Origin of the sequence: Pseudomonas marvdashtae (assembly GCF_014268655.2) — a bacterium.
Lineage (GTDB): Bacteria > Pseudomonadota > Gammaproteobacteria > Pseudomonadales > Pseudomonadaceae > Aquipseudomonas > Aquipseudomonas marvdashtae.
This window is the reverse complement of record NZ_JABWQX020000002.1, coordinates 445,830-560,905: the sequence shown is the minus strand read 5'-3', so window position 1 is coordinate 560,905 and position 115,076 is coordinate 445,830. Positions and strand designations below refer to the sequence as shown.

General features: G+C 61.2%; 105 protein-coding genes and 1 tRNA gene (2 of these 106 cut by a window edge). 27 read left to right on the top strand and 79 right to left on the bottom strand.

Features of this window, described 5'->3' with window-relative positions; all coding sequences use genetic code 11:
• A protein-coding gene (gene lptF / locus HU742_RS22350; RefSeq protein WP_186644152.1) for a lipotoxin F family OmpA-related lipoprotein LptF crosses the window boundary here: on the top strand, positions 1-113 show its 3' end. It extends 679 nt beyond the left edge of the window; 113 of the gene's 792 nt are visible here — the last part of the coding sequence; the start codon falls outside the window, past its left edge; its stop codon occupies positions 111-113.
• Between the two features lie 78 nt (positions 114-191).
• Here lptF and HU742_RS22345 read toward each other — a convergent pair whose 3' ends face one another.
• The 15 genes from HU742_RS22345 to HU742_RS22275 form a co-directional block, all read right to left on the bottom strand.
• A complete protein-coding gene (locus HU742_RS22345) occupies positions 192-521 on the bottom strand; it encodes a PA3694 family proteiin (protein WP_186611159.1) in 330 nt (109 codons plus the stop codon).
• Positions 518-1,423: an alpha/beta hydrolase gene (locus HU742_RS22340; RefSeq protein ID WP_186644150.1), complete on the bottom strand. Its 906-nt coding sequence runs from the start codon at positions 1,421-1,423 to the stop codon at positions 518-520. Before HU742_RS22340 ends, HU742_RS22345 begins: the two co-directional genes overlap by 4 nt.
• 62 nt (positions 1,424-1,485) lie before the next feature.
• Positions 1,486-2,763, bottom strand: a complete 1,278-nt coding sequence (locus tag HU742_RS22335; RefSeq protein WP_186634909.1) for a flavohemoglobin expression-modulating QEGLA motif protein — start codon at positions 2,761-2,763, stop codon at positions 1,486-1,488.
• 36 nt (positions 2,764-2,799) lie between these two features.
• A complete protein-coding gene (locus HU742_RS22330) occupies positions 2,800-3,354 on the bottom strand; it encodes a hypothetical protein (RefSeq protein WP_186634906.1) in 555 nt (184 codons plus the stop codon).
• A gap of 55 nt (positions 3,355-3,409) precedes the next feature.
• Positions 3,410-4,126, bottom strand: a complete 717-nt coding sequence (locus HU742_RS22325; RefSeq protein ID WP_186634903.1) for a TetR family transcriptional regulator — start codon at positions 4,124-4,126, stop codon at positions 3,410-3,412.
• Positions 4,127-4,226: 100 nt separating this feature from the next.
• Positions 4,227-5,729 (bottom strand): lysine--tRNA ligase, encoded by a 1,503-nt coding sequence (gene lysS, locus HU742_RS22320; RefSeq protein WP_186644148.1) that lies wholly within the window; start codon positions 5,727-5,729, stop codon positions 4,227-4,229.
• A 108-nt stretch (positions 5,730-5,837) separates the two neighbouring features.
• Positions 5,838-6,933 (bottom strand): peptide chain release factor 2 gene (gene prfB, locus HU742_RS22315; protein ID WP_186611153.1). Its coding sequence is split into 2 segments (ribosomal slippage): positions 5,838-6,860 and positions 6,862-6,933, totalling 1,095 coding nucleotides; the frame shifts between segments, so codons are not numbered across the junction.
• 164 nt (positions 6,934-7,097) lie between these two features.
• Positions 7,098-8,099, bottom strand: a complete 1,002-nt coding sequence (locus tag HU742_RS22310) for a diguanylate cyclase domain-containing protein (RefSeq protein ID WP_186634900.1) — start codon at positions 8,097-8,099, stop codon at positions 7,098-7,100.
• Positions 8,100-8,137: 38 nt separating this feature from the next.
• Complete coding sequence (locus HU742_RS22305) at positions 8,138-9,148, bottom strand: chemotaxis response regulator protein-glutamate methylesterase (RefSeq protein ID WP_186634897.1); 1,011 nt, start codon at positions 9,146-9,148, stop codon at positions 8,138-8,140.
• A complete protein-coding gene (locus HU742_RS22300; protein WP_186634894.1) occupies positions 9,145-11,409 on the bottom strand; it encodes a hybrid sensor histidine kinase/response regulator in 2,265 nt (754 codons plus the stop codon). Before HU742_RS22300 ends, HU742_RS22305 begins: the two co-directional genes overlap by 4 nt.
• Entirely contained in the window at positions 11,406-12,077 is a 672-nt protein-coding gene (locus HU742_RS22295; protein ID WP_186634892.1) for a chemotaxis protein CheW, read from the bottom strand. Before HU742_RS22295 ends, HU742_RS22300 begins: the two co-directional genes overlap by 4 nt.
• Positions 12,077-13,339 (bottom strand): CheR family methyltransferase, encoded by a 1,263-nt coding sequence (locus tag HU742_RS22290; protein WP_186634890.1) that lies wholly within the window; start codon positions 13,337-13,339, stop codon positions 12,077-12,079. Before HU742_RS22290 ends, HU742_RS22295 begins: the two co-directional genes overlap by 1 nt.
• Positions 13,336-13,872 (bottom strand): chemotaxis protein CheW, encoded by a 537-nt coding sequence (locus HU742_RS22285; RefSeq protein WP_186634888.1) that lies wholly within the window; start codon positions 13,870-13,872, stop codon positions 13,336-13,338. The genes HU742_RS22290 and HU742_RS22285 overlap by 4 nt, the downstream gene beginning before the upstream one ends.
• Positions 13,872-15,494, bottom strand: coding sequence for a methyl-accepting chemotaxis protein (locus tag HU742_RS22280; protein ID WP_186634885.1), 1,623 nt, complete (start codon positions 15,492-15,494; stop codon positions 13,872-13,874). Before HU742_RS22280 ends, HU742_RS22285 begins: the two co-directional genes overlap by 1 nt.
• A gap of 238 nt (positions 15,495-15,732) precedes the next feature.
• Positions 15,733-16,443 (bottom strand): tellurite resistance TerB family protein, encoded by a 711-nt coding sequence (locus tag HU742_RS22275; RefSeq protein ID WP_186634882.1) that lies wholly within the window; start codon positions 16,441-16,443, stop codon positions 15,733-15,735.
• 184 nt (positions 16,444-16,627) lie between these two features.
• On the opposite strand from HU742_RS22275, the gene HU742_RS22270 reads away from it, so the two are divergent.
• The 7 genes from HU742_RS22270 (at position 16,628) to HU742_RS22240 (ending at position 24,843) form a co-directional block, all read left to right on the top strand.
• Positions 16,628-17,542 carry a LysR family transcriptional regulator gene (locus HU742_RS22270; RefSeq protein ID WP_186611144.1) on the top strand — a complete coding sequence of 305 codons (915 nt, stop codon included), beginning with the start codon at positions 16,628-16,630 and terminating at the stop codon, positions 17,540-17,542.
• Between the two features lie 97 nt (positions 17,543-17,639).
• Positions 17,640-19,097, top strand: a complete 1,458-nt coding sequence (locus tag HU742_RS22265; protein WP_186634879.1) for a gamma-aminobutyraldehyde dehydrogenase — start codon at positions 17,640-17,642, stop codon at positions 19,095-19,097.
• Between the two features lie 90 nt (positions 19,098-19,187).
• A complete protein-coding gene (ydcS, locus tag HU742_RS22260; protein ID WP_186634876.1) occupies positions 19,188-20,339 on the top strand; it encodes a putative ABC transporter substrate-binding protein YdcS in 1,152 nt (383 codons plus the stop codon).
• Between the two features lie 232 nt (positions 20,340-20,571).
• On the top strand, positions 20,572-21,609 hold the full coding sequence (locus tag HU742_RS22255; RefSeq protein WP_186634873.1) for an ABC transporter ATP-binding protein: 1,038 nt from the start codon (positions 20,572-20,574) through the stop codon (positions 21,607-21,609).
• Between the two features lies 1 nt (position 21,610).
• Positions 21,611-22,558, top strand: coding sequence for an ABC transporter permease (locus tag HU742_RS22250; protein ID WP_186634870.1), 948 nt, complete (start codon positions 21,611-21,613; stop codon positions 22,556-22,558).
• Positions 22,548-23,360 carry an ABC transporter permease gene (locus HU742_RS22245; RefSeq protein WP_186644146.1) on the top strand — a complete coding sequence of 271 codons (813 nt, stop codon included), beginning with the start codon at positions 22,548-22,550 and terminating at the stop codon, positions 23,358-23,360. The genes HU742_RS22250 and HU742_RS22245 overlap by 11 nt, the downstream gene beginning before the upstream one ends.
• Before the next feature lie 58 nt (positions 23,361-23,418).
• Positions 23,419-24,843, top strand: coding sequence for a gamma-aminobutyraldehyde dehydrogenase (locus tag HU742_RS22240; RefSeq protein ID WP_186634864.1), 1,425 nt, complete (start codon positions 23,419-23,421; stop codon positions 24,841-24,843).
• Positions 24,844-24,915: 72 nt separating this feature from the next.
• On the opposite strand, the gene HU742_RS22235 is transcribed toward HU742_RS22240, so the two are convergent.
• Entirely contained in the window at positions 24,916-25,101 is a 186-nt protein-coding gene (locus tag HU742_RS22235; RefSeq protein ID WP_186634861.1) for a hypothetical protein, read from the bottom strand.
• Positions 25,102-25,466: 365 nt separating this feature from the next.
• On the opposite strand from HU742_RS22235, the gene HU742_RS22230 reads away from it, so the two are divergent.
• Positions 25,467-27,092 carry a glucan biosynthesis protein D gene (locus HU742_RS22230; RefSeq protein WP_186644144.1) on the top strand — a complete coding sequence of 542 codons (1,626 nt, stop codon included), beginning with the start codon at positions 25,467-25,469 and terminating at the stop codon, positions 27,090-27,092.
• A gap of 73 nt (positions 27,093-27,165) precedes the next feature.
• Here the strand turns inward: HU742_RS22230 and HU742_RS22225 are convergent, their stop codons facing one another.
• From HU742_RS22225 to HU742_RS22215, 3 genes are all read right to left on the bottom strand, one after another.
• Positions 27,166-28,272 (bottom strand): NADH:flavin oxidoreductase/NADH oxidase, encoded by a 1,107-nt coding sequence (locus HU742_RS22225; protein ID WP_186634855.1) that lies wholly within the window; start codon positions 28,270-28,272, stop codon positions 27,166-27,168.
• A gap of 208 nt (positions 28,273-28,480) precedes the next feature.
• Positions 28,481-30,190 (bottom strand): single-stranded-DNA-specific exonuclease RecJ, encoded by a 1,710-nt coding sequence (gene recJ / locus HU742_RS22220; RefSeq protein WP_186644142.1) that lies wholly within the window; start codon positions 30,188-30,190, stop codon positions 28,481-28,483.
• A 100-nt stretch (positions 30,191-30,290) separates the two neighbouring features.
• Entirely contained in the window at positions 30,291-30,833 is a 543-nt protein-coding gene (locus HU742_RS22215; RefSeq protein WP_186644140.1) for a YaeQ family protein, read from the bottom strand.
• 147 nt (positions 30,834-30,980) lie between these two features.
• On the opposite strand from HU742_RS22215, the gene HU742_RS22210 reads away from it, so the two are divergent.
• Entirely contained in the window at positions 30,981-32,180 is a 1,200-nt protein-coding gene (locus HU742_RS22210) for a CaiB/BaiF CoA transferase family protein (protein ID WP_186611131.1), read from the top strand.
• Between the two features lie 188 nt (positions 32,181-32,368).
• On the opposite strand, the gene HU742_RS22205 is transcribed toward HU742_RS22210, so the two are convergent.
• The 11 genes from HU742_RS22205 to ffh form a co-directional block, all read right to left on the bottom strand.
• Complete coding sequence (locus HU742_RS22205; RefSeq protein WP_186611130.1) at positions 32,369-32,653, bottom strand: DUF3509 domain-containing protein; 285 nt, start codon at positions 32,651-32,653, stop codon at positions 32,369-32,371.
• Between the two features lie 163 nt (positions 32,654-32,816).
• Positions 32,817-34,184, bottom strand: a complete 1,368-nt coding sequence (locus HU742_RS22200; protein WP_186644139.1) for a transporter substrate-binding domain-containing protein — start codon at positions 34,182-34,184, stop codon at positions 32,817-32,819.
• 119 nt (positions 34,185-34,303) lie between these two features.
• Positions 34,304-35,713 carry a threonine synthase gene (thrC, locus tag HU742_RS22195; RefSeq protein WP_186644138.1) on the bottom strand — a complete coding sequence of 470 codons (1,410 nt, stop codon included), beginning with the start codon at positions 35,711-35,713 and terminating at the stop codon, positions 34,304-34,306.
• 146 nt (positions 35,714-35,859) lie between these two features.
• On the bottom strand, positions 35,860-37,164 hold the full coding sequence (locus HU742_RS22190) for a homoserine dehydrogenase (protein ID WP_030139555.1): 1,305 nt from the start codon (positions 37,162-37,164) through the stop codon (positions 35,860-35,862).
• A gap of 132 nt (positions 37,165-37,296) precedes the next feature.
• Positions 37,297-38,028, bottom strand: a complete 732-nt coding sequence (gene dsbC / locus HU742_RS22185; RefSeq protein ID WP_186611127.1) for a bifunctional protein-disulfide isomerase/oxidoreductase DsbC — start codon at positions 38,026-38,028, stop codon at positions 37,297-37,299.
• Positions 38,029-38,208: 180 nt separating this feature from the next.
• Positions 38,209-39,105 (bottom strand): site-specific tyrosine recombinase XerD, encoded by an 897-nt coding sequence (gene xerD / locus HU742_RS22180; RefSeq protein WP_186634840.1) that lies wholly within the window; start codon positions 39,103-39,105, stop codon positions 38,209-38,211.
• Positions 39,106-39,238: 133 nt separating this feature from the next.
• The gene (rplS, locus tag HU742_RS22175) at positions 39,239-39,589 is read right to left on the bottom strand and encodes a 50S ribosomal protein L19 (protein WP_003175895.1); all 351 of its coding nucleotides are present in this window, start codon (positions 39,587-39,589) and stop codon (positions 39,239-39,241) included.
• 45 nt (positions 39,590-39,634) lie between these two features.
• The gene (gene trmD / locus HU742_RS22170; protein ID WP_186611125.1) at positions 39,635-40,408 is read right to left on the bottom strand and encodes a tRNA (guanosine(37)-N1)-methyltransferase TrmD; all 774 of its coding nucleotides are present in this window, start codon (positions 40,406-40,408) and stop codon (positions 39,635-39,637) included.
• A complete protein-coding gene (rimM, locus tag HU742_RS22165) occupies positions 40,390-40,926 on the bottom strand; it encodes a ribosome maturation factor RimM (protein ID WP_025212043.1) in 537 nt (178 codons plus the stop codon). Before rimM ends, trmD begins: the two co-directional genes overlap by 19 nt.
• A 5-nt stretch (positions 40,927-40,931) precedes the next feature.
• Positions 40,932-41,183 (bottom strand): 30S ribosomal protein S16, encoded by a 252-nt coding sequence (gene rpsP, locus HU742_RS22160; protein ID WP_025212042.1) that lies wholly within the window; start codon positions 41,181-41,183, stop codon positions 40,932-40,934.
• Positions 41,184-41,433: 250 nt separating this feature from the next.
• A complete protein-coding gene (gene ffh, locus HU742_RS22155) occupies positions 41,434-42,810 on the bottom strand; it encodes a signal recognition particle protein (protein ID WP_186644137.1) in 1,377 nt (458 codons plus the stop codon).
• Between the two features lie 205 nt (positions 42,811-43,015).
• Between ffh and HU742_RS22150 the strand changes: the two genes are divergently transcribed.
• The 7 genes from HU742_RS22150 to cmoB all read left to right on the top strand — a co-directional run bounded on the left by HU742_RS22150 (position 43,016) and on the right by cmoB (position 51,572).
• The gene (locus HU742_RS22150; RefSeq protein WP_186611122.1) at positions 43,016-43,828 is read left to right on the top strand and encodes a cytochrome C assembly family protein; all 813 of its coding nucleotides are present in this window, start codon (positions 43,016-43,018) and stop codon (positions 43,826-43,828) included.
• Positions 43,829-43,840: 12 nt separating this feature from the next.
• Positions 43,841-45,082, top strand: a complete 1,242-nt coding sequence (locus HU742_RS22145) for a CNNM domain-containing protein (RefSeq protein WP_186644136.1) — start codon at positions 43,841-43,843, stop codon at positions 45,080-45,082.
• 305 nt (positions 45,083-45,387) lie between these two features.
• The gene (locus tag HU742_RS22140; RefSeq protein ID WP_186634816.1) at positions 45,388-46,701 is read left to right on the top strand and encodes an MFS transporter; all 1,314 of its coding nucleotides are present in this window, start codon (positions 45,388-45,390) and stop codon (positions 46,699-46,701) included.
• A gap of 151 nt (positions 46,702-46,852) precedes the next feature.
• Positions 46,853-49,267: an endopeptidase La gene (lon, locus tag HU742_RS22135; protein ID WP_225923641.1), complete on the top strand. Its 2,415-nt coding sequence runs from the start codon at positions 46,853-46,855 to the stop codon at positions 49,265-49,267.
• A gap of 135 nt (positions 49,268-49,402) precedes the next feature.
• Positions 49,403-49,795 (top strand): protease inhibitor I42 family protein, encoded by a 393-nt coding sequence (locus HU742_RS22130; RefSeq protein WP_186644132.1) that lies wholly within the window; start codon positions 49,403-49,405, stop codon positions 49,793-49,795.
• A 44-nt stretch (positions 49,796-49,839) separates the two neighbouring features.
• Positions 49,840-50,619, top strand: a complete 780-nt coding sequence (gene cmoA / locus HU742_RS22125) for a carboxy-S-adenosyl-L-methionine synthase CmoA (RefSeq protein WP_186635480.1) — start codon at positions 49,840-49,842, stop codon at positions 50,617-50,619.
• The gene (cmoB, locus tag HU742_RS22120; protein WP_186634810.1) at positions 50,616-51,572 is read left to right on the top strand and encodes a tRNA 5-methoxyuridine(34)/uridine 5-oxyacetic acid(34) synthase CmoB; all 957 of its coding nucleotides are present in this window, start codon (positions 50,616-50,618) and stop codon (positions 51,570-51,572) included. Before cmoA ends, cmoB begins: the two co-directional genes overlap by 4 nt.
• A 53-nt stretch (positions 51,573-51,625) precedes the next feature.
• On the opposite strand, the gene tadA is transcribed toward cmoB, so the two are convergent.
• The 3 genes from tadA to HU742_RS22105 all read right to left on the bottom strand — a co-directional run bounded on the left by tadA (position 51,626) and on the right by HU742_RS22105 (position 54,149).
• Entirely contained in the window at positions 51,626-52,123 is a 498-nt protein-coding gene (gene tadA / locus HU742_RS22115; protein WP_186634807.1) for a tRNA adenosine(34) deaminase TadA, read from the bottom strand.
• A complete protein-coding gene (locus HU742_RS22110; RefSeq protein ID WP_186644131.1) occupies positions 52,123-53,499 on the bottom strand; it encodes a multicopper oxidase family protein in 1,377 nt (458 codons plus the stop codon). The genes tadA and HU742_RS22110 overlap by 1 nt, the downstream gene beginning before the upstream one ends.
• Positions 53,500-53,624: 125 nt before the next feature.
• Positions 53,625-54,149, bottom strand: a complete 525-nt coding sequence (locus HU742_RS22105; protein ID WP_186644130.1) for a helix-turn-helix transcriptional regulator — start codon at positions 54,147-54,149, stop codon at positions 53,625-53,627.
• Positions 54,150-54,628: 479 nt separating this feature from the next.
• Here HU742_RS22105 and HU742_RS22100 point away from each other — a divergent pair, with 479 nt between their 5' ends.
• Positions 54,629-56,701, top strand: coding sequence for a TerD family protein (locus tag HU742_RS22100; RefSeq protein WP_186644128.1), 2,073 nt, complete (start codon positions 54,629-54,631; stop codon positions 56,699-56,701).
• A gap of 98 nt (positions 56,702-56,799) precedes the next feature.
• On the opposite strand, the gene HU742_RS22095 is transcribed toward HU742_RS22100, so the two are convergent.
• From HU742_RS22095 to HU742_RS22065, 7 genes are all read right to left on the bottom strand, one after another.
• The gene (locus HU742_RS22095; protein WP_186644126.1) at positions 56,800-57,072 is read right to left on the bottom strand and encodes an SIR2 family protein; all 273 of its coding nucleotides are present in this window, start codon (positions 57,070-57,072) and stop codon (positions 56,800-56,802) included.
• A gap of 77 nt (positions 57,073-57,149) precedes the next feature.
• Positions 57,150-57,734, bottom strand: a complete 585-nt coding sequence (locus tag HU742_RS22090) for a plasmid pRiA4b ORF-3 family protein (RefSeq protein WP_186644124.1) — start codon at positions 57,732-57,734, stop codon at positions 57,150-57,152.
• 147 nt (positions 57,735-57,881) lie between these two features.
• The gene (locus tag HU742_RS22085; RefSeq protein WP_186644122.1) at positions 57,882-59,495 is read right to left on the bottom strand and encodes a Fic family protein; all 1,614 of its coding nucleotides are present in this window, start codon (positions 59,493-59,495) and stop codon (positions 57,882-57,884) included.
• A 250-nt stretch (positions 59,496-59,745) separates the two neighbouring features.
• Positions 59,746-61,323 carry a glutamine-hydrolyzing GMP synthase gene (guaA, locus tag HU742_RS22080; RefSeq protein ID WP_186644120.1) on the bottom strand — a complete coding sequence of 526 codons (1,578 nt, stop codon included), beginning with the start codon at positions 61,321-61,323 and terminating at the stop codon, positions 59,746-59,748.
• Positions 61,324-61,403: 80 nt separating this feature from the next.
• Positions 61,404-62,873 carry an IMP dehydrogenase gene (guaB, locus tag HU742_RS22075; protein ID WP_186634792.1) on the bottom strand — a complete coding sequence of 490 codons (1,470 nt, stop codon included), beginning with the start codon at positions 62,871-62,873 and terminating at the stop codon, positions 61,404-61,406.
• Between the two features lie 183 nt (positions 62,874-63,056).
• Complete coding sequence (locus HU742_RS22070) at positions 63,057-63,605, bottom strand: sugar ABC transporter ATPase (protein ID WP_186634789.1); 549 nt, start codon at positions 63,603-63,605, stop codon at positions 63,057-63,059.
• Positions 63,606-63,674: 69 nt separating this feature from the next.
• On the bottom strand, positions 63,675-64,442 hold the full coding sequence (locus HU742_RS22065; RefSeq protein ID WP_186644118.1) for a sulfite exporter TauE/SafE family protein: 768 nt from the start codon (positions 64,440-64,442) through the stop codon (positions 63,675-63,677).
• Between the two features lie 156 nt (positions 64,443-64,598).
• On the opposite strand from HU742_RS22065, the gene xseA reads away from it, so the two are divergent.
• From xseA to leuA, 3 genes are all read left to right on the top strand, one after another.
• The gene (gene xseA / locus HU742_RS22060) at positions 64,599-65,978 is read left to right on the top strand and encodes an exodeoxyribonuclease VII large subunit (protein WP_186635477.1); all 1,380 of its coding nucleotides are present in this window, start codon (positions 64,599-64,601) and stop codon (positions 65,976-65,978) included.
• Between the two features lie 3 nt (positions 65,979-65,981).
• The gene (locus tag HU742_RS22055; RefSeq protein WP_186644116.1) at positions 65,982-66,803 is read left to right on the top strand and encodes a M23 family metallopeptidase; all 822 of its coding nucleotides are present in this window, start codon (positions 65,982-65,984) and stop codon (positions 66,801-66,803) included.
• Positions 66,804-67,136: 333 nt separating this feature from the next.
• Positions 67,137-68,816: a 2-isopropylmalate synthase gene (gene leuA, locus HU742_RS22050; protein WP_186644114.1), complete on the top strand. Its 1,680-nt coding sequence runs from the start codon at positions 67,137-67,139 to the stop codon at positions 68,814-68,816.
• A 91-nt stretch (positions 68,817-68,907) separates the two neighbouring features.
• Here the strand turns inward: leuA and HU742_RS22045 are convergent, their stop codons facing one another.
• From HU742_RS22045 to trmJ, 22 genes are all read right to left on the bottom strand, one after another.
• On the bottom strand, positions 68,908-69,324 hold the full coding sequence (locus tag HU742_RS22045; RefSeq protein WP_186634778.1) for a hypothetical protein: 417 nt from the start codon (positions 69,322-69,324) through the stop codon (positions 68,908-68,910).
• Positions 69,325-69,388: 64 nt separating this feature from the next.
• On the bottom strand, positions 69,389-70,183 hold the full coding sequence (locus HU742_RS22040) for an amidohydrolase (protein WP_186644113.1): 795 nt from the start codon (positions 70,181-70,183) through the stop codon (positions 69,389-69,391).
• Positions 70,171-71,319, bottom strand: coding sequence for a pyridoxal phosphate-dependent aminotransferase (locus HU742_RS22035; RefSeq protein WP_186644111.1), 1,149 nt, complete (start codon positions 71,317-71,319; stop codon positions 70,171-70,173). The genes HU742_RS22040 and HU742_RS22035 overlap by 13 nt, the downstream gene beginning before the upstream one ends.
• Before the next feature lie 176 nt (positions 71,320-71,495).
• Positions 71,496-72,968, bottom strand: coding sequence for a ribosome biogenesis GTPase Der (gene der, locus HU742_RS22030; RefSeq protein WP_186611099.1), 1,473 nt, complete (start codon positions 72,966-72,968; stop codon positions 71,496-71,498).
• A 133-nt stretch (positions 72,969-73,101) separates the two neighbouring features.
• Complete coding sequence (gene bamB / locus HU742_RS22025; RefSeq protein WP_186634769.1) at positions 73,102-74,253, bottom strand: outer membrane protein assembly factor BamB; 1,152 nt, start codon at positions 74,251-74,253, stop codon at positions 73,102-73,104.
• Positions 74,246-74,887 carry a tetratricopeptide repeat protein gene (locus HU742_RS22020; protein ID WP_186634766.1) on the bottom strand — a complete coding sequence of 214 codons (642 nt, stop codon included), beginning with the start codon at positions 74,885-74,887 and terminating at the stop codon, positions 74,246-74,248. The genes bamB and HU742_RS22020 overlap by 8 nt, the downstream gene beginning before the upstream one ends.
• Positions 74,888-74,927: 40 nt before the next feature.
• Complete coding sequence (gene hisS, locus HU742_RS22015) at positions 74,928-76,217, bottom strand: histidine--tRNA ligase (protein WP_186644109.1); 1,290 nt, start codon at positions 76,215-76,217, stop codon at positions 74,928-74,930.
• 22 nt (positions 76,218-76,239) lie between these two features.
• Complete coding sequence (gene ispG / locus HU742_RS22010) at positions 76,240-77,349, bottom strand: flavodoxin-dependent (E)-4-hydroxy-3-methylbut-2-enyl-diphosphate synthase (RefSeq protein ID WP_003185136.1); 1,110 nt, start codon at positions 77,347-77,349, stop codon at positions 76,240-76,242.
• A 3-nt stretch (positions 77,350-77,352) separates the two neighbouring features.
• Positions 77,353-78,363, bottom strand: coding sequence for a RodZ domain-containing protein (locus HU742_RS22005; RefSeq protein WP_186644107.1), 1,011 nt, complete (start codon positions 78,361-78,363; stop codon positions 77,353-77,355).
• On the bottom strand, positions 78,363-79,121 hold the full coding sequence (gene pilW, locus HU742_RS22000) for a type IV pilus biogenesis/stability protein PilW (RefSeq protein WP_186611093.1): 759 nt from the start codon (positions 79,119-79,121) through the stop codon (positions 78,363-78,365). Before pilW ends, HU742_RS22005 begins: the two co-directional genes overlap by 1 nt.
• A gap of 12 nt (positions 79,122-79,133) precedes the next feature.
• Complete coding sequence (rlmN, locus tag HU742_RS21995; RefSeq protein WP_186634754.1) at positions 79,134-80,282, bottom strand: dual-specificity RNA methyltransferase RlmN; 1,149 nt, start codon at positions 80,280-80,282, stop codon at positions 79,134-79,136.
• 28 nt (positions 80,283-80,310) lie between these two features.
• Positions 80,311-80,736, bottom strand: a complete 426-nt coding sequence (gene ndk / locus HU742_RS21990) for a nucleoside-diphosphate kinase (RefSeq protein ID WP_042727994.1) — start codon at positions 80,734-80,736, stop codon at positions 80,311-80,313.
• 87 nt (positions 80,737-80,823) lie between these two features.
• On the bottom strand, positions 80,824-81,024 hold the full coding sequence (gene iscX / locus HU742_RS21985) for a Fe-S cluster assembly protein IscX (protein WP_016773328.1): 201 nt from the start codon (positions 81,022-81,024) through the stop codon (positions 80,824-80,826).
• A 13-nt stretch (positions 81,025-81,037) separates the two neighbouring features.
• Positions 81,038-81,379, bottom strand: coding sequence for an ISC system 2Fe-2S type ferredoxin (gene fdx, locus HU742_RS21980; protein ID WP_042727996.1), 342 nt, complete (start codon positions 81,377-81,379; stop codon positions 81,038-81,040).
• Positions 81,380-81,382: 3 nt separating this feature from the next.
• Complete coding sequence (hscA, locus tag HU742_RS21975) at positions 81,383-83,245, bottom strand: Fe-S protein assembly chaperone HscA (RefSeq protein WP_186634751.1); 1,863 nt, start codon at positions 83,243-83,245, stop codon at positions 81,383-81,385.
• A gap of 50 nt (positions 83,246-83,295) precedes the next feature.
• Positions 83,296-83,817, bottom strand: a complete 522-nt coding sequence (gene hscB / locus HU742_RS21970; RefSeq protein WP_186634748.1) for a co-chaperone HscB — start codon at positions 83,815-83,817, stop codon at positions 83,296-83,298.
• 8 nt (positions 83,818-83,825) lie between these two features.
• Complete coding sequence (gene iscA / locus HU742_RS21965) at positions 83,826-84,149, bottom strand: iron-sulfur cluster assembly protein IscA (RefSeq protein WP_003185155.1); 324 nt, start codon at positions 84,147-84,149, stop codon at positions 83,826-83,828.
• Between the two features lie 25 nt (positions 84,150-84,174).
• Positions 84,175-84,561, bottom strand: a complete 387-nt coding sequence (gene iscU, locus HU742_RS21960) for a Fe-S cluster assembly scaffold IscU (RefSeq protein WP_186644105.1) — start codon at positions 84,559-84,561, stop codon at positions 84,175-84,177.
• Between the two features lie 43 nt (positions 84,562-84,604).
• Positions 84,605-85,819 carry an IscS subfamily cysteine desulfurase gene (locus tag HU742_RS21955; RefSeq protein WP_186634745.1) on the bottom strand — a complete coding sequence of 405 codons (1,215 nt, stop codon included), beginning with the start codon at positions 85,817-85,819 and terminating at the stop codon, positions 84,605-84,607.
• Positions 85,820-85,869: 50 nt separating this feature from the next.
• Entirely contained in the window at positions 85,870-86,361 is a 492-nt protein-coding gene (gene iscR / locus HU742_RS21950) for a Fe-S cluster assembly transcriptional regulator IscR (protein WP_039592124.1), read from the bottom strand.
• A 157-nt stretch (positions 86,362-86,518) separates the two neighbouring features.
• Complete coding sequence (cysE, locus tag HU742_RS21945; RefSeq protein ID WP_186634742.1) at positions 86,519-87,295, bottom strand: serine O-acetyltransferase; 777 nt, start codon at positions 87,293-87,295, stop codon at positions 86,519-86,521.
• Between the two features lies 1 nt (position 87,296).
• Positions 87,297-88,067 carry a tRNA (cytosine(32)/uridine(32)-2'-O)-methyltransferase TrmJ gene (gene trmJ, locus HU742_RS21940; protein WP_186611087.1) on the bottom strand — a complete coding sequence of 257 codons (771 nt, stop codon included), beginning with the start codon at positions 88,065-88,067 and terminating at the stop codon, positions 87,297-87,299.
• 144 nt (positions 88,068-88,211) lie between these two features.
• On the opposite strand from trmJ, the gene suhB reads away from it, so the two are divergent.
• Complete coding sequence (suhB, locus tag HU742_RS21935; RefSeq protein WP_003185165.1) at positions 88,212-89,030, top strand: type III secretion system regulator SuhB; 819 nt, start codon at positions 88,212-88,214, stop codon at positions 89,028-89,030.
• Between the two features lie 215 nt (positions 89,031-89,245).
• On the opposite strand, the gene HU742_RS21930 is transcribed toward suhB, so the two are convergent.
• From HU742_RS21930 to queA, 6 genes are all read right to left on the bottom strand, one after another.
• On the bottom strand, positions 89,246-89,794 hold the full coding sequence (locus HU742_RS21930) for a glycine zipper 2TM domain-containing protein (RefSeq protein WP_018607449.1): 549 nt from the start codon (positions 89,792-89,794) through the stop codon (positions 89,246-89,248).
• A 118-nt stretch (positions 89,795-89,912) separates the two neighbouring features.
• Positions 89,913-90,827: a protein translocase subunit SecF gene (gene secF / locus HU742_RS21925; RefSeq protein WP_186634739.1), complete on the bottom strand. Its 915-nt coding sequence runs from the start codon at positions 90,825-90,827 to the stop codon at positions 89,913-89,915.
• Positions 90,828-90,836: 9 nt separating this feature from the next.
• The gene (secD, locus tag HU742_RS21920; RefSeq protein WP_186644103.1) at positions 90,837-92,705 is read right to left on the bottom strand and encodes a protein translocase subunit SecD; all 1,869 of its coding nucleotides are present in this window, start codon (positions 92,703-92,705) and stop codon (positions 90,837-90,839) included.
• Positions 92,706-92,768: 63 nt separating this feature from the next.
• A complete protein-coding gene (yajC, locus tag HU742_RS21915; RefSeq protein ID WP_003185175.1) occupies positions 92,769-93,107 on the bottom strand; it encodes a preprotein translocase subunit YajC in 339 nt (112 codons plus the stop codon).
• 43 nt (positions 93,108-93,150) lie between these two features.
• Entirely contained in the window at positions 93,151-94,266 is a 1,116-nt protein-coding gene (gene tgt, locus HU742_RS21910) for a tRNA guanosine(34) transglycosylase Tgt (RefSeq protein ID WP_186644238.1), read from the bottom strand.
• A 14-nt stretch (positions 94,267-94,280) separates the two neighbouring features.
• Positions 94,281-95,330 (bottom strand): tRNA preQ1(34) S-adenosylmethionine ribosyltransferase-isomerase QueA, encoded by a 1,050-nt coding sequence (gene queA / locus HU742_RS21905; protein WP_135843821.1) that lies wholly within the window; start codon positions 95,328-95,330, stop codon positions 94,281-94,283.
• A 108-nt stretch (positions 95,331-95,438) separates the two neighbouring features.
• On the opposite strand from queA, the gene HU742_RS21900 reads away from it, so the two are divergent.
• The 3 genes from HU742_RS21900 (at position 95,439) to HU742_RS21890 (ending at position 96,552) form a co-directional block, all read left to right on the top strand.
• Positions 95,439-95,523 (top strand) — tRNA-Leu (locus tag HU742_RS21900).
• 196 nt (positions 95,524-95,719) lie between these two features.
• The gene (locus HU742_RS21895) at positions 95,720-96,049 is read left to right on the top strand and encodes a hypothetical protein (RefSeq protein WP_186644101.1); all 330 of its coding nucleotides are present in this window, start codon (positions 95,720-95,722) and stop codon (positions 96,047-96,049) included.
• Positions 96,050-96,147: 98 nt separating this feature from the next.
• Positions 96,148-96,552, top strand: a complete 405-nt coding sequence (locus HU742_RS21890) for a hypothetical protein (RefSeq protein ID WP_186644099.1) — start codon at positions 96,148-96,150, stop codon at positions 96,550-96,552.
• 101 nt (positions 96,553-96,653) lie between these two features.
• On the opposite strand, the gene HU742_RS21885 is transcribed toward HU742_RS21890, so the two are convergent.
• The 3 genes from HU742_RS21885 to HU742_RS21875 form a co-directional block, all read right to left on the bottom strand.
• Positions 96,654-97,013, bottom strand: coding sequence for a DUF6124 family protein (locus HU742_RS21885; RefSeq protein WP_186644097.1), 360 nt, complete (start codon positions 97,011-97,013; stop codon positions 96,654-96,656).
• Positions 97,014-97,393: 380 nt separating this feature from the next.
• Positions 97,394-98,002 (bottom strand): hypothetical protein, encoded by a 609-nt coding sequence (locus HU742_RS21880; protein WP_186644095.1) that lies wholly within the window; start codon positions 98,000-98,002, stop codon positions 97,394-97,396.
• A gap of 180 nt (positions 98,003-98,182) precedes the next feature.
• Positions 98,183-98,542, bottom strand: coding sequence for a DUF6124 family protein (locus HU742_RS21875; protein WP_186644093.1), 360 nt, complete (start codon positions 98,540-98,542; stop codon positions 98,183-98,185).
• A gap of 899 nt (positions 98,543-99,441) precedes the next feature.
• Between HU742_RS21875 and HU742_RS21870 the strand changes: the two genes are divergently transcribed.
• Complete coding sequence (locus HU742_RS21870; RefSeq protein ID WP_186644091.1) at positions 99,442-99,939, top strand: hypothetical protein; 498 nt, start codon at positions 99,442-99,444, stop codon at positions 99,937-99,939.
• A 35-nt stretch (positions 99,940-99,974) separates the two neighbouring features.
• On the opposite strand, the gene HU742_RS21865 is transcribed toward HU742_RS21870, so the two are convergent.
• The 3 genes from HU742_RS21865 to HU742_RS21855 form a co-directional block, all read right to left on the bottom strand.
• Entirely contained in the window at positions 99,975-100,205 is a 231-nt protein-coding gene (locus HU742_RS21865; protein ID WP_186644089.1) for a DUF6429 family protein, read from the bottom strand.
• A gap of 130 nt (positions 100,206-100,335) precedes the next feature.
• Positions 100,336-100,821 (bottom strand): DUF2442 domain-containing protein, encoded by a 486-nt coding sequence (locus HU742_RS21860; RefSeq protein ID WP_186644087.1) that lies wholly within the window; start codon positions 100,819-100,821, stop codon positions 100,336-100,338.
• Positions 100,822-100,824: 3 nt separating this feature from the next.
• Positions 100,825-101,058, bottom strand: a complete 234-nt coding sequence (locus HU742_RS21855; RefSeq protein WP_186644085.1) for a DUF4160 domain-containing protein — start codon at positions 101,056-101,058, stop codon at positions 100,825-100,827.
• Positions 101,059-101,268: 210 nt separating this feature from the next.
• Between HU742_RS21855 and HU742_RS21850 the strand changes: the two genes are divergently transcribed.
• A complete protein-coding gene (locus tag HU742_RS21850; RefSeq protein WP_186644083.1) occupies positions 101,269-102,354 on the top strand; it encodes a sensor domain-containing diguanylate cyclase in 1,086 nt (361 codons plus the stop codon).
• On the opposite strand, the gene HU742_RS21845 is transcribed toward HU742_RS21850, so the two are convergent.
• The 5 genes from HU742_RS21845 to HU742_RS21825 form a co-directional block, all read right to left on the bottom strand.
• On the bottom strand, positions 102,338-104,686 hold the full coding sequence (locus HU742_RS21845; RefSeq protein ID WP_186644081.1) for a TonB-dependent receptor: 2,349 nt from the start codon (positions 104,684-104,686) through the stop codon (positions 102,338-102,340). The two genes, HU742_RS21850 and HU742_RS21845, sit on opposite strands and share 17 nt — an antisense overlap.
• Before the next feature lies 1 nt (position 104,687).
• A complete protein-coding gene (locus HU742_RS21840) occupies positions 104,688-107,075 on the bottom strand; it encodes a hybrid sensor histidine kinase/response regulator (protein WP_186644079.1) in 2,388 nt (795 codons plus the stop codon).
• The gene (locus tag HU742_RS21835) at positions 107,075-107,911 is read right to left on the bottom strand and encodes a response regulator transcription factor (RefSeq protein ID WP_186644077.1); all 837 of its coding nucleotides are present in this window, start codon (positions 107,909-107,911) and stop codon (positions 107,075-107,077) included. The genes HU742_RS21840 and HU742_RS21835 overlap by 1 nt, the downstream gene beginning before the upstream one ends.
• 432 nt (positions 107,912-108,343) lie before the next feature.
• Positions 108,344-110,008, bottom strand: a complete 1,665-nt coding sequence (locus HU742_RS21830) for a ShlB/FhaC/HecB family hemolysin secretion/activation protein (RefSeq protein WP_202884264.1) — start codon at positions 110,006-110,008, stop codon at positions 108,344-108,346.
• Between the two features lie 89 nt (positions 110,009-110,097).
• Positions 110,098-115,076: the 3' portion of a two-partner secretion domain-containing protein gene (locus HU742_RS21825; protein ID WP_186644075.1), read on the bottom strand. Its footprint extends 520 nt past the window's final position; only the last 4,979 of its 5,499 coding nucleotides appear in the window; its start codon lies off the right edge, out of view; the stop codon is at positions 110,098-110,100.

Sequence of the window (115,076 nt, the reverse complement as noted above, 5' to 3'; positions counted from 1 at the left end):
CGGTGGCCGACAACACCAGCGTCTCGGGCCGTGCCATGAACCGTCGTGTGGAAGTGACCATCTCCAACGACAACCAGCCAGTCGCCCCACGTTCATCCATGAGCGCACAATGATCGGCTGACCGCATGACAAAAAGCCCCGCCTGGGTTCGCTCAGGCGGGGCTTTTTATTGGCTCACACAATTGAATCGCTCAAGGCTGCAGTTTTTGCGGCGTTTCCTGGCCCATGCAGCGCACGGCACGCTTCTTCTGGTTGATCAGCACGCCAGTCAGGCCTTTCTGCTCGGTGTCGAACAACACCAGCACGCCATCGATACATTGGGCGACCTGTGGCGCAGGCTCCAGGGCGACTTTGTAATCTTCACCCGGGACGGTCTTGAGCATGGTGAACTGGTCGAGCAGCAACGCATCCTCGGGCTTGGCGAAATGCAGGTAGCCGTAGTACCAGAGCACCGCGACGGTGCCGAGGATGCTGCAGATGCCGGTGATGATCAGGGGGATGGCGTTACGTTCTTCGCTCATTGCGGATTCTCAGGTGATTCAACGGATGATTTCGGGTAATTCGCAACCTCGCCCAGGCGGCGCAGGCCGTCGAAATGCTGGGGATCGTCGAGGTAGCGCAGCATCACGGTTCGCCAGGTCGGGTCGGCGAAGGTTTGTACATGCCCGCCCCGCGTCAATTGCAGGACTCGAGGCGGCGGCGCAGCTTGGTACAAGCGGAGGCCATTGGAAAGGGGCACGATGGGATCGTCAAGGCTGTGGTAGATCAGTTTCGGCACGCCGGTCAGTTGCGCCATCGAGCCGATGGCGCTGTCACCGTCCGGCACCAGCCATGACAGCGGCATTTGCAACGCCCAGGTCAGCCATGACGTGCCCAAGGCAAAACGGCCGACGTCGCGATAACTGGCGGGCACGCCGTCGAGCACCAGCGCCTTGAGCTGCCGCTGGCGCTGGGGATGTTCGACAAGGTAATGCACCGCCAGCGCGCCGCCCAGGCTCTGGCCGAGCAACACCAGCGGCTTGCCCTGGACGTCGGGCGACTGGTCGAGCCATTGGAACGCCGCGTCAATGTCCTGATAGATCGCCGGCAGGCTCGGCTCACCTTCGGACACGCCATAGCCACGATAATCGACCATCAAGACTTGATAACCCTGCTCGGGCAACCACCAGCTCCCGCCCAGGTGCCAGGCCAGGTTGCCGCCATTGCCGTGCAGATGCAGCACCGTGCCCTTGACCTCGACGCCCGGCTTGGCCGGCAGCCACCAGCCGCGCAGCTTCAGGCCGTCAGCGGTGGTCAGGGTGACATCGCGGTATTGGAGCTTGGCCCGCTCCGGCGTGAAAGGCAGGCCGCGCTCCGGGTAGAACAGCAGTGAGCTGCAACCGCTCAGGGCCAACAACAGGCAAATGATGCCGAGGGTTCGCATCCGGTGCAGCCTCGCAAGTCAGAAGTTGAACGCAGTCCCCCTGTGGTTGGACTTCGTGATGCTCAAAGGATGTTGGAATAATCCGCTTCGATCCGGTCCAGGCTCAGATGGTTCAAGAAGTTGGAGAAGCACATCCAGGCCGACAGCGCGTTCATGTCGCGAAATTGTTCGGGCAGATACTTGGGCGGGACGACCAGGCCTTCGTCCACCAGTTGCCGCAACGTGCGCATGTCCTCCAGGGTGGTCTTGCCGCAGAACAGCAGCGGCACTTGCTCCAGCTTGCCTTTGCGCACGGCCAGCTGAATATAGTTGTAAACCATGATGAAGCCCTTGAGGTAGGACAAGTCCTTGGTGAATGGCAGACCGGTCGGCACCGAGCCACGGAAAACCCGACTGGCGTTGCCATAGCTTTCGGCCATTTCAAAACCTTGCTCGCGGAAGAACTCGAACACCTGCAGGAAATCGGCCCCCTCCTCCACCATGTGGATGGCGCGGGTGCGGTTGGTGAGCTTGCGCAGGCGACTCGGGTAAGAGGCGAACGTGATGATTTCCATGAGGATCGCCAGGCCTTCCTGGGTCACCGTCGACGAGGGCGGCCCCTTGGACAGGAAGGTGCAGATCGGCTGGTTCAAACCGTTCAGGGTGGTGCCGACGTGCACCAATCCCTCATGGACTTCCAGGGCCCGCACGTCTCGCTCATTGAACATCGCATCGGTGCGAATCTTGATGTAGTCGGCGCCCGCCGCCGCGTCGGCCACGATGCCGTCGGACTCGAACACACGGATGGTTTCCTCGGCTTCGCCAAACACCCGGTTGAGGCGGTGTTGCAACAGGCTGACGGCTTCCTTGGCACTGAGCTCCTTGGGTTCGTCCTTGAGGTCGCCACGGCCGTCGATGTTATTCAGGTAATCAGAGAGCATCAGGCCCAGGTCGGCCAGGGTCGGGTCACCGGCATGGAAGGCGTCGGAGGCGGCGCCGTACAGCTCCTGGGAAATCAGCCCGAAATCCTCGGTGCCGCGCGCTTCGAGCATGCGCACCACCATGCGGTACTCCTTGCACATGCGCCGCATGATCTGGCCAACCGGGTTGAACTGCCCGAGTTGGCGGGTGATGTCGCGCTCGATGTTCTGGAATTCCAGCTTCACCTTGCTCGAATCGAACGCCAGCGGTCGGTTGAGGTAATAGTCGCGGTCCACGGCAGGCATTTCCTTGCCCTTGGCCTTGAGAAAGCCCTTGCGGATGTTCTCGTCCCACTTCACCGCGTCGAGAATGCGAATCGGCGTTTGCGCCAGCACAATGCGATCGGACAAGTTGCGTATCGTCTGCTGGTAATCGTCCACCCGGAACTCCTGTGAAAAAACGTCCGCTTGTTGCAGTTATTGGGGTTGGGTCAGTCGTTGGTAGCGCACGGCTTCCGAGAACACATCGGAGTTGGCCGGGTTGTCGAGGTAGCTGAAAACCTTGTCCATGTCACTGTCCACCAACACGCCGTCGCCTTCCCCGCTCTGGTTTGGCTGACCACTGAGAATCTTCTGTCCGATCGCCTGGTTGATCTGCTCCAGGTCCAGGTTGTAGACCACCAGCTCGTGTTTGTCGGTCAGTTCGAAGCCGGCGATCAGGAAATGCCCACCATAGCGCGCCGGCACTTTGGCCGACAGGTACCAGCGGCTGCCGTGACGGGAGACGGTCAGGGGAATGGCTTCGCGCTCCTGGGGCTTGGCCCTGAAGTAGCTGATCGCCTGGTAGCGGTGCTTGCCGACTTCCGTCAGCTCCAGGTTCAACGGTTCACCCCAGGCGTTGGTGCTGGTCCACTGGCCGAGCAGGCCCTTGGGTGCGGCTTCGCTGTCGGGCAGCGGCGCCTTGAACGACACCAGGCAACCACTTAGCAACAACAACGACACGGCCAGTACAACGGCACGCCAGGCTTTCATTTGAACTCCCTATGGCACAGGTCGCTTTTATCCCCTGTGGTGGACCCAAAAGGGGTCACACCGACGCCAGTACCAGGTGCATGTAACGGGTCAGGATGCCGAGCATGTCTTCATCGGCTACCGGCTCGGCGCCATTGAGCAAGCCCTGATATTCCATCCGTCCGATAATCGCCGTCAACACTTTGGCATCCTGTTGCGGCTCGCGCGAGCCCAGAACCTGGAAAAACTGACACGTGCCGTGCAGCAAAATCTGCTGGTGGGAACGCACCAACTCCGCCAGGCGTGGGTTGAGCAGCGCTTCCTGGCGGAACGCCTGCTCGGCCATCAGGTAATCGCGACGACTCTGCAATTGATGCTGCACGTACTCCGCCGTCATCCGCGCGATGTCGTCCGCCAGTTGCGAGCGTGCTGCCGCGCTGCCGTCGCCATAGGCGACCATTTCGCGCAACAGGCCTTCATTGTTGGTCCACAGCTTGGCCATGAATGCCGCGCTGCGCTCCACATACTGGGCGAAGGTATCGGTGAGCAGGTCGTCGATGTCCTTGAAATAGTAAGTGGTGGCCGACAGCGGCACGCCCGCTTCAGCAGCCACCGCGCGGTGTCGCACTGCCCGCACGCCATCGCGCACCACGATGCGCATGGCCGCGTCGAGAATCTCCTGGCGGCGCTGTTCACTGCCCTGTCGGCTGGCCTTGCGGCCCTGGTACTGAACACTTTCAGCGACAGCAGTGGCGACGCCCGCTGCACCTTCTGGAGCCATTGCACGATTCACGACAGGTCTTTCCTCGCTAGTCAGAAGTAACCATTTGATACGTTTGTACCAGACAGGCAATAAAAAGCCGCCCATCGAGGCGGCTTTTTAATTGAAACACTTACGCTTGGGGCCGCATGTGCGGGAAGAGGATGACATCGCGGATCGACGGTGAGTTGGTCAACAACATCACCAGGCGATCGATCCCGATGCCTTCGCCAGCCGTCGGCGGCATGCCGTACTCCAGGGCACGGACGAAATCGGCGTCGTAGTGCATGGCTTCGTCGTCGCCCGCGTCCTTGTCGGCCACCTGGGCCATGAAGCGCTCGGCCTGGTCTTCCGCGTCGTTGAGCTCGGAGTAGGCGTTGGCGATTTCACGGCCACCGATAAACAGCTCGAAACGATCAGTCACGCTTGGGTTCTCGTCATTGCGACGGGCCAGCGGCGACACTTCGAACGGGTACTGGGTGATGAAGTGCGGCTGCTCCAGCTTGTGCTCGACCAGCTCTTCGAAAATCATCACCTGCAACTTGCCCAGGCCTTCGAAGCCAAGGACCTTGGCGCCGGCCTTCTTGGCGATGGCGCGAGCCTTGTCGATGTCCTGCAAGTCGACCGCGGTGATATCCGAGTTGTACTTGAGGATCGAGTCGAACACCGACAGGCGCACGAACGGTTCGCCGAAATGGAACACCTTGTCGCCGTAAGGCACGTCGGTGGTGCCCAATACCAACTGCGCCAGCTCGCGGAACAGCTCTTCGGTCAGGTCCATGTTGTCTTCGTAGTCGGCGTAGGCCTGGTAGAACTCGAGCATGGTGAACTCGGGGTTGTGCCGGGTCGAGACGCCTTCATTCCGGAAGTTGCGGTTGATCTCGAATACCTTTTCAAATCCACCGACAACAAGCCGCTTGAGGTACAGCTCCGGCGCAATGCGCAAGAACATTTCCATGTCCAGGGCGTTGTGGTGGGTTTCGAACGGCTTGGCCGCCGCGCCGCCAGGAATGGTCTGCAACATCGGCGTCTCGACTTCGAGGAAGTCGCGCTTCATCAGGAAGCTGCGGATGTGGGCGATGACTTGCGAGCGGACACGGAACGTGTGGCGCACGTCTTCGTTGACGATCAGGTCGACGTAGCGCTGGCGATAGCGCTGCTCGGTGTCGGTCAGGCCGTGGTGCTTGTCCGGCAGCGGGCGCAAGGACTTGGTCAGCAGGCGCACGCTGGTCATTTCGACATACAGGTCGCCCTTGCCGGAACGGGCCAGGGTGCCTTCGGCGGCAATGATGTCGCCCAGGTCCCAGGTCTTGACGGCGGCCAGGGTTTCTTCCGGCAGGGTCTTGCGGTTGACGTAGACCTGGATGCGACCGGTCATGTCCTGGATCACCAGGAACGAACCACGGTCGAGCATGATGCGACCGGCAACCTTGACCGGAATCGCAGCCTCGGCCAGCTCTTCCTTGGTCTTGTCCGCATACTTCTTCTGCAGGGCGTCGCAGTACGAATCGCGGCGGAAGTCGTTAGGGAAGGCCTGGCCCTTGGCGCGCTCGGCAGCAAGCTTTTCCTTGCGCAGGGCGATCAGGGAGTTTTCTTCCTGTTGCAGGGCTTGCGGGTCGAGTTCTAGGTCGCTCATGTCTTTAAGGTTTCCATCACAGGTTCGTTGCCCCCGGCCCCGGGGCCGGAGTTTGTGGGCAAGCCGCGCTCCCGAAAAAGCGTGCCTGCCCACCGCGTGGGTGTCGCGTTACAGCCCTTGCTTGAGGCTGGCGATCAGGTATTCGTCGATGTCGCCGTCGAGCACTTTGTCACAGTCGCTGCGTTCGATGCTGGTGCGCAGGTCCTTGATCCGCGAGGCGTCGAGCACGTACGAACGGATCTGGTGACCCCAGCCGATGTCCGACTTGGTGTCTTCCAGCGCCTGGGACGCGGCATTGCGCTTCTGCACTTCCTGCTCGTACAAACGGGCCCGCAGCATTTTCATCGCGGTGTCTTTGTTCGCATGCTGGGAACGTTCGTTCTGGCAACTGACCACGGTGTTGGTCGGTACGTGGGTAATCCGTACGGCCGAGTCGGTGGTGTTGACGTGCTGGCCACCGGCACCGGAGGAGCGGTAGGTGTCGATGCGCAGGTCGGCAGGGTTGATCTCGATTTCGATGTTGTCATCGATTTCCGGCGAGACGAATACCGCCGAGAACGAGGTGTGCCGACGGTTGCCGGAGTCGAACGGGCTCTTGCGCACCAGGCGGTGCACGCCGATCTCTGTACGCAGCCAGCCAAAGGCGTATTCGCCCTTGATGTGCACGGTGGCGCCCTTGATCCCGGCGACTTCACCAGCGGACAGTTCCATGATGGTGGCGTCGAAACCGCGTTTGTCAGCCCAGCGCAGGTACATGCGCAGCAGGATGTTGGCCCAGTCCTGGGCTTCGGTGCCGCCGGAACCGGCCTGGATGTCCAGGTAGGCGTTGTTCATGTCCATTTCGCCGCTGAACATGCGACGGAATTCCAGCTTGGCCAGGGCCTCTTCGAGACGTGTCAGTTCGGCGACGACATCGCCGACCGCACCTTCGTCATTCTCTTCGACGGCCATGTCCAGCAGGTCGCGGCAATCGGCCAGGCCACTGGACATTTCGTCCAGGGTCTCGACGATCTGCGCCAGCGCAGAGCGCTCGCGGCCCAGCTCCTGGGCGTAGGAAGGGTTGTTCCAGACATTCGGATCTTCAAGCTCGCGATTGACTTCGGTCAGGCGCTCATGCTTTTGATCGTAGTCAAAGATACCCCCGAATAGTTTCGGAGCGCTCGGACAGGTCCTTGATGGTGTTCAGGATCGGGTTGATTTCCATGGCGGGCAGCACTCGTTGGCGAACTTTTGAAAGCCGGCGAGTATAACGTAATCAAGCGCCAGCGGCAGCCCGCCTGGCGGCTTTAGGAACACCAATTCCTGATACGCCACAGGTTCTGTGGCGAGGGAGCTGCTCCCTCGCCACGAAAGCCATCCCGCAGAGGCTTATTCGACTCCAACCCGATTACGCCCATTGTGCTTGGCCAGGTACAGCCCCTTGTCCGCCGCCGAAATCAGTTGCCGGCAATCGCCGCCCTGCTGTGGGATGAAGGTCGAGACGCCAATGCTGATGGTCAGGTTCTCGCCACCGTCAGGCGTGGCATGAGGGATTTTCAGGGCGACCACGCTCTGGCGCAGTTTCTCGGCCATCAACCGGGCGCCGCCAGGCGCGGTGCCCGGCAAAACCAGGGCGAATTCCTCGCCGCCGTAACGGGCCGGCAGGTCCGAAGGGCGGCTACAGGCATCGCGGATCGCCGTGGCGACCTTGCGCAGGGCTTCATCGCCCTCCAGGTGGCCGAAGTTGTCGTTGTAGGGCTTGAAGTAGTCCACGTCGATCATCAACAGCGACAGCTGGGTCTGGTCCCGTAGCGCCCTCCTCCACTCAAGCTCCAGGTATTCATCGAAGTGCCGACGGTTGGACAGCCCAGTGAGGCCATCGGAATTCATCAGCCGTTGCAACACCAGGTTGGTGTCGAGCAACTGCTGCTGGCTGACCCGCAAGGCGCGATAAGCTGCGTCGCGCTGCAGCAGCATCATGTAGGACCGCGAGTGATAACGGATGCGCGCCACCAGCTCGATGTTATCCGGCAATTTGACCAGGTAATCATTGGCCCCGGCGGCAAACGCCGCGCTCTTGACCAGCGGATCCTCCTTGGTGGAAAGGACAATGATCGGGATGTCACGGGTAGCCGGGTGGTTGCGGTATTCACGCACCAGGCTCAAGCCGTCGAGGCCTGGCATAACCAAGTCCTGGAGAATCACCGTCGGCTTGATACGAACGGCATGGGCGATGGCTTGGTGAGGGTCGGAGCAGAAGTGGAAATCGATGTTCTGTTCATTCGACAACCCGCGCCGCACCGCCTCGCCGATCATCGCCTGGTCGTCGACGAGCAAGACCATCGCGGCGTTCTCGTCGCGCTTGAAATCGTCGAGCTGTAAATCATTCATGGAGGCTCACCTGAAACTGCCTGGGGCGCGAGGGTTGATCATGGGGTGAAAATTTCCGCCAAGCGTGGCGCTATTTTATCCAGCGCGAGAATTTGTGCCGCCGCGTCGATGGCCGCCGCCGCCCTCGGCATGCCATACACCGCGCTGCTCTGCTGGTCCTGGGCGATGGTCACGCAGCCCTGCTGGCGCATGAGTTTAAGCCCCTGCGCTCCGTCGCGGCCCATACCAGTGAGCAATACCCCCACCGCATCGCCGTTCCAGTAATGGGCGACACTTTCGAAAAACACATCAATGGAGGGCCGATAGATCTCATTGACCGGCTCGGCGGTGTAGGCAAGCGTACCGTTTTTCAACAGGCGCAGATGGTGGTTGGTCCCTGCCAGCAACACGGTGCCGCCTTGCGGCGTCTCGCCATGCCGGGCCAACCGGACATCCAGGCCCGACACGCCGCTGAGCCATTCGGCCATGCCGGCGGCAAACACTTCGTCCACGTGCTGAACCAGCACAATGGCCGGGGCGAAGTCACGCGGCAGCCCCTTGAGCAGCACTTCCAACGCAGCCGGGCCGCCCGCCGACGAGCCGATCGCCACCAGGCTGTTGCGTGACAACGGCGCGCGCGGTGCGGTCGGGGTGGCGCGCTCAGCGTTCCCGCGCTCGCCGATCAGCCAGCCGATGTTGGCGATCTTGCGCAACAGCGGTGCCGCGGCGTCCTCCGGCCTGCCGACGCCCAGGGCCGGCGTATCGACCACGTCGAGGGCGCCATGGCCCATGGCCTCGAATACCCGATGGACGTTCTGCTGGCTGTCACCGGTCACGATCACGATGGCGCACGGGGTGTCGGCCATGATCCGCCGCGTCGCCTCCACCCCATCCATGATCGGCATGAACAGGTCCATCAGGATCAGGTCCGGGGTGTATTCGGCGCACCGCTGCACAGCGTCAGCGCCATTGACGGCCACCCAGACCAGCTGATGCACAGGCTCCAACGCCAGCGCGCGGCGCAGGGCCTCGACCGCCAGGGGCATGTCATTGACAATGGCGATCTTCAAACCCGTACTCCTCCGATCAATTCGACCACGGCATCAAGCAAGGCGTCGTCGTGAAAACTCGCCTTGGCTAGATAATAGTCGGCCCCGGCGTCCAGGCCACGGCGACGATCTTCTTCGCGATCCTTGTAGGAAACCACCATCACCGGCAGCGATTGCAAGCGGCTGTCGCGCCGCAGCAACGATACCAACTCGATACCGTCCATGCGGGGCATGTCGATGTCAGTGATGAGCAGGTCGAAATTTTCCGCGCGCAACGCATTCCAACCGTCCATGCCGTCGACGGCCACGGCCACGTCGTAGCCGCGATTGAGCAACAGCTTGCGTTCCAGCTCACGCACGGTCAGCGAGTCATCAACGACCAGGATCCGCTTGCGCGGCGACTGGGCCTCGTTCCGCCGGGCAATGCGCTCCAGTCGGCCGGCATCGAGCAGTTTCTCCACCGAGCGCAAGAGGTCTTCGACATCGACAATCAACACCACCGAGCCGTCGTCCAGCAAGGCGCCGGCGGAAATGTCCTGGACCTTGCCCAGGCGCTCGTCCAGGGGCAGGACCACCAGGGTCCGCTCACCAATGAACCGTTCCACCGCCACGCCATAAATCACCTCCCGCTCACGGATCACCACGACCTTGAGGGTCTGGTCGCTGTTCGGCGTCGCCGGGCGATTGAGCAGTTGAGTGGCGGCAACCAAGCCAACATGGCGACCTTCGTGCCAGAAGTGCTGGCGACCTTCGACCTGGACGATGTCCTCGGGCGCCAGGTCGCACATGCGTTCGATATGGGCCAAGGGAAACGCGTAGGCTTCGCCGCCGACTTCCACCACCAGGCTGCGCACCACCGATAGCGTCAGCGGTACTTCGAGGTGGAAACGACTGCCCTGCCCGGCCGTCTGCTCCAGCACCACCGCGCCGCGCAACTGCCGGACCATATGCTGGACCGCATCCAGGCCGACACCGCGCCCGGACACTTCGGTCACTTTGTCCCGCAGGCTGAAGCCGGGCAGGAACAGAAACGCCAGCAGCTCTTCCTCACTCAGGCTGGCGGCGGTGTGCTCGGGGGACAGGCCGCGCGCCACGACACTGCGGCGTACCCGCTCCAGGTCCACGCCCGCACCGTCGTCCGCCAGTTCCAACACCAGCAGGCCGGCCTGGTGCGAGGCACGCAGGCGGATCAGGCCTTCGGCGGGTTTGCCGGCCAACACCCGTTGTTCCGGCGTCTCGATGCCATGGTCCACGGCGTTGCGCAGCAAGTGAGTCAGCGGCGCTTCAAGTTTTTCCAGTACGTCGCGATCGACCTGGGTTTTCTCCCCTTCGATTTCCAGGCGCACCTGTTTTCCGAGGCTGCGGCCCAAGTCGCGAACCATGCGCGCCTGCCCCGAAAGCACATCGGCAAACGGGCGCATGCGACAGGCCAGCGCCGTGTCGTACAGCACTTGCGCCCGCTGGCTGGCCTGCCAGGCGAACTCGTCCAGTTCAGCGATTTCCTGCGCCAGCAATTGCTGGGTTTCGGCCAGCAGGCGCCGGGCATCGCCGAGGGCTTCCTGGGCCTGCAAACTCAGGACGTGGTCCTTGAGGTGCACATTCAAGTCTTCGAGGGCGCGCAGACCATTGCCTTGCTGGCGCTTGAGCCGCAGCATGGTCGCCAGCCAAGGCTTGAGACGCTGGGTTTCAACAAGGGACTTGCTCGACAAGTCCAATAAGCTGTTCAGGCGCCCGGCGGTGACTCGCAAGACCCGCTCGCCCTCTTCGGTGACGCGCTTTTTCTTGGTGGGCGGCCCCGCGGGCTCCGTGGACGCGGGCTCGGCCATTTCGAGAGCAATGGGCTCGGCGGATAGGTCGTCCTTCGGCGACACAACCGTCGGCGCCGGCGTCGCGGCAGGGTCAAGCAAACGGCCCAACAGTGCGACATAGGCCTCGACGTCTTCGGCGCCGACACTGTTGCCGGGCGTCGCAATGCGGGTCAACAGATCAGTGCCTTGCAGCAAGGCATCGATGTGTTCGGCGCGCAACACCAGGCGCCGTTCCTGGGCGCTGACCAGGCAATCTTCCATCACATGAGCCACGCTGACCCCGGCATCGACCCCGACGATCCGCGCGGCACCCTTGAGGGAATGAGCCGCGCGCATACACGATTCCAGATGGTCGGCCTGGGTCGGATCACGTTCCAGCGCCAGCAGGCCGGCGCTCAGCACTTGGGTCTGGGCTTCGGCTTCCAGGCTGAACAGCTCCAGCAGCGAGGCGTCGCGCATCTGGTCGGGGGTCATGACAAGCTCCGGGACACGGCGGACAGCAGCTGCTCTTCATCCAGCCAACGCAGGTTGCGGCCTTTGTACTGCAGGACACCCCGGGTGTATTTGCCGGTCGATTGCGAAGCGTTCGCCAGAATACGTTCATCAATGGCATGGATCCCGTCCACCTCATCGACCGGCATCATCACCGGCCCGCCTTGTGCGCCGACGATCAGCATGCGCGGCATGACCCGACCACCGGAGGGCGCCGCCGAGCCGGGCTCCAGCCCGAGCAAGTCAACCAGCGACAGGCAAGCCACCAAGGCCCCGCGCACATTGGCAACCCCGAGCAAGGCCCGGGAGCGCTGGTGAGGTAATGAATGGATCGGCTGCAACGGCGCCACTTCCACCAGGCTGCGGGTGGTCAGGCCCAGCCACTCTTCGCCCAGGCGGAACATCAGCAGCGAGCGCGTGACGATATCGGCGTCCACCGGGGCATAAGCCAAGTCGCGGTCGTCCTGGCGCAGGGCGTAACGGTCGAGCAAACGGGTGGCGGCGGCCGAATACACTGAGCAATTGCGACAGTGAATATGCTCAGCCAGCAGCGGGCAAGACTTGTCGCCATGAACGCCGATGCGATTCCAACAGTCATCGATGGCCTGGGTATCGTCATGGGTCACGTTATAGAAAGCCGAACCGCTCATCATCTACGCTCACTGTCAGCCGCGCGCCCACTGCGTGCCGCGCGCTCCTGCAATCGACGGGCACCGGCCGCGTCTCCCTGGGAAGCCAGCAGCGCCGCCAAGTGCACCAACGCCTCGGCGTGTTGCGGCTCAAGATACAGCGCCTTGCGATAAAAACCCTGGGCCTCGAGTGCACTGCCGGCCATGTCGCTGAGCAGTCCCAACCAATAGAAGACCTGGGCGTTTGGCGCATGGCTGCGCACGTACTGTTCGCAAGCGGCGCGGGCCTCGGCGCTTCTGCCGCCGTTGGCAAGGGCGGCAATATTGGCTAGCAAGGTGGCGGCGTCGCTGCTTTTCGGTGCGGCAATCGGGGTGACGCCGCCAGCAAACGGCCGGGGCCGAATCACCGGCGCAGCGACTCGCGGTGGCGGCTGGCGAATCGGCAGCGGCGTCGGCATCAGGGCCGGCAGCGGTTGCGGCTCCGGCGCGCCCTGGCGGCTGAAGGCGAACGACTGGGCGATACCGATCGAGCGCATGCCAAGGCGCCCCAACAGACTGCCCTCGGCGGGCCCGATGAACAGCACGCCGCCCTCATGGGTCAGGCGCTTGAGAACCGCGAACACTTGCTGCTGGGTAGGCTGGTCAAAATAGATCAGCAGGTTGCGGCAGAAGACAAAATCGTAGGGGGCCTCGTTTACCAGCAGGGCCGGGTCCAACAAGTTGCCCACTTGCAGGCGCACCTGCTCGCGTACGCGCCCATCGAGACGATAGCCGTCATCCTCGGCGTTGAAATATCGTTCGCGAAAACCCAGGTCCGCACCCCGAAAAGAGTTTCTGCCGTAACGCGCTTGCCTGGCCTTTTCCACCGACAGCGGGCTGACGTCCATCCCATCGACCTTGAACTGATGCGGCCCAAGGCCTGCGTCGAACAAGGCCATGGCGATCGAGTAGGGTTCTTCGCCGGTGGAGCACGGCAGGCTGAGAATGCGCAGCGCCCGCAGGTGCTTGATCTCGGCGAGACGCAGGGTTGCCAGCCGGGCCAGCGTGGCGAAGGATTCCGGGTAACGGAAGAACCAGGTCTCCGGGACGATTACCGCTTCGATCAGCGCCTGCTGCTCCTGGGTAGAGTGTTGCAGCGATTGCCAGTACTCGTCAGTGGATCGGCCAGGGACGGCGAGGACACGCTGGCAGACCGCTCGCTCGATAATGGCAGTGCCGACGGACGTGACGTCCAAGCCGATACGCTCCTTGAGGAAGTCGAAAAAACGCTGGTCGCTGTTCATCGCTCTCCCTCGTTGTCATTGAGGTCCAGCGGTGGCGTGGGAAACAGCACCGCGCGAACGGACTCGTCGAGCAAATCGTTAACCCGGACCCATTGCAGCATGCCCTGGGCATCTTCACGCACCGGGCCGAGGTAAGGTGCTTGGCGATTGTCCAGGCCATAAGGCTTGAAATCGGCCGGATCACAACGCAACGTGTCGGTGGCCTGTTCCAGAATCAAACCCAGCACCTGCGCGGCTTGCTGCGCCTGCGGCCGATAGTGCACAAGTACCAGCCGGGTGCTGGTGCGCGCCTGGGCATCCTGGCCGAAGGTCAGGGCACAAAGGTCGATCACCGGCACGACAACCCCGCGCCAGGCAAACACCCCCGCCACCCAGGACGGCGCCCGGGCGATCGGCTTGAGTGACAAGCGCGGCAATACTTCCACCACGTCGGTGGCCTGCAAGGCGTAGCGCTCGTTTCCGATGCAGAACACCAGGAACAGCGTTTGCCGGGCCGCCGGAGCGACGCCATATCGGGCTTCGAACTCGCCCATCAGACTTTGAAGCGCGAGACGCCGCTGCGCAGCCCCGCGGCCACCTGGCTGAGTTCATCGATGGCGGAACTGGCCTGGCGTAGGGAGTCCACGGTCTGGCTGCTGGCATCGCCCAGTTGCACCAGGGCGTGATTGATCTGCTCAGCGCCGGTGGCCTGGGCCTGCATCCCCTCATTGACCATCAACACCCGCGGCGCCAACGCCTGGACCTGATGAATGATCTGCGAGAGTTGCTCGCCGATCTGCTGTACCTCGGCCATCCCGCGGCGCACTTCTTCGGAGAACTTGTCCATGCCCATCACTCCCGCCGAAACGGCCGACTGGATCTCGCGAACCATTTGCTCGATGTCGTAGGTGGCAACCGCGGTCTGGTCGGCCAGGCGGCGGACTTCGGTGGCGACCACGGCGAAACCGCGTCCGTACTCACCGGCCTTCTCGGCCTCGATGGCGGCGTTGAGCGACAGCAAGTTGGTCTGGTCGGCGACCTTGACGATGGTGACCACCACCTGATTGATGTTGCCGGCCTTCTCGTTGAGGATCGCCAGCTTGGCGTTTACAAGATCGGCGGCGCCCATCACCGAGTGCATGGTCTCTTCCATGCGCGCCAGGCCCTGCTGGCCTGAACCGGCAGCGACCGAGGCCTGGTCGGCGGCGGTGGAGACTTCGGTCATGGTGCGCACCAGGTCGCGGGACGTGGCGGCGATTTCCCGGGAGGTTGCGCCGATCTCAGTGGTGGTCGCGGCGGTTTCGGTGGCCGTGGCCTGCTGCTGTCGGGAAGTGGCGGCGATCTCGGTCACCGAAGTGGTGACCTGCACCGAGGAACGCTGGGCTTGGGACACCAGCGACGTCAGCTCGGCCATCATGTCGTTGAAGCCAGTCTCCACGGCGCCGAATTCGTCCTTGCGCGCCAGGTTCAGGCGCCCGCTCAGGTCGCCGCTGCGCATGACATCGAGAATCTCCACGATGCGAGTCATGGGCGCCATGATCGCGCGCATCAGCAACAGGCCGCAAAGCACAGCCACGAGCACCGCGACGACAAATGACAGACCCATCGCAATCTCGGCGGCCGTTACCGCATGGCCAATTGTCTGAGCGGCTCGCTCCGCCAGCTCGCGATTGCGCTCGATGATCTGGTTCAAGTGCCCACGGCCGTCGAGCCATGCCGGCGTCAGCTCTTTTTCCAATGCCAACCGTGCGCCTTCGTAGTCCTTGCGCTGGTACAGATCCAGCACCTTTGCCAAGGCCTTGTTGAAGTCCTGGTGATTGACCTCGAATTCGTCGAACGAAGCCTGGTCGGCCGGGTCCTGGATCAACTTCTGATAGTTCTGGATTTCTTCGCGAAGATGCTGCTCGTAACCCTGGTAGAGCGCCTTGTCCTCAGCGGTGATTTCGCGCTGGCCGGAAAGGCCGACGATCTGCTGGGTCTTGACGTAACTGTCGACCCAGCCGCCTCGGATCATGGAACTGAAATAAACCCCTGGGACGGCGTCGGTACGCACTTTCTGTTCACTGGCCTCGATCTTCAACAACCGCGAATACGTGACCACTACCATCAGCAACATGATGGCGATGATCACCGCAAAACTCGCCAGGATGCGTTGGCGCAACGTCCAGTTCTTCACAGTAAAACCTCGGGGCACTTTGAATTGCCGGGAGTATAGCCGAGGGCAATGGTGCGTCTGCATGACGGCTGGGGGGGATTTTCGGCCGCCGTTGTCTTGATCGGTGGCGCACCTGTGGCGAGGGAGCTGCTCCCGTCGTCCGTCAGCCGAGAGATCTATCGGCAGTTTTTTTTGGGAGCGGCTTCGCCGCTCAGCGGGAGCAAGCTCCCTCGCCACAGGGATTGAGGTTGGGATTGATCTATATAGTCGCCTGCCGCACCTGCTTTTCCAGTTCCGCTTTCAGCCCTGGCTCCAACTTCAACTGCCGCGCCAGTTCGTCGAGGTAGGATTTCTCCATGAAGTTTTCTTCGTCCACCAGCATCACGCTGGCGATGTACATTTCGGCGGCGATTTCCGGTGTGCTTGCCGCACGGGCGACGTCGCTGGGATCCAGGGGTTTGTTGAGTTCGGCGTGCAGCCAGTGCTGCAATTCCTGGTCGTTGTCGAGCTTGGTGAATTCGCCCTCGATCAACTGCCGTTCACGCTCGTCTACATGGCCGTCGGCCTTGGCCGCCGCGACCAGAGCCTTGAGGATCGCCTGGCTGTGCTGCTCGACCTGCGCCGGCGGGACGCGGTCCAGGGTCTGCGGCTCGGTTTTCGGTGCAGTGCCCTGTTGGGCCTGCCAGTTGCCATAAGCCTTGTACGCAATGACGCCCAACGCAGCCAGGCCGCCATAGGTCAGTGCCTTGCCGCCGAAGTTGCGGGCTTTCTTGTTGCCCAGCAGCAAGCCCATGGCACCGGCTGCCAACGCCCCGCCACCCGCGCCGGAGAGCATTCCGCCCAGGTTGCCGGAACCACCGAGCAATCCGCCCAACCCGCCGGACGACTTGCCCTGGGAGCCGCCAGCCTTGTTCTGCAGCATTTCCTGGCCGGACTTGAGTAACTGATCGAGCAATCCACGGGTGTTCATTTGTTGCCTCCACGCATTCGGGTTAACCGGATCATAAGGCCCCCAGCCTAGATCGAAAGTGCCCGGCATCCTCGGCGAGATTGCTTCGAGATGTTGCCTGACAGGATTCAGTCGACCTGCAGCCATTCGATAAAAACGATATACACTCCAAGACATCGATAAATTCGCTCGGCGGTGCTCAACCATGATGACCCTGCGCCAGATCCGTCACTTCATCGCCGTGGCCGAGACCGGGTCGATTTCCGCTGCGGCGCAAACGGCGTTCATTTCCCAGTCGACGCTGACCCTGGCCATCCAGCAGTTGGAGGAAGACATCGGCGTCAGCCTGTTCAGCCGCCACGCCAAGGGCATGACCCTGACCCACCAGGGGCATCAATTCCTGCGCCAGGCCCACCTGATCCTTGCCACCGTCGACAACGCCAAGCGCAGCCTGCAACAGAGCACCGACCAGGTCGCCGGCCAAGTCACCATCGGCGTGACCAGCCTCGTTGCCGGGTATTACCTGGCGGACCTGCTGACCCGTTTCCAGCGCGCCTATCCCAACGTGGCGATTCGCGTGATGGAAGACGAGCGGCCGTATATCGAGCATTTGCTGGTCAGCGGCGAAATCGACGTCGGCGTGCTGATCCTGTCCAACCTGGAAGATCGCCACGCGCTGCAGACTGAGGTGCTGACCCACTCGCCCCACCGCTTGTGGCTGCCGGCCCAGCATCCGTTGCTGGAGCACGACAGCATCCACCTGTCGGACGTGGCCCGCGAGCCGCTGATCCAATTGAATGTCGACGAAATGGATCGCAACGCGCAACGCCTGTGGCGTGGCGCCGGCCTGCAACCGAACATCACGCTGCGCACTGCCTCGACCGAAGCGGTGCGCAGCCTGGTGGCGGCCGGGCTGGGCGTGTCGATCCAACCGGACATGACCTACCGCCCCTGGTCACTGGAAGGCGACATCATCGAGGCCCGGCCAATTGCCGACCTCAACCAGACCCTTGATGTTGGCCTGGCCTGGCGCCGAGGCACCGCGCGGCCGGCGTCGGTCGACCCGTTCCTGGCGGTCGCGAGGGAACAGCGTCACGGCGGGCGCAAGCCATCTATTTAATCGAATGCAGCCTTGAGTATTTAGAATTTGTTGTCCGCCGGACTGCGCACTAGTCTTGCTGCATCCTTTGGGCCACTGACAAAAAGAGAAACCGACAATGGCTGGCACGCAGACCCCGTTGTGTACCGCGTTGCTGATTGATGGCGAAAGCGTGCCCGGCGACGGTTTTGTCGAGCCAATCCTCAACCCCGCCACCGGTGAAACGCTGGCGCACATTGCCGAGGCCAGCACCGAACAGGTCGAAGCCGCAATCCATGCTGCCCATCGCGCCTTCGATGGCTGGTCGCGCACCACCCCACAGCTGCGCTCAAACCTGCTGCTGGACATTGCCAGCGCGATCGAGAAGAACGCCGATTACCTGGCCCGCCTCGAATCCTTGAACTGCGGCAAGCCGCTGCACTTGGCACGCCAGGATGACCTGAGCGCCACGGTGGATGTGTTCCGCTTCTTTGCCGGCGCGGTACGCTGCCAGACCGGCCAGCTCAGCGGCGAATACCTGCCCGGCTATACCAGCATGGTGCGCCGCGATCCGATTGGCGTGGTCGCGTCCATTGCGCCGTGGAATTACCCGATCATGATGGCGGCCTGGAAAATCGCTCCCGCCCTGGCCGCCGGCAACACCTTGGTCTTCAAGCCCTCGGAGCATACGCCGCTATCGATCCTGGCCCTGGCGCCATTATTGGCGCAGATCCTGCCGCGCGGCGTCATCAACATTGTCTGCGGCGGCGGTGAAGGTGTCGGCAGCCATCTGGTCAGTCATCCCAAGGTCCGCATGGTTTCGTTGACGGGCGATATCGTCACCGGGCAGAAAATCCTCCAGGCCGCCGCCAAAACCCTCAAGCGCACGCACCTGGAATTGGGCGGCAAGGCTCCGGTGATCGTCTGTGACGATGCGGACTTGCAAGCGGTGGTCGAAGGCGTGCGCACCTACGGTTACTACAACGCCGGGCAGGATTGCACCGCGGCATGCCGGATCTACGCCCAGGCGGGGATCCACGACCGTCTGGTGGCCGAGCTCGGCGCGGCGGTCGGCAGCCTGCGTTTTGCCGGCAAGCGCGATGCCGACAATGAGATCGGCCCGCTGATCAGCATCCGCCAGCGCGACCGCGTCGCCAGTTTTGTCGAGCGCGCCCTCGGCCAGCCGCACATCGAACGCATCACGGGTGCGGCGGTGCATTCCGGCGCCGGCTTCTTTTACCAGCCGACGCTGTTGGCCGGTTGCAAGCAAAACGATGAAATCGTCCAGCGCGAGGTGTTCGGCCCGGTGGTCACGGTGACTCGCTTCGATGAGCTCAGCCAGGCGGTGGACTGGGCCAACGACTCGGAATACGGCCTGGCCTCCTCCGTCTGGACCCATAACCTTGACAAGGCGATGCAGGTGGCCGCGCGGCTGCAATACGGCTGCACCTGGATCAACAGCCATTTCATGCTGGTCAGCGAAATGCCCCATGGCGGCCTGAAACGCTCGGGCTATGGGAAAGACCTGTCGAGCGATTCGCTCCAGGACTACAGCGTGGTGCGCCATATCATGGCCCGCCACGGCCAGCATCTGTAGATAACAGCACTACTCTAATAACAGGCCAGCCCTGGCGCTTCACCCCGTTGCGAAACTGCCCCGACCATAATTAAAGCAAGAGGGATTTCCATGTACGCGCACAAGACCGCATTGCTCAGTGCAATCACCACGGCGCTTCTGACCAGCGTCAGCCTCCAGGCCGCCGAACCGCTCAAGGCGGTTGGCGCTGGCGAAGGCCAACTGGATATCGTCGCCTGGCCGGGCTACATCGAGCGTGGTGAAAGCGACAAGGCCTACGATTGGGTGACCGGCTTCGAGAAGGAAACGGGTTGCAAGGTCAACGTGAAGACTGCCGCGACGTCCGATGAAATGGTCAGCCTGATGAGCAAGGGCGGCTATGACCTGGTCACTGCCTCCGGCGACGCCTCCTTGCGGCTGATTGCCGGCAAACGCGTGCAGCCGATCAACACCGCGCTGATCGCCAATTGGAAAAACCTCGACCCGCGTCTCAAGGATGCGCCGTGGTACGTGGTCAATCAGCAGACCTACGGCACCCCGTACCAATGGGGCCCGAACGTGCTGATGTACAACACCGAGGTGTTCAAGCAGGCACCGACCAGCTGGAGTGTGCTGTTCGAGGCGCAGAACCTGCCTGACGGCAAGCCGAACAAGGGACGCGTGCAAGCCTACGATGGCCCGATCTACATCGCCGATGCGGCGCTCTACCTCAAGACCGCCAAGCCCGAATTGGGCATCAAGGACCCGTACCAGCTCGACGAAGCCCAGTACAAGGCTGTGCTGGAATTGCTGCGGGCCCAGCAACCGTTGATCCACCGTTACTGGCATGACACCACTGTGCAGATGAGCGACTTCAAGAACGAAGGCGTGGTGGCATCCGGCGCCTGGCCGTACCAGGTCAATGGCCTGACCAACGAGAAACAGCCGATCGCCTCGACCATTCCCAAGGAAGGCGCCACCGGCTGGGCCGATACCACGATGCTGCACGCCGAGGCCAAGCACCCCAACTGCGCGTACAAATGGATGGACTGGTCGCTTCAACCCAAGGTCCAGGGCGACGTAGCCGCCTGGTTCGGCTCCTTGCCGGCCGTGCCGGCGGCGTGCAAAGGCAGCGAACTGCTAGGCGCCGAAGGCTGCAAGACCAACGGCTTCGACCAGTTCGACAAGATCGCCTTCTGGAAAACCCCACAGGCCGAGGGCGGCAAGTTCGTGCCGTACAGTCGCTGGACCCAGGATTACATTGCGATCATGGGTGGGCGCTAAGTCGCAGTCACCTGTTTGGACCGGGGGGACATGGTTAACCCTGTGGCGAGGGAGCTTGCTCCCGCTGGCGCGCGCAGCACGCCCAAAACCGACCGACGCGGTATGACCTGCCCACCGCATCGGCTGGTTTTGGGGTGGCTGCGCCACCCAGCGGGAGCAAGCTCCCTCGCCACGGGACCGCGTTCCAACCGTTGCGATTTCATACCCGCCCCGCTTTCTGGAGCCCCGCACCATGACGCTTGCAGTCCAGTTCACTCACGTTTCCCGTCAGTTCGGCGATGTGAAGGCCGTTGACCGGGTCTCCATCGACATTCAGGACGGCGAGTTCTTTTCCATGCTGGGACCGTCCGGTTCCGGCAAGACCACCTGCCTGCGGCTGATCGCCGGGTTCGAGCAGCCCAGCGCCGGTTCGATCCGCATCCACGGCGAGGAAGCCGTGGGGCTCGCGCCCTATCAGCGGGACGTCAACACGGTTTTCCAGGACTATGCCCTGTTCCCCCACATGAACGTGCGCGACAACGTCGCCTATGGCCTGAAGGTCAAAGGCATCGCCAAGGCCGAACGCATCAAGCGCGCCGACGAAGCACTGGAGATGGTTGCCCTGGACGGCTACGGCCAGCGCAAGCCGGTGCAACTCTCCGGCGGCCAACGTCAACGCGTCGCCCTGGCCCGCGCGCTGGTCAACCGCCCGCGCGTCCTGCTGCTGGATGAGCCCCTGGGCGCCCTCGACCTGAAGCTGCGTGAACAAATGCAGAGCGAATTGAAGAAACTCCAACGGCAGCTGGGCATCACCTTCATTTTTGTCACCCATGACCAGACCGAAGCGTTGTCGATGTCCGATCGCGTCGCGGTGTTCAACAAGGGCCGCATCGAACAGGTCGATACGCCGCGCAACCTGTACATGCGGCCGGCCACCACCTTCGTCGCCGAATTCGTCGGCACCTCCAACGTGATTCGTGGCGAACTGGCCCGGCAATTGAGCGGGCACCCACAGCCGTTCTCGATCCGCCCGGAACATGTGCGCTTTGCCGAAGGCCCGCTGGCTGGGCATGAAATCGAAGTCAGCGGCCTGCTCCATGACATCCAATACCAAGGCAGTGCGACGCGCTACGAGCTGACGCTGGAGACCGGCCAGACGCTCAGCCTCAGCCAGGCCAACACCCAATGGAACGACAACAGCGCCCAGCACCAGACCGGCCAACCGATCACGGTACGCTGGGCGCGTGAGGCGATGGTCGCCCTGCACGACACCGTTGGCGGCGAGGCCTGAAATGAACACCGTGGCCATCACTCAAACGCCCGCGCACGGCTCGCCGTTACGCCGTTTTTCCAACCTGCTGTACCGACGGCCCAACCTCTACCTGTCGATGTTGCTGGTGCCACCGCTGATCTGGTTCGGCGCGATCTACCTGGGTTCGCTGCTGACTTTGCTTTGGCAGGGTTTCTACACCTTCGACGACTTCACCATGGCGGTCACGCCCGACCTGACCCTGGCGAACTTTTCGGCGCTGTTCCAGCCGTCGAATTTCGACATCATTGCGCGCACCTTGGCCATGGCAATCGCCGTGTCCATTGCCAGCGCCATCGTCGCCTTCCCGATCGCCTATTACATGGCGCGCTACACCAGCGGCAAGACCAAGGCATTTTTCTACATTGCGGTGATGCTGCCGATGTGGGCCAGCTACATCGTCAAGGCCTATGCCTGGACGTTGCTGCTGGCCAAGGGTGGCGTGGCGCAGTGGTTCGTCCAGCACCTGGGCCTGGGGCCGGTGTTGCAGTTCGTGCTGGGAATCCCGGGCGTGGGCGGCAGCACCTTGTCCACCTCGCACCTAGGGCGTTTCCTGGTGTTCGTCTACATCTGGCTGCCGTTCATGATCCTGCCGATCCAAGCGTCGCTGGAGCGTTTGCCACCGTCGCTGCTGCAAGCCTCGGCGGACCTGGGCGCCAGGCCACGCCAGACGTTCACGCAGGTGATCCTGCCGCTGTCGATCCCAGGCATTGCCGCTGGCTCGATCTTCACGTTTTCGCTGACCTTGGGGGATTTCATCGTGCCCCAACTGGTGGGCCCGCCGGGCTACTTCGTCGGCAGCATGGTCTACGCCCAGCAAGGGGCCATCGGCAACATGCCCATGGCGGCGGCGTTCACGCTGGTGCCTATCGTGCTGATCGCCATCTACTTATCCATCGTCAAGCGACTGGGGGCTTTCGATGCACTCTGACTCTCGGGCCTCGTGGGGCTTGCGGACCGCGGCATGGGGCGGGCTGGTGTTCCTGCACTTTCCGATCCTGATCATCTTTCTCTACGCCTTCAATACCGAAGACGCGGCGTTCAGCTTCCCGCCCAAGGGCTTGACCCTGAAGTGGTTCAGCATCGCCTTCTCGCGACCGGACGTGCTGGAGGCGATCAAATTGTCCTTGCAGGTCGCGGCCGTCGCCACGCTGATTGCCATGGTCCTCGGCACGCTCGCCTCGGCGGCGCTGTATCGCCGTGATTTCTTCGGCAAGCAGGGCATTTCGCTGATGCTGATCCTGCCGATTGCCTTGCCGGGGATCATCACCGGCATCGCCCTGCTGGCAACGTTCAAGACCTTGGGCATCGAACCCGGCATGTTCACCATCATCGTCGGCCATGCGACCTTCTGCGTGGTGATCGTCTACAACAACGTCATCGCCCGACTGCGCCGCACGTCCCACAGCCTGATCGAAGCCTCGATGGACCTGGGCGCCGACGGCTGGCAGACCTTTCGCTACATCATCTTGCCTAACCTGGGGTCAGCGTTGCTGGCCGGCGGAATGCTGGCGTTTGCCTTATCGTTCGATGAAATCATCGTCACCACCTTCACCGCAGGCCATGAGCGCACGCTGCCGCTCTGGTTGCTCAACCAGCTCAGCCGCCCCCGCGACGTGCCGGTGACCAACGTGGTGGCCATGCTAGTGATGCTGGTCACGATGCTGCCGATACTCGGCGCCTATTACCTGACCCGTGGGGGCGAGAGCGTGGCGGGGAGCGGCGGTAAATGAATGTCACTGTGAAACCGGCCCCCACGGGGTTACAAACCAGATTCAAGAGGACATGCACATGCAAACCAAACTGCTGATCAACGGCCACCTGGTCAACGGCGAAGGCCCCGGCCAGGCGGTATTCAACCCGGCGCTGGGCCGGGTGCTGGTGGAAATCAATGAAGCCAGCGAAGCCCAGGTCGACGCCGCCGTGCGCGCCGCCGACAGCGCCTTCGAATCCTGGTCGCAGGTGGCGCCCAAGGACCGCTCCCTGCTACTGCTCAAATTGGCCGATGCCATCGAAGCCAACGGCGAAGAACTGGCGAAGCTGGAGTCGGATAACTGCGGCAAGCCTTTGGGCGCCGCGCTGAATGACGAGATTCCAGCGATTGCCGACGTGTTCCGTTTTTTCGCTGGGGCCAGCCGCTGCATGAACGGTTCGGCGGGCGGCGAATACCTGCCGGGGCACACCTCGATGATCCGTCGAGACCCGGTGGGCGTGATTGCCTCCATCGCACCGTGGAACTATCCGCTGATGATGGTCGCCTGGAAGATCGCCCCCGCCTTGGCCGCCGGTAATACCGTGGTGCTCAAACCGTCGGAACAGACACCATTGACCGCCCTGCGCCTGGCGGAGCTGGCGTCGGAAATTTTCCCCGCAGGCGTACTCAACGTAGTCTTTGGGCGCGGGCAAACGGTTGGCCAGCCCTTGGTTACCCATCCCAAAGTGCGCATGGTTTCCCTGACGGGCTCGATCGCCACCGGCTCGAATATCATTTCCAGCACTGCCGACACCGTCAAGCGCACGCACATGGAGCTGGGCGGCAAGGCCCCGGTGATCATTTTCGACGACGCCGACATTGATGCGGCCGTGGAAGGCATCCGCACCTTCGGCTTCTACAACGCCGGCCAGGACTGCACCGCCGCCTGCCGCATCTATGCCCAGCAAGGCATCTATGACCAGTTCGTCGAAAAGCTCGGCGCCGCGGTCGGCAGTATCAAATATGGCCTGCAGAACGAGCCCGGCACCGAGATGGGTCCACTGATCACGGCCCAGCATCGCGACCGCGTGGCCGGTTTCGTCGAACGGGCCATTGCCCAACCGCACATTCGCCTGATCACTGGAGGCAAGGCCGTCGACGGCAACGGCTTCTTCTTCGAACCAACCGTGCTGGCCGACGCCCAGCAGGACGATGAAATCGTCCGTCGGGAGGTTTTCGGCCCGGTGGTGTCCGTCACGTCATTCGTCGACGAAGCACAGGTCCTGGCTTGGGCGAACGATTCGGACTACGGCCTGGCCTCATCGGTGTGGACCGCTGACATCGGTCGCGCCCATCGCCTGTCGGCACGTTTGCAGTACGGCTGCACTTGGGTGAACACCCATTTCATGCTGGTCAGCGAAATGCCCCATGGCGGTCAGAAACGTTCCGGTTATGGCAAGGACATGTCCATGTATGGGCTGGAGGATTACACGGTGGTGCGGCATGTGATGTTCAAGCATTGAGTCGACGCCAATTGAAGGTACACCACGACCAACGGGTCGTACTGGTCGTGGTGAAGCGTATCTAGTCACCGTTCAAAACCGCGAAACACTGCGCATCGCATCCACCAGGTAACGCATGGCGATCCGGTCGTTTTCCGACAGCTCCCGATAACGTTCGACCAGCCTCAGTTCTTCCAGGCTGAGTCGTCGTGTCCTGCGCCCATTGGTCAGGCCTGGAAAGATCCCCAGCATTTGGGTAATGCCCTGTATTTTCGTCATGAACGTTGTCCTTCTGTACGTCGATTTGGCCTGATAGCGCCCCGTGATTCGGGGGTTGAAGCGTCTGTCCACGCTAAGAATAGGGAGGATTCGAAGCGTGAGAAGAGAGTTTTAGAGTAATTAGTCAAAAAAATCAGAAATCCTCCGAAAAAAAGAAATATCTGTAAGAAAGTTTGACCAAACCACGCTTTTCCTTTCTCTCCCGCCCAGCAATTCCCCTATGATTTTGCGCCTCGGTGAACCGATCCAGCTCCCAGGCATCTGTTCTTACGTTCGTCGCGTTTGGCCAAAGGCATGTCCGAACTCCCTTATCAATTGCCGCGGCCAGGATCGGCTCGGGATTGTTTCGAGAAAAGGTTGTATTTATGCACCGCAGGAATCTGCTAAAGGCCTCTATGGCCTTCGCCGCCTACACCGGGCTTTCAGCCTCTGGACTCATGGCTGCACGAGCCTGGGCGGCCGATCAGGCGGCCGACGGCGAAGCCCGGCCCTTCGATTTCAACGGGCTGAAAGACCAGGCCCGGAAATTGGCCGCTAGCCGCTACGTCGACACCAAGCAAGTCTTGCCGCCGACCTTGGCCCAGATGTCGCCCCTGCAATTCAATGCCATCCGGTACGACGCCAACCATTCGTTGTGGAATGCGCTGGACGGTCAACTGGACGTGCAGTTCTTCCATGTCGGCATGGGCTTCAAGCAACCGGTGCGCATGTACAGCGTCGATCCGAAGACCCGCATGGCCCGCGAGGTGCATTTCCGCCCGGAGCTGTTCAATTACGAAAAGACCACGGTCAACACCTCGCAACTGACCGGTGACCTGGGCTTCGCCGGGTTCCGGGCATTCAAGGCTCCAGAGCTGGATCGGCACGATATCGTTTCATTCCTGGGCGCCAGCTATTTCCGCGCCGTGGATGAGAGCGGACAGTACGGGTTGTCAGCCCGCGGCCTGGCCATCGACACCTACGCAAAGAAACGCGAGGAATTCCCGGACTTCACCAAATTCTGGTTCGAAACCCCGGACAAGAACAGCACGCGTTTTGTGGTCTACGCCCTGCTCGACTCGCCCAGCGCCACGGGTGCCTATCGGTTTGATATCGATTGCCAGCCGACCCGGGTCGTCATGGAAATCGACGCCCATGTCAACGCCCGCACCGCCATCGAGCAACTGGGCATCGCGCCGATGACCAGCATGTTCAGCTGCGGCACGGTCGAGCGACGCATGTGCGACACCATCCACCCGCAGATCCACGATTCCGACCGGTTGGCCATGTGGCGCGGCAACGGCGAATGGGTCTGCCGTCCGCTGAACAACCCCGCCACCCTGCAATTCAACGCCTTCGCCGACAATAACCCGAAAGGCTTTGGCCTGGTGCAGACCGATCATGACTTCGACAGCTACCAGGACACCGTGGACTGGTACAGCAAACGCCCAAGCCTGTGGGTCGAGCCCACCACGGCCTGGGGTGAAGGTTCTATCGATCTGCTGGAAATTCCCACCACCGGCGAAACCCTCGACAACATCGTTGCCTTCTGGACGCCGAAGAAACCAGTCGCTGCCGGCGATTCGCTGAACTATGGCTACAAGCTCTATTGGAGCGCGCTGCCACCGGTGAGCACTGAGCTGGCGCGTGTGGACGCTACACGTTCTGGCATGGGCGGCTTCATCGAAGGTTGGGCGCCCGGCGAGCATTATCCAACCGTCTGGGCACGACGTTTCGCCGTGGACTTCACCGGCGGCGGCATCGATCAATTGCCTCCGGGCACTGGCATCGAACCGGTGGTGACCTGCTCCCATGGCGAAGTGAAGGACTTCAACGTGTTGGTGCTGGATGCGATCAAGGGCTACCGCATCACCTTCGACTGGTACCCGACCGACGACCGCGTGGATCCTGTAGAAATGCGCCTGTTTATCCGCACCAAAGACCGGACCCTGAGCGAAACCTGGTTGTACCAGTATTTCCCGCCAGCCCCGGATAAACGTAAATACCCTTAAGCACGCAAGCACTGCACCTCAGATAAACAAAAGCCCCGGCCAGACCAACCGGGGCTTTTGTCTTATCGAGCACTCAGTCGCGCAAATCCGACTCGTGGATCGGCTGGTCCCGATGCGTCGCTCGCTGGTACTGCGCCGGCCAGGTGGCTTTGCGTCCACCCAGGTCATCATCGGCATGCAGCGCCCAATAGGGATCGCGCAACAATTCGCGGGCCAGGAAGATGATATCGGCCTGGCAAGTGCGCAGGATGTGTTCGGCCTGGGCCGGTTCGGTAATCATGCCCACGGTACCGGTAGCGATTTCCGACTCCTTGCGCACCCGCTCGGCGAAGCGCGTCTGGTAGCCAGGGCCGGTGGGAATTTCCGCGTTCGCCGCGGTACCGCCCGACGACACGTCGATCAGGTCCACCCCCAATATTCTGAAGCGCCGCGCCAGTTCGACGGTTTCATCCGGGTTCCAACCGTCTTCCACCCAATCGGTGGCGGAGACGCGGACGAACACCGGAAGTTCTTCAGGCCATACGGCCCGGACCGCTTCGGTGACTTGCAGCACCAGCCGGATGCGATTCTCGAAAGATCCGCCATATTGATCTCGGCGCTGGTTGCTCAAGGGCGACAGGAACTGATGCAGCAAATAACCATGGGCAGCGTGGACCTCGACGACCTTGAAACCAGCCGTCAGGGCGCGTTTGGCCGCGTCCACGAACGCCTGGATGACATCGGCGATTTGCCCTTCATCCAGCTGGGTCGGTGGGGTGTGCTGCGGATCGAAGGCAATAGGCGATGGGCCAACCGGAACCCAGCCACCCTCCTCGGGCTTGACGCTGCCATGCTTGCCCAACCAGGGTCGCCAGGTACTGGCCTTGCGGCCAGCGTGGGCCAGTTGGATGCCCGGCACCGCACCTTGGGCGGTGATGAAACGAGTGATGCGTTGCAAGGGTTCGATCTGTTCGTCGTTCCACAACCCCAAGTCCTGGGCGGTGATACGGCCGTCGGCGGTGACGGCGGTAGCTTCGGTGAACACCAGGCCGGCGCCGCCCACGGCGCGGCTGCCGAGGTGCACCAGATGCCAGTCATTGGCCAAGCCATCGGCGCTCGAATACTGGCACATCGGCGATACCGCGATGCGATTGGGCAGGGTCAATTGGCGAAGGGTATAGGGTTCCAGCAGCAGACTCATGGGGCACCTCTCGAATCAGTGGGCAGGCTCCAGGGTTCTGTTTGAAAAGTCGACGAGTGACAAAGGATGCAACACCCGCCCCCGCGGGCAAAAAATTCGACAAGACGTCACAAGGGCTATCAAGCAGTGCTTAGAGACTAGTCGACAACCGGGGGTGAGGGAGGGTTCCGGGGTAAAAACAAGAGAACCACGCGTCAGCCAGTGTTGCCTACCGCGGCTCGATATGGGCAATCATCAGTTGCACCGTTTCCTGGCCGCGGAATTCGTTGAGGTCGAGCTTGTAGGCCAGCTCCACCCAGCGCACGGTAGGGTTGGGCCAGATCTCGCGGTCGATACCGAAGGCAATGCCATCGAGCTTCACCGAACCGCACTCAGTCTTGAGCACGACCTTCAGGTGCCGTTCGCCCACCACGCGCTGCTCGACCAACTGGAACACGCCATGAAACATCGGCTCCGGGAAATGCTGGCCCCAGGGACCGGCATGGCGCAGTGCCCGGGCCAGTTCCAGGTGGAACTCTTCCACCGCGAGGGTGCCGTCCGACAGGAGCCTTCCGGTCAAGTCTTCTTCGCGCAGTTGCCTACGTACTTCAGCGTCAAAAGCCTCGGCGAACAAGGGAAAGTTCGCCTCGGGCAGCGTCAGTCCCGCCGCCATGGCATGACCGCCGTACTTGCTGATCAGCGTCGGATGCTGCGCCGCGACGACGCTCAGCGCATCGCGAATGTGAAAGCCCGGCACCGAGCGACCCGAGCCCTTGAGCAGGCCATCCCCGGCATCGGCGAAGGCAATGGTCGGACGGAAATAACGCTCTTTCATGCGCGACGCGAGGATACCGATGACGCCTTGGTGCCATTGGGGGTCGAACAGGCACAAGCCGAACGGCATCGATTCCACCGGCAGGTCCTTGAGCTGGGCCAACGCTTCGCGCTGCATGCCCTGTTCGATGGACTTGCGGTCCTGGTTCATGCCATCCAGTTGCGCCGCCATGTCCCGCGCCAGCGCCGGGTCGTCGGTGAGCAGGCATTCGATACCCAGGCTCATGTCATCGAGTCGCCCCGCCGCGTTCAACCGCGGGCCGAGAATGAAACCCAGGTCCGTGGAAGTAATTCGCGAAGAGTCGCGCTTAGCCACTTCCAGGATGGCCTTGATCCCTGGGCGGGCGCGCCCGGCGCGAATACGTTCGAGGCCCTGATGCACCAGGATCCGGTTGTTGGCGTCCAGGGGCACCACGTCGGCGACGCTCCCCAACGCCACCAGATCCAACAGCTCGCCAATGTTCGGCTGAGGTGTGCTGGCGTACCAGCCCAGGCTGCGCAGGCGAGCCCGCAGAGCCATCAATACATAAAAAATCACCCCGACGCCTGCCAATGCCTTGCTCGGGAATTGGCAACCGGGTTGGTTCGGGTTGACGATGGCATCGGCCGCTGGCAATTCGAGACCCGGCAAGTGGTGGTCGGTCACCAGCACCTTGAGGCCCGCCGCTTTAGCCGCCGCCACGCCTTCCACGCTGGAGATGCCGTTGTCCACGGTGATCAACAACTGCGGCTCGCGTGTCAGGGCGACTTCGACGATTTCCGGCGTCAATCCATAGCCATACTCAAAGCGATTGGGCACGAGATAATCGACATGGGCCGCACCGAGCAGGCGCAGCCCGAGCATGCCCACCGTGCTGGCCGTCGCGCCATCGGCGTCGAAGTCCCCGACAATCAGGATGCGCTGGCGTTGCTCGAGCGCTACCACCAGCAGATCCACCGCGGCATCGATCCCCTTGAGCTGCTGATAAGGAATCAGGCGCGCCAGGCTCTTGTCCAGCTCAGCCTCGGACTGCACGCCACGGGCGGCGTACAGACGGGTCAACAAGGGCGGCAGGTCGCCAAGAAATGGCAGGGTGTCGGGCAGTTGGCGGGGTTCTATGCGCATGGGGTGACGGACATTTCTCTATTTTTTCGGGATCTTGGATTGTGGCGAGGGGGCAAGCCCCCTCGCCACAATGAAATTCACTCACTACCGCATCAATGGCTCAACCGCGCTCGCCCGACAGCCACTGCAGCTGGACTTCATGCTGGCCACGGTCGTCGGTCACGAAAATCGTCCCTTCGCTGATCATCACGTCCCACTTGATGACGCGGGGCATGTCCTTGGCCAGGGTTTCAAGAACCTCCTGGGGGACGGCGGCGATGTTCACGTTCTTCAGGTTTTTCACCGCGGGGATCACCTTGCCTTCCCAGACCCGCAGGCTGCCGTAGGCCAGCAGGCTGGTACGCTCGGTACGACGCGAACACCAGGTCAGGCGATCGGCATCCGGCTGGCCGACTTCGATCCAATGCAAGACACGGTCATCCAGACTTTTTTCCCACAGCGCAGGTTCATCGACGTCCGACAGACCACGCCCAAACGCCAGCAGCTCGTTGTACCAGAACGCATAGGCCAACAGGCGCACGGTCATACGCTCTTCGGTTTCCGAAGGGTGGCGGGCGATGGTCTGCTTCACACTTTCGTACACACTGCGGTCGAGGTCGGTGAGGTTCAGTTCAAACTTATAGGTCGTGGACGGCTGGGCCATGAACGGGCTTCTTGATACGAGGAAAGGCGGCAAGTCTAACCGATGAGACGGGCAATCCACGAATTGCCGACCATCAACCTGCGGCGACTGGCCTTGGCCTATGATAAAACCCTCTATTCGTTCTGCCTTTGTCCTACAGGATTCGTCATGTCGCTTACTGCCAAACCTCTTGCCGGCGTCAAGGTCATCGAACTCGGCACCTTGATCGCCGGCCCCTTTGCCTCGCGAATCTGCGGTGAATTCGGTGCCGAGGTGATCAAGGTCGAATCGCCCGATGGCGGCGATCCGCTGCGCAAGTGGCGCAAATTGTATGAAGGCACGTCCCTTTGGTGGTTCGTCCAGGCCCGCAACAAAAAGTCGCTGACCCTGAACCTCAAGCACCCGGAGGGTTTGGCTGTCCTGAAAAAACTGATCGGCGAAGCGGACATACTGATCGAGAATTTCCGTCCCGGGGTGCTGGAAAAGCTAGGCCTGGGCTGGGATGTACTGCATGCGCTGAACCCGAAACTGGTCATGGTACGGCTCTCAGGCTTCGGCCAGACCGGCCCGATGAAGGACCAACCCGGCTTTGGCGCCGTCGGCGAGTCGATGGGTGGCCTGCGCTACATCACCGGTTTCGAGGACCGCCCGCCAGTGCGCACCGGGATTTCCATCGGCGACTCGATTGCCGCGCTGTGGGGAGTGATTGGCGCGCTGATGGCCTTGCGGCATCGGGAGGTCAATGGCGGAACCGGACAAGTGGTGGATGTGGCGTTATACGAAGCGATATTCGCCATGATGGAAAGCATGGTGCCGGAGTTCGATGTGTTCGGGTTCATCCGCGAACGCACCGGCAATATCATGCCCGGCATCACACCTTCATCCATCCACACCAGCGCCGACGGCAAGCATGTGCAAATCGGCGCAAACGGTGACGCGATCTTCAAGCGCTTCATGCAAATCATTGGACGCGACGACCTCGCCAACGACCCGCAGCTGGCCAGCAACGACGGACGTGACAGTCGCCGGGACGAGCTCTATGGGGTCATTGATCGCTGGGTCAACTCGTTGCCACTGGATGCCGTCATCGAGCAACTGAACCAGGCGGGCGTACCGGCCAGCCGGATTTTCAGCGCCGAGGACATGTTCAGCGACCCGCAATTCCTCGCCCGTGAAATGTTCTTGCAGGCCAAGCTGCCCGACGGCAAGGCATTCAAGATGCCTGGCATCGTACCGAAACTTTCCGACACACCAGGCACATCCGAGTGGGTCGGGCCGGCGCTCGGGGAACATACCGCAGAGGTGCTCGACGAGCTTGGCTACGATGCACAACACATCGCCCGATTGCGTACCGAGGGAGCCATCTGAGCTTGCGCGTGCATGAGCTCCGCCCATAAACACCGGGCAAAAAGAAACCCCGAGAAGTGGGGAGACAACTCGGGGTTAAACGTGACCCTTCAAGGTCCGTGCAACAAGCGACAAGCACCGGAGCACAATGCTTGCTCTTGTTGGTAAAAGGTCTGACTCACGGGGACGTAGGAAGGTTCCCTCAGACATCAATTCGCAACAGCCATGACCTTGTCCTGGGCCACATTACGCAACGCCGCAATCACACAAGGCTCCAGGCGCCCCTCGGCAATCAGCACATCGCGATGCAGGCCGTCGACCACGTCGGTCAATTGGCGCTTGTCGGCCAGCTGGGCCTGATTGAACGCGTGCTCGACCATGATAGCGCCCGCCGGGTTTCTCAACGTCACCAGGCATTCACGAGGGCCGGAGGGAGTGAGCGTGACCTGATACGGACTCAAGGCTTCATTCAGCAAGAGGCTGATACTTTCCATTCGATCACCCTTCAATAATCCGAAAAAAACAACTGCACAGTAAGTGACCGTGGGCTGCGGCAGAAAGTTCGCCTGCGCAACGAACCGACACGCCTGCGCCCTGTTCAACCGAGGATGCGCGTCCAATGTGACAGACAAACAACAACCATGGCTATTCGGTTAATCAAGCCAGGAACCGGTTGGAACGGCTTCTTCGAGGCCGGACATCAACCCACCCTCCCAGCAGACCGCGTAATTGGCCATCACTGCCATAAAACGGCACCGACCAGTGGTAGATATCCCTCAGTCCATTGCTGAACATCAGCTGACGATCTACGAATCTCGGCTGACGGGTCAGCAGTTGTTCCATCAATTCCCCATGCAACAGTTCGGCAGTCGCCAGTGGAAACGCCGCGGAGTCCGTCAGGCGTGTGCCGCGCAATGTTTCGAAGCGAGTCGCGAGCTGGTCTTCATAACTTTTATTGCACATGATCAGGCGGCCCTCAAGATCACGGATGAAGATCGGATCGGGAATGGCGTTCATCAACGTTCGCTGGAACGCCAACTGGTCTTTGAGGACAGCCTCGGCCTTCAGGCGCTGGTCGATCTGGGCTTGCAAGCGGCGGTTCCATAGCAACGAGAACAGGCCGAACACCCCGACCACGGCCACGCACCAATAGTCCCACTGGGCGATGCGCAGCGAGGATGAAGGCGCTTGCGGGGAAACCGAGCCCGCCAGCCACTTGGAGCGCAGCGCGCGCATGTCTTCTGCCGGAAAAGCTTCCAGGGCCTTGTTCAGAATACCCAGCAACGGCCGCAGTTCCTGACGAACAGCCAGATAATCCGGCTCCCACCGGTTTTCCAGATTGCCGCCTACTTGCAAGTGCCCTGCGGGATAAAAGTGCGCACCGGTTTCATTTTCGATGGTGGCATAGGCTTCCCGGCTTTCGACCAAGGCTCGTGCCTCGCCATAGGTCTTGACTGTACGCAACTCGATAGCCGGATAATCGCGCCTGATTTCCGTTTCTAATGCATGCCGTGCCGGCAATACCAGAATCCTGCCGTTGAGCTGGCTCAGCGAATGGAGTAACGGTTCCCCAAAACGACTGACAAATACCCAACCGGACCCTCCAAATGCATGACTGAAACTCAGAAACTCCCTGCGCTCGTCGTTCATCACCAGGGTCGTCGTCAAGTCCGCTTCGCCATTTTGCAACATCGTCATCAATTGATCGGGGGAGAACGATTCCCGATGGACGAACTCCAGCCCGGTCATGTCCTGGATGCGCCGGAGAATGTCGTCGGTGAGTCCATTCCACCGTCCATGCTCATCCTTGAACAGATACAGCGGGAACTGCATCGAGGCAACAACGACACGTGGATTATCCCTGATCCATTTCAGTTCATCGGCGTCGAGCGCCAGCCGCCCTCCTGACTCGAACGGTGATTGCCCGGAAGCCGCCAGTTGGGCGCTTGCACACTGCGCCCAATAGGCCAGCGTGAAAACCATCATCCAGCTCAGTGCTGGTTTGCATCGGATAAAGAACAACATCTGCATTTCCTTCGAGATGACTCGCCCCTCCCTCCAAGGCGAAAACCCGGCCAGTTTGGCATGCAGAAACAAGAAAGCCCGTCAGGAGACGGGCTTCAAAATGTGACAGCTTGCGGACGTCAGAGAGGCTTGCCGCGGTTACCATGCTGACTGACAAAGGCCTGCACGGCTTTCAAGTCATTGGGCAATACGGTGCACCGCTCTTTTCGCTCAAACAAATCAGAAAGATGTGCAGGCAGTTCAAGCGCTTTTCCTACGCCAGCTTTCTCCACAGCTTCGGGAAACTTGACCGGGTGAGCGGTGCCAAGGATAACCATGGGGATGTCCAGGCTACGACGGCATTCACGGGCGGCCCTTACGCCAATCGCCGTGTGCGGATCGAGCAATTCGCCGCTCTGTTCGAACACTTCGGCGATGGTTTCGCAGGTCTGCGCATCGTCCACCGCCAGGGAGTCGAACAACTTGCGGGCTTCGGTCCAGCGTTCGGCCTCGACGCTGAAACCACCGCCCTGGCGGAAGCTGTCCATCAAGCCGGCAATCGCCGCGCCATTGCGACCGTGCAGGTCGAACAGCAAGCGCTCGAAGTTCGACGACACCATGATGTCCATCGAAGGCGACAACGTGGCGTGCAGGGTTTCCTTGACGTACTGGTTGCCGCTCATGAAGCGGTGCAGGATGTCGTTGCGGTTGGTGGCGACGATCAACTGGTTGATCGGCAGGCCCATGTTGCGCGCCAGATACCCGGCGAAGATGTCGCCGAAGTTGCCGGTGGGCACCGAGAACGACACCGAACGGGCCGGGCCGCCCAGCTGCAGGGCCGCGTGGAAGTAATAGACGATCTGGGCCATGATCCGCGCCCAGTTGATCGAGTTCACCGCCACCAGCCGGGTGCCCTTGAGGAAGCCCTGGTCGGCGAAGCTGGCCTTGACCATTTCCTGGCAGTCATCGAAGTTGCCTTCGATAGCGATATTGTGGATGTTCTCGCCAAAGATCGTCGTCATCTGCCGACGCTGCACTTCCGAGACGCGGTTGTGCGGGTGCAGGATGAAGATATCGACGTTCTCGCAATGCTTGCAGCCTTCGATGGCGGCCGAACCGGTATCACCGGAGGTCGCACCGACAATGACCACGCGCTCGCCACGCTTTTGCAGCACGTAATCGAGCAAGCGACCGAGCAATTGCAGGGCAAAATCCTTGAAGGCCAGGGTCGGGCCGTGGAACAGCTCCATCACCCATTCGTTACCGTTGAGCTGGCGAAGCGGGGCGATAGCGTTGTGGGAAAAAACCCCGTAGGTCTCTTCGAGGATCTTCTTGAAATCGGCGTCTGGGATGCTGCCAGTGACGAAGGGGCGCATCACGCGGAAGGCCAGTTCGTGGTACGGCAGGCCGGCCCAGGAGGCGATTTCTTCCTGAGTGAAACGCGGTAGGTTTTCCGGCACGTAGAGGCCGCCGTCCGTGGCCAGGCCGGCCAGCAGGACATCTTCAAAATTCAGGGCCGGTGCCTGGCCGCGGGTGCTGATATAGCGCATAGGGGCAAACCTTCGGTTTGAGCTTCGAGCTTCAAGCTTCAAGCTACAAGTTAAAAGCAGCCGGGCTTTTACTTGTAGCTTGCAGCTCATGGCTTGGAGCTGTATTGATTTAACTTGCAGCTTTTAGCTCGGAGCTTGCAGCTGCTTCAATTCAAATGCTCGACGCGGATACGGACCACCGGGCCAACCACGCCCTGCAAGGCTTCCAATGCGGCAATCGCATCGTTGATGCGCTGCTCGACCACGCGGTGGGTCAGCAAGATCATTGGCACCAGGCCGTCGTGTTCTTCGACCTCCTTTTGCATGATCGACTCGATGTTGATGCCACGCTCCGAGAGAATGCTCGCCACCTGGGCCAATACGCCCGGATGGTCCTTGGCCTGGATGCGCAAGTAGTAGGCACTTTCGCAAGCGTCGATCGGAAGAATCGGATGTGCCGACAGCGAGTCCGGCTGGAAGGCCAGGTGTGGCACGCGGTTTTCCGGATCAGAGGTCATGGCGCGAACCACGTCCACCAGGTCGGCGATCACTGAAGACGCGGTCGGCTCCATGCCGGCACCGGCGCCATAGAACAGCGTCGAGCCGGAGGCATCGCCATTGACCATCACCGCGTTCATCACGCCGTTGACATTGGCGATCAGGCGGTCAGCCGGAATCAACGTCGGGTGCACTCGCAATTCGATGCCGCTGGCGGTGCTGCGCGCCACGCCCAGGTGTTTGATGCGGTAGCCCAGGGCTTCGGCATAGTTCACGTCGGCAGTGGTCAGCTTGGTGATGCCTTCGGTGTAGGCCTTGTCGAACTGCAGCGGGATACCAAAGGCGATAGACGCCAGGATCGTCAGCTTGTGCGCCGCGTCGATACCTTCCACATCGAAGGTTGGATCAGCCTCGGCATAACCCAGGGCCTGGGCCTCGGTGAGCACGTCCTCGAAGGTGCGCCCTTTCTCGCGCATCTCGGTGAGGATGAAGTTGCCGGTGCCGTTGATGATCCCCGCGACCCAGTTGATGCGGTTGGCCGACAGCCCCTCGCGAATCGCCTTGATCACCGGGATGCCACCGGCCACGGCGGCTTCGAACGCCACGATTACGCCTTTCTCACGCGCCTTGGCGAAAATTTCATTACCGTGAACGGCGATAAGCGCCTTGTTCGCGGTGACCACATGCTTGCCATTCTCGATGGCCTTGAGTACCAGCTCTCGGGCAACGGTATAGCCGCCCATCAGCTCTATCACGATGTCGATCTCAGGGTTCGTGGCCACTTCGAAGACATCGTTGGTAATCGCAATACCGGTCGTCTGGAACTGAGGCTTTGGCGTGCGCATGGCAATTTGTGCCACTTCGATTCCACGCCCGGCACGACGAGCAATTTCCTCGGCGTTGCGCTGAAGTACGTTGAAGGTGCCGCCACCGACGGTACCTAACCCACAGATGCCTACTTTGACCGGATTCACTCTTGACTCCCCATGAAACGGCCGACGCAAGGTCGGCCGTGAAATACAGCCGCGCAGCTACGCGACTTAGTGTTTAACGGCCCAGCGAAAGTTTTCGCCGAGCCGTGATCTTCAGAAGCACGCGGCCCATGATCATTTCGCCTCAAGGGCCAGTTTGGCGACTTGCGGCGCCGGCTGGTAGCCCGGAATCACCTGACCGTCCGCCAAAACGATGGCCGGCGTACCGTTCACGCCGATGGACTGGCCCAGCGCGAATTGCTTGGAAACCGGGTTCTCGCACTTGGCGGCCTTGATTTCCTTGCCATCGACCATTTTATCCATGGCCGCTTTTTTGTCCTTCGAGCACCAGACCGCCTGCAGTTGCTCATCACCTGGCGACCCCAGGCCCTGGCGCGGGAACGCCACATAACGCACTTCAATGCCGCGCTTGTTCAGCTCCGGCACTTCGGCGTGCAGCTTGTGGCAATACGGGCAGGTGGTATCGGTGAAGACGGTAATGTGGGACTTGGTTTCGCCGACCGCCGGATAGACCACGGTTTCGGCAACCGGAATGCCGTTGATCAGCTTGGAAACGCCCTGGCGTTCGGTGATCTCGGTGAGATTGACCGGCTTGCCGCCCTTGAGCGCGAACAGGTTGCCCTGGACGATGTACTGGCCATCGGCGCTGGCATACAGCACGCGGCTGCCCTGGAGCTTGACTTCATAAAGGCCGGACATGGGGCTGGCAGTGATGGCTTCGATCGGCACTTCAAGCTCAAGGTTGGCCAGGCTCTTGCGGATAGCCTGGTCAGCCGCGTCGTCGGCGAAAGCAAAGGTGCTGGCCAACGCAATGGCGGCGGCTGTAAACAACTGGATCAAACGCATGGGGACTCCTGAGGCGGACAAATGGGACGGGGAAACGCCGACCCGCAGATCCGGGTTCCAGCCGCCCACTGTGCAAACCGGCAAAGCCTACCACATAAGGCCCGCGGGGCCGAATGCAGCTGTCGCAAGAGAAAACACAACGGACCAGGATCAATAGCCGTGGCGAGGGCGGTACGCCACTCAGCCGCGTGGATGATGCTTGGCATGCAGATCCTGCAACCGCGCCCGGGCGACGTGGGTGTAAATCTGAGTAGTGGACAGATCGCTATGACCGAGCAGCATCTGCACTACCCGCAGGTCGGCGCCGTGATTGAGCAGGTGCGTGGCAAAGGCATGGCGCAAGGTGTGGGGAGAGAGGGATTTGTTGATCCCGGCCACCTTGGCCTGGTGCTTGATACGATGCCAAAACGTCTGGCGAGTCATTTGCTCGCCGCGCAGGCTGGGAAACAGCACATCGCTGGGACGTCCGCCCAGCAGTTCATGACGGGCATCACGCATGTAGCGCTCGACCCAGACAATCGCTTCCTCGCCCATCGGCACCAGCCGCTCCTTGCTGCCCTTGCCCATGACCCGCAACACGCCCTGGCGCAGATTCACTTGCTCCAAGGTCAGGCTGATCAATTCGGTGACGCGCAGGCCGCAGGCATACAGGACTTCCAACATTGCCCGGTCGCGTTGACCGATGGCTTCGCCGAGGTCGGGCGCCGCCAGCAGCGCCTCCACATCGGCTTCCGACAGGGATTTGGGCAGCGGACGCCCCAGTTGCGGCATTTCCACGCGCAAGGTCGGGTCTACCGCAATCAGTTTTTCCCGCAGCAGATAGCGATAAAAGCCACGCAGACCGGAGAGAAACCGCGCGGTCGAGCGGGGCTTGTAGTTCTGCTCCAGGCGCCACGCCAGATGATCGAGGATCAACTCCCGCCCGGCATTGGCCAATTCCAGGTTCTTTTCCTGCAACCAACCGTTGAACAATGCCAGGTCGCTGCGATAGGCCTGCCGCGTGTTGTCGGACAGGCCCTTCTCCAGCCACAGGGCATCGAGAAACTGGTCTATCAATGGATGATCAATGGCAGGCATAAAAACTCATACTGGATGCAGGTGTAAACGGCATCGAAACGGAGAACGAAGACAGGCAGGGTGCTCAAAGAGCAAATCACAGGCAACAAAAAAGCAGCCCGCAGGCTGCTTTTTTTTGCATCGGAAGCTGGACTTAAGCCAGTTTTTCCTTGATGCGAGCTGCTTTACCGGACAGGTCACGCAGGTAGTACAGCTTGGCTTTACGCACGTCACCACGGCGTTTCACGGCCATGCTGTCGATTTGCGGGCTGTAGGTCTGGAAAGTACGCTCTACGCCAACACCGTTGGAGATTTTACGAACGGTGAATGCACTGTTTACGCCGCGGTTACGCTTGGCGATAACAACGCCTTCGAACGCTTGCAGACGCGAACGGTCGCCTTCCTTCACTTTCACCTGAACGACAATGGTGTCGCCCGGGGCAAAGGTAGGGATCTCTTTGGTCATCTGCTCTGCTTCGAGTGCAAGGATGATTTTGTTAGTCATGCTGTGCTCCTAAGGCAAGTCATCGGACTTACCATCGATACGTTGTTAACTATCGTCCCGCTCGCGGATGTATTCCTCGAGCAGCTTCTTCTCTTCTCCAGAAAGCGAGCGGCTTTCCAGAAGATCGGCGCGTCGTTCATAGGTCCGACCAAGGGACTGCTGTAAACGCCAACGCCGGATGTGCGCGTGGTTGCCACTTAGCAACACGTCGGGAACACGCTGATCCGCATACACCTCCGGTCGGGTGTAGTGCGGGCAATCCAGCAGACCATCCGTAAAGGAATCTTCCTCAGCGGAATCCGCATGCCCTAAAGCTCCAGGCAGCAGTCGTGTAACCGCATCGATCAGCACCATTGCCGGCAGCTCGCCGCCAGACAGTACATAGTCGCCAATCGACCACTCTTCATCGACATGAGCTTCAATGAAACGCTCGTCAATGCCTTCATAACGGCCGGCAATCAGGATCAATGCATCCGAATTCGCCAGCTCGCGTACCGCCGACTGAGTCAGCTGGCGGCCTTGGGGCGACAGGTAGATCACCTTCGCACCCTCCCCGGCTGCTGTCCTGGCCTGAACCAGCGCATCTTCCAGGGGCTTGATCTTCATCACCATGCCCGGACCACCGCCAAACGGGCGATCGTCCACAGTGTGATGTCGATCCGTGGTGTAGTCCCGCGGATTCCAACAGGTGAGCTGCAACAGCTCCTGTTTCACCGCGCGGCTGGTTATGCCGTACTCGCTGATGGCGGAAAACATCTCGGGAAACAATGTGATGACTTCAACGCGCAAATTAGCCACGTCTAGAAATCCGCATCCCATTCCACCTTCATCTCGCCTGCGGCAAGGTCGACGGCCAACACGCATTGCTCGGTATAGGGCAACAGGCGTTCGCGATCATCCAGGCTGCCGACGCAAGGCTTGACCACCATGACATCGTTCGAACCGGTCTCGAGCAGGTGATCGATTTTCCCGAGCAATTGCCCGAGGTGGTCGATGACCTTCAGACCCACCAGCTGGTACCAGTAGTACTCGCCGTCGGTCAGTTCAGGGAACAGGTTGCGCGGCACGCAGATCTCATAACCGGCCAGAAGACGCGCTTCTTCACGATCATCGAGATCCTTGAGCTTGGCGACCAGGAACTTGTCGTTCCCACGTCCGCTGACCAGCTCCACCTGTTTCACGCTACCTTCGCGCTTGAGCGTCCAGGTTTTGTACTCCAACAGGTTCTTGATCGGATCAGTAAAGGAATACACCTTCACTTCGCCGCGAACGCCATGAACAGAATAGATCTTGCCGACAACGATCAAATCATCAGCATCTTTTGGCGTCGCGTTCATATTGCTCAGGCCGCAGCCTTAGCCGTTTCCTTCAACAACTGAGCAACGCGCTCAGAAGGTTGTGCACCAACGCTCAGCCAGTAGGCTACGCGCTCTTGGTTCACGGACAGACGAACTTCCTGGCCACGGGCAACAGGGTTGAAGAAACCAACCTGTTCCTTGTGCGAACCGTCACGCGGGTTGCGGCTGTCGGTTACGGTCAGGTGGTAAAACGGGCGCTTTTTGGAGCCGCCAAGGGCAAGACGGATTGTTAGCATGTGAACATCGTTCCTGTAGTCGGTGCTGCAAATCTAAATGCACAGCGGGCATAGGTGCCCGAAAGGCCGCATATTCTAAGGAATATCCGGACTTTTGCAAATGACTTTTTCCGGCGCCTATCAGCGTGCCGTTCAGATCTGCCATGAAGCCGTCGTTGAAAACAGCTGGTCAGCCCCCGCCGAAGCGAGCGGGCTGGAGATCCCACGTCCCCGTGGGCAGCGCCGGCATGACTGCCGACGCCAGGATTCTTTACATTTTCGGCATGCCGCCGCCGGGCAACATACCGCCCATGCCGCGCATCATCTTGGCCATTCCGCCCTTGGCGGAGAATTTCTTCATCATCTTCTGCATCTGCTTGTGCTGCTTGATCAAGCGACCGATGTCCTGCACCTGGGTGCCGGAACCCATGGCGATCCGACGCTTGCGCGAGCCGCTGATCAGATCAGGGTCGCGGCGCTCGGCCGGAGTCATGGAGTTGATGATGGCTTCCATCTGCTTGAACTGCTTTTCAGCCGCGCCCTGGGCATTGCCCATCTGCGCCAGGTTCACGCCACCGATGTTCGGCAGTTTGTCCATGAGGCCGCCAAGGCCGCCCATGTTCTTCATTTGTTGCAACTGGTCGCGGAAGTCTTCGAGGTCGAAGCCCTTGCCCTTCTTCAGTTTCTTGGCCAGTTTATCGGCCTTGTCCTTGTCGAGGGTCTGTTCGGCCTGCTCGATCAGGCTGAGCACGTCGCCCATGCCGAGGATACGCGAAGCGATACGCTCGGGGTGGAACGGTTCGAGCGCTTCGCTCTTCTCGCCCATGCCAATGAACTTGATCGGCTTGCCGGTGATGGCCCGCACCGACAGCGCGGCACCGCCACGGGCGTCGCCGTCGACCTTGGTCAGGATCACGCCAGTCAGTGGCAGCGCGTCACCGAAGGCCTTGGCGGTGTTGGCCGCATCCTGGCCGGTCATGGCATCGACCACGAACAGGGTTTCCACCGGATTGATCGCGGCATGCAGCGCCTTGATCTCGCCCATCATCTCTTCATCGATGTGCAGGCGACCGGCGGTATCGACGATGACCACGTCGATGAATTTCAGTTTTGCTTCTTTAATGGCCGCCTGGGCGATGTCCACCGGCTTCTGGCTCAGGTCGGACGGAAAGAACGTCACGCCGATCTCGTTGGCCAGGGTCTCCAGCTGCTTGATCGCCGCCGGACGGTAGATGTCCGCCGACACGACCATTACCGACTTCTTCTTGCGCTCTTTAAGGAAGCGCGCCAGCTTGCCGGCGGTGGTGGTCTTGCCCGCGCCCTGCAGGCCGGCCATCAGCACCACGGCTGGCGGCACGGCGCTCAGGTTCAAGTCTTCGTTGGCGGCGCCCATCAGGCTTTCGAGTTCGGCCTGGACGATCTTCACGAACGCCTGGCCCGGCGTCAGGCTGCGCGACACTTCGGCGCCGACGGCGCGCTCCTTGACCGAATTGACGAAGTCCTTGACCACCGGCAGGGCGACGTCGGCTTCGAGCAACGCCATGCGCACTTCGCGCAGGGTGTCTTTGATGTTGTCCTCGGTCAGTTTCGCCTTGCCGGTGACATGGCGCAGCGTCTGCGAGAGACGGTCGGTTAGGTTTTCAAACATGCGCGATCCTTTCAGGCCCAGATGAGACCGGGATAATGGCGGCCCAGACCGTGAAATATGTGCTCGGCGAGCCTGCGGCGTGGGCAGGTCGCGGATTATAGCGAAGAAGCGCGCGACGTACACCTCGCTGTCGGTTGCGGTGGTCTTTCGTGCGATGGGGGTTCTATGCCAAACTCGCGCCTTTCGGGCCTGCCTAACAGGATTTATGCTCCCCTTGTCACCCAGCTTGCTTGCCTCCCTCGCCGCCGCTTGTCTTTATGCCGCTGCGACCTTTTATCAGGGTACCCGCCTGGCCACTGGCGCCAAGGCGAACAAACGCCTGCTGGTCACGCTGGGCGTGCTGGCGGTGCTCGGCCATGCGGCCAGCCTTTTTACCCACTTGATGACGCCGATCGGCCTGGGCCTGGATTTTTTCAACGCCGCCAGCCTGATCGCCGTCGCCGTGATTGCCCTGACGCTGCTGGCCTGTTCGCGCATCCCCGTGGAAAACCTGCTGGTGCTGCTCTTCCCGCTGGGATTGGCCACGGTGCTGCTGGCGCAGTTCGCGCCGTCGGGCACAGTGCAGATCATCGACGAAGAACCCGGCATCCTTGCGCATATCCTGCTGTCGATCCTGGCCTACGGCCTGTTCACTATCGCCGTGTTCCAGGCGTTGTTGCTGCTCATCCAGGACCACCAGCTCAAGCACAAGCATCCGTCCGGGCTGATCCGCAACTTCCCACCGCTGCAAACCATGGAGAGCCTGTTGTTTGGTTTTCTCTGGGCCGGCTGGACGTTGCTGTCGCTGTCGCTGATCTCCGGCTGGCTGTTCGTAGAAAACCTGTTTGCACAGCATTTGGTACACAAGACGTTACTGGCTTGCCTGGCATGGGTGGTGTTCAGCGTGCTGCTGTGGGGCCGTAACCGTCTCGGCTGGCGCGGCCACAAGGCCATACGCTGGACGCTGGCCGGGTTCTGCCTGCTGATGCTGGCCTACTTCGGCAGCAAGCTGGTCCGTGAATACATCCTGCATATTTGATGGATGACGCTGATGGATAGGCTGCCCTTGGGGCCATTGTTTGCGGTAATGGTCGTACTGATCCTCTGGTCGGCCCTGTTCACGGCCATCGAAGCCGCCCAACAGCACTTGCTGGCCCAGCGCAGGGCCTCGCGCGCCAGCGACAAGCCGCTGGCCAAGCTGAGTTTCCCACTGGTCAGCCTGGTCCTCTGCAATACCCTCTGTCGCGCCCTCGCCGTGGTCATCGGCACTTGGCTGGCTATTTTCACCTGGTTGGAAAATGGCCCCTGGCTGGCCTGGCTCGGCAGCGGCGCGGCCTTGCTGGTTTTTGCCGACTACCTGCCACGCACCCTGGCCACCCGTCACCCCGATGCGGTGCTCAACGTGGGCAACAGCTTGCTCAGCGTGCCATTGAAAATTCTTTATCCCGCAGCCTGGCTGCTCAATGGCCTCAGCCAGTTGCTGCTGCGCCCCTTGGCCCGCAAGAGCGGCGCGGTCCAGCAAAGCGACGATGAAATGCCCGCACCGCCGCGCACCGACCACGAGCAGGAGCACGGCCACGGTCGGGCGCATCCGGTTTCCGGTATCCACGCGCTGGACAACATCACCGTCAACGACATCCTCGTGCCCCGCAGCGAGGTGGACGGCATCAACCTCGACGATCCCATCGGCGATATCATCGAGCAGTTGCGCCTGAACCGTCGTACCCGCCTGCCGGTGTTCCACAGCGACATCAACCAGGTCGAAGCCGTGCTCAACACCCGCCAGATCCGTCACCTGTTGGCGGATACGAGCCTGACCAAGGAAGCGCTGCTGACGGCCTGCCACGAACCGTACTTCGTGCCCGAAAGCACCCCGTTGCAGCTGCAATTGCTGAACTTCCACAAGCAACAGCGGCGCCTGGGCATGGTGGTGGACGAATACGGCGAAGTGCTGGGCATCGTGACCCTGGAAGACATCCTCGAAGAAATCGTCGGTGAGTTTGAAAGCGAGCACAGCCTCGACAACCCTCACGTCCATCCACAGCCCGATGGGCGCTTGATGATCGATGGCGCGGCGTCTATCCGCGAACTGAACAGGACCCTGGGCTGGCATCTGCCTTGCGACGGCCCGAAGACCCTCAACGGGCTGGTGACCGAGGCGCTGGAAACCATCCCCGAGAGTCCGGTTTGCCTGAAGATCGGCCGCTACCGGCTGGAGATCATCGAAACCGTCGACAACCGCGTGAGCCAGGTGCTGGTGTGGCATAACAGTTCGGTGCCGGTAGTGGTCTAAACGCCCTACCTGTGGCGAGGGAGCTTGCTCCCTCGCCACAGAGGCTCAGCGCACGCTTCAATATTGTGTGCGAGCGCTCTTGTCGATCCGTTAGCCCCCTTCCTATACTCAATCCGCTTACCCAGCCCCGCCCGAGCCCCGTGCCTACCCTGCATTCGGACAGTTCGTGCAGTCCACCGGCAGTATCCGCTTCAACCCTGCGACTGTTCCTACCCGAAACAGCGGCAGCGCCCTAACCCACATCCCTGGGTGTTCGACCATAATAATTCGCTCCAACGGAGCACATGACTGTCAGGGATAACCGCATGACAACCACCACTTGCAACGACACCGTGGCCTCGCAACCGACCAACTCGGCGACCCGCGTGGCGACCGCGAGCTTCATCGGCACCGCCATCGAGTTCTATGACTTCTACGTCTACGCCACCGCCGCCGCACTGGTGATCGGGCCGGTGTTTTTCCCGCAGACCTCAGGCACGGCACAGATGCTGTCGTCCTTCCTGACGTTCGGTATCGCGTTTCTCGCCCGCCCGCTGGGTTCGGCGCTGTTCGGCCATTTCGGCGACAGGATCGGACGCAAGTCCACGCTGGTGGCCTCGCTGCTGTTGATGGGCGTGTGCACCACGCTTATCGGCGTGCTGCCCGGCTACGCCAGCATCGGCGCCTGGGCGCCGATCCTGTTGTGCCTGCTGCGTTTTGGCCAGGGCCTCGGGCTTGGCGGTGAATGGGGCGGCGCAGCATTGCTCGCCACCGAGAACGCGCCCAAGGGCAAGCGGGCCTGGTTCGGCATGTTTCCCCAGTTGGGCCCCTCCATCGGCTTCCTGGCTGCCAACGGTTTGTTCCTGACCCTGGCCATGAGCCTGGATGACGAGCAGTTCCGGTCCTGGGGCTGGCGGATTCCGTTCCTGCTCAGTGCCGTATTGGTGATCGTCGGCCTCTATGTGCGGCTCAAACTTCATGAAACGCCGGTATTCGCCAATGCCATGGCTCGCCAGGAACGCGTGAAGATCCCGCTGGTCGAGCTGTTCAGCCAGTACTGGGCACCGACATTGCTGGGCGCTGCCGCCATGGTCGTGTGTTACGCGCTGTTCTACATCTCGACGGTGTTTTCCTTGAGCTACGGCGTCGCCACCCTTGGCTACAGCCGCGAAACCTTCCTCGGCCTGCTGTGCTTCGCCGTGTTGTTCATGGCCGCCGCCACGCCGCTGTCGGCCTGGGCCAGCGACCGCTACGGGCGCAAGCCGGTGCTGATCATCGGTGGCGTCCTGGCGATTGCCTCGGGTTTCCTCATGGAGCCCCTGCTGACCCACGGCTCGACGTGGGGCGTGGCGCTGTTCCTGTGCATCGAGCTGTTCCTGATGGGGGTAACGTTCGCGCCCATGGGTGCGTTGCTGCCGGAGCTGTTTCCCACGCATGTGCGCTACACCGGCGCGTCGGCTGCCTACAACCTCGGCGGCATCGTCGGCGCCTCAGCGGCGCCGTTCTTCGCCCAGAAACTGGTGGCGATGGGCGGCCTAAGCTACGTCGGCGGTTACGTTTCCGTCGCCGCAGCGCTCAGCGTAATCGCGGTCCTGTGCTTGAAGGAAACCCGTCATAACGATCTGAATCGCATTGACTGAGTCCCCTGTGGCGAGGGGTTGCTCCCTCGCCACACCAACCTGTCGCCAGCCTGAACACAGGCCAATGAAATAACCGCTCACAATTGTCCAGCATTGAAACAACCCCTCACCTGCCCCATCTAAGATCCATACTCCATTGCGCAGGTGCCCCATGAGCGACCAGCACTCTACTGAAGCCACAAACGAATACGCAGACGCCGAGCACATCGAGCACACCGTTTCCGGCACCGGCCTGGCCCTGCCTGGCCAGAGCCTGCCGGACAAGGTCTACATCATTCCCATCCACAACCGTCCGTTCTTCCCGGCCCAAGTGCTGCCGGTCATCGTCAATGAAGAACCGTGGGCTGAAACCCTGGAACTGGTGGCCAAGTCCGATCATCACTCCCTGGCGCTGTTCTTCATGGACTCGCCCCAAGAGGACCCGCGCCACTTCGACACCTCGAAGCTGCCGCTGTACGGCACGCTGGTGAAGGTGCACCACGCCAGTCGCGAAGCGGGCAAATTGCAGTTCGTCGCCCAGGGCCTTACCCGCGTGCGCATCCGCACCTGGCTCAAGCACCATCGCCCGCCTTACCTGGTGGAAGTCGAATACCCGCACCAGCCAAGCGAGCCGACCGACGAGGTCAAGGCCTACGGCATGGCGCTGATCAATGCGATCAAGGAACTGCTGCCGCTCAATCCACTGTACAGCGAAGAGCTGAAGAACTACCTCAACCGCTTCAGCCCCAACGATCCTTCGCCCCTGACCGACTTCGCCGCCGCGCTCACCTCCGCCACCGGCAGCGAGTTGCAGGAAGTTCTCGACTGCGTGCCGATGCTCAAGCGCATGGAAAAAGTGCTGCCGATGCTGCGCAAGGAAGTGGAGGTCGCGCGGCTGCAAAAAGAAATTTCCGCCGAGGTCAACAGCAAGATCGGCGAACACCAGCGCCAGTTCTTCCTCAAGGAACAGCTCAAGGTCATCCAGCAGGAGCTGGGGCTGACCAAGGACGACCGCAGCGCCGACCTTGAACAGTTCGAGCAGCGCCTCGAAGGCAAGGTGCTGCCGGCCCAGGCCCAGAAGCGCATCGAAGAGGAAATGAACAAGCTCTCGATCCTCGAAACCGGCTCACCGGAGTATGCCGTTACCCGCAATTATCTCGACTGGGCGACCTCGGTGCCGTGGGGCGTGTTTGGCCAGGACAAACTGGAGCTCAAGCATGCCCGCAAGATCCTCGACCAGCATCACGCCGGCCTGGATGACATCAAGGACCGTATCCTGGAATTTCTCGCGGTGGGCGCCTACAAAGGCGAGATCAGCGGTTCCATCGTCTTGCTGGTCGGCCCGCCGGGCGTGGGCAAGACCAGCGTAGGCAAGTCGATTGCCGAATCCCTCGGGCGACCGTTCTACCGCTTCAGCGTCGGCGGCATGCGCGACGAGGCCGAGATCAAGGGGCATCGGCGCACCTACATCGGCGCCCAGCCGGGCAAGCTGGTGCAGGCGCTCAAGGACGTCGAAGTGATGAACCCGGTGATCATGCTCGATGAAATCGACAAAATGGGCCAGAGCTACCAGGGCGACCCGGCCTCCGCGTTGCTGGAAACCCTTGACCCCGAGCAGAACGTCGAGTTTCTGGATCATTACCTGGACATGCGCCTGGACTTGTCAAAAGTGCTGTTCATCTGCACCGCCAACACGCTGGACTCGATTCCTGGCCCGCTGCTGGACCGCATGGAAGTGATCCGCCTGTCGGGTTACATCACCGAAGAGAAAGTCGCCATCGCCAAGCGCCACTTGTGGCCCAAGCAACTGGCCAAGGCGGGTGTGTCCAAGGGCAGCCTCAGTATCAATGACAGCGCCCTCAAGGCCCTGATCGACGGTTATGCTCGCGAGGCCGGGGTACGCCAGTTGGAAAAACAACTGGGCAAACTGGTACGCAAGGCGGTCATGAAGCTGATCGACGATCCAAAAGCGGTGATCAAGCTCGGGCCGAAGGACCTTGAAGCCTCGCTGGGCAAACCCGTGTTCCGCAATGAACAGGTGCTGTCCGGCGTCGGCGTGATTACCGGACTGGCCTGGACCAGCATGGGCGGTGCAACCCTGCCGATCGAAGCGACGCGCATTCACACCCTTAATCGCGGTTTCAAGCTCACCGGGCAACTGGGCGAGGTGATGAAGGAATCAGCTGAAATCGCCCACAGCTACGTCAGTTCTCACCTGAAGCAGTTCGGTGGGGATCCGAAGTTCTTCGACGAGGCTTTTGTGCATCTGCACGTACCGGAGGGCGCCACGCCCAAGGACGGCCCGAGCGCCGGCGTAACCATGGCTAGCGCCTTGCTGTCCCTGGCGCGCAACCAGGCACCGAAAAAAGGCGTGGCCATGACCGGCGAACTGACCCTCACCGGACATGTCCTGCCGATTGGCGGCGTACGCGAGAAAGTCATCGCGGCGCGGCGGCAGAAAATCAACGAACTGATCCTGCCGGAAGCCAACCGGGGCAACTTCGAAGAACTGCCGGACTATCTCAAGGAAGGCGTCACGGTGCACTTTGCCAAGCGGTTCGCGGATGTGGCGAAGGTGTTGTTCTGATACTCATGTAGTGGCTGTACGGCCCCATCGCGAGCTTCGCGCGCGAGGGGGCCTCCACAGGCAACGCATCCCGCCCGACACACCCCGTGGCATCTTCGGTTATGCTCGCCGTTCGTCGTGAATGCCGGAGCCTTTATGTCCCTCACCCGCTTGCTCGTCCCTGTCAGCCTCGCCCTGTTGAGCGCCTGCGCCACGCAGCCAAAACAAAACGTGACGGTGGAGAAACAGAGCCAATGCCCCGTGCAACTCCACAATGGGCAGAACCTGATCCTGAGTTTGCCGAGCAATCCCAGCACCGGTTATCGCTGGGCGATCCAGGATTCAGCGGGTGGCGTGCTGAAAGCCTTGGGGCCAGAGGTTTACCGCAACCCCGAAGACGCGGGCATTGTCGGCGCCGCAGGCGTGTCCACCTGGCGCTTCCAGGCGTTTGCCGGCGGAACCGGGAAATTACGCCTGACGTATCAACAGCCCTGGGCACCGGAAGTGCCACCGGTCGAAACCTTTGAGTGCGCCATTTCGGTGAATTGACGTTCCCCTGAACAAAGCTCGCGCTCATGGTTTTTTTGGTTAAAATGCCGGCCTTTTCCACCCCTGCCACCGGAACCGCCGTGAGCAAAGAACCCGATCGCCTATTCGCCCAACCCTTGGCCCAGGTGCCTGACTTCGCTTTCAATGAAGACGTGGTGCGGGTGTTTCCGGACATGATCAAGCGTTCGGTACCGGGTTACCCGACCATCGTCGAGAACCTCGGCGTGCTCGCGGCGCAATTTGCCCAGCCGGGCAGCGTGCTCTACGACTTGGGTTCGTCCCTGGGCGCGGTGACCCAGGCGCTGCGCCGTCACGTGCGCACCGACGGTTGCCGCGTGATTGCCGTGGATAACTCGACGGCCATGGTCGAGCGCTGCCGCGAGTACCTCAACGGCCAGGACTCGATGTTCCAGGAATTGCTGCCGGTAGAAGTGATCGAAGGCGACATCCTTGCCCTCGAGTTTCAGCCCGCCTCGGTGGTGGCGTTGAACTTCACTCTGCAATTTATCGCGCCGGACCAGCGAACCGCACTCCTGAGTCGCATCCACCAGTCGTTGCTGCCCGGCGGTGCCTTGATCCTCTCGGAGAAGCTGCGCTTCAACGATGCCGAGGAACACACGCTGCTCACCGACCTGCACGTGGCGTTCAAGCGCGCCAACGGCTACAGCGAGCTGGAAATCGCCCAGAAACGCAGCGCCATCGAAAACGTCATGAAGCCCGACAGCCTCGACGAACACCGCGAGCGCCTGCTGGCGGCCGGTTTCTCGAAAGTCGTGCCGTGGTTCCAGTGTCTTAACTTCGCCTCGTTGATTGCCCTGCCATGATTGATCTGTCGCCCCTCACCCACCATCTGGCTGGCACGCCGCTGGCCGAATGGGCCGCAACGCTGCAGGCGCAGCTCGACAGCAAAATGGAAAAGGGCCATGGCGATCTGGAGCGCTGGCAAAGCGCCCTTGATGCTTTGCCGGACTTGCAGCCAACCACAGTGGACTTGCTGAACGGTCTGACGCTGGATGTCGATTGCTCCGACGAAACCCGTGTGCAGATGCGCACGGCGCTGATGGGCCTGTCGCCATGGCGCAAAGGGCCGTTCGATCTGTTTGGCGTGCACGTCGACACCGAATGGCGCTCGGACTGGAAGTGGTCGCGGGTGGCGCCGCACCTGGACCTTGCGGGCAAGCGCATCCTCGACGTGGGTTGCGGCAACGGCTATTACATGTGGCGCATGCTGGGCGCCGGGGCCGACACGGTGATCGGTGTCGATCCCAACTGGTTATTCTTCTGTCAGTTCCAGGCCGTGCAGCGTTACCTGTCGCAGCCCAACGCCTGGCACCTGCCGTTCCCGTTCGAGGCCCTGCCGCCGGAACTGGAAGGCTTCGACACAGTGTTTTCCATGGGCGTGTTCTATCACCGCCGCTCGCCGATCGAACACTTGCTGGCCTTGAAGGATTGCCTGGTCAAAGGCGGCGAACTGGTGCTGGAAACCCTCGTGATCGAAGGCGACGAGCACCAGGTGCTAGTGCCCGAGGACCGCTACGCGCAGATGCGCAACGTGTGGTTCCTGCCGTCGGTCCCGGCCTTGGAACGCTGGCTGCGCCGTGCCGGGTTCAGCGACGTGCGTTGCGTGGACGTAAGCCTGACCACCGTCGAAGAACAGCGCAGCACCGAATGGATGAAGTACCAGTCGCTGAGCGACTTCCTCGACCCCACCGACCACAGCAAGACCATCGAAGGGCTGCCGGCGCCGATGCGAGCGGTGATTGTGGCGCGCAAATAAACAGACAGCGCAGATCCGCCGCTGCAATCCAGGCTTGCCACAGGGGTATGTGTTTAATCTTGGGGCTTGGCTCGTCGGGCCTTGAAGAACTCGCTTAGCACGGCGCTGCATTCCTCGGCCAGCACCCCTCCCTCGAACATCACCCGATGATTCAAAAAACCCTGGGTGAAGAACTGCCCCTGGCTCTGCACAATCCCGGCCTTGGGTTCCAGGGCGCCGTAGACGACCCGAGCGATACGCGAATGGACGATAAGGCCGGCGCACATGCTGCACGGCTCCAACGTTACATATAGCGTGCTGCCGGGCAGGCGATAATTGCTCACGGCCTGGGCGGCGGCGCGAATGGCGACCATTTCGGCGTGGGCGCTGGGGTCGTGACCGCTGATCGGGCAGTTGAAGCCACGCCCGATGATTTCACCGTCCTGGACCAACACCGCGCCCACCGGCACTTCGCCCAGGGCCGCACCCTGCTCGGCAAGGGCCAGGGCTTCGCGCATGAAGTCCTGGTCACCGCTGCGGTCGATGATTCTGGCGGGGCGAATCTGGCGCATCACGCCACCTCGATGGCGGCCATCAGGCCGGTTTCCATGTGATCGATCACATGGCAGTGGAACATCCACACGCCAGGATTATCCGCCACCAGCGCCACCTGCGCCCGTTCGTTCTTGCCCAGCAGGTAAGTATCGGTGAAATACGGAATGACTTTATGCCGGTTGGACGCAATCACCTTGAAGCTCATGCCGTGCAAATGGATCGGGTGCTGGTACTGGGTCATGTTCTTCAATTCGAAAATGTAGCTCTGGCCTTTCTTCAGGGTGGCGATCGGCCGGTCGGCGCAGGTCTTGTCGGTGATGTCCCAAGCCTTGCCGTTGATCTGCCACAGGCTCGGCGGCTTGCCGTTGTCGACATTGACCGACACCGAGCCGACCCACTCGAAATTGAAGTTGAGTTTCTCGGCATTGGCCAAGTCCGGCTCTGCCACGGGGTTAGGCGGCAATGCTGGCGGCCATGGAGTCGGCGCGTCATTGTTGGCCACCGAACGCAGGGTGCCCAGGCGTACCGGGCCGTTGCGCAACGACAGCTCTTCCCCGGCCGGCGGTGCCTTGATTGCCAGGCAGATGCGCATGCCCGGGCCCAGCCAGTATTCCTTGCCCAGCGGGCGCGGCGTGATGGGGTTGCCGTCCAGCGCATAAATCTGCGCTTCAACGCCGGGGATGTTGATGCGGTAAGTCAGGGTGTTGTCGAGATTGAGCAAGCGCACCCTAGTAATCTGCCCGGCCGGCAAATCGATCACCGCTTGCGCCACGCCATTGATCGTCGACAACCGCCCCGCCGTGCCGCCACGGGCCGCTTCACGGGGGATGCTGAACGCGACGAACTCGCCCTGCTCATCCACATGCCAGCTCTTGAGACTCAGGGTCTGCTCGTATTTGAAGCCGGTGGGCTCACGCTCTTCGATGATCAACGGCCCCACCAGCCCACGCCCGAGCTCTTCGCTACTGTTGACGTGGGGGTGATACCAATAGCTGCCAGCGTCCGGCACACGGAATTTGTAATCGAAGTACTCACCCGGCAACACCGGCAATTGTGAGACGTACGGTACGCCGTCCATCTCCAGCGGCAAGCGGATCCCATGCCAATGAATCGTCGTCGCGACCGGCAAATGATTGATGAAGCGAACCCGCAACCACTCCCCCTGGCGCACCCGCAGCTCGGTGCCCGGCGCCGACGGACCGAACGCCCAAGCCCGGGTTTTGTGTCCAGCAACCAGCTCGACGTCCAACGGCGCCGCAATCAATTCATAGTCATGACCGGCCTCGGCATCCGCCATCTTGCCCAGCCAATACCGCGACGCGCCTCCCGCACCTACGCCAACGACAACAAGACCGGCCAGGCCACCGAGAATTTGGCGACGGGTAAAGGACATGAACGCGACTACCTCTTGAATCTGCGACGGACCGGGGGGCCCGGAAAAGGCGAATACGATACACCTGCAATTGAGAAAGATTAAGTGAAGGATTGTCGCGGGGCGCGTTCGGACGATAAGCGCTGTCACTCAATCAGCGCTTCCAACTCCTTGTAACCCACCTCGGCTAGCCGTCGGCGCTCTTTCGCAACATTGACCTGCAAGGCCACCCGGGCCACATCCAACACACCCGAGGCAGACGAATAACTGCCCCGGGCCTGCAGCCAGGTCAGAATGTCGGCCAGATGCCAGATGGATGCACTGCCTTCGTGCACCGGCGTCGGAAAGCTGCCCGGATGAGTTAACATCAGCTTGCGCATGTTCTGCCGCGAGCCCCCTACGATCTCGGCTACGTCGGTCAGACCGACCAGATCAGGCGCAACCTCGATCAACTTGGCCGACGGCACCGCGCGGCGCACGTCGTCTAGCGCACTAAGCACCGCCTCAGCGGCATCAGGCGCATCGCGAGTGAACTCAAGCGCCAGCCGCCCCGGTTGCCCGATGCCGACCAGGGCATCGTCGCAGCCCGCTTCTCCCAGCCGCTCCACCAGTTCATCCATGGCATAGCCATCGTCAGCAAGCTGATACTTCAAGGTGAAGATGAATTCCATTGTTCTATTCCTGCCTGAGCGTTTCTTCGACCTTTTTCTTCGGGTGCGAGGGACGAATCATCCGTGATCTCCAGCATTCGCGCGGCCGGAAAGGTTGTCAATCGACAACCTCATGCAGAATGGCCGCTGTGCCATGCCCAGCCGGACAGCCATAGGTCATCAACGGCTTGATCGCGAATCGCGATCAAGCCTACAACAATCAACACGATGCGCAGAGGGCGACTCCTTGAATGTCAAAAATGGCGGGCCCCTTTCTTCCGCTCTTTTGCCGTAATGGTTCAAGATATGTGAGCAACCTGACAAACAGGGACAACCTCTCTTAGAATGCCTGCGTGGCTATGGAACACCTTCCTTCTAACCTCCTATGATCTAGGGGTTCCGCTCTCCACACCGCGCCTGCTTCTTGCAGGCGTTTTTACATCGACTGCAGACGCGACGCTGCTGCTCACTCACAACGGCGGCCAAGGGAGAAATCAAGCATGAATCAGGAGCTGTTCCTGCGTCGCCGTAGCAAGGTTCACGTCCCGATGGGCAGCGGCGGAGCCACAATCGCTCAGGTCGCGTCGGCAGTCCAGGAAATCGCGGCGTTCCGATTGGTGCTATCGGAGTCACTGATCGAGCGAATCGGCATGCTCTCGGCGGCGGAACTCACGCACTGGCTGCGCGACGTTGTCGGAGTGCTTCGGCGGCAGATCGGCGCCCATGTGCACCACCAGCCGTTTTATCCTGACTTCCCAGAGCAGGTTTTGAAAGCCTCAGAGGCAGAGTTGTACCTGACCGCCGTCATTCACTACCTCACGCTTCGGCGCTTGCCACCGAGCGAACATGCTCGATCTGTGATGCTTGAAGGAAGCTTCATATCCCGAGTGATCGAACTGGGCAGCGTCTCTGAGTTCGAGGCACTGCTCGAACCCCTGGTTTCATCGCGTACCTCACTCTCCGAAGAGGAAACGGCCGATGTCGTCTGGTTCATCCAGACATACAAAAGTGACGTCTTCCGTCTGCTGCCTGAGGTCGTCCCGTTCCGGGAGACTCGCGCACTGGTTGGCGGCGCACTGCTCCTGCATGTAGCCGGCGATGCACGGGTGGATGCATTCCTGGAGCAAAACGTCGAAACGGCGGCAGATGTACTACGACTGGCAGTCGCGCTGAGTGGAGGCGACGTGTCACTGATGACAGCTTCGACACGTTTCACAGCGATGAAGCGCGCGACGCGCCGTTTGCTGTTGCGCCTACTCGATCGCGCAGCCAACGCCGGGGAGGATGTGATGCGTCATGCCGAACGTTGGAAACGCTTGGCCGAAGTACTGCATCCGGGAGAGCATGCCGATAAATACCCACGAGCACTCGCCGCGATCACAGCAGCGCGCCGCAACGACCCGCCGGCCTCGTTCGGATCACGCGTCGAAACAATGCTTGCCCAGCGTCAGATCGCCGCGCTCACGCCCTTATTACAGGAGCGTCCCGGTGAATTCGCACGACGGCTGGATGTGACCTTGCGCCGCGCGAGCGAAGCAGACGCTGTACTCGACGCGTTCGAGGCCGTCGCGACACAAGTGTCCACACCTATCCTGCTGCAGGTGTTAGCCCAAGTACGTGCCCCGCGTCCCCTGCCCCTGCGGGCCTTCACACCGAAAGGGGCATTGGCTAAGGTCTATGGCATCAAGGACCGGCGCGAACCTCTCACGCCTGAGGTGTTGGCGCGCGCAGCTCACATTTGCAAGGACGCCCTCATAACGCGTTTTGCGTCTCTGCCGCCGCTAGGCCGCTGTTTCATCGACCCCGCACTGCGCGAATACAGGGTGCCGCTGGCACAACGTGCCGCATCGAAGTCGCTACGTACGCTGGTGCGCGGAAGCCGGTTGCCTATGCCTGACACGCGTTTCATTCGGCTGTTTCTGTGGTGGAAGAACGGACGTGAACGCACGGACATCGACTTGTCCGCCGCATTTTTCGACGCCAACTTCGTGTTCATACAAACTGTCGCGTATTACAACCTGAAGGGATTCGGCGGCTACCACAGCGGCGATATCGTCGACGCGCCCCACGGGGCTTCAGAATTCATCGACCTCGACATCAATGCCCTCGTCGAGAAGGGTATCCGCTACGTCGTCACGTCTATCAATTCATATACCGAGCAGCCGTACTGCGATCTGCCCGAATGCTTCGCTGGCTGGATGGCCCGTGCTGACGTGGCATCAGGTGAAGTATTCGAACCGCGCTCGGTGATCGACCGTCTCGATATCGCATCCGATACCAGTATCTGCCTGCCATTCGTGATGGACTTGCAAGAGCGGCGTGTGGTCTGGGCCGATCTCGGACTTACATCATCGCCGCGGTGGAACAACGTTCAGAACAACCTGGGAGGGGTATCGTTGATGCTGCGGGCTTTGGTGCACACACCACGTCCGGATCTGGAGACGCTGTTCGATTTGCATGCACGAGCCCGAGGAGAACGAGTGGCATCGCCGCAACAGGCACAGGCGGTATTTGCGCCTGATCAAGGGGTAACGCCGTTCGATACGGATGTGATTCGGTCGCAGTTTCTCTAATGCCTGAGCCAGCCTATTGGCATTGGCTAAAACCCTTTCCTACGGTAGTCCGAACCTAGCGCTGCATGGTACGTGCTGCTTCCATTTTTCCTTGCTGATCATTTGCCCAGGTTGAGCCCCACATTTTTGATCATTGCGCCGCCTTTTTGTAGCACTCCTGCATCATCCGATATCACGCTGTAGTACCCCGGCGGAATATCACATGTGAGGACACCACCACACTGAGGGCAGACTGGCTTGGCCAGAACTGCAATATCAGACGGAATGTCGTCAGGCCACCAAACCTTTTGACAGCTCCCGAGACATGCGTGAGTTGGCGAGCCTTGATTAGCGCTATAGATCAAATGTCCTTTCGTTTTTACGATTTGCATTCAACTTTCCCTATGCATCCGGTCAGGAGCCCAGCCCCGCTTAGCACGTAAGCGTCCGCCCGGCCCCCTCTTGTGGATCAGGTCTTCACCTGCTTCTTCAGCCACTGGTTGACCCAATCGCAGTCAAACGCTGTCGGATCAAATCCATCACCCCCATACCACTCCGACATTTCTTCATGTTCGGGATGATTCGGATCCGCCAACGCCGCCAGAAACGTTTCATATCCAGGCGCACCGCCAATATCTTCCGGCGGGCGTCGATTGGCCCCATCGATGCAACACGGCACCTGCGCAAAAATAATTGCGGGCAAGGTTTTCTCGACTTTGATGCGCAGCTCCCAGTTGTCGCCAAAGTCATAGACATAACGAAACGTCTTCTTGCCATACAACACGTTGATCAGCTTTTTACGCTGCTCGGAAATTACCGGCGGGCCCCAATCCGGGTCAGGCACACCGTAACTTTCACCATCAATTTCAAACTCATGCAGATGCGTGTCGCTCCAGCCAAACACAGCCTGGATCACCTGATGCAACTTGCTCAAGGTGATGTTTTCAGGCACTGCAACTCGACGCCAGATCGAAGGTTTTATCCATTTAAATTCGATGTGCAGAATCAGGACTTGGTCGGGTTTAATCACGGACATAGGAGTCGTCTTTGGCATGGGTCGAGCAGCCTCGCAGTGTTCGGGGGAGTTAAGGGAAACGTTCCAGAGAGTTGATCACGAGAGTCATGACCCGCATGTTACTGAGTTTGCTCAGTGCGGCAAGTCAGACCGCAAGGACGGGTGCTGTACGAATTGGCCCGGGTTTCAGCGGTCGACAGGCTTTCCCGGACGATAGCGATCAATCACAGCAGCACCCACTCCACCGTCCTGCGCAAACGCCTGCGAGACAGCATCAACGATCTCGGCCCACACCCCGGCCTGTTGCAGGACGGGCATTTCCTTGGCAAGCACATTGCTCAACTCGCCACGATTCTGCTCAATTGAGCGCAGCACCCGATCTGCCTGTTGATCGGGCATCTCGACCACCTCCTTCAGCATCGCCCGCGCCCGGGCGTGGCTGCGCAGATAACGAGACTCTTCGCGCATCTGCTCGGTCAACGTCCGGCCAATGATATTGGCCAGAAACACGGTATGGGGTCCGAGGTCCGGATAACGCCACAGCGGTCGTGCTTGGTCAGCACCTTGAAAAGAGAAATTCGACACGACACCGTCTGGATAGGTCGTCTGCCTGGATTCGAAGACTACTTGTTCGCGTACAGCCTGCATAAGCGGCCTGGACACTTGGTCCAGCACTCGGTCGTAGCCGCGACGCTCGCCCGCGTCATCGGTAATAACCGCTGAGATCGGTAAAATCACCGGATCAGGAATCACGCCGTCGCGTCGCAGTACGTCATTGACCAAAAACCGGTGCACACGGCCGTTACCATCAGCGAGAGGGTGGATATAGACGAAACCAAAGGCTGTCACCGCGCTACGCATCACTGACGATTGGCCTTGCGTCCTTTCGAGGAACACCTTTAGCCCTTCAAGCATCGCGCCGATCTCATCGGCCGCAGGGGCGACGTAATGTACGACCTCTTGGTAGCGCACCGTTTCGCCGACGAAAACCGGTGACTGGCGCACGCCGAAGTGGGCGATCGTCGTCCGATCACCGAGAATTTCTTGCTGCAACTCTGCAAGTGCGGCATTGCTCAACGGGACTGCACCTTGCCCTGTACGACGAGCCATCACGTCCGCAAAGCGTTGCACCCGCCCTACCCGGTCGGCCTCGCCTTCGATGGCAAAGCTGGCCTTGCTCTCGCGTAACGTCATCCAGACCGCCGACCGCATCAGCAGATCCTCGCCGAACTCATCTGTCAATTCACCGAACAGGCGTGGGACGTCCAGTCCAACCGCACGCATTACCGCCTCGGTCTTGACCACGCAGGGGCAGAATTCACGCGTGCCGGGCAGGTTGTCATTTACCCGCCAGCGCTGCACCTTGACCACTCGGTCGCGGGTTGCCGATACCAGCTTGGCTTCGTCAATGGCATCGACGTAATTGCCGCCTAAGCGCTCGGGCACGACCAGAGTGTCTCCGGTCAGCCATTCATATAGAAACGCAGCACGACGCGCGTACTGCCCAGTAGGCTCGACCGTAACCCAGTCCTGGACGAAAACAGGCCCCGTCTTCTCGAACAGACGGGCAAGGAACTCCAGATGCGGGACTTCATGACGCAGATGGAACTGCAGATGTGCAGCCGGCTCCTCATCCGGCCGCATCGCCTCGGTGTAGCTCTCCATACGAAAGCCATCGGTGACTTGAGTTGCGCGTCTCCCGCCTACTTGACTCATCACCGGCAGTCGCCCCAGAGGCTGCACACCATAGATTTGAGCCAGCCAGGCGGCGCCTATCGGGTCTGCGGGCAAATCGGTCATATAGGGCCTCCGCGGACAAGATGAGTTTTAGGGACTAAGAAATGATGTCGTGCCGCCTGATTTGGTCAGCTAACGATTAAGATGGGATAAAAACGATTAGATAACAAGAGCTGTGCGCAAAAACGATTATTTCAACAACCGGCTCGTCAGAGCTGAGAAAGAGGCTGAACCTGCCCCTTTCTCCCTCCGATCACAAAATCGACGTTGCATCGATTTCAGGACAACAGGGGGTTACCCTGTTGAGCTTCCGTCACTCCCACTCAATCGTCGCCGGCGGCTTGCTCGACACGTCATACGTGACGCGAGAAATGCCTTCGATTTCATTGATGATCCGCCCGGAAACGGTTTCCAGCAGCTCGTACGGCAGGTGTGCCCAGCGAGCGGTCATGAAGTCGATGGTTTCCACGGCGCGCAGGGCGACGACCCAAGCGTAGCGACGGCCATCGCCGACGACGCCCACCGATTTCACCGGTTGGAACACCACGAATGCCTGGCTGACCTTGTGGTACCAGTCGGCCTTGCGCAGTTCTTCGATGAAGATGTGGTCGGCGCGGCGCAGCAGGTCGGCGTATTCCTTCTTCACTTCACCGAGGATCCGCACGCCAAGGCCCGGGCCTGGGAATGGGTGGCGGTAGACCATGTCGTACGGCAGGCCCAGTTCCAGGCCGAGGCGACGCACTTCGTCCTTGAACAATTCGCGCAGCGGCTCGACCAGCTTGAGGTTCATCTCTTCCGGCAGGCCACCGACGTTGTGGTGGGACTTGATCACGTGGGCCTTGCCGCTCTTGGCGCCGGCCGACTCGATCACGTCGGGATAGATGGTGCCCTGGGCCAGGTACTTGATGTTGTCCAACTTGTTGGACTGGGCATCGAACACGTCGATGAAGGTGCGGCCGATGATCTTGCGTTTCTTCTCCGGGTCGGACTCGCCGGCCAGGTTGTTCAGGAACTGCTCTTCGGCGTTGGCGCGGATCACCTTGACGCCCATGTTCTCGGCGAACATGGCCATCACTTGCTCGCCTTCGTGCAGGCGCAGCAGGCCGTTGTCGACGAAGACGCAGGTCAGCTGGTCGCCGATGGCCTTGTGCAGCAATGCGGCAACCACCGAGGAGTCGACGCCACCGGACAGGCCCAGCAGCACGTTGTCGGTACCAACCTGGGCGCGGACCTGGGCGATGGCGTCTTCGGCGATCTTCGACGGGGTCCACAGGGCTTCGCACCCGCAGATGTCGAGGATGAAGCGCGACAGGATGCGGCCGCCCTGCTTGGTGTGGGTCACTTCCGGGTGGAACTGCACGCCGTAGTAGCGGCGATCGTCGTTGAACATGCCTGCGATCGGGCAGCTCGGGGTGCTGGCCAGGATGTGGAAGTCTTCCGGCATCCTGGTGACTTTGTCACCGTGGCTCATCCACACGTCGAGGCCGAACAGGCCATCGGCGTCGATGTGGTCTTCGATGCCGTCCAGCAGGCGGCTCTTGCCGACGACGTCGACGCGGGCATAACCGAACTCACGCAGGTCCGAACCTTCGACCTTGCCGCCCAGTTGCTCAGCCATGGTCTGCATGCCGTAGCAGATACCGAAGACCGGCACGCCAAGGTCGAACACGGCTTGCGGGCAGCGTGGGCTGTCGGCTTCGTGCACGGACTCGGGACCGCCGGCGAGGATGACGCCTTTGGGAGCGAATTCGCGAATCGCTTCGTCATCCATGTCGAACGGATGCAGTTCGCAGTACACGCCGATTTCACGCACGCGGCGGGCGATCAGCTGGGTGTACTGGGAACCGAAGTCGAGGATCAGGATGCGGTGAGCGTGAATGTCGAGGGCCATGACTCATTCTCATGTAGTGAATCAGAAACAACTCGGGGCTGAATGAACAGCCCCGGTGATTTAACGTTTTGCTGAAGGCCTTAACCTACGCGGTAGTTCGGCGCTTCCTTGGTGATCTGCACGTCGTGGACATGGGACTCGGCCATGCCGGCGCCGGTGATGCGCACGAATTCCGGCTTGGTGCGCATCTCTTCGATGTCAGCGCTGCCGGTGTAGCCCATGGAAGAACGCAGGCCGCCCATCAGTTGATGGATGATCGCGCTCAGGGTGCCTTTGTACGGCACGCGACCTTCGATGCCTTCCGGCACCAGCTTCTCGGCACCCGCGGAGGAGTCCTGGAAGTAACGGTCGGAAGAACCCTGGGCCTGGGACATGGCACCCAGCGAACCCATGCCGCGATAGGCCTTGTAGCTACGCCCCTGGAACAGCTCGATCTCGCCCGGTGCTTCTTCGGTACCGGCAAACATCGAACCCATCATCACGCAAGACGCGCCGGCGACGATGGCCTTGGACAGGTCACCGGAGAAGCGGATACCGCCGTCGGCGATCAACGGCACGCCGGTGCCTTCAAGGGCGGCGGCGACGTTGGCGATGGCGCTGATCTGCGGCACGCCGACACCGGCGACGATGCGCGTGGTGCAGATCGAGCCAGGGCCGATACCGACCTTGACCGCGTCGGCGCCAGCTTCGGCCAGGGCCTTGGCGGCGGCGCCGGTGGCGATGTTGCCGCCGATCACCTGCACGTCAGGGAAGTTCTGCTTGACCCAACGAACGCGGTCGATCACGCCCTTGGAGTGACCGTGGGCGGTGTCGACCACCACCACGTCAACGCCGGCATTGACCAGGGCCGCAACGCGGTCACCGGTGTCCTTGCCGGTGCCGACCGCAGCGCCGACGCGCAGACGACCCTGGTCGTCCTTGCTGGCCAGCGGGTAGGCCTTGGCTTTTTCGATGTCGTTGACGGTCATCATGCCCTTGAGGGCGAATTTGTCGTCGACGATCAGCACGCGTTCGATGCGGTGCTTGTGCAGCAACTCGCGAACTTCGTCCTTGCCGATGCCTTCCTTGACCGTGACCAGGCGCTCTTTAGGCGTCATCACCTGACGGACGGTGGCGTCCAGGCGATTCTCGAAACGCACGTCGCGGGAAGTGACGATGCCGACCAGGTCGCCATCGTGCAGCACCGGAACGCCGGAGATGTTGTGCATGCGGGTTAGTTCGAACAGATCGCGAACCGTGGCGTCAGCCTCGATGGTGATCGGGTCCTTGACCACGCCAGCCTCGAACCGCTTGACCTTGCGCACTTCGGCGGCCTGCTGTTCGATGGTCATGTTCTTGTGGATGATACCGATACCGCCTTCCTGGGCCATGGCAATGGCCAGACGGGCTTCGGTCACGGTGTCCATGGCAGCGGAAACCAGGGGGATATTCAGTTCGATGCCACGGGTGAGACGGGTTTTGAGACTGACTTCGTTGGGCAGTACTTCGGAATATCCGGGCACTAGGAGAATGTCGTCGAAGGTCAGAGCTTCTTGGCTGATACGCAGCATCGCGGGGGCTCCCGAGCGGGAAAATGGAAGCGCGCCATTATACTCATGGACCCCGTCTGGCTCAATGTAAAACTCTGTCTATTATTGGCGGGGTGATTGACGGGGCTGATCAATGCGCTCCGGTCATACACCGAACCTTTGGCGAGGGAGCTTGCTCCCTCGCCACAGGTTGCGTGTTTCTGGCTACAACTCCACCTTCACCCAACTCACCGGCAAATCCAGCCAATCGGCGAATTCATCGAGAAAAGCCTGCTTGAACCCCGCTTCCAGCCAGTTATTGAAAATGAAACCCAGGTTTGAGAAAGCGCAGGGTTGCAGGAAAAGGAAACCGTTGATGTCATCTTCATGCCCGCACTCAGGGCAAGTGAAGTTATCGGTGCGCCCCGGCATCCAGTCTTCCAGGCTTTCGAACAACGCTTCGCCGACCTCCTTGCGACACTCGGCACAACCTGCCTCCTCAAGAAAACCCTTGGCCGGCGTATAGATGCAGCGCTTGGTGATGATCTCCAGGCCGTTGACCGGTTCGCCGAACGGCAGCGCGTCGGGATGCAGGACCACATGGCGGGCACCGGGGGCGATGGCGTGGGCCATGCGGTTGCCGGTGCGCCCGCAAGTGGTCAGTTGCTCTTCGACGATATTCTTGCGCACTAGCCAGCGCACGATCGCCCGGGCTCGGGGCTCATGGACCGGGAGGGTAGAAATTTTCGGGACGATGATGCTTTGCGAGTTCATGGCGAGGCCTGGCTGTTTCCCTGGCGGGTCTGATAGAAGGCCGGCAGCTTAATCCCTGGCCGAGCCAGGTCAAGCATTCAGGTAGCGCACAATCAACGCAAGGCCGCTGGCGAGCACCAGCCAGATAACCAGGCGCACGAACGCCTCTCGGGACATTTTCATGGTCAAGCGACGCCCGACCCACAGCCCCAGCGCCATGGCCGGCAACAAACACAGCGCCAGTACCAACAAGGGTAGCTCGGCATACACCCCGGCAATGACGAACAGGCTCAAGCGCACCACCGTGCTGCAACTGATCAGCGCGCTCTGCGTCGCCCGGGCCGCCTCCTTGGGCAAACGGCTGTTGAGGTAGATGGCATATAAAAAGCCGCCACTGCCGAACAGCGCACCGAACATCCCGCCCACCGTTCCCATCGGCAGCGCCCACAGCGCCGACAACTGCGTCGGCCGGGTTTTAATCAACAGGCTGTAGATCGCGTAGGCGCTGATGAACAGCCCCATCAACAACAGCAACAGGTCGGACTTGAGGTTAAGCAGGAAAATCACCCCGAGGGTGCACCCCACCGCCATGCACGGCAACAACCGCAGCAACTCGGACCGGGCGACGTCTCTCCGCGAGGGCAACAGATTGCCGAACGCCGCGACAAAATCCAGCAGCACCAGCAGCGGCACGATCTTGGACAGCGGCATGTACAGCAGCAGGATCGGCGCGGCCACCAACGCGGTGCCAAACCCGGCGATACCAAAAACAATGTAGGCCAGGATGATCGCCAGCCCGATCACCAGCCACTGCATCGGTGCGAATGCCCACTGGCCCAGCCATGACAAAAGCTCCATCCGGCACTTCCCTGAGGACGAAAGCGGCGACTTTAGCCAGATGTGTCGCGACACATCCAGCATTTATGCTGGCGGACCTGTCCGTAATGGAGCTAACGGAATCGAAATGTCTGCGCTCATGGAGATTCACCTACGAATCCCCTTATCATGCCGCCCATGATTAAAGATCCCTTTGCCCGACTGGGCCTGGACCGCGAGGTCCTGACTGTCAGCCAGCTCAACGGCCGCGCGCGGGTGCTGCTCGAAGACGTGTTCAGCAACATCTGGGTCGAGGGCGAAATCTCCAACCTCGCCCGGCCCGCCTCTGGCCACGTGTACTTCACGCTGAAGGACAGCGGCGCCCAGGTGCGTTGCGCGCTGTTCCGGCAGAACGCCGCGCGGGTGCGCCAGGCCTTGAAGGACGGTTTGGCGGTGAAGGTACGCGGCAAGGTCTCGCTGTTCGAGGGTCGCGGCGACTACCAGTTGATCCTCGACACCGTCGAGCCGGCCGGCGATGGTGCCCTGCGCCTGGCCTTCGATGCCTTGAAGGAAAAACTCAGCGCCGAGGGCCTGTTCAGCGCCGAGCGCAAGGTGCCGCTGCCGGCTCACCCGCAGCGCATCGGCATCATCAGTTCGCCGACCGGCGCGGTGATCCGCGACATCATCAGCGTGTTCCGCCGCCGAGCGCCGCAGATTGCCCTGACGCTGATTCCCACCGCCGTGCAAGGCCGCGAAGCCACCGCGCAAATCGTCCGCGCCCTGAAATTGGCGGACGCCCGCGGTTTCGATGCGCTGATCCTGGCCCGGGGTGGCGGTTCGCTGGAAGACTTGTGGTGCTTCAACGAAGAAGCGGTGGCCCGCGCGGTGGACGCTTGCGTCACGCCGATCGTCAGCGCCGTCGGCCATGAAACCGACGTGTCCATCAGCGATTTCGTCGCCGACGTGCGCGCGCCGACGCCGTCCGCCGCCGCCGAACTGCTGGCGCCGGATGCCGGGGATCTGGTTCGCCGGGTTGAAAGCCTGCATCGCCGGTTGGTGATGCGCATGCGCGACCGGCTGATGCGCGATCAACTTCGCCTCGAAGGCCTGACTCGACGCCTGCGTCATCCCGGCGAACGCCTGCGCCAGCAAGCCCAGCGCCTCGACGACCTGGACATGCGCATGCGCCGGGCCTTCGAACGCAGTCTCAATATCCGTCGCGAGCGCTTGATCCGCCTGGAGACCCGCCTGGCTGGGCAACATCCGGGCCGGCAGCTGGCGATGCTGCGCCATCGCTTGGAGAGCCTGGCCGAACGCCTGCCCCGGGCCATGCGCGAAGGCCTGAAAACCCGACGCGTGCAGTTACAGAATCAGATGCAGACGCTGCACATCGTCAGCCCTCTGGCGACCCTCGGCCGCGGCTACAGCATTCTGTTGGACGAGCGCGGCCATGCGGTCCGCAATGCCGCACAGACCCAGACCGGCCAGCGCCTGACCGCCAAGCTCGGCGAAGGCGAACTGCTGGTGCGGGTCGAAGACAATCACCTGACGCCGGTCACCCTTTCTCTACTGGATTGATTCATGCCGCGATTTCTCGCTCCATTGCTCTTGCTGTGCCTGACCTTCAACGCCCATGCCGACAGCTACATCACCCGCCTGCTGAACAAGCCGGTGCCTGGCGGCGTGGCCGTGGTCGATTTGGGCGCCGCGGCCCAGGCGCCGAAAGCCACGTACCAGGGCAAACCGGTGTTGGTGGTCAAGGAGCAGCAAAACTGGCTGGCGATTGTCGGCATTCCGCTGACGGTCCAGCCCGGTACCCAGCAGATCAGCAGTGGCGGCACCACCCAGCCATTCGTAGTCGGCTACAAGAAGTACCCCGAGCAGCGCATCACGTTGAAAAACAAACGCCAGGTGAATCCGGACCCGGCGGACCTTGCGCGGATCAATGCCGAGCTCGCGGTCCAATTGAAGGCCTACCGTAGCTTCAGCCCGAACATTCCCAGCAACCTGTTGCTGGACAAACCGGTCAACGGCCCGCTGTCGAGCAAGTTTGGCGTGCGCCGCTTCTTCAACGGCGAGGAACGCAACCCGCATTCCGGCCTGGATTTCGCCGTACCAGCCGGCACACCGATCAAGACCCCGGCCGCCGGCAAGGTCATTCTCACCGGCAATTACTTTTTCAATGGCAACACGGTGTTCGTCGACCATGGCCAGGGCTTCATCAGCATGTTCTGCCACATGTCGAAAATCGACGTGAAGGTTGGCCAGCAACTGGCGCGGGGCACAGTGGTGGGCAAGGTCGGCGCCACGGGCCGGGCGACCGGGCCGCACATGCACTGGAACATCAGCCTGAACGATGCGCGGGTGGACCCGGCGATTTTCATCGGAGCGTTCCAGCCCTGACACTGCCGACCAGCAATTGCCGAGCTCCAAATATCGACGCAATTTGTGAGACAAATATTGCTAAAAAGCGCGATTAAATCTCGCGCTTTTACCTAAAAACAGAACTTATCCCAATTTTTTCCGACTGCTTGCGATCCCCGGTGCACACGGTTAGGGTTGAATCCATGAAAACCTCTCACACCCTCATCCAGCTTCGCCAGCACCGCAGCCTGTGCCTCGTCAGCGCACGACTGCCGGGCTGAATCGCGGCACCTCGTCCCGGCTGACAAGCCACCCTATTCGAACCACCGGCAGGCCGCCTTTTTCCGGCCACGACAATAAGGATTCCGCCCCATGAGCATGCTCAAAGACCCGTCTTCGAAATACCGCGCCTTCCCGACCATCAACCTCCCGGATCGCACCTGGCCGTCGAAGACCATCACCGCCGCGCCGATCTGGTGCAGCTCCGACCTGCGCGATGGCAACCAGTCGCTGATCGAGCCGATGGACGCTGCGAAGAAGCTGCGCTTCTGGAAAACCCTGGTGGCGGTAGGCGTCAAGGAAATCGAGGCGTCGTTCCCAGCCGCGTCCCAGACCGATTTTGATTTCGTGCGCACCCTCATTGAAGAAGGCCACATCCCGGACGACACCACCATCCAGGTGCTGACCCAGGCCCGTGAAGACCTGATCGCCCGGACCTTCGAATCCCTGCGCGGGGCGAAAAAAGCCATCGTCCACCTGTACAACGCCACCTGCCCGTCGTTCCGCCGCATCGTGTTCAACCAGGACAAGGAAGGCGTAAAGGAAATCGCCGTGAACGCGGCCAAGCTGTTCGTCAAATATGCCGCCCAGCAGCCGGAAACCCAATGGCAGTTCGAATACTCGCCGGAAACCTTCAGCGCCACCGAGCTGGAGTTCGCCAAGGAGGTCTGCGACGCAGTGATCGAAGTGTGGAACCCGACGCCCAAGCGCAAGGTGATCCTCAACCTGCCGGCCACCGTGGAAGTCGCCACCCCGAATATCTACGCCGACCAGATCGAGTGGTTCCACCGCAACATCAGCCGTCGTGACAGCGTGCTCATCAGCCTGCACACCCACAACGACCGTGGCACCGGCGTCGCTGCCACCGAGCTGGGCCTGATGGCCGGCGCCGACCGCGTCGAAGGCTGCCTGTTCGGCAACGGCGAGCGCACCGGCAACGTCGACCTGGTGACCGTGGCGCTGAACCTCTACACCCAGGGCATCAACCCCGAGCTGGATTTCTCCGACATCGACGGCGTGCGCAAAGTAGTCGAGGAATGCAACCAGATCCCGGTTCATCCTCGTCACCCGTACGTCGGCGACCTGGTCCACACCGCGTTCTCCGGCTCGCACCAGGATGCGATTCGCAAGGGCTTCGCCCAGCAGAAACCGGACACCCTGTGGGAAGTGCCGTACCTGCCGATCGACCCGGCCGACATCGGTCGCAGCTACGAAGCGGTGATCCGCGTAAACAGCCAGTCCGGCAAAGGCGGCATCGCCTACCTGCTGGAGCAGGAATACGGCATCAGCCTGCCGCGTCGCATGCAGATCGAGTTCAGCCAAGTGGTGCAACGTGAAACCGACCGCCTGGGCCTGGAAATGACCGCTCAGCAGATCCACGCCCTCCTTCAGCGCGAATACCTGCAAGCCAATACCCCGTATGCGCTGGTTAGCCATCGCCTGCAGGAAGAAAACGGCAACAGTGCAGTGGAAGTTGAAGTGGCCAGCAAGGGCCAGGGCGAGACCAACCTGCACTGGCGCGGCAAGGGCAACGGCGCGCTGGAGGCCCTGGTGGCCGGGCTGCCGATCCCGGTGGAAATCATGGACTACAACGAACACGCTATCGGCGCCGGCACCAACGCCAAGGCCGCGGCGTACATCGAACTGCGAGTCAACGGTGAACGCGCGGTGCATGGCGTCGGCATCGATGAAAACATCACCACGGCAAGCTTCAAGGCGCTGTTCAGTGCGCTGAACCGCTCGCTGAGCCAGCCGGAAGCCAAAGCGGCCTGATCGATCGTTGAATAACAAAAAGGCCCCGGGGTGTGAACCCCGGGGCCTTTTGTTTGCTTGATTTCTGGTTGGCCGTCAGGCCATACAATTATCAGGCATGGGTATCGATCGAAACGGTCATCGCCTGCAAAAGCGCAGCTTGCAAGGTCTGCAAAGTCGCCTGGGTCCCCATGATCTGGGTCTGGATCGCCATGGTTTCCTGAGCTTTCTGCTCCTGGTTGGCCTGGCTTTTCTGCACACGGGCCAATTGGGCTTGCTGGTCGGCGAGCAACTTTTCGGTCCGCTCGATCTGCTTCTTCAGCTGTTCGATGACGTTGCTGCCATTGCTGCCACCAACGCCGGCAATGTTCGCGCCGCTGGTGTCGACTTCCAACTTCTTGTCTTTTTCTTCCGCGCTATCAGTCGGTGCTACTGGACTGAGCACTTTTTCTTCTTCAGCCCCGCGAATGGACACTTTGGGTGCCGACAGCGGATAAGGGTTTACGGTCGTTGCGCTGATACTGGTCATGGGGACTCCTCCTTGGCTGACCCGTTATCGGCCTGCAACAGCGTTCCTTGAGGACTGAATCGTTTCAATATACGAATTCGAAGCGATCAGCGTCCAGGTTCGCCGGGAACCGTGTGCGGTACGCCGCCAGGTCCGCCGCGCTCAGGCGAACGGTGAATACGCCGTCGGCCTCGCCGGCGCCGAGGAGTGTCTCGCCCTGGAAGTCCAGTACCTGGCTGTCGCCGGTGTAGGCGAAACCCTTGCCATCGGTGCCGATACGGTTCACCGCCGCCACGTAGCAGAGGTTTTCGATGGCACGGGCCGGCAGCAGGCGATTCCAATGCTGGCGCCGGGCGCCCGGCCAGTTGGCGGTGTACAGCAACAGGTCGGTGTCCTCGGCGTCGCGGCTCCAGGCCGGGAAGCGCAGGTCGTAGCAGATCAACGGCCGGATCCGCCAGCCCTTGAGTTCGAACAGTACTTGGCGCTCGCCCGGTGTGTAGTGATTGTGTTCACCCGCCATGCGGAACAGATGGCGCTTGTCGTAATGCAACACTTCGCCGTCCGGTCGCGCCCACAGCAAGCGATTGCGATGGCTGCCGTCGCCGGCCTGGACGATCACGCTGCCGGTGACCACCGCGTCCAGCTTCGCCGCCTGGACCTTGAGCCATTGGCTGGCGGGGCCGCTCTCAGGCTCCGCCAGGGTTTCGGATTCCATAGAAAATCCGGTGGTGAACATTTCCGGCAGGATGATGAGGTCCGCCCCGCGCGCCTGTTCGAGCAGCGCCTCGAAATGCTCCAGGTTCGCCTGGCGGTCGTGCCAGGCCAAGGTGGTCTGGACCAACGCAATGTTCAGGTCCGGCAATGCACTCAAATCACGCATAGTTTTTCCGCCGCTTCGCGCAGCGTCTCCTCGCGTTTGGCAAAGCACAAGCGCACCAGGCGCTGGCCTTGGGGCGGGTTCTGGTAGAACACCGAGATCGGAATGGTCGCTACGCCATGTTCGCGGGTCATCCAGACGGCCATGTCGACGTCATTCAGGTCGGGGCGAATCTGCGAATAATCCACCAGCTGGAAATAGGTGCCGGCGACCCGCTTGAAGTTGAAGCGCGACGGCGCCAGCAGATCGCAGAACAGGTCGCGCTTGGCCTGGTAGAAGTCCGGCAGTTCGTCGACGTGTTCCGGATGCTCGGCCATGTAGTCGGCCAGGGCGTACTGCAACGGCGTCACGCCGCAGAAGCTGACGTACTGGTGCACCTTGCGCAGCTCAGCCGTCAGCGCCGCTGGCGCTACCACGTAGCCAGTTTTCCACCCAGTGACGTGATAGGTCTTGCCGAACGAGCTGACCACGAAGGCGCGACGATACAGCTCTTCGTGGGCGAGGACGCTGGCGTGGGGCACGCCGTCGAACACCAGGTGTTCATAGACCTCATCGCTGATCAGGTAAATGTCGCGATCGCGGATCAGCGCCGCCAACTGGTCCAGCTCGGCGCGGCTGATCAAGGCGCCGCTGGGGTTGTGCGGGGTATTGAGGATGATCATGCGCGTACGCGGGCTCAGGGCCTCGCCGAGCTTCTGGAAGTCGATGGCGAAATCGTCCAGGCCCAACTGAACATGCACGCAACGCCCACCGGCCAATTGCACGGCAGGCTCGTAGCTGTCGTAGCTAGGGTCGAAGACAATCACTTCGTCGCCGCTGTGAACCACCGCCGCGATGGCGCAGAAAATCGCCTGGGTCGCGCCGGGGGTCACGGTGACTTCCTGATCGGCATCGACGTTGGCGCCATAACTGCGGGCGATCTTTGCCGCGATCTGCTGGCGCAGCGCTGGCAGGCCAGTCATCGGCGAGTATTGGTTATGGCCTTGGGCGATATGCCGGCCGACCGCATCGCGCAGGGCCTGCGGACCGTCGAAATCGGGAAACCCCTGGGACAGATTGAGCGCGCCGGTCTGCGCGGCGAGCTGGGACATCTGGGTGAAAATCGTGATGCCGACATTCGGCAACTTGCTGGTGATCATCGAGGGTTCCCTGGGTCTGCACCCGGCTCTGGTGCGGCGCGGGAGAGGTCGAGGATAGCCCAATCGGCCGTCACAAAAAAAGGTGCCCGCAAGGGCACCTTTTTCTACGGCAGCTACAAGCTACAAGCTGATGCGCACCGAACTTGCCGCTTGCAGCTTACAACTTGCCGCTGCTTTTATTTCTTATCGCGGCGCTTCTTGTCGGCCTTTTTGTGGTGCGACATCAAGCGGCGCTTCTTGTTGACCTGGCGGTCGGTGAGCGTGTTCTTGTTGCCTTCGTACGGGTTCTCGCCTCCCTTGAACTCGATGCGGATCGGCGTGCCGACCAGCTTCAGGACGCGGCGATAGGTATTCTCCAGGTAGCGAACGTACGACTTGGGCACCTTTTCGATCTGGTTACCGTGAATCACGATGATCGGCGGGTTGGCACCACCCAAGTGGGCGTAGCGCAACTTGATCCGACGGTTGTTGACCATCGGTGGCGCGTGTTCGCCCACCGCATCTTCGAGGATCTGGGTGAGGCGGTTGGTCGGCCAGCGAGTGACCGCCGACTTGAACGAGTTCTGTACCGAGGCGTAGAGGTTGCCCACGCCGGTGCCGTGCAGGGCCGAGATGAAGTGGATGTCGGCGAAGTCGACGAAGAACAGCCGGCGCTGCAATTCGACCTTCACGTAGTCGCGCTCGCTCGGCGTCATGCCGTCCCACTTGTTGATCGCGATGACCAGCGCACGACCGGCTTCCAGGGCAAAGCCCAGCAGGTTCAAGTCGTGATCGACCACGCCTTCGCGGGCGTCCATCACGAAGATCACCACGTTGGCGTCTTTGATCGCCTGCAAGGTCTTGACCACGGAGAATTTTTCGACTTCCTCGTGGATCTTGCCGCGCTTGCGCACACCGGCGGTGTCGATCAGCGTGTACTTCTCTTCGTTACGCTCGAAGGGAATGTAGATGCTGTCACGGGTGGTGCCAGGCTGGTCGTAGACGATGACCCGGTCTTCGCCGAGCATGCGGTTGACCAGGGTCGACTTGCCGACGTTCGGGCGGCCGATGATGGCGATCTTGATCCCGTCTTTTTCGCTCGGGCCAGGAATGCGCTTGGCTTCCTCGCCCTCGGCAACGATTTCTTCCTCGCCCTCTTCCGGCTCGTCTGCGTCGTCCTTGGGGAAATCAGCCAGGGCGATTTCCAGCATCTGGGTGATGCCACGGCCGTGGGCGCCGGCGATCGGGATCGCCTGGCCCATTCCCAATGGCGCGAACTCGGCGCGAGCCATGTCCGGGTCGATGTTGTCGACCTTGTTGGCAACCACGTAGGAGCGCTTGTTACGTTTGCGCAAATGCTCGGCGATCATCTGGTCGGCGGCGGTAAAACCGGCCTTGGCGTCTACCAGGAACAGCACCACATCAGCTTCTTCGATGGCGAGCAGCGACTGCTCGGCCATTTTTTCGTCCATGCCATGTTCATCACCGGAGATGCCGCCGGTGTCGACCAGAATATAGGTACGCCCTTGCCACTTGGCCTCACCGTATTGGCGATCACGGGTCAGACCGGACAAGTCGCCGACGATGGCGTCGCGAGTCCTGGTCAGGCGGTTGAACAAGGTGGACTTGCCGACGTTCGGTCGGCCCACCAGGGCGATTACGGGAACCATGCGGCTCTCCACTTCGTTATTTCAGAAAATACAAAAGCCGCTGCGAGGCAGCGGCTGGTGCTCGGGGCAGTCTGTGCAAGCCCTGCAAACCTTGCGAACAAGGCCGCTTGGGGGATTAGCCCCAAGCATAGTCTTACTTGATGGTCAGGGCTTCCAGTTTGCCGCTGTTGCCATACACATAAATCATGCTGCCCACCACCAGCGGACGGGCACGCAGGCCGTCGCTGTCGATGCGCTCGCGGCCGACGAAACGACCGTCCACCTGGCTGAGCAGGTGCAGGTAACCTTCCAGGTCACCCACTGCAACGTAGCTGGAGAAGACTTCCGGGGCCGACAGTTGACGGCGGGCCAGGGAATCGTTGCTCCACAATGCCGTGGTGGAACGCTCGTCGACGCCTTCGACGGTGCCCGAGGACAGGCTCACGTAGACGCTGCCGAAGCCTTGGGCGACACCGGCGTAGCTGGAGGCATCGCGCTGCCACAATACACGGCCGCTTTCCAGGTCCAACGCCGCGACGCGGCCCTGGTAGCTGGCAACGTAGAGCGTGCCGCCGGACAGCAGCAGGCCGCCGTCGATGTCGACCACGCGCTCCAGTTCCGAACGACCTTGCGGGATGGCTACGCGTTGTTCCCATAGCGGCACGCCGTTGGAAATGTCCAGGGCAACGACTTTACCGGTCGACAAGCCAGCCACCGCGAGGCGGTTGGTGACAATCGGTGCGCTGGTGCCGCGCAGGGTCAGTACCGCCGGGGTGCTGTCATATAACCAGCGTTGGCTGCCGGTGGCGGCATCCAAACCGATCAGACGATCATCCTGGGTCTGGATCACCACCACGTCGCCGTTGGTGGCAGGCGGCGCCAGGACTTCACTGGTCACGCGGGCGCGCCATTTCTCTTCACCGCTGCTCGCGTCAAGGGCGACAATCTCGCCCTTGAGCGTGCCGATCATCACCAGCCCGTAACCCACGCCAACGGCGCCGGACACAGGCAGTTCAAGATCCTTTTCCCACTTGACGTCGCCGCTCATGCGGTCCATCGCCATGATGACGCCCGTGACGTCGCCGGCATAGATGGTGTCGCCGTCGATAGCCGGCACCAGCATGTTGTAGGTTTCGCCCTGGCCATCACCGATGGAACGGCTCCATTGCTTCTGCAGCACGACTTCTTCTTTGAAGTCGGTCAGTTCGGCTGGAGGCAGTTCTTTCTTGCTGTTGCTGCTGCAACCCGCGGCCAGAATGGCCAGGGCCAGCAATGCTGCATGTTTCCAACGGATCACGTCACGCATCCCCTTTAGCCAGGTCGTCCAGCTTGATTTGCAGGCCACCGACCGCGGCTTCATCCGACAGCGCAGCCTTGGCTTTTTGGTAGGCCGCATGGGCCTCATCAGCGCGGCCCAGCTGTACCAGCAGGTCGCCCTTGAGTTCTTCGCGAGTCGCCAGGAACGCCTTGTCGGCGTCGCCGTCGAGCAGCTTCAAGGCGTCTTCAGCCTTGTTCTGCGCCGCCAGCACCTGTGCCAGACGCTGACGCGCCACTTCGCCCAGGGTCGGGTTGGCCGGCTTGTCGACGATGGCCTTCAGCTCGGTGGCCGCGTCGTCCAGTTTGCCGCTGTCTACCGCGACCTTGGCCACGAACAGGCTGCCGTACTGGGCGTAGGCGGTGCCGCCGAACTCCTTGTTGAGCTTGCCAGCCAGATCCGCCACGCGGGCAGGGTCAGGCTTGCCGTCCGGTGTCAGGGTGGTTTCCAGCAATTGCTGATAGAGCATCGAGGCGCCTTGCGACTGGTTGCCCTGGTATTTCTGGTAGGCCTGCCAACCGAACACGATGACCAGCGCCAGCAGGCCGCCAGTGAGCAGTGGCTTGCCGTTGCGCGTCCACCAGTCCTTCAAATCCGCCAGCTGTTCATCTTCGCTACTCGACACCCCAATACTCCTTAATCGCTAAATCGGCTGTTTGACAGCTTCAACCCTGCACGACGCAGGTGGCCAGGTGTGCAGCAAGCGCATCCCAGGCAATGCTTTGTTGTTCGCCCTGGCCACGCAGGGGTTTGAAACCTACCACTTGTTGGGCCAGTTCGTCGTCACCGAGGATCAATGCGTACAACGCACCGCTCTTGTCGGCTTTCTTGAATTGGCTTTTGAAACTGCCGCCGCCGGCATTGATCTGCAGGCGCAGGCTGGGCAACTGGTCGCGGACCCGTTCGCTCAGGGCCAGGGCTGCCAGTTCGGCGGCCTCGCCGAAGGCGCACAGGTAGACGTCAACCTGGCGGGCCAGTTCTTCAGGCACCTTGTCCAGTGCTTCAAGCATCAGCACCAGGCGCTCGATGCCCATTGCAAAGCCCACGCCCGGCGTGGGCTTGCCGCCCATCTGTTCGACCAGCCCGTCGTAGCGGCCGCCGGCGCATACGGTGCCCTGGGCACCGAGCTTGTCGGTGACCCATTCGAATACGGTCTTGCTGTAGTAATCCAGGCCACGGACCAACTTGGGGTTGATCACGTAGGGAATGCCGACGGCGTCCAGGCGCGCCTTCAGCCCTTCGAAATGCGCACGGGATTCGTCGTCGAGGTAGTCGGCCATTTTCGGCGCGTCGACCAGGATCGCCTGGGTTTCCGGATTCTTGGTGTCCAGCACCCGCAGTGGATTGGTCTTCAGGCGGCGTTGGCTGTCTTCGTCCAGCTTGTCCACGTGCCCCGAAAGAAATTCCACCAACGCTTCGCGATAACGGCCACGGGACTCGCTGGTGCCCAGGCTGTTGAGCTCAAGCTTGACCGCATCGCGCAGCCCCAGCTCGCCCCACAGGCGCCAGGTCATGACGATCAGCTCGGCGTCGATGTCCGGACCTTCCAGGTTGAACACTTCCAGGCCGATCTGGTGGAACTGGCGATAACGGCCTTTCTGCGGACGTTCGTGACGGAACATCGGGCCGATGTACCAGAGTTTCTGCACCTGTCCGCCACCGGTGATGCCGTGTTCGAGCACCGCACGCACGCACGCCGCGGTGCCTTCGGGACGCAGGGTCAGCGAATCGCCGTTGCGGTCGTCGAAGGTGTACATCTCTTTCTCGACGATGTCGGTGACTTCGCCGATGGAGCGCTTGAACAGCTCGGTGAACTCGACGATGGGCATGCGGATCTGCCGGTAACCGTAGTTATCCAGCAGGCGCGCCACGGTGCCCTCGAAATAGCGCCACAGGGGCGTCTGCTCGGGCAGGATGTCGTTCATGCCACGAATGGCTTGCAGAGACTTGCTCACATGTATTCCTTAATCTTTCGACTTAACCGCGCGCGATGACCGCTGCGTCGGCTTCGACCTTTTCGGCCGCTTTCTGGCGGATCAGCCGTTCCAGCTCATCCACCAGATTGTCATTCGTCAGTTTCTGCGACGGCTTGCCGTCGATGTAAATCAGGTTCGGCGTACCGCCAGTCAGGCCGATGTGGGCCTCCTTGGCTTCGCCCGGCCCGTTGACCACGCAACCGATCACCGCGACATCCAGCGGCACCAGCAAATCTTCAAGGCGCCCTTCCAGCTCGTTCATGGTCTTGACCACATCGAAGTTCTGCCGCGAGCAACTCGGGCAGGCGATGAAGTTGATACCGCGGGAACGCAGGTGCAAGGATTTGAGAATGTCGTAGCCGACTTTCACTTCCTCGACCGGGTCCGCCGCCAACGAGATGCGGATGGTATCGCCAATCCCTTCGGCGAGCAGCATACCGAGGCCGACGGCGGATTTCACCGTGCCCGAACGCAACCCACCGGCTTCAGTGATGCCCAGGTGCAGCGGCTGGACGATTTCCTTGGCCAGCAGGCGGTAGGCTTCGACGGCCATGAACACATCGGACGCCTTCACGCTGACCTTGAAGTCCTGGAAATTCAGGCGCTCCAGGTGCTCCACATGGCGCAGGGCCGATTCCACCAGCGCGGCCGGGGTCGGTTCGCCATATTTCTTTTGCAGGTCTTTTTCCAGGGAACCGGCGTTGACGCCGATGCGGATCGGGATGCCACGGTCGCGAGCGGCATCTACCACCGCGCGCACCCGGTCTTCGCGACCGATGTTGCCCGGATTGATACGCAGGCAGTCGACGCCCAGCTCGGCCACGCGCAAAGCGATGCGGTAGTCGAAGTGAATGTCGGCCACCAGCGGCACCTTGACCAATTGCTTGATCTTGCCGAACGCCTCGGCGGCGTCCATGTCAGGCACGGAAACACGCACGATGTCGACACCGGCGGCTTCCAGGCGGTTGATCTGCGCAACGGTGGCGGCTACGTCATTGGTGTCGCTGTTGGTCATGCTCTGCACAGCGATTGGCGCATCGCCGCCCACGGGCACGTTACCGACCCAGATCTTCCGGGATTCGCGACGTTTGATTGGAGATTCGCCGTGCATGACTTATTGACCCAACTTCAGGCGAGCGGTCTCGCCACTGGTGAACGGAGCCACGTCGACCGGCTGGCCGTTGTAGCTGACCTGCGCGCCACGGGCATAGCCCAGGCGTACCGCAAACGGAGGCTTGCCGTTGATGGAAGTGCTGTCGCCCTTGCGCTTGAGGCCACTGAACAACACCTTGCCGTTGCCGTCGGTGACCTGCGTCCAGCAGTCGGCGATGAATTGGATTTGTACCTGGCCATCACCCGGTGCCGGAGCCGCCGCGGTTGCCGGAGCTGCCGGGGCCACGGTTGGCGCTGGCGCGGCCAGCGTCGGGGCCGGGGCTGCCGGCGCGGTGCCGGCGTGGGCTGGAGCCGTCGGTGCGGCAGGAGCTGGAGCAGGTGCGGGAGCCACTGGAGCGGTCGGCTCAGCGCCAGCGGCGGCATCGGCCTCGGCGCCGTCCTGGCCCTGAGGCAAGGCCAGGGCGGTTTCGCCTTCGGCTTGTGCTTCCACGACAGCCTGGTCTTCCGGCTCATCCAACGGATGGATCTGGGTGGTGCCGTCGGCGCCTTCGACTTCGACGTGTTCAGGGTTCATGGCGACCGGTTCCTTGGTGCGCAAGGACGCCTGGTCCTGCCACCAGACGAAACCGCCACCGATCACCGCGATCAGCAGCAACAGGCTGACGATTCGCAAAATGGTGTGGGAAACACGCACCGGCTCTTCGATACGACCCAGGCTGTGCACGCTGCTGCCCTGGGCGTCGGAACCGGTGTATTGATCGAATTGCTGGACCAGCACTGTCTGGTCCATGCCGAGCAATTTGGCATAGGCGCGGATATAGCCCCGGGCAAAGGTGTGCCCAGGCAATTTGTCGAACGCGCCAGCTTCCAGATTGCCCAGGGAAGTCACGGTGAGATTGAGCTTGAGGGCCACTTCGGCCAGCGACCAACCATTGCTTTCGCGGGCTTGACGCAGGGTCTCACCGGGATTTACGCGAGTCGCTGCTACAACTTCGGGATGCGCCGCTTTCATCATTGCTCCGACAGGTATTGCTGATATTCCGGCGTACCGGGATAGAGTCTTTTGAGTTGCAGGCCATAGCTTGCGGCCTTGTCACGATCTTCGAACACATGTGCCAGCCGAACGCCGAGCAATAGACTACGTGCATTTTGCTCGCTCAGCAGGCTAAAACGTTCGTAATAGTCACGCGCGGGCACATAATGCCTGTCTTCGTAAGACAACTCAGCCATTTCCAGCAATGCGCGCGGTTGCTGGCGGTTGAGTCGCAGTGCCTTTTCAAGCTGCTGGCGGGCCAGGTCGCGCTGGCCGAGTTTCGCGGCGGTCATGCCAAGGTTTTCAAAAACCCGTGAACGTTCGGGATAAAGGGTATCGGCGGCCGCTTGCTCGAAGCGTTCGTAGGCCTCTTTGTAACGAGCCTGCTCGTAAAGGAAGCTGCCGTAGTTGTTCAGGAATCGGGCATCTTGCGGCCGGGCCGACAGCGCCTTGCGAAAATGTTCATCGGCCAGTTCCGGCTCCATCTCCGCCTGGAACACCAAGGCCAGCGCCGCGTTGGCATCGGCATCGCTGCCGTCCAGCTCCAGGGCTTTCTTGAGGGGCACCTTGGCCCGCTCGGTCATGCCCTGTTGCAAATAACCGATGCCCAACTGCACGTAGGCTTCGCGCGCTTCGTCGCGGCCCTTGCTGGTCTTCATCGGGTTGTAGTCACCCGACAGCACACAACCGGAACAAAGGCCGGCCAACAGCAACAGCAGCGCAAAGCGCAGGGACATAGAGTTCCTCTCTTAGTGACTGTTCGCAGCGTTTTGCACTGCATCGTCGGCGGCGTTCAATTCGCGCACGGCAATGTAGCGTTCGCTGCGACGGGTGCGATCCAGCACCTGTCCTACCAACTGGCCACACGCGGCGTCGATGTCTTCGCCGCGGGTGGTGCGCACGGTGACGTTGAAGCCAGCGTGGTGAAGCTGATCCTGAAAGCGACGAATCGCGTTATTGCTCGGGCGCTCGTAGCCGGAATGCGGGAACGGGTTGAACGGGATCAGGTTGATCTTGCACGGGATGTTCTTGAGCAGCTCGATCATCTCGACGGCGTGTTCAACCTTGTCGTTCACGTCCTTGAGCAAGGTGTACTCGATGGTCAGCACGCGTTTTTCGCCCAGGGACGACATATAGCGCTGGCATGACTCGAGCAGCATCTTAAGCGGATATTTCTTGTTGATCGGCACCAATTGGTTACGCAATGCGTCATTGGGTGCGTGCAGCGACAACGCCAGGGAGACGTCGATGTGCTTGGCCAGCTCATCGATCATCGGCACCACGCCGGAGGTGGACAGGGTCACGCGGCGCTTGGAGATGCCGTAGCCCAGGTCGTCCATCATCAGGTGCATGGCGGCCACGACGTTGTCGAAGTTCAGCAGCGGCTCACCCATGCCCATCATCACCACGTTGGTGATGGCACGGTCGACGGTTGCCGGGACGCTGCCAAAGGATTTGTTGGCTATCCACACCTGGCCGATCACTTCGGCGGCGGTGAGGTTGCTATTGAAGCCTTGCTTGCCGGTGGAGCAGAAACTGCAATCCAGGGCACAGCCTGCCTGGGACGAAACGCACAAGGTGCCGCGCTTGCCCTGGGGAATGTAGACGGTCTCGACGCAGCTACCGGACGCCACGCGCACCACCCACTTACGGGTGCCGTCGCTGGAGATGTCCTCGCTGACCACTTCCGGACCGCGAATTTCAGCAACAGCCTTGAGCTTTTCGCGCAAGGCCTTGCTGACATTCGTCATGGCGTCGAAGTCGTCGACGCCAAAGTGGTGAATCCATTTCATCACCTGGCCGGCACGGAAACGCTTCTCCCCGATCGAGTCGAAGAATTTCTCCATTTCCGGCTGGGTCAGGCCCAACAGGTTGGTTTTGCCGTTCGATGTAGTCATGGATTCACCTTCACTCAAAAGCCTGGGCTTAGCGAGTGGTTACTTCAGTAGCGGAGAAAAAGTAAGCGATTTCGCGAGCAGCGGCGGCTTCGGAGTCCGAACCGTGGACGGCGTTGGCGTCGATGGACTCAGCGAAGTCAGCACGGATGGTGCCGGCAGCAGCTTCTTTAGGGTTGGTAGCGCCCATCAGCTCACGGTTGCGAGCGATGGCGTTTTCGCCTTCCAGCACCTGAACGACAACCGGACCGGAGGTCATGAAGGCAACCAGCTCGCCGAAGAAACCGCGCTCGCTGTGCTCAGCGTAGAAGCCTTCGGCCTCGGCTTTGGACAGCTGCTTCATTTTCGAAGCTACAACGCGCAGGCCAGCGTCTTCGAAACGGGTAACGATCTTGCCGATCACGTTTTTAGCAACGGCGTCAGGCTTGATGATGGAGAAAGTACGTTGAACAGCCATGGTGTAACTCCAGAAACGGTAATTTGCGAAAAATTAAACCCGCGAATTATACGCGGGTTCTTGGGTATTGCCTAACCTGCGAGGCGATCAGTCCAATTCTGCGGCCCAGAGCTCCTGGACCGCTTCCAACACCTTCTCGCCGACTCGGCCAGAAGTGGCATCGAAGTCCGGCAGCTCCAGGATCATCTGCTGCAGGCGGACGAAACCTACAGAGTACGGATCGAGACCCTCGTGGGCCTCGGCCAATTCTTCCGCGATGCGTTGTACATCATTCCAACCATAGCTCATGACAGTGTCACCATCAGTGCGGCGCTTCAGCCGCATGGTTAAGCGAATATTTCGGGATTTCGACCACCAGGTCCTCGGTGCCAACCTTGGCCTGACAAGTCAGGCGCGACGTCGGCTCAAGGCCCCAGGCCCGATCAAGGTAGTCTTCCTCCAGCTCATCGGCCTCATTGAGCGAGTCGAAACCTTCGCGAATGATGCAATGGCACGTGGTGCAGGCACACACGCCGCCGCAGGCGCTCTCGATCTCGATGTGGTTGTCATGGGCCACTTCAAGCAGGGACTTGCCGGTTTCGGCCTCTACCACCATACCGTCCGGGCAATGCTCGGCGTGTGGCAGGAAAATGATCTGCGGCATCAGTTATTCCTCGATTTCATTCAGGTTGCGCCCCGCCAGGGCGGCTTTCACCGTCGAGTCCAGGCGGCGGGCAGCAAAGGCATCGGTGACCTGCGACAGACGCTTGGTCTGCTGCTCGATGGCATAACCATCGGTGCCTTTGATCAATTCAGAAAGTTCTTGCATCCGCATTTCAATGACCATGCGCTCTTCGGCGTCGAGCAAGCGCTCGCCATCGGCTTCGAGGGCGGCCTGCACGGCCTCGATCAGGCGCTGGGCGTCGACTTGCTGTTCGCGCAATACGCGGGCGACCTTGTCGTCGCTGGCGTGCTGGAAGGAATCCTTGAGCATCTTGGCGATCTCGCCGTCGGTCAGGCCATAGGACGGCTTGACCTGGATGCTCGCCTCGACGCCCGAACCCAGCTCGCGGGCGGAGACGTTGAGCAAGCCGTCGGCATCGACCTGGAAGGTCACGCGGATCTTCGCCGCACCAGCAACCATCGCCGGGATGCCGCGCAGTTCGAAGCGGGCCAGGGAACGGCAGTCGCTGATCAGCTCACGCTCGCCTTGCAGCACGTGGATCATCATGGCCGACTGGCCGTCTTTGTAGGTGGTGAAGTCCTGGGCGCGGGCAACCGGGATGGTGGTGTTGCGTGGAATCACCTTCTCCATCAGGCCGCCCATGGTTTCCAGGCCCAGGGACAACGGAATCACGTCGAGCAGCAGCAATTCGCCGCCTTCGCGCTTGTTGCCGGCCAAGGTGTCAGCCTGGATCGCGGCGCCGATGGCCACCACCTGATCCGGGTCGATTTCGGTCAGCGGCTGGCGGCCAAAGGCTTCGGCGACGGCTTCGCGAACCCGAGGCACGCGGGTCGACCCGCCGACCATGACCACTGCCTTCACCTCTTCAAGCTCAACGCCGGAATCACGCACGGCACGGCGGCAGGCCTTGAGGCTGCGGGCGACCATGGGCTCGATCAGGGCATCGAAGGCTTCGCGGGTCAGCGCGGCCTTCCAGTCGCCATAGGCAACTTCAACCGTGGCGACGTCGGTCAAGGCTTCCTTGGCCGCGCAGGCGGTTTGCAGCAGTTGGCGTTGCGCACCCGGGTCGAGGTCAGCGGAGAGGCCCGCTTGCTCGATGATCCAGCCGGCGATGGCATGATCGAAGTCATCGCCGCCCAGGGCACTGTCGCCACCGGTGGCCAGGACTTCGAAAACACCACCAGTCAGGCGCAGGATAGAAATATCGAACGTGCCGCCACCCAGGTCGTAAATCGCGACGAGGCCTTCGGCGTGTTGGTCCAGGCCGTACGCCACCGCAGCGGCCGTCGGCTCGTTGAGCAGGCGCAGGACGTTGAGGCCGGCGAGCTTGGCCGCATCCTTGGTCGCTTGGCGCTGGGCATCATCGAAATAGGCTGGAACAGTGATGACCGCACCCACCAGCTCACCGCCCAACGCCGCTTCGGCACGCTGGCGCAGGACCTTGAGGATGTCGGCGGACACTTCAACCGGGCTTTTCGGGCCCTGTACGGTTTCGATGAACGGCATGTGGGATTCGCCGCCGACAAAGCGGTACGGCAGCTGATCGCCCAATTGCTTGACGTCGGACAGACCACGACCCATCAAGCGCTTGACCGAGACAATAGTGTTCAGCGGATCGGTGGCCGCGGCCAGCTTGGCCGACTCGCCCACTTCGACATGATCGGCATGATAGCGCACGGCAGACGGCAGGATCACCCGCCCCTGCTCGTCGGCCAGCGGTTCGGAAAGACCGCTGCGCAAGGCAGCGACCAGGGAATTGGTAGTACCCAAGTCGATCCCGACAGCCAGGCGACGCTGGTGCGGTTGTGGACTTTGGCCGGGTTCGGCGATCTGCAGTAGGGCCATCGTAATCAGGACTTATCTGTAATCAGGCGTGCGACCGGAGCGGCACTGGGTTAATCGTCGAGGCGCTCTTCGAGCTGGCGCACTTCGTAGGTGAGCTTGTCGAGGAACTGCATGCGCCGCATCAGGCGTTCGGCCTGTTCGCGTTGCGCGGCATCGTTCCAGCAGGCTGCGAAGCTGTCGTTCAGTGTTTGCTGGGCGTCTTTCAAGCGGCGCTTGAATACCGCGACTCCGGCCAGGTCGGCGCTGTCCTGCAGGTCTTCAAGCTCCTCACGCCATTGCATCTGCTGCAACAGGAACTCGGGATCGTGGACCGTGACCTCCAGCGGCAACTCATGGCCGCTGATGGCGAGCAGGTAACGCGCGCGCTTGGCCGGGTGCTTGAGCGTCTGGTAAGCCTCGTTGAGGTTCGCCGACTGCTCGAGCGCCCGCCGCTGCTCCGCCTCGGAGGCATCGGCAAAGCGGTCGGGATGGACGCCACGGGCCAGTTCCAGATAACGCGCGGACAACTGATCGAGGTCCAACTGGAACGCAGGCTGCAACTGGAACAACGCAAAATGACAAGGAGTACCCACAAGCTGCCTCAGATGTTGAAGCTTTCGCCGCAGCCACATTCACCGCGCACGTTGGGGTTGTTGAACTTGAAGCCTTCGTTCAACCCTTCCTTGACGAAATCCAGCTCGGTGCCGTCCAGGTACGTCAGGCTTTTCGGGTCGATGATCACTTTCTGACCATGACTTTCGAATACCTGGTCGTCTTCGCCCACTTCGTCGACGAATTCCAGTACATAGGCGAGGCCGGAACAGCCCGTGGTGCGAACACCCAGGCGGATACCCTCGCCCTTGCCGCGCCCTGCAAGAGAGCGCTGGATATGGTTAGCTGCCGCTTCTGTCATCTGGATAGCCATGGAAAACTCCTTACCGTAACGCGGATCAGACCAAGCCTTTCTTCTGCTTGTAATCGCGAACGGCGGCCTTGATGGCGTCTTCGGCGAGTACCGAGCAGTGGATCTTCACTGGCGGCAGGGCCAGTTCTTCGGCCAGCTGAGTGTTCTTGATGGTTTCGGCTTCATCGAGGGTCTTGCCTTTCATCCACTCGGTGGCGAGGGAGCTGGACGCGATGGCCGAGCCGCAGCCGTAGGTCTTGAACTTGGCGTCTTCGATGATGCCTTGCTCGTTGACCTTGATCTGCAGGCGCATTACGTCGCCGCACGCCGGGGCGCCGACCATGCCGGTGCCGACGTCAGGATCCTGCGCGTCCATCTTGCCGACGTTGCGCGGGTTCTCGTAGTGGTCGATGACCTTTTCGCTATATGCCATTTGCTTTAATCCTCATCAGTGGAGCCGCTCTGGTGGCGACTTCTCAGTGCGCCGCCCATTCGATTTTCGAAATGTCGACGCCGTCTTTGTACATATCCCACAGCGGCGACAAAGCGCGCAGCTTGGTAACGGCCTCGCAGACTTTCTGCGCGGCGTAATCGATTTCTTCTTCGGTGGTGAAGCGGCCGAAGGTGAAGCGGATCGAGCTGTGCGCCAGTTCGTCGTTGCGGCCCAGGGCGCGCAGTACGTACGAAGGCTCGAGGGACGCCGAGGTGCACGCCGAACCGGATGACACGGCCAGATCCTTGAGCGCCATGATCAGCGACTCGCCTTCAACGTAGTTGAAGCTCAGGTTCAGGTTGTGCGGTACGCGGGCGGTCAGGCTGCCGTTGACGTAGAGTTCTTCGAGGTGCTCGACCTGTTTGAAGAAACGGTCGCTCAGGGCCTTGATGCGAACGTTCTCGGCAGCCATGTCTTCCTTGGCCACGCGGAAGGCTTCGCCCATGCCGACGATCTGGTGGGTCGCCAGGGTGCCCGAACGCATGCCGCGTTCGTGACCGCCGCCGTGCATGGTCGCTTCGATGCGAACACGCGGCTTGCGGCTCACGTACAGCGCGCCGATGCCTTTAGGGCCGTAGGTCTTGTGGGCGGAGAACGACATCAGGTCGACTTTCAGCTTCGACAGGTCGATGTCGACCTTGCCGGTGGACTGCGCGCCGTCGACGTGGAACAGGACGCCCTTGGAGCGGGTCAGTTCGCCGATGGCAGCGATGTCGTTGACGGTGCCGATTTCGTTGTTCACGTGCATGATCGAGACCAGGATGGTGTCGTCGCGCAGTGCAGCTTCGATCATGGCCGGGGTGATGATGCCGTCTTCGCCTGGCTCGATGTAGGTGACTTCGAAGCCTTCACGCTCCAGTTGGCGCATGGTGTCCAGGACAGCCTTGTGCTCGATCTTGGAGGTGATCAGGTGCTTGCCCTTGGTGTGGTAGAAATGCGCGACACCTTTGATTGCCAGGTTGTCGGATTCGGTAGCACCGGAGGTCCAGACGATTTCACGCGGGTCGGCGTTGACCAGGTCGGCGACCTGGCGGCGGGCGTTTTCGACCGACTCTTCAGCCTTCCAGCCAAATACGTGGGAACGGGACGCCGGGTTGCCGAAGTTTCCGTCGACCAGCAGGCATTCACTCATTTTTTGCGCAACACGCGGATCAACCGGGGTGGTCGCTGAGTAATCAAGGTAAATCGGCAATTTCATGGACTCTCTCCTAAATCAGGCTGGCTGGCGTTCCGCGTGCTCTGCGGCAGTCATTCGACGGCGGACGCTTCAATCTTGTCCAGGTGCAGCGACTTGCTATTGCAACGGCGCTGGTCCTGACGCTGGGCTACTTCTTGCACCTCACGGCGAGTTACAAGGTCGGCCAAGCTGATACCACTCAGAAATTCGTGAATCTGCAGGCTCAAATCGCACCACAGATGATGGGTCAGGCAAGTATCGCCGCCATGGCAGTCGCCAAGGCCCTGGCATTTGGTCGCATCGACCGATTCGTTCACGGCATCGATCACCTGCGCGACCTGGATGCCTTGCATCTCCCGCGACAGCTGATAGCCGCCACCGGGGCCACGAACGCTGGAAACCAGGTTGCTGCGGCGCAGCTTGGCGAACAGCTGTTCGAGGTATGACAGGGAGATGCCCTGGCGCTCGGAGATATCGGCCAGGGACACCGGCCCGTGCTGCGCATGCAATGCCAGATCGAGCATCGCGGTCACGGCGTATCGGCCTTTTGTAGTCAGTCGCATGGACAATTACCACGGAGTTCGGAATGGGGGCGAGTATGCAATTCCCGAGTATTTAAGTCAAGTATAAGACCTAGTGCTTTACTCGGGATTACCCGCAAAAGAGCGCGCGCATCATAGCAAAGGCTGGCCTGCGGCGGCCAGCGATACCGCGATGAGATCAGCTGGCGCGGGTTTCGTCCTTGTCCTTCACGCAGGCGAAATCTTCTTCGCGCAGTTCAGGCAGGTCCTTGGCGCAATAATTACTGCCGAGGTCCTTCAGGGCGCCGCACATCCCCTCCAGGCGCCCGTCCACCGCTTGCAGGTGATCGAGCAACTGGTTGATGGCACGGGCCACCGGGTCGGGCATGTCTTCGCCAACACCGTAGGCGTCGAAGCCGATCTTCTCGGCCATGGCTTTGCGCCGGGCATCCTGCTCCTCGTCCGACTTGACGATGATCCGACCTGGAATGCCGACCACGGTCGCGCCGGGGGGCACGGCCTTGGTCACCACGGCGTTGGAGCCGACTTTCGCCCCCGCGCCCACCGTGAACGGCCCGAGCACCTTGGCGCCGGCACCGACGACGACGCCGTCTTCAAGCGTCGGGTGGCGCTTGCCTTTGTTCCAGCTGGTGCCGCCGAGGGTCACGCCCTGGTACAGCGTGACGTCGTCGCCAATCTCGGCGGTTTCGCCGATGACGATACCCATGCCGTGGTCGATGAAGAACCGGCGACCGACCTTGGCGCCCGGATGGATCTCAATGCCGGTCAACCAGCGCCCGAAGTTCGAGACCAGCCGCGCCAACCATTTCCAACCCATGTTCCACAAGGCGCCGGACAGGCGATGGATCCAGATGGCGTGCATGCCCGGGTAGCAGGTCAGCACTTCAAAAGCATTGCGCGCCGCTGGGTCACGATGGAAAACGCTCTGGATATCTTCACGCAAACGTTCGAACATTTTATTCCTTCCGCTTAATCAGCTCGCCACGGGCCGCTTTCTGGGTTTCCGTGAGGATGCCGCGCAATATATTCATTTCCGCCCGGCTCACCGAGCTTCGTCCGTACAACCGACGCAGGCGCGCCATCAAGTGCCGAGGCTTGTCCGGGTCGAGGAACTCGATATCCACCAGGGTCTGCTCCAGGTGTTCATAGAACCGCTCCAGCTCGTCCATGGTCGCCAGTGTCTCACTGCGCGGCGACGTCGCCTCGTATTTTTCCACCTTGCTTGGCTGGCCTTCGGCTTTCAACCAGGCCATACGCACTTCATAGCTCAACACCTGCACCGCCGCCCCGAGGTTCAGCGAGCTGAATTCGGGGTCGGAGGGGATATGCACGTGAAAGTGACATCGCTGCAGCTCTTCATTGGTCAGGCCGGAATCTTCACGGCCGAACACCAGGGCGATTTCAGCGCCCTGCGCGGCTTCCTCGACCACTTTGGTGCCGCACTCGCGAGGGTCGAGCAGCGGCCAGGGTATGCGGCGATCACGGGCGCTGGTGCCGAGCACCAGGTTGCACCCTACAAGGGCATCTTCCAACGTGGCGACGACCTGGGCATTGGCCAGGACATCACCGGCGCCGGACGCCCGGGCATCGGCTTCGTGATGGGGAAACGAGCGAGGCTCGACCAGCACCAGCCGCGACAGGCCCATGTTCTTCATGGCCCGCGCAGCTCCGCCGATATTACCCGGATGGCTGGTATTGACCAGGACGACACGAATGTTCTGCAACAAGGGAGGCGCTCTCGAACACTTAAAAGGGAGCAAATCTTACCTAAGCACCTACCGTTAAGCTATGAAAGCGAACACCAACCTTCTCCTGAGAAAACTTTCTGATAGAATGCGCGGCTTTCTTTAACAACCTTAGGTGACACATCCATGCAGCCCATGCTGAATATCGCGCTGCGCGCCGCCCGCAGCGCCAGTGAACTGATCTTCCGCTCCATCGAGCGCCTGGATACCATCAAGGTCGATGAAAAAGACGCCAAGGACTACGTGTCCGAGGTCGATCGCGCCGCCGAACAGAAGATCGTCGACGCCCTGCGCAAGGCTTACCCCAACCACTCCATCCTCGGTGAAGAGACCGGCATGCACGCCGGCACTGGCATCGAAGGCGAAGAGTACCTGTGGATCATCGATCCGCTGGACGGCACCACCAACTTCCTGCGCGGCATCCCTCACTTCGCGGTCAGCATTGCCTGCAAATACCGTGGTCGCCTGGAACACGCCGTCGTGCTGGACCCGGTTCGCCAAGAAGAATTCACCGCCAGCCGTGGTCGCGGCGCCCAACTGAACGGTCGTCGCCTACGCGTCAGCGGCCGCACCAGCCTGGACGGCGCCCTGCTGGGTACCGGCTTCCCGTTCCGTGACGACCAGATGGACAACCTGGACAACTACCTGGGCATGTTCCGCGCCCTGGTCGGCCAGACCGCCGGCATCCGCCGCGCCGGTGCCGCGAGCCTGGACCTGGCTTACGTCGCTGCCGGTCGTTTCGATGCGTTCTGGGAGTCAGGCCTGTCCGAGTGGGACATGGCGGCAGGCGCCCTGCTGATCCAGGAAGCCGGCGGTTTGGTGAGCGACTTCACCGGCGGCCACGACTTCCTGGAAAAAGGCCACATCGTTGCCGGCAACACCAAATGCTTCAAGGCCGTGCTGACGGCGATCCAGCCGCACTTGCCGGCTTCGTTGAAGCGTTAAACAACTCGGCTACAAAAAAAGCACCTTTCGGGGTGCTTTTTTTATGCCTGTGCAAACCAATGAGTACCCCCCCCGTGGCGAGGGTTTACACGCTGAAATTAACGCAGGTTGAACCACCGCTTTCGCGAGCGGGCTCGCACACAGGGGATTTGAGCGGGGCATAAAACGCGGGCGTAAAAAAGCACCCCGAAGGGTGCTTCTTGTACATCTTCCAATTACTGGGCCGGTTCGTTCTGACCGAGGATCAGCTGGCCTTCCTTGCTGACTGGGATCTGGTTGCCCGGGTCGCGGTCCATGCGGACTTTGCCTTCCTTGCCATCGAGCATGTAGCGAACGTCGTAGCCCACAACCTTGTCGCTGATGTCATTGACCGTGTTGCAGCGAGTTTGGGTGGTGGTGTAGGTGTCGCGTTCCTGCATGCCTTCTTGAATCTTGTTACCGGCATAACCGCCGCCGGCCGCACCCGCCACGGTGGCGATTTTCTTGCCGTTGCCGCCGCCGATCTGGTTGCCTAACAGGCCACCGGCTACGGCACCCAGCACGGTACCGGCGATCTGGTGTTGATCCTGAACCGGCTTCTGCCGGGTCACCGTGACGTCCTTGCACACTTCACGCGGGGTCTTGATTTGGGTCTTGACCGGCTCCACGGCCAGTACTTGCGCATACTCGGGGCCACTCTTTACCAAGCTGTAGGTCGCGACCGCACCACCGGCAGTCACACCGACAGCACCCAATACCGCACCAACCAGCATCGATTTGTTCACTTGAACCTCCAGGGCCATCACATGCGGATTAATCCGCGCTTCTCCCAGCCTTGGAGCACAAAAAAAGGCGCGAGTTCAACTCGCGCCTTTTCAGCGGTGACGGACGGAAAACCGAGCCTTACGGGCGGTCGTCCACCTCAGTCTCAGTGGCCGCTGGAGGAATCAGATCCTCGGAGCTCAGGTTCAGCCAGATCAGCACCACGTTGGCGATGTAGATCGACGAGTAAGTACCCGCCATCACACCGATGAACAGCGCGATGGAGAAGCCGAACAGGTTGTCGCCGCCAAAGAACAACAGCGCGGCAATTGCCAGCAAGGTCGAGATCGACGTTGCCATGGTCCGCAGCAGGGTCTGGGTAGTCGAGATGTTGATGTTCTCGATCAGCGAGGCCTTGCGCAGCACACGGAAGTTTTCACGCACCCGGTCGAACACCACGATGGTGTCGTTGAGCGAGTAACCGATGATCGCCAACACCGCCGCCAGCACCGTCAGGTCGAAGGTGATCTGGAAGAACGACAGGATGCCCACGGTCACGATCACGTCGTGGATCAGCGAGACAATCGCGCCCACCGCGAATTTCCACTGGAAGCGGAAAGCCAGGTAGAGCATCACGCCGCCCAGCGCCAGCAGCATGCCGATGCCGCCCTGGTCGCGCAGCTCTTCACCCACCTGTGGGCCGACGAACTCGACGCGCTTGACCTGGGCCGGGTTGTCGCCGCCGGCCTTCTGCAAAGCTTCGGCTACCTGGTGACCCAATTGCGGGTCTTCACCTGGCATCCGCACCAACAGATCAGTCGTTGCACCAAAGCTCTGCACGATGGCATCGCTGTAGCCGGAGGACGCCAGTTGCTCACGCACCTTGGTGACGTCGGCCGGACGCTCGTAGGTCAGCTCGATGAGCGTACCGCCGGTGAAGTCCAGGCCGTAGTTCAGGCCCTTGGTGGCCCAGCTGAACAGGGCCAGGACGGTAAGGAACAATGTGACGCCGAACGCAATGTTGCGAACGCCCATGAAGTTGATTGTACGTAACATGGCAGCCCCTTAAATCCACAACTTCTTGACGTCACGGCCACCATAAATCAGGTTGACCATTGCACGGGTCACCAGAATGGCTGTGAACATCGAGGTAAAGATCCCGAGGGACATGGTCACTGCGAAGCCCTTGACCGGGCCGGTGCCCATGGCAAAGAGAATCCCGCCGACCAGCAACGTGGTCAGGTTGGAGTCGATAATCGCAGTAAATGCGCGGCCGAAGCCTTCGTTGATTGCCCGTTGGATCGACATGCCCGCGGCGATCTCTTCACGTATCCGCGAGAAAATCAGCACGTTGGCGTCCACCGCCATACCCATGGTCAAGACGATACCGGCGATACCCGGCAGGGTCAGCGTGGCGCCCAGCAAGGACATCAAGGCCAGCAGCAGCACCATGTTAACCGCCAGCGCAACCGTGGCGATCAGGCCAAAGAAGCGGTAGATGGCAATGATGAACAGCGACACGAACAGCATGCCCCACAGCGACGCATCGACACCCTTGGTGATGTTGTCGGCACCCAGGCTCGGGCCAATGGTGCGCTCTTCAGCGAAGTACATCGGCGCGGCCAGGCCGCCAGCACGCAACAGCAAGGCCAGTTCCGAGGATTCACCCTGGCCGGTCAGGCCGGTGATGCGGAACTGGCTGCCCAGTGGCGACTGGATGGTCGCCAGGCTGATGATCTTCTTCTCTTCCTTGAAGGTCTGGACCGGTACGTCCTTCTCAACACCGTTGACCACTTGCTTGGTGTAAGTGGTGGTCGGCTTCTGCTCGATGAAGATCACCGCCATGCTGCGACCGACGTTGCTGCGCGTGGCGCGGCTCATCAGTTCGCCGCCGTGGCCGTCCAGGCGAATGTTCACCTGTGGGCGACCCTGCTCGTCGAAGCCCGCCTGGGCGTCGGTCACCTGGTCACCGGTGATGATCAGGCCACGCTCGATCTGCGCCGCCGGACGACCGCCTTCACGGAACTCGAAGCTCTCGGAAGTGGCCTTGGACGCACCCGGCTCAGCGGCCAGGCGGAATTCCAGGTTGGCGGTCTTGCCGAGGATGCGCTTGGCTTCGGCAGTGTCCTGCACGCCCGGCAGCTCAACCACGATGCGGTTGGCGCCCTGGCGCTGCACGATTGGCTCGGCCACACCCAGCTCGTTGACGCGGTTACGCACCGTGGTCAAGTTCTGCTTGATGGAGTATTCGCGGATTTCCGCCAGCTTGGCCGGGGTCATCGCCAGACGCAGCACCGCCTGACCATTGAGGTCGGCCGGCACGATGTCGAAATCGTTGAAGTTCTTGCGAATCAGCGCACGGGCCTGTTCGCGGGCATCTTCATCGCTGAAGCCCAGCTGAATGGCACCTTCGAACTGCGGCAGGCTGCGATAGCGCAGGCGCTCTTTACGCAGCAGGCTCTTGACGTCGCCTTCATAGACTTTCAGGCGCGCGTCGAGGGCTTTTTCCATGTCCACTTCCAGCAGGAAGTGCACACCACCGGACAAGTCCAGACCCAGCTTCATCGGGTGCGCGCCAAGATTGCGCAGCCACTGCGGGGTGGTCTGGGCCAGGTTCAGGGCAACCACGTAATCATCGCCCAAGGCCTTGCGAACGACGTCCTTGGCTGGCAGTTGGTCTTCCGACTTGACCAGGCGTAACAGGCCGCCCTTGCCGTTTTCGGCGATGGACGCAGCCTTCACATCGATATTGGACGCCTTGAGCGCTGCGCTCGCGCGGTCCAGATCGGCCTGGGTGACCTGCAACGCCGTGCTGGCGCCGCTGACCTGGATGGCCGGGTCATCCGGGTATAGATTCGGAGCGGAATAAATCACACCGACCGCCAGCACCGCCAGGATCAGTACGTATTTCCACAGAGGGTATTTGTTCAGCATCACGCCGCCCGCTTATGACGCGGGGCGCCTTGCGCGCCCCGTCGATTGAAGAGAAGTTGTTACTTAGATCGCTTTCAGCGTGCCTTTTGGCAGCGTGGCCGCGATGGCGCCCTTCTGGAACTTCATTTCAACAGTGTCCGACACTTCCAATACAACGAAGTCATCAGCCACTTTGGTGATCTTGCCAGCGATGCCGCCGGTGGTGACCACTTCATCGCCTTTTTGCAAGCTGCCGAGCAGGTTCTTCTGCTCTTTGGCGCGCTTGGCCTGTGGACGCCAGATCATCAGGTAGAAGATGACCAGGAAACCGACCAGGAAAATCCACTCGAAACCACCGCCCATAGGCCCGGCAGCAGCAGGTGCAGCCGCGTCAGCCATGGCATTAGAGATAAAAAAGCTCATTTAGCACTCCAGTTGCAAGTATTGAATCTAGGGATCGGAAAACTCAGTCCAAAGGCGGAACAGGCAACCCGCGCTTGGCATAGAAGGCCTCGACAAAGGCGGCCAATGTACCCTGTTGGATAGCCTCGCGCAAACCAGCCATAAGCACCTGATAATGGCGCAAATTGTGGATGGTATTGAGCATGCTGCCGAGCATTTCGCCGCACTTGTCCAAATGATGCAGATAAGCGCGGGAAAAGTTCTGGCAGGTGTAGCAATCGCACGTCGGATCGAGCGGCGAATCATCATGGCGATGGAACGCGTTACGGATCTTCAGCACACCAGTGTCGATGAACAGATGCCCATTGCGGGCATTACGGGTTGGCATCACGCAATCGAACATGTCCACCCCGCGGCGCACACCCTCAACCAGATCTTCCGGTTTGCCAACGCCCATAAGGTAACGAGGTTTGTCAGCCGGCATCAGGCCCGGCAGGTAATCGAGCACCTTGATCATTTCGTGCTTCGGTTCGCCCACCGACAGACCGCCAATCGCCAGGCCATCGAAGCCAATCTTGTCCAGGCCGTCGAGCGAGCGCTTGCGCAAATCCTCGTGCATGCCGCCCTGGACGATGCCGAACAGCGCCGCGGTGTTTTCGCCATGGGCGTTCTTCGAGCGCTGGGCCCAGCGCAACGACAGCTCCATGGACACCCGCGCCACGTCTTCATCGGCCGGGTACGGCGTGCATTCGTCGAAGATCATCACGATGTCCGAGCCCAGGTCGCGCTGCACCTGCATCGACTCTTCCGGCCCCATGAACACCTTGGAACCGTCCACCGGAGAAGCGAAGGTCACGCCCTCCTCCTTGATCTTGCGCATCGCGCCCAGGCTGAATACCTGGAAGCCGCCGGAGTCGGTCAGGATCGGGCCTTTCCACTGCATGAAATCGTGCAGGTCGCCGTGGGCCTTGATCACTTCCATGCCCGGGCGCAGCCACAGGTGGAAGGTATTGCCCAGGATGATCTCCGCGCCCGTGGCGACGATGTCACGCGGCAGCATGCCCTTGACCGTGCCATAGGTGCCCACCGGCATGAACGCCGGGGTTTCCACGGTACCGCGGGGGAAGGTCAGGCGACCGCGACGAGCCTTGCCATCGGTGGCGAGCAACTCGAAGGACATGCGACAGGTGCGACTCATACTGTTTCCTCGGGTCCGCGTGGCGCGGGGTTACGGGTGATGAACATCGCATCACCGTAGCTGAAAAAGCGGTATCCATGCTCGACGGCGGCCTTGTAGGCGGCCATGGCTTCGGGATAACCGGCGAACGCCGAAACCAGCATCAACAGTGTGGATTCGGGCAAATGAAAGTTGGTGACCAAGGCATCGACCACATGAAACGGCCGGCCCGGGTAGATAAAGATGTCGGTGTCGCCACTGAACGGCTTGAGCACGCCATCGCGCGCGGCGCTTTCCAGGGAGCGCACGCTGGTGGTCCCCACCGCCACCACCCGCCCGCCGCGCGCGCGACAGGCCGCCACGGCATCGACCACATCCTGGCTGACTTCCAGCCATTCGTTGTGCATGTGGTGATCTTCGATGCGCTCCACGCGCACCGGCTGGAACGTCCCGGCGCCGACGTGCAGCGTCACGAACGCCGTCTCCACGCCCTTGGCGGCAATCGCCTCCAGCAACGGCTGATCAAAATGCAGCCCCGCCGTCGGCGCCGCCACCGCCCCCAGGCGCTCGGCGTAAACGGTCTGATAACGCTCGCGGTCCGAACCTTCGTCCGGGCGGTCTATATAAGGAGGCAACGGCATGTGCCCGACACGGTCGAGCAGCGGCAACACCTCTTCGGCAAACGCCAACTCGAACAACGCATCATGCCGCGCCACCATCACCGCCTCACCGCCGCCATCGATCAAGATCGACGAGCCAGGCTTGGGCGACTTGCTCGACCGCACATGGGCCAGCACGCGATGACTGTCCAGCACCCGCTCCACCAGAATTTCCAGCTTGCCGCCGGAAGCCTTCTGGCCAAACAAACGCGCCGGAATCACCCGGGTATTGTTGAACACCATCAAGTCGCCCGGGCGCAAATGCTCAAGCAAATCAGTGAATTGACGGTGAGCCATAGCCCCGCTGACCCCGTCCAGGGTCAACAGTCGACTGGCGCGACGCTCAGCCAGAGGGTGGCGAGCGATCAGCGAATCCGGGAGTTCGAAGGTAAAGTCAGCAACACGCATGATGGGGTTCGTCTAGCAGGGCCGGAAAGTCTAGCGGAATTATTAAAAATTCACCATGAAACGTGATTGACCAACGGTAGGCACCTCTCTATACTTCGCCGCCATTGAGCCCTGATGGCGGAATTGGTAGACGCGGCGGATTCAAAATCCGTTTTCGAAAGGAGTGGGAGTTCGAGTCTCCCTCGGGGCACCATCTTAAAGAAAGACCTTGAAATTCAAGGTCTTTTTTTTCGTCTGTAGGAAAGTGATCCACATCCAAGAACACCACACTCCCCGTGGCGAGGGAGCTTGCTCCCGCTTGAGCGCGTAGCGCTCACAAAAATGTCACTGCACCCACCGATGCTTCGAGTGCCCACACCCTCCCGCCCAGTCACAAAGGATTTCACCCCATGGAATTGCTACTGGAAACGGTCGCTCTCTACTCACTCAAGCTGGCTTATGAGACAGAAGGCCACAGCCCGATCCTGCGGGATGATCCGTTGATGGGCAGTTGCGACCGTGAGGTTTTTGAATTGCTGATACGGCGGGGCGATGTGGCCGGGATTCAGGGCGAAATCAGCCGATGCCTGGATTTAGCGTTGGGGGCGATTGGTGGGGTAGATACAGTGCTGGGCCGAGAGCTGAATCGTTTGGCTGCGGACTTCAGTGCAGTACAGAAGATGGACGACCTTTACGCGCCGCTCATCGCGCTTAACAGCTACGTGAAAGATATTCTATAAACCCCAGCGCTCGTTCCCACGCTCCGCGTGGTAACGCATCCCGCGACGCTCCGCGTTGCAGACCTAACAGGCGAAACACTCTCCTACGCAGGCAATCCATGGACGACATCATCGCAGCGATAGGCAGTTGGCTAACCGAAACCCATGAAACAAAACGGCGGATGATGAGCAACCTGGAAATGCTCTTCTGGATCGCCGTCGCGATTGGCGGCGCGATCGCCGCTAAAGATTACGCCGCGAAGCGTAAGGCGTTCATGAGGCGAACAGAGCAAGCCTTGCCGGAGAACGATCTCGTCGCTACGTCGTTTAGTGATGAAGAGGGTCGTGCGGTTAAATATGTTGGCATCCTGCGGCGGGTTGACGGCGGGTATACCGTTAGCCTGACTCGAGAGGCTGACGGGGAGCGCACCGAGTCGTGTAGCGAGGTGATGCCGCTGCTGGAGAACGTTGAGACTTATCTTACAAGCTGTACTTCGTTTGTTTTGTCGGACTTCAAAGGCTGAAATGAGCCACGGTTCTTGTTGGAGTCTCGAGTCTCCCTCGGAAAAAGGCCTTGCTAGGCAAGACCTTTTTTTGACCCGGGCGGGACGTAGCTCCCCCCGCCCTACCTCACCTCAACAATATCCAAAGCCCGATTCGCCAACAGCTCACTCACCTCAATCACCTGCAAAATCCCCAACGCAACCCGCCGCCGCGATCCATCCAAGTCAAACGCCAAATCACTGATCATGGCATTCGCCGAAGCCAGGTTCTCACTGAGATTCGCAAGCAAACACTCAGAATCAATCCCCGGATCAATCCGAAAAATGGAGTCGGGCTTGTCAGACGTTTCGCTCTTGGGCTTGGGTTTCAGGTAGTAATCCAACGCGCGAGTGGCCGCATCATCGATTTTCTTGTTCCGCGCAGTCTGAGCACGTGACACGTGCTCATCGGTAACGGGAGGATTCGGTGTAATTTTGACCATGGTCTTAGCTCTCTTTTGGTTGAGGCTACGACCCGCTCGCGACTAAACGATTGGGAGGCAGCTGTACGCAGGTTAGTCGACCGACGAGCTAAGGAATCGGCGCGCCCGAGGGCGCCCTGCGCACAGCCACCATCGAGTGCAGGGATGGGGGTACCTGACTGACGGGCGCTTGAGCGACTTAGCTACGGCGGGCGACTAAACCCGATCACTGATAAGCAGTGACCGAACCCAAACTACCGACGCGGCCCAAGGTGCACAAGCCGGCGGATTCTGGCGTAGTTGTAGGTAACGGCGCAAGGTGATGTGGGCTGATGGGCTGCGGTCGCCCAGCGTCTGACAGACCCGGCTGACGCTGGCCACTTCATCCGGGTATCCAATCCTCAATCAGGCTGCCCAGGCTGCTCAACGACCTGGCGATGGCCCGTCACGATGTAGGGCTTGCCCTGCGGGTCCATTTGCTCCAAGACCATCTTGTCCTTTTTCAGCTCCTTGATGCGCGCCTGCCCCGACGCCCCTGCCGGGTACATATCGCTGAGGTTGGGCATGCTGGGCCCGATCAGTTGCGCCACCGTCAAAGGCGATATGTCTTTGCCGTCAACCGTGTAGGTCTTGGGTAACGTTTTCATTTGCAGAAGCGTGAACGACAGGTTTTCGCTATCAGCGCTCCAGGTACCGGCGCCATTGGCGCTGTATTCGAGTCTGTAAGGTTTCGAAGGGTCTGTTCCAACCAGCGCGACCACGCCGCTGACGTTGTAATGGTCGTTGGCGAAGTATTCGATCATGCCCTTGAACTCGAACTGGACGCCTTCGGCATTGGGATAGCTGAACTCTTCGTTCCAACGACCAATGAAATGGCTTTTGTAGTAGTCGGCCCTCATTTCGGCCAACCAAGATGAAATGCTAGGGAACCCAGCCAGTAAGCCAACAACAGCCACTATCGCGGCCCAGCTTTTTAGTGAGTACTGTTTGAGTGTCGAGACAGCGGTCATCCATAACTCCTAGTCCGTGAGGAGGCGTGCAGCACTCCGGTTTCGTCTGAGCTGTTATTGCTTCAGGTCATCTATCAGCTTGCCTACGGCCAGGTCTGGGTTTGTTTGGGGTAAGCAATTCTCTGCAAAAGAGAGGTCTCGTTACCAAGACCTCTCTTGTGCTGACGCCGAGCGCCTCGGCTATCTTACTTCAACAATATCCAAAGCCCGATTCGCCAACAGTTCACTCACTTCGATCACCTGCAAAATCCCCAACGCAACTTGCCTTCGCGAGCCATCCAGATCGAATGCCAAATCACTGATCATGGCATTCGCCGAAGCCAGGTTCTCACTGAGGTTCGCAAGCAAACATTCAGAATCCACACCCGGATCAATCCGGAAAATGGAGTCGGTCTTGTCTGACTTTTCGTCCTTAGGCTTGGGCTTCAAATAAAAATCCAACGCCCGCGTGGCAGCGTCGTCGATTTTCTTGTTGCGGGCAGACTGAGCACGGGAGACGTGTTCGTCGGTAACGGGAGGGTTCGGTGTAATTTTGACCATGGTCTTAACTCTCTGTTGAGGCCACGACCCGTTCGCTGCTAAACGAATTGGGAGGCAGCTGTACGCAGGTTAGCAGACCGACGAGTTAAGAAATCGGCGCGCCCGAGGGCGCCCTGCGCACAGCCACCATCAAGTGCAGGGATGGGGATTCCTGACTGATGACGCGTTGTGCGACTTAACTCGGCGAGCTGCTAAACCCGATCACTGATGAGCAGCGACAGGACCCAAACTACCGACGTAACCAAAGGCGCACAAGCCGGCGGATTCTGGCGTAGTTGTAGGCAAAGGCGCAAGGCGACGTGGGCTGGCGAGGCTTTGTGCCGGTGTCTGTCGGGCTTTGCTTACAGGGCTTCATTTGGCTGGGGTGAGCGGTAGGCCGATGGATGAAGAGGGGCTGCTGCGCAGCCCAGCGGGAGCAAGCTCCCTCGCCACGGGGTTCAGTGTTTACTCAACTGAGCAGCGTAGTAATAAATGGATCTGGTCCCCTTTTGGACAGTGTCTGTCGGGCTTTACTGACAGGGCTTCATTTGGCTGGCGTGAGCGGTTGCCCGATGGATGAAGAGGGGCTGCTGCGCAGCCCAGCGGGAGCAAGCTCCCTCGCCACGGGGTTCGGTGTCTACTTGGTAGCAGCGTGGCGATCAGAGGAGCTAGGGGTTCTCGCTCTTCTGTGCCGATTGCGCGCTGTGCACCACCGCCAACAACTGCGCCTGAACATCACCCACCGAGCGTGTTGAGTGAGGCCGCCATGTTGATTGACTCCGTTTCGTGCAGCTAACTCTCCGTGCCTGTCTGACCAGCAACCGCCGCCAAAACCAATACCTCAGCCGGATAATGGCACTAAGGCATCAGTCTCGGTATCCTGCCTTCACTTCAATCTGATCGATCAAGGACGAATCACAATGAAAGTTCCCGAGCTGTTTGATCTTGAGGCGCATGGCGCAGGCTGGTACCCCTGGGCAGAAATCAGCAGTTGCTTCTGGCCCGGGGTCGGCAAGAAATCCACTGGCGTGGACCCCGTTCTCGCACAGATGGTTGCTGCGAAGGGCGTCTACTGCATTGCCTGGAGAGCGACCGGGAAGGCTTCTCCTGACAATCCAACCGTCCAATACATTGGGCAAACGAGCAGTTTCAAGTTTCGCATGGGGCAATTTGCCTGGTCCGCAGGGCTTTGGGGAGCCCGGGCTCGTGGCCATTCGGCTGGCTGGCGCTGGCATGAACAAAAGGAAGACCAATTGTCCGTCGCGTTCTTTCCGCTGCGCAATTCAAACATCCCCAAACATATGCTGAATGGCTATCTACATTGGTACGAGGCACTGGCCCTTGAAGCCCATCATCAGCGATGCAGTGCGTTGCCGTTCGTGAACGTTCCCCAAAATGGCATTGTTGTATTGGACTAATGAAACGTCGCGCGCAGCAACTCCCTTAGCCCCCATCAACCCGCTTTTCCAAACAACCGCCCAGCAATCTGCCGACCACGCTCCAATCCTTCTTCGGTCAACCAGATCGATTTGTTCCGGTTCACCGGATCGCTGATGAGGCCTTGTTCATGCAATCGGCTCATGACCTCGAAATCGAAACCTTTCCAGGCATGACCGCCGTCGGAACTGAAGGCTGCCAACAAGGCAAGCACGGCTTCTTCTATTAATCTGTCGTCGTACTCCATGGTCGTTGCTCCGCTCATGTTTGGACGGGCGCCAACTTAGGTATTGCGCCCCTGAACTTCTCTCGGGTCAAAGATAAGCACAGAGTCTAGCAATGTGTTGCTCTGCAGCGATGACGAAGGCTTAGCCTCATCAGGCTATTTGAGACCTCTTTCGGCCCTCAGCTGTTGTCGCTCTCTTGCCCTTATGCTCAAACTCCCATCCTTTACAAGCCAGGGCGACATGCTTGGGAATCAGCGAGGTACCGCTGCTATAGGCGGTGATGGTCCGCCGGGTGAAACCCAGTTCCTGGGCGGCAGTCGTCAGCGAGAGCTTGTTGGTCGCCATCCAGCGTTTGAATGCCTGGGTTGGCATCACCTCGCCGGCTTGCTCCAGCGCCAACCGATGCACAGTGACGGCCGCCAGTTCCAAGTCATCACCCCAGCTCACATCGAAACCCCATTCGCCGACCTGAGCAGTGCCGAACAACGACAGATCCTCCAAGGGCTTTAGCACTGGGTATTGTCGGATTTGCTCGCGCAGGTCAACGTCGTAGTGTTTGCCATTGGCAAACTCCACTTGCAAAGCATGTTTGCCTGGGACGGCCTTCACGCTGTTGATTCTGGCTTTGCTGATCATGGGTCAGTGCCTCCGGTTTTGTTCGTTCCAAATACGCTGAAGTTCAGCCTTGTGGCTTGTCGCCCACGCCAAGGCGGCCTTTAAAGCTTTAGGGTTGGCTCCTTTGCCAAGTACCTGGAGCCCATCGATTTCCACCAGCGATTCACCGTCAGGCGTTTGCACATGAAAATGCGGCGGAGCGTGATCGTCCGGGTAGATTTTTATTTTCCAGTTACGGTCGCTGTGTACGGTAGCCATGCCAGGCATGCTAGGGAATTTTTTTCTCTACCGCAAGGACGCAGGACTTCCGTCCGCCCGCCGGCGGATACAATCCGCCGAAAATATCTTTGCAATGTCCCCTCCCGCAAAGCCCCTATCCGCTCCAGCAAACTCCCCCACTGCCCCCCGCCTCGATAATCCACTCTTCACCAACCCCTACCGCTGCAACCCGAGCACCGTGTACCTCCCATGAACCTACGCACCTTCATTCGCAGCTACTGCCTCAACGCCAGGCTTGCCACGAATGCGCTCATCCGTCTGCACAAGTCGCTCTCGTCCCTCGCCGCCTATCTGGCCCAGCAAGGTTTCGATTCCAAGGTATGGCCGGCGACCCGTGACGAAAGCGCGCTGGACCGGCACTTCAACACCCTCTGCCCAGAGCTGGCCGCCAGCGTGTTCAGCCACGCCCGTGAAGGCATCATCCTGGTCGACCCGTTCGGCCGGGTCATCGCCGTGAACGAGGCCTTCACGCGCCTCACCGGTTACGGGCAGGACGAGGTGCTGGGCCGTGATTTGAATTCCCATCGCATGCTGCGGCGGCTCGCGGCGTTTTATGCGCCAGTGAAGAATGCGTTGGATTTCCACGGGCATTGGTCCGGCGAGGTCCAAAGCAGCCACAAGGATGGCCGGGAGATGACGTCGCGGATCAGCATCAGTGCGGTGCATGACCGGCACGGCAATGTTCGGCATTACGTGGCGCTGCTCGGCGACATGACGCAGATGAAGCAGCGCTTGCAGTTGCTGGAGCGGGATGCGCGGTATGACGCGCTCACGCAGTTGCCCAATCGCTTGTTGTTGGCCGAGCGCATGCGCCAGGCGTTGGGCAAGGCGCGCCTGCATCAGCAGAAGGTGGCGATTGCGTTTATTGATCTGGATGGGTTCAAGGCGCTCAACGACAGTTATGGGCATGACTGGGGGGATCGGGTGTTGCAGATTGTCGCGGCGCGGATCAATGCGACGTTGCGCGAGGGCGATACGTTGGCGCGGCTCGGCGGCGATGAGTTTGTCGCGGGGCTGGTGGGGTTGCAGGAAGTGGGAGACTGCGAGCCTTTGCTCAAGCGGATGCTGGCGGCGGCCAATGCGCCGATTTTGATCGGGGCGCAGACGGTGGAGATTGCGGCGAGTATCGGGGTAGCGTTTTATCCGGAGCATGGGCTGGAGGTCGATGGGCTGATCAGCAAGGCGGATCAGGCGATGTACCTGTCGAAGAAGGCCGGCGGTAATCGTTTGGCGTTTTGTCCGACGCGGTTTATTTCGGTCAATAGCGAAGTCTGACGGTGGTGCCGAGGGTGCGTTCGCTGCCAGTCATGACGCCGTAATCACCGGCGCCGAGCAGTGAGTACACGGCGGTGATGTACTGCCGGTCGAAGACGTTGCGCACCCAGCCTTCCACTTCCCACGAACGGTCCTGGCTGCGCAGGCCCAGGCGCAGGTTGGTGAGGCCGTAGCTGGGTTGATAGCTGCCCTCGCCGCCTTCGAGGGTGCCGTAGTAACCGGTGCGGAAGCTGTAGTCGACGCCGCTGAAGGCTTCCAATCCGTAGGGCAGCGGATGGGTATGGTCGAGGCCGCTGCTGAGGTTCCATTCCGGCGCGTTGTAGAGACGCTCGCCGCTGAGGTCGCAGGTCCATTGGCCCGAGGCCGGTGGGCACGGTGCGTTGGGGAAGCTGCGGTAGCGCGCATCGCTCCAGGCCAGGCCGAGGCGGCCGGTGAGTCGGGAAGTGAGTTGCCAGGCGGAATCGAGTTCGATGCCGCGCAGGCGGACTTTGCCGACGTTGATCAGGTTGTCGCGCAGCGGCGGCGCGAACACGGACGTGGGCGGGCTGTAGGTGAGCGCTTGGTAGTCGTCGACGTCGGTCTGGTAGACGGCGAGGTCGAGCATCGCGCGCTCGTCCCAGAAGCGCGTCTTCATGCCCAACTCCAGGGACGTGGCGCGTTCCGGCTCGAAGGTGGGCGCGGTGAACGGACCAACCACGTCGAAGTTGATGCCGCCAGCCTTGTAGCCCCGCGACCAGCTGACGTAGCCCATCACCGCATCGCTGAAGCGGTAGCTGGCGCTGGCGAGGCTGGAAACGTTGTTTTCTTTAATCGAGTCCTCGCGGTAATAACCACCGCCGAGGGCGATGTCGCGCAGCAGTTGCCCACCGGCCTGGAACACCGGGGGCAAGCCGGTCAGCGGCGCGAGGTTGCTGACGTCGCGGGAGACCCAGCCGTCCTTGCGCTCTTGGCTGTAGCGCAGGCCGCCGGTGAGTTCCAGCGAGTCAATCGGACGCCAGGAAACCTGGCTGAAAATGGCTCGGCTGTCGCCCTTCTGCTCGCCGTCATAACGTTGCTGGGCGCCATCGAGCAGCATGGAAGGCACCTGGCTCGGATTGGTGATGTTGATGCCTAGTTGCTTCAGTTGCTCCAGTTGATCGCCGACGAACCAGGACGCGGCGTCCTTGCCGAATTCGGCGTCGATCTGCCGGTCGAGTTGCTGGCGCAGGTAATAGAGCCCGGCGACGTAGTCGACGGACGAGCCGGCCGTCCCGGACAGGCGCCATTCCTGGCTGAACTGCCGGTGGCCCAGTTCGGTTTCGGAGCGGGCCACCGACAGCGCTGTGCTGTCGCCATCGCGGGCGGCGCGGTAGTCCCAGTCGCGGTAGGCGGTGATGCTGGTGAAGCGCATTGCCTCGTCGAGGTCCCAGTTCAACTCCAGTGAGACGCCGTTCTGCAGAGTTTGCGGACGGCCCGGCGCGTCGATGCGGGATTCGCGTTTGTAAGGGTCGGGCTCGGTCAGTGGATAGCCGAGGAACTTGGCGCGCTTGCGGGTTTGCTCGCTGTAGTGATTGGGCAGCAGGACGTTGCCGGCCTCGTTTTGCTCGGCGTAGTCGGCGATCAGGCGGGCGCTGAAGTCGCTGTTCGGCGTCCACAATAATTGACCGCGCAGGCCCTGGCTGTCGGCGTCGCCGAGGCGGCTGCCGTCGTGCAGGTTTTCCACGGTGCCATCGGCGGCGCTGTCGAAGACATTCAGTCGGCCGGCCAGGACGTCGTCTTGCAGCGGACCGGAAATCGTCCCGCGAAATTCGCGCAAGCCGTGCTCGCCGTAACTGGCTTCGAGGTTGGCCTCGGGCTGGAAGGTCGGCTGGCGAGTGATGATATTCAGCGCGCCCGCCGTGGTGTTTTTGCCGAACAAGGTGCCTTGCGGCCCGCGCAACACTTCGATGCGTTCGATGTCCATCAACTCGGTGAACGCCATGCCCTGGCGCGCCTGGTAAACGCCATCGACGTAGGTGCCAACGCTGCCTTCCAGGCCATCGTTGTAGGCCGTCGCGCCGAAACCGCGCAGGCCGAAGCCAGCGAAGCGGGCGTCGTGACCGGAGACTATCAAACCGGGCACGCGTTGCTGGATGTCTTTAAGCGTGTGCAGGCCGGCCTCGTCCAGTTGATCGCCGTAGAGGACGTTGATCGGGATCGGTACGTTTTGCGGGTCCTCCTCGCGGCGGCGGGCGGTGACGGTGGTTTCGTCGAGTGTGAGCGCGCTGGGCGCTTCTTGTCCGGCATTTACCGATGCCCAAGGCAATGCCGCGAGACTGCCGAGCAGAAGCAGCCGATAACCTGAACCCGGCATGCTAGAACTCCCGAGCCATCGCGCGACGCACCGTTTCCGGGCAAGCCAGTGTCTTGACGCAGGCCAGCAGTTCGCGGCTGTCTGCGGGCTTGAGCAAGACCGCGTCGAAGGCCAGGTCCTCTGGATAATCCTCCGGTCTGCGCGGCGGCACTGCGGAATAAAGCATCACCGGCAGATCGCGCCCACTGTCGCGCACGTGGCGCAGCAGTTCCCAGCCGTCCATGCCGGGCATCATCTGGTCGCTGATCAGCAGGTCGATTGATTGTCCGGCCAGGCAGGCCAAGGCGTCTTCGCCGGTCGCCGCCATGCTCACGTCGAAACCGTAACCGGCCAGCAAGTCATAGAGCCATTCGCTGTTTTGTTCGATGTCGTCCACCAGCAGGACATGCTTGCCCTGCCCGTCGAGCGGCGTGGCGTTGTTGTCGACGATGCCGATTTCGAGGTCGTGTTCTTGGGCGCATTTCAATGGCAGGCGAAAACTGAAGTGGCTGCCCTGCTCCGTGGCTTGGGGTTCGAGGCGGCTGTCCATGCGTTCCAGCAGTTGCGTGACGATGGACAGGCCCAGCCCGCTGCCTTCGTAACGCTGGGCATTGCGGCCGCGGCGGAACGGTTGCAGCAGTTGTTCGAACTCTTGTGGATCAATGCCGATGCCGCTGTCGATCACGCTGAAGCGCAGTTCCACGGTGTCTGCGGTCGCTCCCGGAGTAGCACTCACTTCGAAACGGATCTGGCCGTTGCGGGTGAATTTTGCTGCGTTCGCCAGAAGGTTCATGAGGATCTGCCGAAGGCGTTTGAAGTCGGCTTCTACGAGTGGCGGCAAGTCCTCCGCCAGCACCGCCTCGAAGGTATTGCCCTGGCGCGCGGCGAGAAAGCCCGCTTCGCCGGCGATTTCTTCGAGGAAGCCGTACAGGTAGCCCGGCGCGAGAGCCAGTTGCATCTGCTCCAACTCGCCACGGGAAAACTCGAGCATCTCGTCGATCAGCTCCAGTTGCTGGCGGGCATTGCGCTCGATGGTGGCTTGGTAATCGCGGTTGGGCCCGGCGTGCAGCAGGCGCGCGTAGTCGATGATGCGCACCAGCGGTGAGCGCAGGTCGTGGCTGATCCGCGCCATCAACGCGCTGCGGGCCGCGAGGGATTCGCGCAACTGCGATGTGCGCAGCGCCACGGTGCTTTCCAGGCGTTCGTGCTCGGCTTGGCGTTGTTGTTCGAGGCTGGACAGCGCTTGTTTTTCGCGGTTGCGGCTGCGGGCGACTTCCATGATCAAGGTGCACACCAGCAACACCACGCCCGCCAAGGTGGACGACAGGCTGTATTTCGTTTCCGGCGATTGCCAAGGCAGTTGTTCTTGCGGGAAGAAAATCCGCATCAGCAATTGCCCAACCAGCAGCCCCGGCACCAACCAGGCCATCCAGCTGTAGCTCAGTCGTCTGCGCCAGGCCATGAACAGCGTGCCGAGCAACACGCCATAGAAACTGAACAGGGACATCTGGACGATCTGCGCACCCTGGACCGAGTCGATCTTCAGCCACCAGAGCCGGCCCACGATACAGCCCAGCAGCGGCACCCAATAGCTCCAGCCAATGACTTTGGGCAGTTGAGAAACCTGCAACAGCACGCGGAAGTAGGCCAGGAACAGTACGAACGAGATTGCGCTGGCGCAGGTCAGCAGCTCGCGCGTCCAACCCAGCGCGGTGGGCCAGTAGATCAGGTAGCCGTTGAGGATGCAGGTCAGCAGGATGTAGCTGAGCACTGCGCCGGCGTTCACGCTGAGCAATCGGGAACGGAGGATCCAGCCGACGATGAAGCCGAACGGGACAACCAACAGGACGATGCCGAGGGTGAGCCCGTCGCTGAGGTAAGTCTGTTGCTGGCTGCGCAGCAGCGCCGGTTCGGACCACAGCTCCGGCTCCAGCAACATCTGAAAGTTGCTCGCCACGCGGACGAACACCGTGGCGCTCTCCCCCGCCGCCAGCGAGACCGGGAACGCCGGTTGACGCGCCGCCGGCTGGGGCCATTCAGCGATGGGATAGGCTGCTCCGGCGTGGGCGTCATGCCCCGGTTGGTAGACGCGGATGTCTTCCAGGCGCGGCGCGCCGATCACCAGCAGACGCGAACACGCCGCAGCGCTTGAGTTGGTGAGCTGCACTTTCAACCAGAACGCGGAGCGGCTATAGCCTTGGGTCGGCCAGCCTGGGGTGGCGGGGTTGAAATGGGTGTCGGGCAGTTGCGCGACGTCTTCCAGGCTCAGGTTGGCCTGGGAGTCTTCAAAAACTTGTATCGCGGGGATCAAGTCGAGGTGATCAGCCCGGCAGATATCCACAGGCGCGGCGTGCAGCAAACCTGTGGATAACAACGTTATCGTCAGTAATACAAACTGAAGAAGCCGCATCACGGGCGCCCGGCCGACTCTGCATCTGCTATGCCCAGGGTTTGCTGGCGAAACTGACTGGGCGTCATGCCGATTCGCTGGCGGAAGGCCGTGGTGAAGTTGCAGGCGTTGCGAAAACCCACCAGCTCGGCGACGTCCTGCACGCTCATGGCGCTTTCGCAGAGCAGATCCTGGCCACGTCGCAATCGGGCGTCGCGAATGTAGGCGAACACGGTCATCCCCAAGTGTTCGCGAAAAATGCCGGTGAGGCGTTTTTCATGGGTGCCGACTTTTTGCGCGAGCATGCCCAGGGACGGCATGTCGTCCAGCTGGTTTTCGATCAGTCGCATCGCCGCGCGCAGCACGATCTCATCGCCTTGCGGCTCCGGGTCGGCCGGGCTTTCATGGGTGGCCGGTGGCGCACGCCAGGTCAACTGCAGGTGGATCTTGATACGCGCCAGTACTTCTTCGGGGGCGCAGGATTTGGGGATGTAGTCCACCGCGCCCACGCTCAGCCCTTCCAACCGCTCCAAGGAGGTGTTGGCCGAAGACAGGAACAGGATCGGGGTGTGCCGGGTGGCCGGCGCCTCGCGCAATAGCCGGCACAGGCTGAAGCCGTCCATTTGCGGCATGTGCACGTCCAGGACGATGAGGTCCGGGCGCATGGCGAGGGCTCGTTGATAGCCCTGGTAGGCGTCGCTGGCCAGGGAAATGCGCCAAGACTGTGTCTTCAAAAGAATGAGCGTGGCGCGGATGTCTTCAGGTACATCGTCGATCAGCAGAATATGCGGCAACGTGTCGGACGCCACCACGCCCCCCGCCGTCGCTGCCTGCCTTTCGTATCGTCCGTTGTCCATTCGCCAGGTCTCTTGTTGGGTTTAGCCAGGTCACTGTCGCGAAATTGCCAGGCGAGGGAACAGGTATCGGGCCGGCAACAAGTCGATATAGCGGCAGGGAAAGCGAGAACTGAAGCTAACAAATTTTCATGGGGCGATAAACGGTCATGCCGTCCGATGCGGGATGTTGTTGGCGGGGGGCGCAGAGGCGGGGGCGGGATATCAAACAGAAAGAGGCTGCGCCTGGATGTCAGCCCTGGCGAGAGGGTTCGAGCGGGTCACTCGAACCGTGGCGAGGGAGCTTGCTCCCGCTGGGCTGTGAAGCAGCCCCCAAACCAGGCAACTCGGTGTTTCAGGAAGATTGAGTTCACTGCTTTGGGGCTGCTGCGCAGCCCAGCGGGAGCAAGCTCCCTCGCCACGGGTTTGTTGAGTTTCTTAAATGAGCAGCAGTCGTTAGAACTGGTAACCGATCTGCGCCAGCAACTGCGGGTTTTCCTGGCGGGTATCGCTCTGCGCTTCACCGCCGGAGTGACGCCATGCGACCGTTGCATCGAACGAGATTGGGCCGTATTGAGCGCGCAGGCCCACACCGCCGCCGGAGATGCTGCGGGTGTTTTCCTCATCGGCCCACTCGTTGTGGTTGATGCGGACTTTGCCGGCATCCCAGAACAGGTAAGGCGTGAGCTTGTCGATCGGGTAGCGAAGCTCGATCTGGGTCAGCATGCCTTCGTCTCCCGAGGCTTCGCTTTGGGGGTACGCCCGCACGCCGTCGATGCCACCGAGGCTGAAATCTTCGGAAGAATCGAGGTTGTCCTGGCTCCACTGCCCGAGGAACCGGGCGAAGAGCGTGAAGTTGGCGGGCAGCGCTTGCAGGCGGGCGAGGTCGACGTTCACTTTGCTGAATTGGCCTTCGGTCTGGGCGGTCTGGCGATCGCCCTCGCGCAGGGCCGAATCCAGTTTCAGGTCGCCGTAGGTCAGCGTCGCGCCGCCGTAGGTGATGCCGCCACCGAACAAGGTGTCCCTCACGTCGAATTGCAAGCTGATGGGCAGCGTGTTGCTGCTTTTTTCAAAGCTCAGACCCAGCACTTCGTACTTATCCTCAAGGTCCTTGTGCTGGTATTGACCGGCCAACATGACGTTCGCCTGGTTGCTGCGCAGCAGCGGGTAACTCAGGCCGATGCTACTGACCTCGGCGGTGCCGGTCGCCCCCAGGTCGGCGAATTCGGCGCCCAGGTCGTAAGCGCTCTGGGCATAACCGACGTTGCCGCGCAGGCCGGACGTGCCCAATGGCATCGAGTAGCCGAGGCTGCCGAAATACAGTTCTTCATCGGTGGCCATCACGGCGGCGCTGAGCTTGTCGCCCAGCATCAACGGGCTGTTCCAGTCACCTTGTACCGTCAGGCGGTTGCGCCCCGAGTAGCGATTGCCGTGGTTGTCCAGCGTAGCCTTACCCTCGAAGGCCTCGGTTTTGCTCACTCTGGCATCAAGATCTCCGGTACCGAGCTCCTCACCCGGGCGGATGACCGGGCGAACAGCCACGCCCGGCAAGTCAGACAGTACCAATATGCTGCGCTCCAAACGGTCACGCTCGATCACGTCGCCCGGTTTCAAGTCGTCCAGGAAGGGCTGCGCCTGTGCGGCAAGTTTCGCATCGTCATTGACGGCAGTGACTTTGCCATACCGCCCTTCGATCACCGCGATGGTCAGCTCGCCATTGGCCATGCGCTGTGCCGGCAGGTAGGCACGTGCAAACGGGTAGCCGTGCTCGCGGTAGTAAAGCGTGACCTGCCGGGCGACTTCGCGCAGCTCGTCGAGGTCGTGGGCCTTGCCGATGGCCGGCGCGACGACGCGTTGCAGGCTGGCCTCGTCGATGCGGGTATTGTCGGTGAAGTGGACGGCGTTGAGTTGGACCTTGGCACCACCGACTTTTTCCTGGGCCGGTTGCGGCGCCTCTACATCCAGGCGAATGCTTTGCGGCAGTTCCTGCTGGGGAATCGGCAGCTCTTGCAGGATACGGCCGGCGTCGGGGATCGGGCGTGCCGGCAGGGTCGCCGCCCAGGCCGGGGAAGTGGAGAGCAACGCCAGACCTGCGGCGCAGGACATCAGTTTGTTATGCATTGAATAAGTCTCGGAGAATACGGGTTGCCTGAGCCCATGACCGCGTCCGGGGACGCGGCCAAGGGGCTTTTTCAAAGGGAAAGTGCGGATCAGGGACGCATGGCCAGACCTGGACCTGGCAAGCGCACACCGCCGCGCACGACGAACACGGTCTGCGGCGGGTAGGCCGCACAGGCGCCTCCACCCGATACACCGCCATCGGCGCAGACGTTGCCGGCCATTTCCCGCTCGCTGTCGGCGTCCTGGGACTGGGCAGCCGAATCGCCTTCGCCGTTGCCAGCGCCGTTCGCAGGAGTGCCGCCCTGATCCACCAGCAACAGACCGCCGTCATCGACCCCATAATCAGACCAGTCAGCCGGTTTTGGCTGGGCCGGGTTGAGCTCCGGGGCATGGGGCGACGTCACCTGCGCGCCGACGCGTGTGGCATCGGCGACGCTCTGCTGGATGGCTTCGATGTCAAACGACTGCGTCACGGTGACGTTGGCGTTGGCCGGGTCGCTGACGATCAGGTAACCGAGATCGGCCAGCCCACCGATGTTGATCTGGTGCGAACCCACGTCCGGACTCCCAATCGAATACACCGGTTGGCCGAGCATCTGCTTGGTGTCGCCGTTCCACAGACCGTTGGCGTCAAACCCGGCGAAACCGCCACCATTGAACGTGGTTCCGCCATCGAACGGTTTGGTCTGGGTGGTCGCGCCGTTCGTGGACACCACCAGCGTCGGCTGCTCGCGGTAAACGGCATGCACGCCCGTATTGCCCAGCGCCCTGCCGAAATTGCTCTGTTGCTCGTCACTGTTGTAGCGGAAGTTGCCGCTGCCACTGCCGACTACATCCACCATGTGGGTGCTGCCGGCGAGGCTACCGGTGTAGATCACCGCCCGACCACCGGCGCCGGTGGAGACCGTCACGCCCGCGTCGGCTTTCACGTCGCCGCCCGCTGCCACGCCGGCCGAAGCGGATTGACCGGCGTTGAGCACGATCGCGTTGGAAGCATTGCTGGTGGTGCTGACATTCTCGGTCAGGGTGATGTTGCCGGTCGTCGTCACCACCTGGACTTTGCCGGTGTTGCCAATACCGACGATCTGATCCAGTTGAGTGCCGTCCAGCGCCGTCTCGGTCAGCGTCCCGACGATCACGTCGCTGCGGTTGACGAAGTTGACATCCTTCGCTCGGCTGGCGATATCGCCGACCCAGTTGCTGGCGTTGCGCAGGTCGAAATCACCGCCTTTGAGCGCCAGGCCATCGGCGGTGATGTTGCCTTTGGCATTCTGGGTGGTCTTGCCATCGACGTTGAGGAACACGTTGCCGCTGGTTGTCAGCGCTTCGTTGATCGCCAGGTTGCCTTGGGTGCCGATGCTCACGTCGCCGGTGTTGTTCACGCCGGTGACGGTTGTCTGCGTGCCGTCGACATGGGTCGCGGTCAGCGTGCCCACCTTGAGGTTCCCGCTGTTGTTGAACTGGACCTTGCCCGCATCGCTGGCGATATCGCCGATCACGTTGCCCTTGTTGCCCAGCGCGTAATTACCGTCCAGCAGCACCAGGCCGCTGGCATTGAGCTTGGCTGCGGCGTCGCCGGACTGGGTGGTGTTGCCCGCCACTTCCAGGGTGATGATGTCGTCGGCGCGGGTTTGGCCTTGGCTGGCGTCATCACGTGGGCCATTTTCAATGGTGATGCCTTTGACCAGCGCCAGGTCGTGATCGGTTTTCAGGGTGACCGCCTCATCGGAGGTTATCCCCACCGTGCCGTCCACGACGCCCACCGTCAGGTTGCCGTTGCCGGCAAACTTCAGGCTGCCGACATCGGCGGCGATGACACCCACGTCATGCCCCTTGCCCAGGTCGAAATCGCCTTCGCCGCGCAGGGCCAATTCGTCTGCGGTAATGGTCGCCCCCGTTGCCTGGGTCGCACCCTTGCCCGCGTCGATGCTCAGTGTCAGCCCTTTGCCGGTGGTGCCGTCTTCGTCGGTGCCTTCGGGATCCTCGAGCGTCAGATCGCCCAGCAGGTCGAGGGCGCCGTTGGCGACCAGCGCCAGATCGTCCAGGAACGTCGCGCCTTCATCGTCGACGGTGATGTTGCGCGTCTTGTCGCTACCGATGACGACCTTGTCGAAGCCATCCCGGATATTCGCCAGGTCAGCGTCGGACAGCACCAACGGATCATTAGGTCCGGTCACCTCCGGGTCATCGCTGCCGCCCACGTGGATATCCAGGCCATCGGTCTTCTGCTTCAGCGTGAGACTGCCGCCACCGGCAACACTGGCGGCGAGGTCAATTTCATCGGCGCTCAGGCTGGTATCGCCTTGGGTGAGCAAGGCCTGGCCGACCGTGAGCGTGTCGGCGACCAGGTTCAGGCCGCCGGTCTGGGTCATGCCGGCGACCGGCACGCCTTGCGGGTTTGCCGGGGACTGGCTATCGGGAATGGTCACCACGCCGACGGTCAGGTCATCGACATCGGCAAAGCGAACCGTGCCGGTGTCGCTGGCGATCGTGTTGACGTCGTTGGCCGCGTTGTCGAGGTCATGAACAGCGCCGTCACCCAGCAGCACCAGGCCATCGGCGACAATGGCGCCGCCGGAGGTCTGGTCGATCTTGCCGCCATTGCTTTGCAACGCCAGGACCGGAGCCGGTTTGTTGTCGTCGTTACCGGTGCCCGGTGCGTCCGCCACGGTCAACTGGTCATTGATGTGGATATTGCCGGTACCGGCATCCAGGATGAGGTTGTCGTTGATGCGGGTGGCTTCGATGATGCTGATGTCACCGGTCATGTCCGCGCCGCCGATCTTGACCGAGGTGAACCCGTCGCCCAAGGCGCCGATGTCGCTGCCGGTCAGTTCCAACGCACCGGGGGCGTCGCCGGTGCTGCCGCCCACGGCAATGTCTTTGCTCGGGGTGTTGGTCTCAAGGGCAATTGAACCATTGCCAGTGACGCTGCCGGCGCCGCCGTTGAAATTGATATCGTCGGCCTTGATGGCCAGGTTGTTGTCGGTGCTGTTGAGGCTGCCGTTGAAGGTGATGGAACTGCCTTGCAGGCCCTTGCTGCCCGAGGTGTTGGTCTTGATGTTGTCGACGTACAGCGAGCCGCCGACCTGCTTGCCGGCGGTCTGGTCGAAACTGCCCGAGACGAAGACGAACTTGTAGGTGCCGGCCCTATCAGCCGTTGCCGTATGGCTTTTCCAATCCACCGCGCCCGTACCGTTCCCGGTTTCGTTCAGGATGATCTGGTATTCGCCGGTGTTGACGTTCAACAGATAGCCGAAGACATCGTAGGTGTCGCCGCCCGCGACCGGTTTGTAATCGAAACTGACCGCTTCCCCCGCCGCCAGGGAGACGGTGCCCTCGCTCACCACCGAAGGGCCGCGCATGATGCAGCCAGCAGGGGCGTTGAGGCAGTTGGAATTGTTTTCGGTACCCAGCAGCAGCGCAGCGCCGCCGTCCTTGCCCTGGCCAGCCGCGGCGACCGGGGTGAGGGGTTTGTAGGTCATGTCGCCCTGGTCGCCAGGCGAAACGCTTGGCGCATTACCATTGGTTGGCGAGGTGGTCGGCAACGTCGGATCATCCGGCGAGACCACGCCTTCGACCACGGTGACGCCGGTGAAGAACTGGGCGATGGAGGTCTTCCAGCCGACCAGGCCGTTTTCGAAGTCGGCGTTCAGGAATTGTGACGTGCCCAGCTCAACGGCGCCGTTGTAGATCTGCTCGCCACTGGTCAAGACTCTGGCGCCGTTGATAAACGTTTTGCCGGCGCCGCTGGTGGTCGCGTACAGGGCGCCCAACGCGCTGTTACCGCCGACCATGTCACTGAAGATGATCGAGCCTGAACCGGCGTCGACGCGCAGTTCGCGTTTGTTGGCCACCGCATCGGAATCCACCACGCCGGCAAATACGACATTGCCGCCGTTGCTTTTCAGGCTGACGTCGGTGTTGAGGGCGATCTTGCCGTTGAGGATCAACGCCAGGCTGTTGCCATTGCCGGCACCACTGGCGTCGATATCGCCGTTGAGGAAAATATTGCCGAAGACATAGCGGCCTGTTCCGCCGTCGTTGTGCCCGGACTGCAAGGTCAGGGTCCGGTCGCCGCTGATGCTCGTCGGGGTGTAGTCGCCGTTCCAGTGGATGCTGTTGTCGGCCTTGATCGCGACATCGGTGCCGCCGGCCAGGGCCGTATCGATCGCGTCGAAGCCGACCGTGGCTTCTGTGCCATTGGCGCCGCCCGTCAACCCGCCGTTACCCGGCCCCACCGTGACGCTGTCCGGATCGAGCAACCACAAGCCGCCCTTGCCGTTCTTGGCCGACGCATCGGCGGCTTTGCTGACCGCCAGCTTGGCGCCGCTGGTCTCGATCTTGCCGCCGTCGCCGCCCTTGGCGCCGCCCGTGGCTTTCAGCGTGCCATCGACGCGGGTCACGCTGCCCGGTTTCTTGACATCGGACCAGGCCACCACGGTACCGCCCTTGCCGTTGTCGGTCGCCGATGCGTCGAGCACGGCACCGGCGGCGATGGTGGTCTGGCTGGCCTGTTTGATCGCCGGATCCTTGCCTTGCCAGCTGCCGCCCACATAAATCTCGCCGCCGCCCTTGGCCCCGGTGGCGTCGAGCTCAGCGCCGCCCTTGATCGCCAAACGATCGCCGGTCACGACGATCTTGCCGCCCTTGCCGGTGTCGGAGGACACATCGATGCGTCCAGCGACTTGCACATCGCCGTGGTCGCCCATCAGCGTGACGAGGCCGTTTTCACCGATATCCAGGGAACGGGCTTCGATCAAACCGGTGTTGTTGATGACGGTGCTCGCCAGGGTTTCCGCCGCGCGGGCGGTCAGCAGGATTCGGCCCGCATCGGCACGAATGGCGCCGCCGTTTTCGATCAACGCCTGCAACGCGCCTTCTTGCACTTCCAACTGCACCGGCCCGCCCAAGTCGAGCGTCACGACACGGCCAGCACCCAGCAGCACATTGCCCTTGTGGGCGGTGATGTTGCCGTCATTGACGATTTTTGCGGCGATCAGGGCAATGGTGCCGCCCTGTGCCGCATTGATGTTGCCCTGGTTGACCACCGATGCGGCGCTGTCGC

Coding starts and splice junctions, on each gene's coding strand:
- HU742_RS22345 (WP_186611159.1), bottom strand. CDS start 521: ATGAGCGAAGAACGTAACGCCATCCCCCTGATCATCACCGGCATCTGC.
- HU742_RS22340 (WP_186644150.1), bottom strand. CDS start 1,423: ATGCGAACCCTCGGCATCATTTGCCTGTTGTTGGCCCTGAGCGGTTGC.
- HU742_RS22330 (WP_186634906.1), bottom strand. CDS start 3,354: ATGAAAGCCTGGCGTGCCGTTGTACTGGCCGTGTCGTTGTTGTTGCTA.
- lysS (WP_186644148.1), bottom strand. CDS start 5,729: ATGAGCGACCTAGAACTCGACCCGCAAGCCCTGCAACAGGAAGAAAAC.
- HU742_RS22310 (WP_186634900.1), bottom strand. CDS start 8,099: ATGAATGATTTACAGCTCGACGATTTCAAGCGCGACGAGAACGCCGCG.
- HU742_RS22300 (WP_186634894.1), bottom strand. CDS start 11,409: ATGACCCCCGACCAGATGCGCGACGCCTCGCTGCTGGAGCTGTTCAGC.
- HU742_RS22295 (WP_186634892.1), bottom strand. CDS start 12,077: ATGAGCGGTTCGGCTTTCTATAACGTGACCCATGACGATACCCAGGCC.
- HU742_RS22290 (WP_186634890.1), bottom strand. CDS start 13,339: ATGAACAGCGACCAGCGTTTTTTCGACTTCCTCAAGGAGCGTATCGGC.
- HU742_RS22285 (WP_186634888.1), bottom strand. CDS start 13,872: ATGGGCGAGTTCGAAGCCCGATATGGCGTCGCTCCGGCGGCCCGGCAA.
- HU742_RS22275 (WP_186634882.1), bottom strand. CDS start 16,443: ATGAACACCCGTGGATTGCTCGATCAGTTACTCAAGTCCGGCCAGGAA.
- HU742_RS22270 (WP_186611144.1), top strand. CDS start 16,628: ATGATGACCCTGCGCCAGATCCGTCACTTCATCGCCGTGGCCGAGACC.
- HU742_RS22265 (WP_186634879.1), top strand. CDS start 17,640: ATGGCTGGCACGCAGACCCCGTTGTGTACCGCGTTGCTGATTGATGGC.
- ydcS (WP_186634876.1), top strand. CDS start 19,188: ATGTACGCGCACAAGACCGCATTGCTCAGTGCAATCACCACGGCGCTT.
- HU742_RS22255 (WP_186634873.1), top strand. CDS start 20,572: ATGACGCTTGCAGTCCAGTTCACTCACGTTTCCCGTCAGTTCGGCGAT.
- HU742_RS22250 (WP_186634870.1), top strand. CDS start 21,611: ATGAACACCGTGGCCATCACTCAAACGCCCGCGCACGGCTCGCCGTTA.
- HU742_RS22245 (WP_186644146.1), top strand. CDS start 22,548: ATGCACTCTGACTCTCGGGCCTCGTGGGGCTTGCGGACCGCGGCATGG.
- HU742_RS22240 (WP_186634864.1), top strand. CDS start 23,419: ATGCAAACCAAACTGCTGATCAACGGCCACCTGGTCAACGGCGAAGGC.
- HU742_RS22235 (WP_186634861.1), bottom strand. CDS start 25,101: ATGACGAAAATACAGGGCATTACCCAAATGCTGGGGATCTTTCCAGGC.
- HU742_RS22230 (WP_186644144.1), top strand. CDS start 25,467: ATGCACCGCAGGAATCTGCTAAAGGCCTCTATGGCCTTCGCCGCCTAC.
- HU742_RS22225 (WP_186634855.1), bottom strand. CDS start 28,272: ATGAGTCTGCTGCTGGAACCCTATACCCTTCGCCAATTGACCCTGCCC.
- recJ (WP_186644142.1), bottom strand. CDS start 30,190: ATGCGCATAGAACCCCGCCAACTGCCCGACACCCTGCCATTTCTTGGC.
- HU742_RS22215 (WP_186644140.1), bottom strand. CDS start 30,833: ATGGCCCAGCCGTCCACGACCTATAAGTTTGAACTGAACCTCACCGAC.
- HU742_RS22210 (WP_186611131.1), top strand. CDS start 30,981: ATGTCGCTTACTGCCAAACCTCTTGCCGGCGTCAAGGTCATCGAACTC.
- HU742_RS22205 (WP_186611130.1), bottom strand. CDS start 32,653: ATGGAAAGTATCAGCCTCTTGCTGAATGAAGCCTTGAGTCCGTATCAG.
- HU742_RS22200 (WP_186644139.1), bottom strand. CDS start 34,184: ATGTTGTTCTTTATCCGATGCAAACCAGCACTGAGCTGGATGATGGTT.
- thrC (WP_186644138.1), bottom strand. CDS start 35,713: ATGCGCTATATCAGCACCCGCGGCCAGGCACCGGCCCTGAATTTTGAA.
- dsbC (WP_186611127.1), bottom strand. CDS start 38,028: ATGCGTTTGATCCAGTTGTTTACAGCCGCCGCCATTGCGTTGGCCAGC.
- xerD (WP_186634840.1), bottom strand. CDS start 39,105: ATGCCTGCCATTGATCATCCATTGATAGACCAGTTTCTCGATGCCCTG.
- rplS (WP_003175895.1), bottom strand. CDS start 39,589: ATGACTAACAAAATCATCCTTGCACTCGAAGCAGAGCAGATGACCAAA.
- trmD (WP_186611125.1), bottom strand. CDS start 40,408: ATGGGATGCGGATTTCTAGACGTGGCTAATTTGCGCGTTGAAGTCATC.
- rimM (WP_025212043.1), bottom strand. CDS start 40,926: ATGAACGCGACGCCAAAAGATGCTGATGATTTGATCGTTGTCGGCAAG.
- rpsP (WP_025212042.1), bottom strand. CDS start 41,183: ATGCTAACAATCCGTCTTGCCCTTGGCGGCTCCAAAAAGCGCCCGTTT.
- ffh (WP_186644137.1), bottom strand. CDS start 42,810: ATGTTTGAAAACCTAACCGACCGTCTCTCGCAGACGCTGCGCCATGTC.
- HU742_RS22150 (WP_186611122.1), top strand. CDS start 43,016: ATGCTCCCCTTGTCACCCAGCTTGCTTGCCTCCCTCGCCGCCGCTTGT.
- HU742_RS22145 (WP_186644136.1), top strand. CDS start 43,841: ATGGATAGGCTGCCCTTGGGGCCATTGTTTGCGGTAATGGTCGTACTG.
- HU742_RS22140 (WP_186634816.1), top strand. CDS start 45,388: ATGACAACCACCACTTGCAACGACACCGTGGCCTCGCAACCGACCAAC.
- lon (WP_225923641.1), top strand. CDS start 46,853: ATGAGCGACCAGCACTCTACTGAAGCCACAAACGAATACGCAGACGCC.
- HU742_RS22130 (WP_186644132.1), top strand. CDS start 49,403: ATGTCCCTCACCCGCTTGCTCGTCCCTGTCAGCCTCGCCCTGTTGAGC.
- cmoA (WP_186635480.1), top strand. CDS start 49,840: ATGCCGGCCTTTTCCACCCCTGCCACCGGAACCGCCGTGAGCAAAGAA.
- cmoB (WP_186634810.1), top strand. CDS start 50,616: ATGATTGATCTGTCGCCCCTCACCCACCATCTGGCTGGCACGCCGCTG.
- tadA (WP_186634807.1), bottom strand. CDS start 52,123: ATGCGCCAGATTCGCCCCGCCAGAATCATCGACCGCAGCGGTGACCAG.
- HU742_RS22110 (WP_186644131.1), bottom strand. CDS start 53,499: ATGTCCTTTACCCGTCGCCAAATTCTCGGTGGCCTGGCCGGTCTTGTT.
- HU742_RS22105 (WP_186644130.1), bottom strand. CDS start 54,149: ATGGAATTCATCTTCACCTTGAAGTATCAGCTTGCTGACGATGGCTAT.
- HU742_RS22100 (WP_186644128.1), top strand. CDS start 54,629: ATGAATCAGGAGCTGTTCCTGCGTCGCCGTAGCAAGGTTCACGTCCCG.
- HU742_RS22095 (WP_186644126.1), bottom strand. CDS start 57,072: ATGCAAATCGTAAAAACGAAAGGACATTTGATCTATAGCGCTAATCAA.
- HU742_RS22090 (WP_186644124.1), bottom strand. CDS start 57,734: ATGCCAAAGACGACTCCTATGTCCGTGATTAAACCCGACCAAGTCCTG.
- HU742_RS22085 (WP_186644122.1), bottom strand. CDS start 59,495: ATGACCGATTTGCCCGCAGACCCGATAGGCGCCGCCTGGCTGGCTCAA.
- guaA (WP_186644120.1), bottom strand. CDS start 61,323: ATGGCCCTCGACATTCACGCTCACCGCATCCTGATCCTCGACTTCGGT.
- guaB (WP_186634792.1), bottom strand. CDS start 62,873: ATGCTGCGTATCAGCCAAGAAGCTCTGACCTTCGACGACATTCTCCTA.
- HU742_RS22070 (WP_186634789.1), bottom strand. CDS start 63,605: ATGAACTCGCAAAGCATCATCGTCCCGAAAATTTCTACCCTCCCGGTC.
- HU742_RS22065 (WP_186644118.1), bottom strand. CDS start 64,442: ATGGAGCTTTTGTCATGGCTGGGCCAGTGGGCATTCGCACCGATGCAG.
- xseA (WP_186635477.1), top strand. CDS start 64,599: ATGATTAAAGATCCCTTTGCCCGACTGGGCCTGGACCGCGAGGTCCTG.
- HU742_RS22055 (WP_186644116.1), top strand. CDS start 65,982: ATGCCGCGATTTCTCGCTCCATTGCTCTTGCTGTGCCTGACCTTCAAC.
- leuA (WP_186644114.1), top strand. CDS start 67,137: ATGAGCATGCTCAAAGACCCGTCTTCGAAATACCGCGCCTTCCCGACC.
- HU742_RS22045 (WP_186634778.1), bottom strand. CDS start 69,324: ATGACCAGTATCAGCGCAACGACCGTAAACCCTTATCCGCTGTCGGCA.
- HU742_RS22040 (WP_186644113.1), bottom strand. CDS start 70,183: ATGCGTGATTTGAGTGCATTGCCGGACCTGAACATTGCGTTGGTCCAG.
- HU742_RS22035 (WP_186644111.1), bottom strand. CDS start 71,319: ATGATCACCAGCAAGTTGCCGAATGTCGGCATCACGATTTTCACCCAG.
- der (WP_186611099.1), bottom strand. CDS start 72,968: ATGGTTCCCGTAATCGCCCTGGTGGGCCGACCGAACGTCGGCAAGTCC.
- bamB (WP_186634769.1), bottom strand. CDS start 74,253: ATGCGTGACGTGATCCGTTGGAAACATGCAGCATTGCTGGCCCTGGCC.
- ispG (WP_003185136.1), bottom strand. CDS start 77,349: ATGCACGGCGAATCTCCAATCAAACGTCGCGAATCCCGGAAGATCTGG.
- HU742_RS22005 (WP_186644107.1), bottom strand. CDS start 78,363: ATGAAAGCGGCGCATCCCGAAGTTGTAGCAGCGACTCGCGTAAATCCC.
- pilW (WP_186611093.1), bottom strand. CDS start 79,121: ATGTCCCTGCGCTTTGCGCTGCTGTTGCTGTTGGCCGGCCTTTGTTCC.
- rlmN (WP_186634754.1), bottom strand. CDS start 80,282: ATGACTACATCGAACGGCAAAACCAACCTGTTGGGCCTGACCCAGCCG.
- ndk (WP_042727994.1), bottom strand. CDS start 80,736: ATGGCTGTTCAACGTACTTTCTCCATCATCAAGCCTGACGCCGTTGCT.
- iscX (WP_016773328.1), bottom strand. CDS start 81,024: ATGAGCTATGGTTGGAATGATGTACAACGCATCGCGGAAGAATTGGCC.
- fdx (WP_042727996.1), bottom strand. CDS start 81,379: ATGCCGCAGATCATTTTCCTGCCACACGCCGAGCATTGCCCGGACGGT.
- hscA (WP_186634751.1), bottom strand. CDS start 83,245: ATGGCCCTACTGCAGATCGCCGAACCCGGCCAAAGTCCACAACCGCAC.
- iscA (WP_003185155.1), bottom strand. CDS start 84,149: ATGGCTATCCAGATGACAGAAGCGGCAGCTAACCATATCCAGCGCTCT.
- iscU (WP_186644105.1), bottom strand. CDS start 84,561: ATGGCATATAGCGAAAAGGTCATCGACCACTACGAGAACCCGCGCAAC.
- HU742_RS21955 (WP_186634745.1), bottom strand. CDS start 85,819: ATGAAATTGCCGATTTACCTTGATTACTCAGCGACCACCCCGGTTGAT.
- iscR (WP_039592124.1), bottom strand. CDS start 86,361: ATGCGACTGACTACAAAAGGCCGATACGCCGTGACCGCGATGCTCGAT.
- cysE (WP_186634742.1), bottom strand. CDS start 87,295: ATGTTCGAACGTTTGCGTGAAGATATCCAGAGCGTTTTCCATCGTGAC.
- suhB (WP_003185165.1), top strand. CDS start 88,212: ATGCAGCCCATGCTGAATATCGCGCTGCGCGCCGCCCGCAGCGCCAGT.
- secF (WP_186634739.1), bottom strand. CDS start 90,827: ATGTTACGTACAATCAACTTCATGGGCGTTCGCAACATTGCGTTCGGC.
- secD (WP_186644103.1), bottom strand. CDS start 92,705: ATGCTGAACAAATACCCTCTGTGGAAATACGTACTGATCCTGGCGGTG.
- yajC (WP_003185175.1), bottom strand. CDS start 93,107: ATGAGCTTTTTTATCTCTAATGCCATGGCTGACGCGGCTGCACCTGCT.
- tgt (WP_186644238.1), bottom strand. CDS start 94,266: ATGTCCTTCGAGTTGCTCGCCACCGATGGCAAGGCTCGTCGCGGTCGC.
- queA (WP_135843821.1), bottom strand. CDS start 95,330: ATGCGTGTTGCTGACTTTACCTTCGAACTCCCGGATTCGCTGATCGCT.
- HU742_RS21895 (WP_186644101.1), top strand. CDS start 95,720: ATGGAATTGCTACTGGAAACGGTCGCTCTCTACTCACTCAAGCTGGCT.
- HU742_RS21890 (WP_186644099.1), top strand. CDS start 96,148: ATGGACGACATCATCGCAGCGATAGGCAGTTGGCTAACCGAAACCCAT.
- HU742_RS21885 (WP_186644097.1), bottom strand. CDS start 97,013: ATGGTCAAAATTACACCGAATCCTCCCGTTACCGATGAGCACGTGTCA.
- HU742_RS21880 (WP_186644095.1), bottom strand. CDS start 98,002: ATGACCGCTGTCTCGACACTCAAACAGTACTCACTAAAAAGCTGGGCC.
- HU742_RS21875 (WP_186644093.1), bottom strand. CDS start 98,542: ATGGTCAAAATTACACCGAACCCTCCCGTTACCGACGAACACGTCTCC.
- HU742_RS21870 (WP_186644091.1), top strand. CDS start 99,442: ATGAAAGTTCCCGAGCTGTTTGATCTTGAGGCGCATGGCGCAGGCTGG.
- HU742_RS21865 (WP_186644089.1), bottom strand. CDS start 100,205: ATGGAGTACGACGACAGATTAATAGAAGAAGCCGTGCTTGCCTTGTTG.
- HU742_RS21860 (WP_186644087.1), bottom strand. CDS start 100,821: ATGATCAGCAAAGCCAGAATCAACAGCGTGAAGGCCGTCCCAGGCAAA.
- HU742_RS21855 (WP_186644085.1), bottom strand. CDS start 101,058: ATGGCTACCGTACACAGCGACCGTAACTGGAAAATAAAAATCTACCCG.
- HU742_RS21850 (WP_186644083.1), top strand. CDS start 101,269: ATGAACCTACGCACCTTCATTCGCAGCTACTGCCTCAACGCCAGGCTT.
- HU742_RS21845 (WP_186644081.1), bottom strand. CDS start 104,686: ATGCCGGGTTCAGGTTATCGGCTGCTTCTGCTCGGCAGTCTCGCGGCA.
- HU742_RS21840 (WP_186644079.1), bottom strand. CDS start 107,075: ATGCGGCTTCTTCAGTTTGTATTACTGACGATAACGTTGTTATCCACA.
- HU742_RS21835 (WP_186644077.1), bottom strand. CDS start 107,911: ATGGACAACGGACGATACGAAAGGCAGGCAGCGACGGCGGGGGGCGTG.
- HU742_RS21830 (WP_202884264.1), bottom strand. CDS start 110,008: ATGCATAACAAACTGATGTCCTGCGCCGCAGGTCTGGCGTTGCTCTCC.